Genomic DNA, 113,149 nt, shown 5'->3' on the forward strand with positions numbered 1-113,149 from the left:
CGCCGGCGATTGAGGGGGAAACGGAGGAAGGGCGGGGAGGGGCCGGCTCCGCGCAGCGGCACCGCACCCGCAGCCGCACCGACAACCAGCAACCGGCAACCGGCACCCTCAGCCGTCGTCAGCCGATGTCCGGCGGGTCGATCCGGACGCGGACCGCGTCGCCGGCGCCGGCCCCCCGGGCCATCCGCGCCGCCTGGGCCGACTTCAGCGCGGCGGCCAGCGCCGCCCCGCTCCCGGGCGGCACCCGGATCAGCACCCGCTCCCCCTCGGACGCCTCCCCCCGCCGCCCGGGCAACGGCACGGGTCCCAGCACCTCCGCATCCCCCGGCAGCTCCACCGCCGCCAGGAACGCCTCCAGCGCCTCCCCGCGCCCCGCGACCGCCGCCATCCGCGACACCGGCGGAAACCCCAGCTGCGCCCGCTCCGCGAGCTCCCGTACCGCGTGCCCCACGGGATCCCACCGCACCAGCGCCTGGACCGGCCGCAGCGTCGGCTCGGCGACCACCACCACCTGCCCCTCCGCCCGCACCAGCGAGGCCGCCGCGATCCAGCGCCGCAGCGCCTCCTCCCCCGCCCGCAGGTCGGGCCGGCTCAGCATCGCCCAGCCGTCCAGCAGCAGCGCCGCCGCGTACCCGGCGCCCGCCGCGACCGGTTCCGCGCCCGGGGTGGAGACCACCAGCGCCGGCCGGTCCGGGACCTCGTCCAGCACGTGGTCGCGCCCCGACGTCCGCACCGGCACGGCCGGGAAGGCCCGGCCCAGCTCCTCGGCGGTCCGCCGCGCGCCCACCACCTGGGCGCGCAGCCGGAACGCACCGCACTCCTCGCAGTGCCACGCCGGCTCACCCCGCCCGCACCACCCGCAGTGCAGCTCCCGCTCGTCGGGCGCCTCCAGCGGGCCGGCGCACACGGTGCAGCGGGCCGGGGTCCGGCAGCGCTCGCACGCCAGCCGGGGCACGTACCCGCGCCGGGGCACCTGGACCAGTACGGGCCCGCTCGCCAGGCCCTCCCGGACGGTCTCCCAGGCCAGCGTCGGCAGCCGCGCCGCGCGGGCCGCCCCGTCGCGGGCCAGCAGCTCGTCGCCGACGGTCCGGATACGGGGCGCGGCGGCGCGCACGGTGGCCCGGTCGGCGACCAGCGGCCGGGCCCAGCCCGACTCGACCAGCTGGGCGGCCTCGACGGTGCAGCTGGTCCCGCCGGCGAGGAACCCGCAGCCCTCGCTGACGGCGCGCAGCTCCAGGACCTCGCGGACGTGCGGGAACGGCGCGTGGATGTCGGCGTGGCTGGAGTCCCCGTCGTCCCAGACGGCGACCAGCCCGAGGTCCCGTACGGGCGCGAACATCGCCGCCCGGGTCCCGACCACGGCCCGCACCGAGCCCCGGTTGACCGCGAGCCACTCCCGGTAGCGCTTCTCCGGCCCCGAGTCGGCGGTGAGCAGGGCGTGCCGCCCCTCGCCCAGCAGGGCGGTGAGCGCGGCGTCGACCCGGGCGGCGGTGCGGCCGTCGGGTACGACGGCGAGGGCGCCGCGCCCGGAGGCGAGGGTGGCCGCCATGACCCGGGCCAGCTCATCGGCCCAGCCGGGGCCGGGCAGGGCCGTCCACACCGCGCGGGGCGCCCCGCCCTGGGCCAGGGCGCGCAGGAAGGCCGGACCGGCCCCGTACCGGGTCCACCCGCCCGGCTCCGGCGCGGCGGGCGGGGGCAGCGGCTCCGGGGAGGGCTTGGCCTCGGCTCGGGCGTTGCGCGGGGGCAGGGCCAGCTGGAGGACGTCGGCGAGACTGCCGGCGTACCGGTCGGCGACGGCCCGGGCGAGGGCCAGCATCCGGGGGCCGAGGACCACCTCGGGCGAGACCACCTGGGCGAGGGCGGCCAGCGCCCCCTCGTAGTCGGACTCGGCGCGCCGCTCGACGATGAACCCGTCGATGAGCCCGCCGCCCTCCCGGCGGCCGCCGTGCACCCGGTGGGCCCCGGCGCCGAACCGGACGCGGACCCGGACACCGGGCCGGGCGGTCTCGGAGAGCTCGGCGGGGACGGCGTAGTCGAAGAGCCGGTCGAGGTGGAGGACGCCCTTGTTCACCAGGACGCGGGCCACCGGCAGCTCCTCGGCGAGGGCGGCCCCGCGCCAGGTGCGCGGCTTGGCCTTGGGCGCCTTGGCCTTCGCCTCGGCGACCATCTCTCGGATGAGCGCGAGCTGCTCCGGCGGTCCGCCGGGGCCGTCTGCGTCGGATCCGTTCTCGCTGCTCACAGCAGCATTCTTACCAAAGCCCACCGACAACCGGGGCCCCCGGATCCCGGCCGGACCGCCCCCGCTACGCGATACCGCCCCGGACCTGTGGGTCCGGGGCGGTATCGGGGCCGCGCACGGGTGCGCGGGCGGGGTGCTACAGGCCGGCGGCGGCGCGGAGGGCGTCGACGCGGTCGGTGCGCTCCCAGGTGAAGTCGGGGAGCTCGCGGCCGAAGTGGCCGTACGCGGCGGTCTGCGCGTAGATCGGGCGCAGCAGGTCCAGGTCGCGGATGATGGCCGCCGGGCGGAGGTCGAAGACCTGGCCGATGGCGTCCTCGATCTTCTGGACCTCGACCTTGGCGGTGCCGAAGGTCTCCACGAACAGGCCGACGGGCTCGGCCTTGCCGATCGCGTACGCGACCTGGACCTCGCAGCGCGAGGCGAGGCCGGCGGCGACCACGTTCTTGGCGACCCAGCGCATCGCGTAGGCGGCCGAGCGGTCCACCTTCGACGGGTCCTTGCCGGAGAAGGCGCCGCCGCCGTGGCGGGCCATGCCGCCGTAGGTGTCGATGATGATCTTGCGGCCGGTCAGGCCCGCGTCACCCATCGGACCGCCGATCTCGAAGCGGCCGGTCGGGTTCACCAGGAGCCGGTAGCCCTCGGTGTCCAGCTTGATGCCGTCCTCCACGAGCTGCGCGAGCACGTGCTCGACGACGAACTCGCGGATGTCGGGCGCGAGGAGGGAGTCCAGGTCGATGTCGGCCGCGTGCTGCGTCGAGACCACGACCGTGTCCAGGCGGACGGCCTTGTCGCCGTCGTACTCGATGGTGACCTGGGTCTTGCCGTCGGGGCGCAGGTACGGGATGGTCCCGTTCTTGCGGACCTCGGACAGGCGGCGGGACAGCCGGTGCGCGATGTGGATCGGCAGCGGCATCAGCTCGGGGGTCTCGTCGCAGGCGTAGCCGAACATCAGGCCCTGGTCGCCGGCGCCCTGGCGGTCGAGCTCGTCCTCGTCGCCCTCGACGCGGGTCTCGTAGGCGGTGTCGACGCCCTGGGCGATGTCCGGGGACTGGGCGCCGATGGACACCGACACGCCGCAGGAGGCGCCGTCGAAGCCCTTCTTCGAGGAGTCGTAGCCGATCTCGAGGATCTTCTCGCGGACGAGCTGGGCGATCGGCGCGTACGCCTTCGTCGTCACCTCGCCCGCGATGTGCACCAGACCGGTGGTGATGAGGGTCTCCACGGCCACGCGCGAGGTCGGGTCCTCGGTGAGCAGGGCGTCGAGGATCGTGTCGCTGATCTGGTCAGCGATCTTGTCGGGGTGACCCTCGGTCACGGACTCCGAGGTGAACAGACGACGGGACACAATGCTCCCTGGGGTTGCAGCGGCTGCTGGCTGATCATTTGGCGGAACGATACCGGGGGCTGCGCCCGGTCACGGTCCAGATGGCAGTTTATCGGTCGCCACCGTACGCCGGACCACCCGTCTCGCCTGATGGGAGCCGTGTGACCTGCGGCACCCCATTCTGGCGTACGGATTTCCCGGCGAGAAGAGCCGATTCTCAGGCGCGTCGGAGCTCGCGCCGGGCCGCGAGACGCGGCGCGACCTGGTCCCAGATCACATCCGCCAGGACTTCCTTGGGACCATAGGGCACCTGCACCTCTGCGCCATCGGAGGCGAGGATCACAGCCTCGTTCTCCTCGGATCCGAAGGTCTTGCTCTCGCCCACCTCGTTGACGACGAGGAGGTCGCAGCCCTTGCGGCGGAGCTTGGCCCGGCCGTTGTCGAGCACGTGGTCGGTCTCGGCGGCGAATCCGACGACGATCTGGTCCTCCACGGCCCGCTCGGCGGAGACCTCGGCGAGCACGTCGGGATTGCGGACGAGCGCCACCGGATCGGGCTCGCGGCCCTCCTGCTTCTTGATCTTGCCATCGGCGTACACGGCGGGCCGGAAGTCGGCCACGGCGGCGGCCATCACCACCACGTCGGCGTCGGCGGCCGCCTTGAGCACCGCCTCGCGCAGCTGGAGGGCCGTGCCCACCCGGACCACGTCCGCCCCGGCGGGGTCGGCCAGCGCGGTGTTGGCGGCGACCAGGGTGACCCGGGCCCCGCGCGCCACGGCGGTACGGGCCAGGGCGTAGCCCTGCTTGCCGGAGGAGCGGTTGCCGAGGAAGCGGACGGGGTCCAGGGGCTCCCGGGTGCCGCCGGCGCTGATGACCACGTGCCGTCCGGCCAGGTCGGCGGCGGCCGCGCCGCCGTCACGGCCGTTCCCGCGCAGGACGGCCCGGCAGACCTCGAAGATCTCCTCCGGGTCGGGCAGCCGCCCCTTGCCGGTGTCCTTGCCGGTCAGCCGGCCGACGGCGGGCTCGATGACCACGGCGCCGCGCCGGCGCAGCGTGGCGACGTTCTCCTGGGTGGCGGGGTGCTCCCACATCTCGGTGTGCATCGCGGGGGCGAAGACCACGGGGCAGCGGGCCGTGAGCAGGGTGTTGGTGAGGAGGTCGTCGGCCAGGCCGTGGGCGGCCTTCGCCAGCAGGTCCGCGGTGGCCGGTGCGACGACGACCAGGTCGGCGCTCTGGCCGATGCGTACGTGGGGCACCTCGTCCACGCTCTCCCACACCTCGGTGGAGGCCGGGTTCCCGGAGAGCGCGGCCCAGGTGGCCTCGCCGACGAAGTTCAGGGAGGCGGCCGTGGGCACCACCCGCACCTCGTGACCGGACTCGGTCAGCCGGCGCAGCAGCTCGCACGCCTTGTAGGCGGCGATCCCGCCGCTGACCCCCAGCACGACCTTCGGCTTGTCCACTGCTTCTCCCGTGATCGGTTGTGTCCGTACCTATGACACACCACAGGCCCGGCAGCTGTGCTGCCGGGCCTGTGGTGTGCGATGTCCGTGCCTTACTGGGCCGGGGCCTCGATGGCCTCGGAGGTCAGCAGACCGGCGTTGATCTCGCGCAGGGCGATCGAGAGCGGCTTCTCGTGGACGTGGGTGTCCACCAGCGGGCCGACGTACTCCAGCAGGCCCTCACCGAGCTGCGAGTAGTACGCGTTGATCTGACGCGCACGCTTGGCCGCGTAGATCACGAGGCTGTACTTCGAGTCAGTGGCCTCGAGCAGCTCGTCGATCGGCGGGTTGATGATGCCCTCGGGCGCGGTGATGGAAGAGGACACGCTCTACCTTCCGAAGATGAAGAGAAAAAAGTCAGACGACTTCCATCAAGGCTAGCAGCTCACGTGCTACGTCCTCGACGGAGGTGTTGACCAGGGTGGTGTCGAACTCCGCCTCGGCGGCGAGTTCGACCTGGGCGGCGCCGAGGCGCCGCTCGATGACCTCGGGCGACTCGGTGCCCCGGCCGGTGAGCCGGCGGACCAGCTCCTCCCAGCTCGGCGGCGCCAGGAAGACCAGCTGGGCCTCGGGCATCGACTCGCGGACGAGCCGGGCGCCCTGGAGGTCGATCTCCAGCAGGACCGGTTCGCCGTTGTCGAGGCGTTCCAGTACCGCGCCGCGCGGTGTGCCGTAGCGGTTGCCCGCGAACTCGGCCCACTCCAGCAGCTCGCCGTTGGCGATCAGCTTGTCGAACTCGTCGTCGTTGACGAAGAAGTAGTGGACTCCGTGTCGCTCACCGGGCCGCGGCTTGCGGGTGGTGGCCGACACCGAGAGCCACACCTCGGGGTGGACCTTGCGCATATGCGCGACGACCGTGCTCTTGCCGACCCCCGAGGGGCCGGAGAGCACGGTCAGCCGCGGACGAACCTCTGCTGCCATAGAGCGATTATCCAGGTTCTCGGGACTGCCTGAGAACGCCGGGAGAACTCCGGGCGACGCCTCAGGCGCCGCTACCGCCGAACTCACGCTCCAGAGAGGCGATCTGGTTGGAGCCGAGACCTCGGACACGCCGGGACTCGGAGATGCCGAGGCGCTCCATGATCTGCTTGGCGCGGACCTTGCCGACGCCGGGCAGCGACTCGAGAAGGGCGGAGACCTTCATCTTGCCGATGACGTCGTTCTCCTGGCCCGTCTTGATGACGTCGTGGAGGGAGGCGCCGGAGTGCTTGAGTCGATTCTTCACCTCGGCCCGCTCCCGGCGAGCCGCGGCGGCCTTTTCGAGCGCTGCTGCGCGCTGTTCAGGGGTAAGGGGCGGAAGAGCCACGCCTACGTCACCTCGGATGTCGAACTGTCGGATACGGACCGGCGAGGAACCCTCGGGCACCCCACCGCGCGAGCTCCCGAACAGCGGTGGAACTGCTTCGCTGCGCGTTCACTCTGGTCGGAGACTAGCGGCCAAGGCGGCTCCAGTCAGCGAGAACGGACGAAAAGTCCTGGTCAGCCTCCACTGAACCGTACATCAAGGACAAACTACCCCGGTTTTGTCCGGGGAAAGACGTTCGATTTCCGTCAGCCCGTGCCGCGACCCCGCCGGTCAGCCCGCCACGGCCTCCCGGATATCGTCCGCGAACCGCTTCGCCGAGGAGCGCAGGGCGGCGGTGTCGGGACCGTGCCGGAGGACTCCGCGCGAGACGTTCGGGACCACGTTGCCCACGGCCGCGCCGAAGACCGCCGGGAGGTCGGCCGCCGTCGCGCCCTGGGCACCGATGCCGGGGGCCAGGAGGGGGCCGTTGATGTCCAGGTCGAAGGAGGACAGGTCGCCCAGGGTGGCGCCGACCACCGCGCCGAAGGAGCCCATCGGCTCGGCCCCGGCGTTCTCCGCCGCCAGGTGCGCCAGCATGGTCGCCCCGATCGAGCGGCCGTCCTCGCGGACCGCCCGCTGGACCTCCGCGCCCTCCGGGTTGGAGGTGAGCGCCAGGACGAACAGGCCCGCGCCGGAGGCGCGCGCCAGGTCCACGGCCGGCTTCAGCGAGCCGTAGCCCAGGTACGGGGAGACCGTCAGCGCGTCCGAGAACAGCGGGGAGGCGGGGTCCAGGAAGGCGGCGGCGTACGCGGCCATCGTGGAGCCGATGTCGCCCCGCTTGGCGTCCATGACGACCAGGGTCCCGGCCGCCCGGGCGTCCGCCACGGTCCGCTCCAGCACCGCCACGCCCCGCGAGCCGAACCGCTCGAAGAAGGCGGCCTGCGGCTTGAAGACCGCCACCGAGTCGGCGAGCGCCTCCACGACCGTACGGGAGAACCGCTCCAGGCCCGCGATGTCGTCCGCCAGGCCCCAGGACTCCAGCAGGGCGGCGTGGGGGTCGATACCGACGCACAGGGGGCCGCGCGCGTCCATGGCGGCGCGCAGACGAGCCCCGAAGGGGGTCAGGGGGGACTGAGAGGTCACTGGGCGGCCTTTCGGGTCTCGGCGCCCACGGCCTCGGCCAGGGTCGCGTACGGGCTGGCGGCCAGGCGCGCGGCGAGGCCCTTGTGGATGGCGCGGGCGTAGAAGGGACCCTCGTAGATGAAGGCGCTGTAGCCCTGGATCAGGGTGGCGCCCGCCAGGATGCGCTGCCAGGCGTCCTCGGCGTTCTCGATGCCGCCGACGCCGACCAGGGTGATCCGGTCGCCGACGCGGGCGTACAGCCGGCGCAGGACCTCCAGGGAGCGCTCCTTGACGGGGGCGCCGGACAGGCCGCCGGTCTCCTTGACCAGTTCGGGCGCCGACTTCAGGCCCAGGCCCTCGCGGGCGATGGTGGTGTTGGTGGCGATGATCCCGTCCAGGCCCAGCTCCAGGGCGAGGTCCGCGACGGCGTCCACGTCCTCGTCGGCCAGGTCCGGGGCGATCTTGACCAGCAGCGGGACGCGGCGGCCGGTGACCGCGCGGTCGGCGGCCTCCCGCACGGCGGTCAGCAGCGGGCGCAGGGACTCCGTGGCCTGGAGGTTGCGCAGGCCCGGGGTGTTCGGGGAGGAGACGTTGACCACGAGGTAGTCGGCGTGGCGGGCGAGGCGCTCGGTGGAGACCACGTAGTCGGCGGCGGCCTCGGCCTCCGGGACCGCCTTGGTCTTGCCGATGTTGACGCCGACGACGGTCTTGAAGACCGGCTCGCGGGCCGCCAGACGGGCCGCCACGGCCTCGGAGCCCTCGTTGTTGAAGCCCATGCGGTTGATCAGCGCGCGGTCGGGGACCAGGCGGAAGAGCCGCTTCTTGGGGTTGCCGGGCTGCGCCTGGCCGGTGACCGTGCCGATCTCGATGTGGTCGAAGCCGAGCATGGCCATGCCGTCGATGGCGACGGCGTTCTTGTCGAAGCCGGCGGCGAGCCCGAAGGGGCCGTGCATGCGCAGGCCCAGGGCCTCGGTGCGCAGTTCCTCGTAGCGCGGGGCCAGGGCCGCGGCGACGAAGGTACGCAGCACGGGGGTGCGGGCGGCGAGGCGGATCCAGCGGAAGGCCATGTAGTGGGCCCGCTCGGGGTCCATGCGCTGGAAGACGAGCTGGAAGAACAGTTTGTACATCGTCCGGTTTATCCCTTGCGTCCCTTGTGTGCTCGGAAGGACCTCATGAAAGGGGGGACACCGGTCGCTCTGGCCGGTGTCCCCCTTTCGTACGGGCTGCTAGTCGCGGGAGGCGTTCAGGTGCTTGGCGTGCTCCTGGAGGGAGCGCACGCCCACCTCGCCGCGGCCGAGTGCCTCGATGCCCTGGACGGCGGCGGCGAGCGCCTGGACCGTCGTCAGGCACGGGACGCTGCGCGCCACGGCCGCCGTACGGATCTCGTAGCCGTCGAGGCGGCCGCCGGTGCCGTACGGGGTGTTGACGATCAGGTCGACCTGGCCGTCGTGGATCAGCTGGACGATCGTCTTCTCGCCGTCCGGGCCCTCGCCCTCGCTGAGCTTGCGCACGACGGTGGCGTTGATGCCGTTGCGGCGCAGCACCTCCGCGGTGCCGGAGGTCGCCATCAGCTCGAAGCCGTGGGCGACCAGCTCGCGCGCCGGGAAGATCATCGAGCGCTTGTCGCGGTTGGCGACGGAGATGAAGGCGCGGCCCTTGGTCGGCAGCGGGCCGTAGGCGCCGGCCTGGGACTTGGCGTACGCCGTGCCGAAGACCGAGTCGATGCCCATGACCTCGCCGGTGGAGCGCATCTCCGGGCCGAGGACGGTGTCGACGCCGCGGCCGTGGATGTCGCGGAAGCGCGACCACGGCATGACGGCCTCCTTGACGGAGATCGGCGCGTCCAGCGGCAGGGTGCCGCCGTCGCCCTCCTTGGGCAGCATTCCCTCGGCGCGCAGCTCGGCGATGGTGGCGCCGAGCCCGATGCGGGCGGCGGCCTTCGCGAGCGGGACGGCGGTGGCCTTCGAGGTGAAGGGCACGGTCCGGGAGGCGCGGGGGTTGGCCTCCAGGACGTAGAGGATGTCACCGGCCATCGCGAACTGGATGTTGATCAGGCCGCGGACGCCGACGCCCTTGGCGATGGCCTCGGTGGAGGCGCGCAGGCGCTTGATGTCGAAGCCGCCGAGGGTGATCGGGGGCAGGGCGCAGGCCGAGTCGCCGGAGTGGATGCCGGCTTCCTCGATGTGCTCCATGACGCCGCCGAGGTAGAGCTCCTCGCCGTCGTAGAGGGCGTCCACGTCGATCTCGATGGCGTCGTCGAGGAACCGGTCGACCAGCACGGGGCGGGTCGGGGAGATCTCGGTCGACTCCGCGATGTAGGACTCCAGGCGGGTCTCGTCGTAGACGATCTCCATGCCGCGGCCGCCGAGCACGTAGGACGGGCGGACGAGGACCGGGTAGCCGATCTCGTCGGCGATCGCCTTCGCGCCCGCGAAGGTGGTGGCGGTGCCGTGCTTGGGGGCGGGCAGGCCGGCCTCGGCCAGGACCCGGCCGAAGGCGCCGCGGTCCTCGGCGGCGTGGATGGCCTCGGGGGAGGTGCCGACGACGGGGACGCCGTTGTCCTTGAGGGCCTGGGCGAGACCGAGCGGGGTCTGGCCGCCGAGCTGGACGACGACACCGGCGATGGGGCCGGCCAGCGACTCGGCGTGGACGATCTCCAGCACGTCTTCCAGCGTCAGCGGCTCGAAGTACAGGCGGTCGGAGGTGTCGTAGTCCGTGGAGACGGTCTCGGGGTTGCAGTTGACCATCACGGTCTCGTAGCCGGCCTCGCTGAGGGCGAAGGAGGCGTGGACGCAGGAGTAGTCGAACTCGATGCCCTGGCCGATGCGGTTCGGGCCGGAGCCCAGGATGATCACCGCGGGCTTGGTGCGCGGGGCGACCTCGGACTCCTCGTCGTAGGACGAGTAGAAGTACGGGGTCTTCGCGGCGAACTCGGCGGCGCAGGTGTCGACCGTCTTGTAGACCGGGCGGATGCCCAGCGCGTGGCGGACCTCGCGGACGACGTCCTCGCGCAGGCCGCGGATCTCGGCGATCTGGGTGTCGGAGAAGCCGTGGCGCTTGGCCTCGGCGAGGAGCTCGGGCTCCAGCTTCTCGACGGAGGCGAGCTCGTCGGCGATCTCCTTGATCAGGAAGAGCTGGTCGACGAACCACGGGTCGATCTTCGTGGCCTCGAACACCTCCTCCTGGGTGGCGCCGGCGCGGATGGCCTGCATGACGGTGTTGATGCGGCCGTCGGTCGGGCGGACCGCGACGCGCAGCAGCTCGTCCTTGTCGCCGGGCTCGCCGACGAAGGTGAACTGCGAGCCCTTCTTCTCCAGGGAGCGCAGGGCCTTCTGGAGGGCCTCGGTGAAGTTGCGGCCGATGGCCATGGCCTCGCCCACCGACTTCATGGTGGTGGTGAGGGTGGCGTCGGCGAGCGGGAACTTCTCGAAGGCGAAGCGCGGGGCCTTGACGACGACGTAGTCGAGGGTCGGCTCGAAGGAGGCCGGGGTCTTCTCGGTGATGTCGTTGGGGACCTCGTCCAGCGTGTAGCCGATGGCCAGCTTGGCGGCGATCTTGGCGATCGGGAAGCCGGTGGCCTTGGAGGCGAGCGCGGAGGAGCGGGAGACGCGCGGGTTCATCTCGATGACGATGACGCGGCCGTCGTCCGGGTTGATCGCGAACTGGATGTTGCAGCCGCCGGTGTCGACGCCGACCTCGCGGATGATCGCGATGCCGATGTCACGCAGCCGCTGGTACTCGCGGTCGGTGAGGGTCATGGCCGGGGCCACGGTGATGGAGTCGCCGGTGTGGACGCCCATCGGGTCGAAGTTCTCGATGGAGCAGACGACGACCACGTTGTCCTTGGTGTCGCGCATCAGCTCCAGCTCGTACTCCTTCCAGCCGAGGATGGACTCCTCCAGGAGGACCTCGGTGGTCGGGGAGAGCGTGAGGCCCTGGCCGGCGATGCGGCGCAGCTCGTCCTCGTCGTGGGCGAAGCCGGAGCCGGCGCCGCCCATGGTGAAGGAGGGGCGGACGACGACGGGGTAGCCGCCGAGGGTCTCGACGCCCTTGAGGACGTCGTCCATCGAGTGGCAGATGACCGAGCGGGCGGACTCGCCGTGGCCGATCTTGGCCTTGACGGCCTCGACGACGCCCTTGAAGAGCTCGCGGTCCTCGCCCTTGTTGATGGCCTCGACGTTGGCGCCGATGAGCTCGACGCCGTACTTCTCCAGCACACCCTGCTCGTGCATGGAGATGGCCGTGTTCAGGGCCGTCTGGCCGCCGAGGGTGGGCAGGAGGGCGTCGGGGCGCTCCTTGGCGATGATCTTCTCGACGAACTCGGGGGTGATCGGCTCGACGTACGTGGCGTCGGCGATCTCCGGGTCGGTCATGATCGTCGCCGGGTTGGAGTTCACCAGGATGACCCGCAGGCCCTCGGCCTTGAGGATGCGGCATGCCTGGGTGCCGGAGTAGTCGAACTCGGCGGCCTGGCCGATGACGATCGGGCCGGAGCCGATGACCAGGACGGACTGGATATCGGTGCGCTTAGGCACGCTCGGCCTCCATCAGGCTAACGAAGCGGTCGAAGAGGTAGGCGGCGTCGTGCGGGCCGGCTGCCGCTTCGGGGTGGTACTGGACGGAGAAGGCCGGCTGGTCGAGCAGCTGGAGGCCCTCCACGACGTTGTCGTTCAGGCAGACGTGCGAGACCTCGGCGCGGCCGAAGGGGGTCTCGGAGACCTGGTCGAGGGGCGCGTCGACGGCGAAGCCGTGGTTGTGCGCGGTGACCTCGACCTTGCCGGTGGTGCGGTCCTGGACGGGCTGGTTGATGCCGCGGTGGCCGTACTTCAGCTTGTAGGTGCCGAAGCCGAGGGCGCGGCCGAGGATCTGGTTGCCGAAGCAGATGCCGAAGAGCGGGGTCTTGCGCTCCAGGACGCCCCGCATGACGGCGACGGGGCCGTCGGCGGTGGCCGGGTCGCCCGGGCCGTTGGAGAAGAAGACGCCGTCCGGGTTGACCGCGTAGACGTCCTCGACGGTCGCGGTGGCGGGCAGGACGTGCACCTCGATGCCGCGCTGGGCCATCCGGTGCGGGGTCATGCCCTTGATGCCGAGGTCGACGGCGGCGACGGTGAAGCGCTTCTCGCCGATCGCGGGGACGACGTACGCCTCCTTGGTGGCGACCTCGGCGGAGAGGTTCGCGCCCTTCATCTGCGGAACATCCTGGACCTTCGCCAGCAGTACGGCGTCGTCCATGACCGCCGCGCCGGAGAAGATGCCCACGCGCATGGCGCCGCGCTCGCGCAGGTGGCGGGTGAGGGCGCGGGTGTCGACGCCGCTGATGCCGACGACGCCCTGCCTGACGAGCTCCTCGTCCAGCGAGCGCTGCGAGCGCCAGTTCGACGGGACGCGCGCGGGGTCGCGTACGACGTAGCCGGAGACCCAGATGCGGGAGGACTCGGGGTCCTCGTCGTTGACGCCGGTGTTGCCCACGTGCGGGGCGGTCATCACGACGACCTGCCGGTGGTAGGACGGGTCGGTGAGGGTCTCCTGGTAGCCGGTCATGCCGGTGGAGAACACGGCCTCGCCGAAGGTCTCCCCCACTGCGCCGTAGGCGCGGCCGCGGAAGATGCGGCCGTCCTCCAGGACGAGTACGGCGGGAGCTTTGGCTGCTCCCCTGGTGGAGGTCGTCATCGTTCGGCGCCTTCCGTCGTGATGGATGTGTTCATGGAGTTGATGGCCTCGACCCAGGCGGCGTGCTCGGCCGCGCGGTCGGAGCGGAATCCGGAGTCGATCAGCTTGTCGCCGTGCGCCCAGGTGACGACGAGCAGACCGCCCTCGGTGAGTACCTTGCCCGCGATTCCCTTGTCGAGGCGGGCGCCGCGCAGCTGCGGGGCTGGTACGAAGAAGTCGGTGGCACCCGGACGGACCACGTCCAGGCCCGCGTCGGTGAGCGTGAGCTCCACGCGGCTGCGCACACCCAGACCGTGGGCGACGATCCGGTCGAGCCACTGCCCGGCGGTGGTGGACCCGTGGTAGCGGCCGGTGAGGGCCAGCCGGTGCTCGGGCAGGCCGCTCGGGGCGGCGGGGAGCTCCGGCAGACCGCTCTGCAGGGCTCCGCGCCATTTCCAGCCCTGCCGCATGAGCCAGTACACGAACGCGATGAAGACGAGCAGACCGATGACCCACGCGATGCGGGCGCCCCAGTCCGTCACCTCCGCCGAGTGTCGTCCGGTGGCCTCGGCGGCCAGTTGGATCACTGCAGGTGTCACGCGAGTTTCCCGTCCACGACCGTTGCCCGGCCCCGCAGGAAGGTGTGCGTCACGCGTCCCGGCAGCTCGCGTCCCTCGTAGGGGGTGTTGCGGCTGCGGGAGGCGAAGTGTGCGGGGTCCACGACACCACGGTACGAGGTATCGACCAAGGTCAGGTTCGCGGGTTCACCTGCCGAGACGGGCCGGCCGTGCTGGTGGGACAGGCCGCCGATGCGGGCGGGGGCGAAGGACATGCGGTCGGCGACGCCGGCCCAGTCCAGCATCCCGGTCTCCACCATCGTCTGCTGGACGACGGAGAGCGCGGTCTCCAGGCCCACCATGCCCATGGCGGCGGCGGCCCACTCGCAGTCCTTGTCCTCGTGCGGGTGCGGCGCGTGGTCGGTGGCGACGATGTCGATCGTGCCGTCGGCGAGCGCCTCGCGCAGGGCCATCACGTCGCGCTCGGTGCGCAGCGGCGGGTTGACCTTGTAGACCGGGTTGTACGAGCGCACCAGCTCGTCGGTGAGGAGCAGGTGGTGCGGGGTGACCTCGGCGGTGACGTCGATGCCGCGGGACTTGGCCCAGCGGACGATCTCGACGGAGCCGGCGGTGGAGAGGTGGCAGATGTGCACGCGGGAGCCGACGTGCTCGGCGAGGAGGACGTCGCGGGCGATGACCGACTCCTCGGCGACGGCCGGCCAGCCGCCCAGGCCCAGCTCCGCGGAGACGGTGCCCTCGTTCATCTGGGCGCCCTCGGTCAGGCGGGGCTCCTGGGCGTGCTGGGCGACGACGCCGCCGAACGCCTTCACGTACTCCAGGGCGCGGCGCATGATCACGGCGTCGTCCACGCACTTGCCGTCGTCGGAGAAGACGGTGACGCGGGCGGCGGACTCGTGCATGGCGCCGAGCTCGGAGAGCTTCTTGCCCTCCAGGCCGACGGTGACGGCGCCGATGGGCTGCACGTCGCAGTAGCCGGACTCCTTGCCCAGGCGCCAGACCTGCTCGACCACGCCGGCGGTGTCGGCGACCGGGAAGGTGTTGGCCATGGCGAAGACGGCGGTGTAGCCGCCGGAGGCGGCGGCGCGGGTGCCGGTGAGGACGGTCTCGGAGTCCTCGCGGCCGGGCTCGCGCAGGTGGGTGTGGAGGTCGACCAGGCCGGGGAGGAGGACCTGCCCGGCGGCCTCGATGACGGTCGCGCCCTCGGCGGAGAGGTTCTCGCCGACCTGCGCGATGGTCTCGCCGTCGATCAGGACGTCCTGGGCCTCGCCGCCGAGGATCTGCGCACCGCGGATAAGGATCTTGCTCATGGTTACTTGGTCTCCTCGGTACGGGCGGCGGTGCTGGTGGTGACGGCGGGCTCGGAGCCTCCGAGCAGCAGGTACAGGACGGCCATGCGGATGGAGACGCCGTTGGCGACCTGCTCGACGACCGTGCAGCGGTCGGAGTCGGCGACCTCGGCGGTGATCTCCATCCCGCGGACCATGGGCCCGGGGTGCATCACGATGGCGTGCTCGGGCATCCGGGCCATCCGGCCGGCGTCCAGGCCGTAGCGGCGCGAGTACTCGCGCTCGGTGGGGAAGAAGGCCGCGTTCATCCGCTCGCGCTGCACACGCAGCATCATGACCGCGTCGGACTTCGGCAGCACCTCGTCCAGGCTGTACGAGACCTCGCAGGGCCAGCTCTCGACGCCGACGGGCACCAGGGTGGGCGGGGCCACCAGGGTGACCTCGGCGCCGAGGGTGTGCAGCAGGTCCACGTTGGAGCGGGCCACGCGGCTGTGCAGGACGTCGCCGACGATCGTGATCCGGCGGCCGTCGAGGCCCTTGCCGAGGCCGGCGTCCCGGCCGACCAGGCGGCGGCGCATGGTGAAGGCGTCGAGCAGGGCCTGGGTGGGGTGCTGGTGGGTGCCGTCGCCGGCGTTGATCACCGGGGCGTCGATCCAGCCGGAGTTGGCGAGCCGGTAGGGGGCGCCGGAGGCGTGGTGGCGGATGACGACCGCGTCCACGCCCATGGCCTCCAGGGTCTGGGCGGTGTCCTTGAGGGACTCGCCCTTGGAGACGCTGGAGCCCTTCGCCGCGAAGTTGATGACGTCGGCGGAGAGGCGCTTCTCGGCGGCTTCGAAGGAGATCCGGGTGCGGGTGGAGTCCTCGAAGAACAGGTTGCAGATCGTGCGGCCGCGCAGGGTGGGCAGCTTCTTTATCGGCCGGTCGGCGACCCGGGCCATCTCCTCGGCGGTGTCGAGGATGAGGACGGCGTCGTCGCGCGTGAGGTCGGCGGCCGAGATGAGGTGGCGCTTCATCTGGGTGCTCCGTAAGTCGGGAGGGCAGGCAGGCGGCGTTCGAGGTGGTGCGGGCAGGGCAGGCCGGGGCACGGACCCCGGCTCGGGGCCCCGTACCCGGGTGGGCTACTGCGCTGCTGCCTGGGCGGTCCGCTGGCCGAGCAGTACGGCGTCGCGGCCGTCCTCCTCCTGGAGCTGGACCTTGACGGTCTCCCGCAGCGAGGTGGGCAGGTTCTTGCCCACGTAGTCGGCGCGGATCGGAAGTTCACGGTGGCCGCGGTCGACGAGGACCGCGAGCTGGACGGCGCGGGGGCGGCCGAGGTCGCCGAGGGCGTCGAGGGCGGCGCGGATGGTGCGGCCGGAGAACAGGACGTCGTCGACGAGGACCACGAGGCGGCCGTCGATGTCGTCGCCGGGGATCTCGGTGCGGCCGATGGCGCGGGCCGGCTTCATCCGCAGGTCGTCGCGGTACATGGTGATGTCGAGGGAACCGACCGGGATCTTCGTCCCGGTGATCTCCTCCAGCTTGGCCGCCAGCCGGCGGGCGAGGAACACGCCGCGGGTGGGGATGCCGAGGAGCACCACGTCGTCGGCGCCCTTGGCGCGTTCGACGATCTCGTGGGCGATACGGGTCAGGACCCGGGCGATGTCCTGCGCCTCCAGTACGGGGCGCATCGCTTCACCGGGAGAGACCTGGGAAACCTGGCTGTCCATGAAAAGGACCTCCTTCTCCGCCTCACGGGACGGACCTTAAAGGACGTCTGATGTACGCCGTCCACGGTACCAGGGCCGGGCGCACACCCGCGCCGCGGGCCGGGCGGCCGGCCTGGGAGGAAGGCGTCGATGACCATTCGGCTTGACGCATCCACGTAACGCTGCGTAACCTCACAGTGAGTTACCAGCCGCGCGGCGGAGCCGCACGTCACAGCGTCCGGGAGCGTTATGTCCAGCGAATACGCCAAACAGCTCGGGGCCAAGCTCCGCGCCATCCGCACCCAGCAGGGCCTCTCCCTCCACGGAGTCGAGGAGAAGTCCCAGGGCCGTTGGAAGGCCGTGGTGGTCGGCTCGTACGAGCGCGGGGACCGCGCCGTGACCGTCCAGCGCCTCGCCGAGCTGGCGGACTTCTACGGGGTGCCGGTCCAGGAGCTGCTGCCCGGCACGACCCCCGGCGGGGCCGCCGAGCCGCCGCCGAAGCTGCGCCTGGACCTGGAGCGCCTGGCGGGCGTGCCCGCCGAGAAGGCCGGCCCGCTCCAGCGCTACGCGGCGACCATCCAGAGCCAGCGCGGCGACTACAACGGCAAGGTGCTGTCGATCCGCCAGGACGACCTGCGCACCCTGGCCGTGATCTACGACCAGTCGCCCTCGGTCCTGACCGAGCAGCTGATCAGCTGGGGCGTCCTGGACGCGGACGCGCGCCGCGCCGTGGCCCACGAGGACATCTAGTCCTCCGGGGCCCAGGCGCCCCACCAGCAGAAACGTACCGGCGGGTGCCGGGGCCTTCACGGGTCCCGGCACCCGCCGGTTTTTCGTGCGTCCCCCTCACGCCGGCCGCATACGGAAGGGGCATACGGAAGGGCCCGCGACACGGATGTCGCGGGCCCTTCCGTAGGTGCGCGGTGCGCGTCAGCTCTCGCCGCGGCGCAGGCTCGGCTTCAGGTCCTTGAAGCGGGCCAGCAGGCCGTTGACGAACGCCGGCGAGTCGTCCGTGGAGAACTCCTTCGCCAGTTGCACCGCCTCGTCGATCGCCACGGCGTCCGGGGTCTCGTCGACCCAGATCAGCTCGTAGGCGCCCAGCCGCACGATGTTCCGGTCGACGACCGGCATACGGTCGAGCTCCCAGTCCACGGCGTAGGTGACGATCAGGTCGTCGATGCGGTTGACCTTCTCGGCGTAGCCCTCGACGAGGTCCATCGTGAAGGCGCTGACCGGCGGCTGCCGGACATCCGCATTCGCGTGCCGGATCCAGTCCGCGAGGACCTCGCGCACGGGTACGGCGCGCTGGTCGGCCTCGAAGAGGATCTGGAAGGCGCGCTTGCGCGCGTTGCTCCGGGCAGCCACGGTTAGCTGTTCACCCGGCCGAGGTAGGCGCTGGTGCGGGTGTCGACCTTGATCTTCTCGCCGGTGGTGACGAAGAGCGGGACCTGGATCTCGTGGCCGGTCTCCAGCTTGGCGGGCTTGGTGCCGCCGGTGGAGCGGTCGCCCTGGACGCCGGGGTCGGTGTGCTCGATGGTCAGCTCGACGGCGGCCGGGAGCTCGACGTAGAGCACCTCGCCCTCGTGCTGGGCCACGGAGGCGGTGAAGCCCTCGATGAGGAAGTTGGCGGCGTCGCCGACGGCCTTCTTGTCGACCATCAGCTGGTCGAAGGTGCTCATGTCCATGAAGACGAAGTACTCGCCGTCCATGTACGAGAACTGCATGTCACGGCGGTCGATCGTGGCGGTGTCGACCTTCGTGCCGGCGTTGAAGGTCTTGTCGACGACCTTGCCGGAGAGCACGTGCTTGAGCTTGGTGCGCACGAAGGCCGGGCCCTTGCCGGGCTTGACGTGCTGGAACTCGACGACGGACCAGAGCTGGTCACCGTCGAGCTTGAGCACCATGCCGTTCTTGAGGTCGTTCGTGGAAGCCACGGTTGCGGAATCTCCTGCACTGGAAGACCGCGGAGGCGCACACGGTCCGCCACAGCGGACTACAGTGCGAGCAGCTCCTTGGTCGTAATGGTGAGTAGCTCGGGACCGCCGTCCGCCTCGGGGCGTACGACGAGCGTGTCATCGATCCGGACACCTCCCCGGCCGGGGAGGTGAACCCCCGGTTCGACGGTGACCGGCACGCAAGCGTCCAGTTTACCCATTGCCGTAGGTGCAAGCTGCGGGTCCTCGTCGATTTCCAGGCCGACGCCGTGCCCCATGCATCCGGCGAGGGCCTCGCCGTGCCCCGCCGAGTCCAGTACGGAGCGGGCCGCGTGGTCCACGTCGCGGTACGCCGCACCGGGCAGCAGCGCCTGCCGGCCGGCCCGCTGGGCGGCGAAGACGAGGTCGTACAGCTCGATCTGCCAGTCGGCGGGGGTCGTACCGATCACGAAGGTGCGGCCGATCTCGCAGCGGTAGCCCCGGTAGTTCGCACCCAGGCACACCGACAGGAAGTCGCCCTCCTCCACCCGCCGGTCCGTGGGCCGGTGCCGGGAGCGGCCGGAGTGCGGGCCGGTGCCGACCGAGGTCGGGAAGGCCGGGCCGTCGGCGCCGTGGTCGACCAGCCTGCGCTCCAGCTCCAGCGCCAGATGACGTTCGGTGCGCCCGACCAGGATCGACTCCAGCAGCTCGCCGAGGGCCTGGTCGGCGATCTCGGCGGCGATGCGCAGGCAGGCGATCTCCCCCTCGTCCTTGACCAGCCGCTGCTGCTCCACGGCCGCGCCCAGGTCGGCCAGCCGCAGCCGGGGTGCGACGGAGCTCACGGCGCGGTGCCGGGCGACGGTGAGGTGGTGCTCCTCGACGGCGAGGGAGTCCGCCCGGGCGGCGGCGGCGCGGTCGGCCGCGGCCACCGCCGGATCGGCCCCGGGGCCGGCCAGCAGGCTGAGCGTCAGCCCCTCGTCCAGGCGCCCCTCCTCGGCCTCCCCGGTGGGGGCGGCGGCGCAGAACAGCTCGTCGTCGGCGGGCCCGACCAGCAGGACGGCGCCCAGCGGGGACGCCCCGGCGAGGTAGCGGACGTTCGCCGGACGCGTGATCAGAGCGGCGGAGTTGCCCGCGGCGGCGCAGCGCTCGCGGAGCAGGCCCCTGCGGGCCGCGTACACGTCTGACATGTCTTCGAGCGTACGAGCGCCCCGCGCATCCGGCCCGGCGAGCGCGTCCGGACGGGCCCGGTACGGCCCCTCCCCCGCCCCCTACCAGCGCGGAGGGCTGGCCAGGGCCCGGGAGAGGGCCTCGTCCAGGGCGCGGGCGGTGCCCTCCACGTCGAGGTGGGAGTTGTCGATGATCGGCAGCCCCGAGCCGTACCATCCGGCCATCCGCCCGTGGATCCGCGCCACCTCCTCGTCGGACAGGCGCCGGTTGCCGGAGCGGGCGGCGTTGCGGTCCAGGACGATCTCCAGGCCGGGGAGCAGCACGACCGGGAGCAGGGCGGGCCCCACATGGCGCTTCCAGCCGCCGAGGCCGACCACGGGCCGGTCCGGGAAGACGGCGTCGTCGAGGATGCAGGAGATGCCGTTGGCCAGGAAGTTGCGGGCGGCGAAGCCGCAGGTGCGGCGGGCGAGGCGGTACTGGGCCTCGGAGTGCTCGTTCCATCCGGCCTGCGGGTCGGCGAAGCCCGAGCGGACCCATTCGCGGACGTCGTCGAGGCTGATGTGCGCGGTCGGCACGGGACGGGTCGCCGCCCAGTGCCGGGCCACGGTGGTCTTGCCGGCGCCCGCCGGGCCGATGAGCAGCACGGCGAGCGTGGCACCGCCCGTCCCTCCTGCGGGGGGTACGGGCGGCGCGGGTGCGGCGGGCGGCAGCGGGATGTGCCCGGTCGCCTCGGGCACCGGGGGCGCCGGCGGCACCGGGCCCGCCGGGGACCCCGGGGGCGTCTGGGACCCCTGGGGCGCCGGCCAGCCCTGCGCGGGGGGTATCTGCGGTGGCGGGGGTGCTGCCGGGTGCTGTCCCGCCGGACCCCAGCCCCCCACTCCGTGCTGCATCCTCGCCACTCCGTCTCGTTCAGGCGACTGATGCGAGAACGTTATCTCAGCCCGTGACCTCTTCTGCCAGCGCGCGCAGCGCCAGCCGGTAGGAGCCCAGTCCGAAGCCCGCCACGGTACCGGTCGCCACGGCCGCGATGACCGAGGTGTGCCGGAACTCCTCCCGGGCGTAGGGGTTGGAGATGTGCACCTCGATCAGCGGCGCGGTGCGCTGGGCGGCCGCGTCGCGCATGGCGTACGAGTAGTGCGTGAAGGCGCCCGGGTTGATCACGACCGGGAGCTTCCCGTCCGCCGCCTCGTGCAGCCAGCGGACGAGCTCGCCCTCGTCGTTGGTCTCGCGGACCTCGACGTCGAAGCCGAGTTCCGCGCCCAGGGTGCGGCAGCTCTCGACCAGGCCGGCGTACGAGGTGGCCCCGTAGACGTCGGGCTCGCGGGAGCCGAGCCGGCCCAGGTTCGGGCCGTTCAGCACCAGGACGCGGCGGCTCACGCCGACACCTCGCCGTAGGCGGCGATCAGGTGGGCCGGGTCGGGGCCCTCCAGGACGGTGGGCTTGGCCAGGCCGTCGAGGACGATGAAGCGCAGCAGGTTGCCGCGGGACTTCTTGTCGACCTGCATGGTCTGGAGCAGCTTGGGCCACTGGTCGCCGCGGTAGGTCAGCGGCAGGCCGACGGAGGCGAGGATCTCCTTGTGCCGGTCGGCGGTGGCGTCGTCCAGGCGCCCGGCGAGGCGGCCCAGCTCGGCGGCGAAGACCATGCCCACGGAGACGGCGGCGCCGTGGCGCCACTTGTAGCGCTCGTTCTTCTCGATGGCGTGCGCGAGGGTGTGCCCGTAGTTGAGGATCTCCCGCAGGCCCGACTCCTTGAGGTCGCTGGAGACCACCTCGGCCTTGACGCGGATCGAGCGGACGATCAGCTCGGCCGTGTGCGGTCCGGCGGGGGTACGGGCCGCCGCCGGGTCCTCCTCGATCAGGTCGAGGATCGCCGGGTCGGCGATGAAACCGGCCTTGATGATCTCGGCGAGACCGCTGACGTAGTCGTGGACGCCCAGCGACTCCAGCGCCGCCAGGTCGCACAGCACACCGGCCGGCGGGTGGAAGGCCCCGACGAGGTTCTTGCCCTCGGCGGTGTTGATGCCGGTCTTGCCGCCGACGGCCGCGTCCACCATCGCCAGGACGGTGGTCGGGACCGCGATCCAGCGCACCCCGCGCAGCCAGGTGGCCGCGACGAAGCCCGCCAGGTCGGTGGTGGCGCCGCCGCCCACGCCGACGATCACGTCGGTGCGGGTGAAGCCGGACTGGCCGAGCGCCTTCCAGCAGTAGGCCGCCACCTCGACGGTCTTGGCCTCCTCGGCGTTGGGCACCTGGATGGCGACGGCCTCGTAGCCCTGCTCGGCGAGGTCCGCGCGCAGCGCCTCGCCGGTCTCGGCGAGGGCCTCGGGGTGGATCACGGCCACCCGCTGGGCCTTGCCGCCGATGAGGCCGCCCAGCTCGCCGAGCAGCTGCCGGCCGACCAGCACGTCGTACGCCTCGTGTCCGGCGGTAGCGCCGACCTGAATGCGCGTCACCTGGTCTGTCATACGTCCTTCAACTCCAGAGCGTCGAGGACCGCCTGGGCGACCTCTTCGGGGGTGCGCTCGTCCGTGGCCACCACGACGCGCGCGACTTCGGTGTACAGGTGCCGCCGGGCCTCCATCAGCTCGCGCCACTGCCGGCGCGGGTTGACGGCCAGCAGCGGGCGGGCCGCGCCGAGACCGACGCGGCGGACGGCCTCCTCGACGTCCATCGACAGGTAGGCGACGGGCAGCCCGGCCAGCAGGGCGCGGGTGTCCGGGTCGAGGACGGCGCCGCCGCCGAGGGCGAGGACCCCGGTGTGCCCGGCGACGGCGGCGGCGACCGCCTGCCGCTCCAGCTCACGGAAGTGGGGCTCGCCCTCGTCGATGAAGATGTCGGAGATCTCGCGGCCCTGCGCCGCGACGATGTCCGCGTCCGTGTCCCGGTAGGCGACGCCGAGCCGCTCGGCGAGCAGCGCCCCCACCGTGGACTTGCCGGACCCCATGGGGCCGACGAGGACGACGAGCGGTCCGCCCGTCACCGGATCTGCAGGTTGTCGAGGTAGGACCGCACGTTGCGGCGGGTCTCGGTGACGGAGTCTCCGCCGAACTTCTCCACGACCGCGTCGGCCAGGACGAGCGCGACCATGGCCTCGGCGACGATGCCCGCGGCGGGCACCGCGCAGACGTCGGAGCGCTGGTGGTGGGCCACCGTCGCCTCACCGGTGGCCACGTCGACGGTGGCCAGGGCGCGCGGCACGGTCGCGATGGGCTTCATGGCGGCGCGGACGCGCAGCAGCTCACCGGTGGTCAGGCCGCCCTCGGTGCCGCCGGAGCGGCCGGTGGTGCGCTTGATGCCCTCGGGGGTGGAGACGATCTCGTCGTGGGCCTTGGAGCCGGGCACGCGGGCCAGCTCGAAGCCGTCGCCGACCTCGACGCCCTTGATGGCCTGGATGCCCATGAGGGCGCCGGCGAGGCGGGCGTCGAGACGGCGGTCCCAGTGGACGTGGGAGCCGAGGCCGACGGGCACGCCGTAGGCGAGGACCTCGACGACGCCGCCGAGGGTGTCGCCGTCCTTGTGGGCCTGGTCGATCTCCGCGACCATCGCCTTCGACGCGTCGGCGTCGAGGCAGCGCACCGGGTCGGCGTCGAGCTTCTCGACGTCGGCGGGGGTGGGGTAGACGCCGTAGGGGGCCTTGGCCGAGGCCAGTTCCACCACGTGGGAGACGATCTCGATGCCGGCGGTCTCCTTGATGAAGGACCGGGCGATGGCGCCGAGGGCCACGCGGGCGGCCGTCTCACGGGCGCTGGCGCGCTCCAGGATCGGGCGGGCCTCGTCGAAGCCGTACTTCTGCATCCCGGCGAGGTCGGCGTGGCCGGGACGCGGCCGGGTGAGCGGCGCGTTGCGGCCGGTGTCCTTGAGCAGCGAGGGGTCGACGGGATCGGCCGACATGACCGTCTCCCACTTGGGCCACTCGGTGTTGCCGACCATGACGGCGACGGGGGAGCCCAGGGACAGGCCGTGGCGGACGCCGCCGAGGAAGGTGATCTCGTCCTGCTCGAACTTCATCCGGGCACCGCGTCCATAGCCGAGGCGGCGCCGGGCCAGGTGGTCGGCCACCAGCTCGGTGGTGACCGGGACGCCGGCGGGAAGGCCCTCCAGCGTCGCGACCAGGGCCGGTCCGTGCGACTCTCCTGCGGTCAGCCAACGCAACCTGCTCAACGATGCTCCTCATGCTCGCGCCGGGCACTGCCACGACGGGCCGGGTGCGCGGGCCCGGTACCGCCGGTACCCGAATCCTCCCACGTCCCGGGGGTCCCCCCGTGATCCGGTCCAGCTATCGGACGGCCGTCTCACGCCGGCGCCACCACCGGTAGCCCTCGTAGAGGGCCACCACGGCCAGCAGCGACCCGATGATCCACTTCATCCAGCCGGGCAGACTGCCGAGCAGCACCCGCACGAACACCACGACCCCGTACGCCGCGTCCCACTTCGACGCCAGCGTCTGACCCGGTCCGAACCCGTCCACACGTCCCCCTCACCCCGTATCACAGCAGGTGGGAAGCCTAACGCGCGGCGATGGCCCGTTCTCCGGCGGCCCGCATGGCCGCCAGGGGGCCCGGGGTGCGGCCGGTCATCTGCTCCACCTGGAGCACGGCCTGGTGCACCAGCAGGTCGAGGCCGCCGAGGAGGGTGCCGCCGCGCCCGGTCCAGGCGGCGGCCAGGGGGGTGGGCCAGGGGTCGTACAGGACGTCGAAGAGGGCGCCCGGCGCGTCCGGGACGGCGCCGGCCAGGGCGTCGGTGGCTCCCGCCGGGGTGGTGGCGATGACCAGCGGGGCCGTCAGGGCCTCGGCGGCCCGCGACCAGTCGGCGGTACGGACCTCCACCCCGAGCCGCTCGCCCCAGCCGCGCATCTCCTCGGCCCGGGCCGCCGAGCGGACGTACGCGGTGATCTCGCCGGTACAGATCCGCCCGAGCGCCGCCAGCGCGGAGGAGGCGGTGGCCCCGGCCCCCAGGACGGCCGCGGCGGGCACCTTCTCGACCCCGCGCTCGTGCAGGGCGGCCACCATGCCGGGGATGTCGGTGTTGTCACCGACGCGGCGGCCGTCCTCAGTGAGGACCAGGGTGTTGACCGCCTCGACGGAGGCGGCGGCGTCGCTGATCTCGTCCAGCAGCGGGATGACCGCCCGCTTGAGCGGCATCGTCAGGGAGAACCCGGCCCACTCGGGGCCGAGTCCGGCCACGAACCCGGGCAGCGCGGCCTCGTCGATCCGGAACCGGTCGTAGGTCCAGTCACCGAGGCCGAGCTCCCGGTAGGCCGCCCGGTGCAGTACCGGTGAGAGGGAGTGCTCGATGGGAGAACCCAGCACCGCGGCCCGTGTCCGTGACATGTCCTGCTACCCGCCGTTCTTCTTCTGCGCCTGACGCTCCTGGAACTCCGCGACGAGCTTGAGGTGCTCGTCGTAGGTCTTCGTGAAGGTCGTCTTGTTGCCGTCGACCGACACGAAGAACATCCAGCCGCCGTGATCGGGGTTGAGCGTAGCGGTCAGCGCGTCCAGGCCCGGGTTGTTGATCGGGCCGGGCGGGAGGCCCTTGACGAAGTGCGTGTTGTACGGGTGGTCGAACGCCTGGGCTTCCTTCAGGTTGAAGTTGATCTCGCTCTGGTTCTTGACGTAGTTGTACGTCGAGTCGAACTGGAGCTTCTGGTTCGTGACGTCGTTGGTCTTCTTGAGGCGGTTGTAGACCACCTCGGCCATCTTGCGGAAGTCGTCGTGGTTCTTGCCCTCGGCGTTGACGAGGCTCGCGACGGTGATGACCTGGAGCGGGTTCTCCAGGTTGAGTTCCTTGGCCTTGGCCTCGACGCCCAGCTCCGCGTACTTGTCGGAGGCGTTCTTGACCATCTGCTTGAGCAGGGACTCGGGCGTGCTGTCCTTCTTGAGGTCGTACCGCATCGGGTACAGGAACCCTTCCAGCGGGTCCATGACCTTCGGGTTGCTCGCCGCCCAGGCCGGCAGGCCCAGGTTCTTCGACTCGCGCTGGGCGATCTCCCGGGTGGTGCCCTCGGGTTTGCCGAGCTTGCGGTCGATGGCCTTGTAGACGTCCGAGTTGCGCATGCCCTCGGGCACCGTGATGACGGCCAGCTTGCTGGGGTCGATCATCAGCGCGACCGCGGCCGTACCCGACATCTTCTTCTTCAGCGGGTAGATGCCGGGCTGGATCTGCTTGCCCTTGGGGTTGGCGTTCGCGGCGTCGACGAACGCCTGGGCGCTGGCGACCACGCCGGCTTCCTTCAGGATGCGGCCCATCTGGCCGAGGCCCGCGTTCTTGGGGATCTCGACGTCGACGGTCTCGTCCGTGCCCTCGCCCGCGAAGTCCTCGGTGGCGCCGAACCGGTCCTTCAGATAGCCGTAGCCGTAGTAGCCGCCCCCGCCGACGATGCCGACGATGACCACGGCGGCGACCAGGCAGGCCGCGCCGCTGCGCTTCTTCTGCTTCTTCTTGCCGCCCCGGCCGCGGCCCGCACGGCGGCCGGCGGCCGCCGGCTCGTCGGCGTCGTCGTCCGCGCCGCCCACGGGCAGGGCCGCCTCCTCAGGCTCCTCCTCGGCCGGTTCCGGTTCGAGGTGGCGCTGGTTCGGGGGCGCCGGCGGCGGGTAGGCGTCCGGCGTCGCGTACAGGTCGGGGGCCTCGCCGGGGAAGGCGGCGGACTGGGGGGCGTAGGGGTCGGCGCCCGCGTAGGGGTCGGTCTGGACGGCGGCCATGTACTGCTGCTCGTGGGCGCCGTCCCACGCCTGGCCCTGGCCCTCGTACGAGGGCTGCTGCTGGAGCTGCTGAGGGGCCTGGGCGTGGGCGTACGCCTGCTGCTCGGCGTACTGCGGCTGCTCCGCGTACTGCGGGGCGTACTCCTGCTGGTACGGGACCTGCTGGAACTGCGGGTCCTGGTACTGCTGGTCCTGGTGCTGCGGCTCCAGGGGGTGCTGGTACTGCTGCGGGTCACCGCCGTAGGGAACCTGCCCCTGCTGCGTCTGGTGCGCGGTCCACCCCTGGTCCCCGTAGAGGGGGTCCTGGGGGTTCCACGGTTCGGAGCCGTGGCCCCGGCCATAGTCAGTCATCGGTCCCCTAGAGCCGCGAGACGTGGTCCTCGGCTCGTTACGGCCGCGGCACCCGGTTCCGCCTCTTGAGTGGTGGGCGACGGCTGTTCGAATGCCGTCTCATCGCGCGGAACGTTACCGTACCGCGATCAGACAACCACTTCGACGCACTCACCAGGCGGATTACCTGATACCCGTTCGGTCTCAAGAGCGTTCTGAAGGATGATCACAGCGGCAGCCTGGTCGATGACCGACCTGCCCTTCTTCGCGTTCCTCCCGGAAGCCCGCAGGCCCTGCGCGGCGGTGACCGTGGTCATCCGCTCGTCCACCAGGCGGACCGTCACCGGCTTGATCCCCTTGGCCAGTTCGTTCGCGAAGGCACGCACCTTGGCCGCGGCCGGCCCCTCCCGCCCGCTGAGCGAGCGGGGGAGGCCGACGACGACTTCGAGGGGCTCGTACTCGGCGACGAGCTGCCGCAGCCGCCGGTGGGCGGCCGGGACGTCACGTCCCGGCACGGTCTCCACCGGCGTGGCGAGCACCCCGTCGGGGTCGCAGGAGGCGACCCCGATCCGGGCGTCTCCGACATCGACGGCCAGGCGGCGGCCGCGGCGCAGGCTCATCGTCAGGCCGTCTCGACGACGAGACGCTCGACCGCGGCGATGGCCTCGGGCACGGCGGCCGGGTTCTGGCCGCCGCCCTGGGCCACGTCCGGCTTGCCGCCACCGCCGCCGCCGAGGGTCTTGGCGGCGGTACGGACGAGGTCGCCGGCCTTGAGGCCGCGCTCGCGGGCCGCCTCGTTGGTGGCGATCACGGTCAGCGGGCGGTCGTTCGCCACGGTGAACAGCGCGACGACGGCCGGGCGGTCGCCCGGGATGCGGCCGCGGACGTCGAGGACCAGCTTGCGCAGGTCGTCGGCGCCCGTGCCGTCCGGCACCTGGCCGACGACGAGGGCGACGCCGCGGATGTCCTGGGCGCCGGCGGCGAGACCGGCGGCGGCCTGGAGGACCTTCTCCGCGCGGAACTTCTCGATCTCCTTCTCGGCGTCCTTCAGCTTGCCGAGCATGGAGGCGATCTTCTCCGGCAGCTCCTCCGGGCGGCCCTTGACCAGCTCCTGGAGCTGGGCGACGACCGTGTGCTCCTTGGCGAGGAAGTTGTACGCGTCCACGCCGACCAGGGCCTCGACGCGGCGCACGCCGGAGCCGATGGAGGACTCGCCGAGCAGCTTCACCAGACCCAGCTGGGCGGTGTTGCCGACGTGCGTGCCGCCGCAGAGCTCCTTGGAGAAGTCGCCGATGGTCACGACGCGGACCCGCTCGCCGTACTTCTCGCCGAACTCGGCGATGGCGCCCTGCTTCTTCGCCTCGTCGATGCTCATGATCTCGGCGGTGACGTCGAGCTCGCGGGAGAGCACGTCGTTGATCTTCTGCTCCACGTCGGTGAGCACCGTACCGGGGACGGCGTTCGGCGAGCCGAAGTCGAAGCGGAAGCGGCCGGGGCTGTTCTCGGAGCCGGCCTGGGCGGCCGTCGGGCCGAGGGCGTCGCGCAGCGCCTGGTGGGTCAGGTGGGTGGCCGAGTGGGCGCGGGCGATGGCCCGGCGGCGCGTGACGTCGATGGCGGCGAACGCGGAAGCGCCGACGGTGACCTCGCCGACCTGGACGGAGCCCTTGTGGACGGAGACGCCCGGGACGGGCTGCTGCACGTCGCGGACGACGATGACGGCGCCGGTGTCGAGCTTGATGCGGCCCTGGTCGGCGAGCTGGCCGCCGCCCTCGGCGTAGAAGGGGGTGCGGTCGAGGACGACCTCGACCTCGTCGCCCTCGGAGGCGGCGGGCGCGGAGACGCCGTTGACCAGGAGGCCCACGATGGTGGCCTCGCCCTGGTTGGTGGCGTAGCCGGTGAACTCGGTGGCGCCGGAGCCGTCGGCGATCTCGCGGTAGGCGGAGACGTCGGCGTGGCCGGTCTTCTTGGCCTTGGCGTCGGCCTTGGCCCGGTCGCGCTGCTCCTGCATCAGGCGGCGGAAGCCGGACTCGTCCACGGACAGGCCCTGCTCGGCGGCCATCTCCAGGGTGAGGTCGATCGGGAAGCCCCAGGTGTCGTGGAGCAGGAACGCCTTGTCGCCGGAGAGGACCGTGCCGCCGGCGGCCTTGGTCTCGGTCACGGCGGTGTCGAGGATGTTCGTGCCGCCCTTGAGGGCCTTGAGGAAGGCGGCCTCTTCGGCGAGCGCGACGGTCTCGATGCGCTTGCGGTCGGTGACGAGCTCCGGGTACTGCTGGCCCATCGTGTTGATCACGACGTCGACCAGGTCCTGGACGACGGGACCCGTGGCGCCCATGAGGCGCATGTTGCGGATGGCGCGGCGCATGATGCGGCGCAGCACATAGCCGCGGCCCTCGTTGCCGGGAGTGACGCCGTCGCCGATGAGCATGACGGAGGTGCGGATGTGGTCGGCGACCACGCGCATCGACACGTCGCTGTCCTTGGCGGCGCCGTAGCGCACGCCGGTCAGCTCGGTGGCCTTGTCCATGACCACGCGCAGGGTGTCGGTCTCGTACATGTTCTGGACGCCCTGGAGGATCATCGCCAGGCGTTCGAGGCCGAGACCGGTGTCGATGTTCTTGGAGGGCAGGTCGCCGAGGATCGGGAAGTCCTCCTTGCCCTCGCCGGCGCCGCGCTCGTACTGCATGAAGACCAGGTTCCAGATCTCCACGTACCGCTCGTCGTTGACGGCGGGGCCGCCCTCGACGCCGAACTCGGGGCCGCGGTCGTAGTTGATCTCGGAGCAGGGGCCGCAGGGGCCGGGAACGCCCATGGACCAGAAGTTGTCCTTCTTGCCCAGGCGCTGGATCCGCTCGGCCGGGACGCCGATCACCTCGCGCCAGATCGTCTCGGCCTCGTCGTCGTCGAGGTAGACGGTGATCCAGAGCTTCTCGGGCTCCAGGCCGAAGCCGCCGTCCGCCACGGAGCTGGTGAGCAGCTCCCAGGCGTACTTGATGGCGCCTTCCTTGAAGTAGTCCCCGAAGGAGAAGTTGCCGCACATCTGGAAGAACGTGCCGTGGCGCGTGGTCTTGCCGACCTCTTCGATGTCCGGGGTACGGACGCACTTCTGCACGCTGGTGGCCCGCGGAGCCGGGGGCTTGGTCTCGCCGAGGAAGTACGGCTTGAAGGGGACCATACCCGCGTTGACCAGCAGCAGAGTCGGGTCGTCGGCGATGAGCGACGCCGAAGGGACAACGGTGTGACCGCGCTCCTCGAAGAAGCTCAGCCAGCGGCGGCGGATTTCAGCCGACTCCATCAGTGGTCCTCATTCCGGTTGTACGAGAAGTTCGATCGGTGGGTGGTGCTGTCGGGTCCGATGGCCCGCAGCCGCCGCGGCCCGGGGAGGGCGGTGACGTTGTCGGGCCGGTCGGGGTCCTGGGTCAGGCCCAGTGCGTCGTTCAGCTCGTCCTCGCGCTGCGTCATTCCCGCCTTGACGTCGAGGGCGAAGTCCTTGAGGCGGTGGCCCGCCTCGACGGCCCTGTCGGCCGCCTGGGCCGCGAGGCTCTCCGGCGTCAGCTTCTTCAGCTGGCGGTTGACCTTGGTGGTGGCCCAGACGCCGGCGGCGGCGCCGGCGGTGAACCAGAAGGCTCGGCGGAACATCGGAGGTCTCAGCCCTTCTGCTTGCGGCGCCGGGGCGCCGGCACCGTACGGCCGACGATCACGGTGCGCCGGGGGGTCCGCTCGGGTCCCGCTTCGGTCCTGCCCAGGGCCTTGCGCACCCCGTAGCCGAAGGCCGCGACCTTGACGAGCGGGCCGCCGAAGGTGGAGGCGACGGTGGAGGACAGCGCGGAGGCGTTGGAGGTGACCTCCTGGACGTTGCTCGCGATGGCGTCGACCCGGTCGAGCTGGGTGCGCGCGGAGCGGACGGTCGTCGAGGCGTCCGCCAGCAGGGGGACGGCCTGCTCGGTGACCTCGGCCACGAGCTTGGTAGTGGCCTTGAGCACCTGGGCGAGCCTGGCCAGCGCCACTGCGAGGAAGGAGACCAGGATGGCCCAGAAGACGGCCACGATGATCCCGGCCACCTCTCCACCGGACACGTTGCACCGCTTCCTGAAGTCTGGAAACCCGACGGGTTAAGTCTGCTGGTTGGGTCTGCTCCGACCCTATCGCGCCGGGGGTCGGCCGCAGTACCGGATTGTGCTGCGGCTGCGCCGGGGATACGGCAAAGCCCGCCGCCCCCGGAGGGGACGGCGGGCCGGACCAGCCTGTGAGTGGCTACGGCCGCTGGATCAGCGGGCGTAGTACTCGACGACGAGCTGCTCGTCGCAGATGACCGGGATTTCCTTGCGGTTCGGGTCGCGGTCGAGACGGAAGGCCAGGGCCTTCAGGTTGACCTGCAGGTAACGCGGGGTCTCACCCTCACCGGCGTAGCCACCCTCGCGGGCGACCTGGAAGGGGTGCTTCTCGCGGCTGCGCTCGCGCACCGTGATGACGTCGTCGGGACGCACGCGGAACGACGGCTTGTCGACCTTGGCGCCGTTGACCTCGATGTGGCCGTGGACGACCATCTGGCGGGCCTGGTAGATGGTGCGGGCGATGCCGGCACGCAGGACCAGGGCGTCCAGACGACGCTCGAGCTCGACGACCAGCGCCTCGCCCGTCTTGCCCTCGGCCTTCTTCGCGCGGTCGTACGCGCGGGCCATCTGGCGCTCGGAGATGTCGTACTGCGCGCGCAGACGCTGCTTCTCCAGCAGACGGACCTTGTAGTCCGAGTTCTGCTTGCGGCCACGGCCGTGCTCGCCCGGCGGGTAGGGGCGGGCCTCGAAGTACTTGACGGCCTTCGGCGTCAGGGCGATGCCGAGGGCGCGAGACTTCTTGACCTTGGGTCGCTTCTGGTTCACGGGGAACCTACCTCCATGTAAGTTAGGTGAGGCTTACCTTAACGAGCGGGACGTAATGTCTCGACCACATGGGATCCCCCTGCCCAGAGCGCATCGGAGTTCGGGTTCCAACGAAACGGAATCCGCTTTCGACGACGGTAAGCAAGGTCAGCCGCGTCCCAGGGAAGGCGCTCGGCAGCTCACCGGAGCCGAACGCGTACGAACCCTCGTAGAGTCCAACGCCTCAGTATCCCCCATGCCTCCGGGTGCTCATGACCTGGGGGCGTGCGGGACAGGGGCGCCGGCAGCTCGGCCGCCACCCCGGACGGGGACGTGCATTTCCGTGTATGACGCGGAAACCCTTGGCTGCCGGGCAGCCGCTCACGTCCAGGACGCCGGTCCCCCGCCGTGACCGAGATCACGGACGCGGCGCCGGTGTCCGCGACCATCGTATACGGGCCGGCGCCCGGCCCGGAGCACGGGGGCTCAGGCTCCGCGCAGGCGCTCGCGGACCTTCTCCACCACGTCCGCGTAGCGCGCCTCGGCCCCGTACCGCGTCGGCTCGTAGTAGCGCTTGCCGTGGATCTCGTCCGGCGCGTACTGCTGGGCGGCGATGGCACCGGGCACGTCGTGCGGGTAGACGTAGCCCACGGCATGTCCCAGCTTGGCCGCGCCCTTGTAGTGCCCGTCGCGCAGGTGCGCCGGCACGGTCCCGGCCAGGCCCGCCCGGACGTCGGCCAGCGCCGCTCCGATCGCGGTGGTGGCGGTGTTCGACTTGGGGGCCAGCGCGAGCGCGATCGTGACGTGCGACAGGGTCAGGGCCGCCTCCGGGAAGCCGATCATGGCCACCGCCTGGGCCGCCGCCACCGCCAGCGGCAGGGCGGTGGGATCGGCCAGGCCGATGTCCTCGCTCGCGGAGATCATCAGCCGCCGCGCGATGAACCGGGGGTCCTCGCCCGCCTCGATCATCCGGGCCAGGTAGTGCAGCGCGGCATCCACATCCGAGCCGCGGATCGACTTGATCAGCGCACTCGCCACGTCGTAGTGCTGGTCGCCGTCCCGGTCGTAGCGGACGGCCGCCCGGTCGACGGACTCCTCCAGCGTCCGGAGGCCGATCTCCTCCTCGCCCTTGGCGATCGCCGCACCGGCCCCCGCCTCCAGCGCGGTCAGCGCCCGGCGGGCGTCTCCCCCCGCGATCCGCAGCAGATGCGCCTCGGCGTCGGCGGCCAGCGAGACCGCACCGCCCAGCCCCCGCTCCTCCTCCAGGGCCCGCCGCAGCAGCGCGCTGAGGTCGGCGTCGGTCAGCGGCTCCAGCGTCAGCAGCAGCGAGCGCGACAGCAGCGGGGAGATGACCGAGAAGTACGGGTTCTCCGTGGTCGCCGCGATCAGGGTGACCCAGCGGTTCTCCACGGCCGGCAGCAGGGAGTCCTGCTGCGCCTTGCTGAAGCGGTGGATCTCGTCGAGGAAGAGGACGGTCTCCTTGCCGTAGCCGCCGGCGGCGCGCTTGGCGCCCTCGATGACGGCCCGGACCTCCTTGACCCCCGCCGTGATCGCCGACAGTTCGACGAACCGCTTCTGCGTGGCCTGGCTGACCACGTACGCCAGGGTGGTCTTTCCGGTCCCCGGCGGCCCCCAGAGGATCACGGACGAGGCTCCGGCCGGCCCCCCGGCCCCCTCCCCCACCAGCCGGCGCAGCGGTGAGCCGGGCTTGAGCAGGTGCTGCTGGCCGACCACCTCGTCCAGGGTGCGCGGGCGCATGCGGACGGCGAGCGGGGCGGCGGCGGGGTCCTTCTCCCGGCGGTCCTCGGCGGCGGCGGTGAAGAGGTCAGGTTCCACACCAAGAGCCTATGCGAGGCCACTGACACAGCGGCCGTCCGGCCGCGCGGGGGCTCAGGAGGTCCAGAAGTCCCACCAGCGGGTCAGGATCAGCATCCCGATGATCCCGATGTGCAGGACGGGCAGCACCCAGGTGAACTCGTCCAGGAAACCGCGCAGCCAGCCGGGCGCGGGCAGCAGCCCCTGGCGGACGTTGTGCGAGGTGACGTACCAGAACATCAGGATCGTGGTGACCCAGGCCAGGCAGCACCACAGGCACAGCGAGTTGATGTTGTACAGCGACTGGTACGTCAGCCAGGTGCAGAACCCGACGCCGAAGAGCATCCCGGCGTTCAGGGTCAGCCAGTACCAGGGGCGGAAGCGGGCCCCGGCGAGCAGGCTCATGCCCACGCAGACGACGATGCCGTACGCGACGAGCCCCATCATCGGGTTCGGGAAGCCGAAGGCCGACGCCTGGTCGCTCTTCATGATGTTGCCGCAGGAGACGACCGGGTTCAGGCTGCATCCCGGGGTGAAGTTCGGGTCCTCCAGCAGCTTGAACTTGTCGATGGTGATCACCCAGGCGGCGACCAGGGCCGCCGCTCCGGTGATGACCAGCAGCAGGGCCAGCGCCCGGCTGCCTCCTACCGTCCGCGTGGTGTTGTCGCCTGTGGTCGTCGTCATGCGGTGCATTCTGCCGCACGGGCCTGTGGCCGGGACCGGAGAGTAACCACATGCGCCGGCGGTCGTTGTACGGCCGGTCCGGGGCCGGACGGCGGCGCGCCGTCCGGCCCCGGCGCGTCAGGCGAGCTTCGCGCGCACGGCCTCGACCAGCGACCCCAGCGGCACGGCCGTCTGCTCTCCGGACTCCATGTCCTTGAGCTGCACCACGCCCTCGGCGAGGTCGCGGTCGCCCGCGATCACCGCGAAGCGCGCCCCGCTGCGGTTGGCGTCCTTCATGGCGCCCTTGAGGCCCTTGCCGCCGTACGACATGTCCGCCGCGACGCCCGCCTTGCGCAACTCGGTCACCAGGCCGAACACCGCCGGCTTGGTCTCGCCCAGCGCGACGGCGAAGACCGACGTGGCCGCCGGGATCTCCAGCTCCACGCCCTCGGCCTCCAGCGCGAGCACGGTCCGGTCGACGCCCAGCGCCCAGCCGACCGACGGCAGCGCGGGCCCGCCGATCATCTCGGACAGGCCGTCGTAGCGGCCGCCGCCGCCGACCGCGGACTGCGAGCCCAGGCCGTCGTGGACGAACTCGAAGGTGGTGCGGGTGTAGTAGTCCAGGCCGCGCACCAGCTTCGGGTCGTCCTCGAAGGCGACCCCGGCGGCCGTGATCAGCGCCCGGACCTCCTCGTGGTACGCCTTGCACGCGTCGCACAGGTAGTCGCGCAGCAGCGGGGCACCGGTCAGCTGCTTCTGGACCTCGGCACGCTTGTCGTCGAGCACGCGCAGCGGGTTGATGTCGGCCCGGCGCAGGGTCTCCTCGTCGAGGTCGAGCCCGCGCAGGAAGCCCTGGAGCGCCTCGCGGTAGACCGGGCGGCACTCCTTGTCGCCGAGCGAGTTCAGCAGGATCCGGAAGTCGCGCAGGCCCAGCGAGCGGTACGCCTGGTCGGCCAGGATGATCAGCTCGGCGTCCAGCGCCGGGTCCTCGGCACCGATCGCCTCGGCGCCGACCTGGGAGAAGTGGCGGTAGCGGCCCGCCTGGGCCCGCTCGTAGCGGTAGTACGAGCCGGAGTACCAGAGCTTGACCGGCAGGTTGCCCTGCTTGTGCAGGCTGCCCTGGAGGGCCGCCCGCAGCACGGAGGCGGTGCCCTCGGGGCGCAGGGCGAGCTCGTCGCCGCCCTTCGTCGTGAGGGTGTACATCTCCTTGCTGACGATGTCGGTGGATTCGCCGACGCCGCGCGAGAACAGCTTGACGTCCTCGAAGCCGGGGGTCTCGACGTATCCGTAGCCGGAGTTCCTCAGGGGTGCGGCGATCGCCTCGCGCACCGCCAGGAAGCGCGCGGAGCGGGGCGGCAGCAGGTCGTACGTGCCCTTGGGGGCCTTGAAGGTGCTCACGAAAGTCTCGTCACATTCCTCGTCGTGGGGCGGCGGTGCCGTCCCCCAGGCCGGCGGCGACCTCCCGCAGGTACGGGTTGGTCGCGCGCTCACGGCCGATGGTGGTCTGGGGACCGTGGCCGGACAGCACCACCGTCGAGTCCTCCAGCGGCAGGCACACGCGGGCCAGCGACTGGAGCATCTCGGCGTGGGAGCCGCCGGGCAGGTCGGTGCGTCCGATGGAGCCGGCGAAGAGCAGGTCACCCGAGAAGAAGACCGGCGGGACGTCGGCCTGCTCGGGCATCCGGAAGGTCACCGACCCCTTGGTATGCCCGGGCGCGTGCGCCACCGAGAACTCCATCCCGGCCAGCTTCAGGGCGCTGCCGTCGGACAGCTCGCGGACGTCGTCCGGCTCGCCGACGGTCAGCTCTCCCATGAGCGGCATCCCGATGGAGCGGCCGAGGGCCTTCTCCGGGTCGCTCATCATGTAGCGGTCCTCGGGGTGGATCCAGGCGGGAACGTCGTGCGCTCCGCACACCGGGACCACCGAGGCCACGTGGTCGATGTGGCCGTGGGTCAGGACGACCGCGACGGGCTTGAGGCGGTGCTTCCTCAGCGTCTCTTCGACACCCTGGGCGGCCTGGTGGCCCGGGTCGATGATGACGCACTCCTCACCCGCGGCGGGGGCGACCAGATAGCAGTTGGTCCCCCAGGCCCCGGCGGGGAACCCGGCAATCAGCACGTTCGTCCTCAATCGTCGTCCGGCGGGCGGCTGCAGTTCGGAATCTGCTGCTCAGAGCCTACCGGCGCCCCTCATCACACAGCGAACCCATATACGGTACGGCCTAACCGAGCCCGGACAGCGGTACCACAGACGCACAAGGAGACGACCCGGTGGTCACGAGCGAACAGCGTCGGCGACAGCTCGCCAGGGAGAAGTACGAGCGCCAGCAGAAGCGCCGCGCGGAGGCGCGCCGCAAGTCGCGGCAGCGGCTGGCGATCATCGGTGCGGCCTCGGCCGCGGTGATCGCGGTGCTGGTCGGCCTGGTCGCGGGCGGTGTCTTCGACTCCAAGGACAAGGACGACACGGCGGCGGAGCCCTCGGCCTCCCCGTCGGCGCCGGAGCCGAAGAAGTCGCCCTCCCCCGCGATGGCGATCGACACCAAGGCGGCGTACACCTTCGACCTGAAGACGAGCGCGGGCGAGGTGAAGTTCGAGATGGACGCCTCGAAGACCCCGCAGACGGTGAACTCGTTCAAGTCGCTCGCGGACAAGAACTTCTTCGACCACACCAAGTGCCACCGCCTGGTGACCTCGGGGATCTACGTGCTCCAGTGCGGCGACCCGGAGGGCACCGGCCGGGGCGGCCCGGGCTACACGATCCCGGACGAGAACCTGGACTCGCTGGGCAAGCCGAACGAGCAGGGGCAGGTGGTCTACCCGGCCGGCACGGTGGCGATGGCCAACACCGGCCAGCCCGGGACGGGCGGCAGCCAGTTCTTCCTCGTCTACAAGGACAGCCCGCTCGCCCCCTCGTACACCCCCTTCGGGAAGATCGACGCGGCCGGGCTGAAGGTGCTGGAGGAGGTCGCCAAGGCGGGGACCGCCGACGGGGCCCAGGACGGGGCTCCGAAGACCCCCGTGACCATCGACAAGGCCACCGTCACCAAGAACTGACGGGTCCGGGGCCCCGTCCCGGCCGGACCGCGGCCCGCGCGGGGAGATTGCGTCGTGCGGGATGCGGACAGCCGGCCCGGCGGTCGCCTATGTTGGCGTTGTGCAGGGCGGGCGCTGCCCGCCCCAGGAAACTGTGGACGATGCCGGGGGGTACGACCCCGCGCGGCATCAGGTGGAGGAGGCGCTGTGAGCAGCGACCCGTGGGGCCGAGTCGACGAGACCGGCACCGTGTACGTGCGTACTTCCGAGGGCGAGCAGGTCGTCGGTTCGTGGCAGGCGGGCAGCCCCGAGGAGGCCCTGGCCTACTTCGAGCGCAAGTACGAGGGCCTGGTGGTCGAGATCGGCCTCCTCGAACGGCGGGTGCGGACCACCGATCTGTCCGCCAAGGACGCCCAGACGGCCATCGACCACCTGCGGACCCAGGTGGACGAGCACCACGCCGTCGGCGACCTCGACGCGCTGCGCGTCCGGCTGGACAAGCTGGTGGCGACGGTGGACTCGCGGCGCGAGGAGCGCAAGGTCCAGAAGGCCAAGCAGGCGGACGAGGCCCGTACGGCCAAGGAAGCCCTGGTGGCCGAGGCCGAGGAGCTGGCCCAGAGCGACCAGTGGCGCAGCGCCGGTGAGCGGCTGCGCGCGCTGGTGGACATCTGGAAGGGCCTGCCGCGGCTTGACCGCAAGTCGGACGACGAACTGTGGCACCGCTTCTCGCACGCCCGGTCCGCCTTCTCCAAGCGCCGCAAGGCGCACTTCGCCGCGCTGGACGCCCAGCGCGAGGAGGCCCGCAAGGCCAAGGAGAAGCTGGTCGCCGAGGCCGAGGCGCTGTCGAAGTCGACGGACTGGGGTCCGACGGCCGCCCGCTACCGCGAGCTGATGGACGCCTGGAAGGCGGCGGGCCGGGCGCAGCGCGAGGCCGAGGACGACCTGTGGAACCGTTTCCGTGGTGCGCAGGACGTGTTCTTCGCGGCGCGCGGCGAGGTCTTCGCGGAGCGGGACGCCGAGCAGGTCGAGAACCTCAAGCTGAAGGAGGAGCTGGCCGAGGAGGCCGAGAAGCTCGTCCCGGTGACGGACCTGAAGGCGGCCCGGGCCGCGTTCCGCTCCCTCAACGAGCGCTGGGAGGCCATCGGCCACGTCCCGCGTGACGCCCGTCCCAAGGTCGAGGGCCGGATGCACGCCGTGGAGCGGGCCATCCAGGAGGCCGAGGAGGGCGAGTGGCGGCGTACGAACCCGGAGGCGCGGGCCCGTGCGGCCGGTCTGACGGGTCAGCTCCAGGCGGCCGTGGACAAGCTGCGCGGTGAGATCGACGCGGCGCGCGCGGCCGGCAACAACGCCAAGGCCGACAAGCTGTCCCGGGAGCTGGAGGGCCGCCAGGCCCTGCTGGACCAGGCGCTGAAGGGCCTGGAGGAGTTCGGCGGCTGACACCCCGGCCGCCGTCCGCGGACGGCACCGTCGACGGGCACCACCGGTCGTTTCCGGTGGTGCCCGTCGGTCGTGCAAGGGTGTTCGGAGCCGGGCTTCGCTCGGGGCGCGGATGGGTCCGATTCGTTACGTGGTTTCGCCACCCGCTGCGCGGGGGCCGCACCTTCCCCCTGTGTACCGTTGTACGGTGCCGCTTCGGCGGCGGCCTTCTGCCGGGCGACGACCAGGATCGAACGTGACGTACACCCAGATACCCGCTGATGTCCCCGGCTCGCTCCTCGTCGCCGAACCGCTGTCCGGCCGCCAGGACTCCGGGCTGCGTGGTGTCGGACGGCGCGTGCTGGCGAACCTGAAGCGGGCCCGGAAGGCGCTGCTGGTCCACATCGCCCTGCGCGCGACCGGACTGGCCGTCATGGCCGTCTGGGCCGGGGTCAAGGGCGTGAGCCCGTGGGAGATCCTGGGCGGTCGCTGGGACGCCGTCTACTACGTGCACATCGCCCAGTACGGGCTGACGACCCCGATGACGACGCCCTCGCCGTGCGCGTTCGCGGGGCCGAGCTGCCAGATGGCGTTCTTCCCGGTCTACCCGATGCTGGTGCGGTACGTCTCGCTCCTGACGCACCTGCCGATGACCGGGGTGGCGATCGGGCTGGCGATACTGGCGTCCCTGGTCGCCGCGTGGGGGATCTTCTCCGTCACCGACAAGATCTACGGCCGGCGCGTCGCGCTGTTCACCTGTGCGCTGTTCGCGCTCGAACCGGCGGCGCTGGTCCAGTCGATGGCGTACACGGAGCCGCTGTTCCTCGCCCTGTCGGTGTGGGCGATGTACGCGGTGATGACCAAGTCCTGGCTGACGGCCGGTGTGCTGGCCTTCTTCGCGGGGGCAACCCGCCCCTCGGGCTCGGCGATCGTGGCCGCCGTGGTGCTGGCGGGGGTCTGGGAGTACGTGCAGTGGCGCCGGCGGCGCCGCTCGCAGCGGCCCGCGGTGGGGCGGATCGTGGCCGCCTCGCTGATCGCCCCGCTGGGCTGGTTCGGTTACGTGGGCTACGTCGGCTGGCACTTCGGGCGCTGGGACGGCTACTTCGAGCTCCAGCGCCGCTGGGGTTCGGTCTACGACGGCGGTTTCGACACCCTCAGCCAGCTGTGGCAGACCTTCACCGAGGTGCACACCACCCTCAACCATGTGGTGGTCTCGCTGACGGTGGTCACGGCCGTGGTGCTGTTCGTGCTGATGACGCGCCGGCGCCGGCCCCCGATCGTCGTGTGGATCTTCACGGCCATGATCATGCTGGTGGCGCTGGGCGGGGCGGGGTTCTACTTCTCGAAGATGCGCTTCATCATGCCGGCGTTCCCGCTGCTCTTCCCCTTCGCGCTGGCGCTGGCCAGGGCCCGGCGGAGCACGGTGCTGTGGATCCTCGGCTCGGCCACGGCCGTCTCCGCCCTCTTCGGCGGCAACCTCAACTTCGTCTGGTGGGGCTGCCCCTGACCGGGCCGCGACCGGTGTACGGCTGTGGGCGCCGCCCCCGAGGGGGTGGCGCCCACAGCCGTATCGCTCGGGGACCCGCTACGGCCTGCGGGCCGAGGTCACGCGGTAGACGTCGTAGACGCCCTCGACACCCCGGACGGCCTTCAGGACGTGGCCCAGGTGCTTGGGGTCGCCCATCTCGAAGGTGAACCGTGAGGTGGCCACCCGGTCGCGCGAGGTCTGCACGGCTGCGGAGAGGATGTTGACGTGCTGGTCCGACAGGACCCGGGTGACGTCCGACAGCAGCCGCGAGCGGTCCAGCGCCTCGACCTGGATCGCGACCAGGAAGACGGAGGACTGGGTCGGCGCCCACTCCACCTCCAGCATCCGCTCGGGCTGCTGGGAGAGGGAGTCGACGTTGACGCAGTCGGCGCGGTGAACCGATACGCCACTGCCGCGGGTGACGAAGCCGATGATCGGGTCGCCCGGTACCGGGGTGCAGCAGCGGGCCAGCTTGACCCAGACGTCGTCGACGCCCTTGACGACCACACCCGGGTCGGCGTTGCCCCGCCGCTTGGTGCGGGCCCGGGAGGGCGGGACGCTCTCCTCGAGGTCCTCGCTGGCGGCGTCCTCGCCGCCGAGGGCCTGCACCAGCTTCTGCACGACGCCCTGCGCGGCCACGTGGCCCTCGCCGATCGCCGCGTAGAGGGAGGAGATGTCGGGGTAGCGCATCTCGTGGGCGAGGGTGACGAGGGAGTCGCCGGTGAGGATCCGCTGGATCGGCAGGTTCTGCTTGCGCATGGCCCGCGCGATGGCGTCCTTGCCGTGCTCGATGGCCTCGTCCCGGCGCTCCTTGGAGAACCAGGCGCGGATCTTGTTGCGGGCCCTGGGGGACTTGACGAAGCCCAGCCAGTCCCGGGACGGGCCGGCCCCCTCGGCCTTGGAGGTGAACACCTCGACCAGGTCGCCGTTGTCGAGGGTGGACTCCAGCGGGACCAGCCGCCCGTTGACCCGGGCGCCGATGGTGCGGTGGCCGACCTCGGTGTGGACGGCGTACGCGAAGTCCACGGAGGTGGCCCCGGCGGGCAGCGCGATGACATCGCCCTTGGGGGTGAAGACGAAGACCTCGTTGCGGGAGAGGTCGAAGCGCAGCGAGTCGAGGAACTCGCCCGGGTCCTCCGTCTCCTTCTGCCAGTCCAGGAGCTGGCGCAGCCAGGCCATGTCGTTGACGGTGTCCTGCCCGGCGCTGCCCTTGGCGGCCTGCGGGACGTCCGTGCGGACCTTGGAGGTGCCGGCGACGGTCTGCTGCTTGTACTTCCAGTGCGCGGCGATGCCGTACTCGGCGCGGCGGTGCATGTCGAAGGTGCGGATCTGGAGTTCGACCGGCTTGCCGTTGGGTCCGATGACCGTCGTGTGGAGCGACTGGTACATGTTGAACTTGGGCATCGCGATGTAGTCCTTGAACCGGCCGGGGACCGGGTTCCAGCGCGCGTGGACGGTGCCGAGGGCCGCGTAGCAGTCCCGGACGGTGTCCACGAGGACACGGATGCCCACCAGGTCGTAGATCTCCGCGAAGTCACGGCCGCGGACGATCATCTTCTGGTAGACGCTGTAGTAGTGCTTGGGGCGGCCGGTGACGGTGGCCTTGATCCGGGCCGCCCGCAGGTCGGTCTGGACCTCGTCGGTGACGATGGCCAGGTACTCGTCGCGCTTGGGGGCCCGCTCGGCGACGAGGCGGACGATCTCGTCGTACATCTTGGGGTAGAGGATCGCGAAGGCGAGGTCCTCCAGCTCCCACTTGATGGTGTTCATGCCGAGGCGGTGGGCCAGCGGCGCGTAGATCTCAAGGGTCTCGCGGGCCTTCTTCTCCTGCTTCTCCCGCTTGAGGTAGCGCATGGTGCGCATGTTGTGCAGGCGGTCGGCGAGCTTGATCACCAGGACGCGGGGGTCCTTGGCCATGGCGACGACCATCTTGCGGACGGTCTCGGCCTGGGCGGCCTCGCCGAACTTGACCCGGTCGAGCTTGGTGACGCCGTCGACGAGGAGCGCCACGGCGTCGCCGAAGTCGCGGCGCAGCTGGTCGAGGCCGTACTCGGTGTCCTCGACGGTGTCGTGGAGGAGGCCCGCCATCAGGGTGGCGGGGTCCATGCCGAGCTCGGCGAGGATCGTGGTCACCGCGAGCGGGTGGGTGATGTACGGGTCACCGCTCTTGCGCTTCTGGCCCCGGTGCCAGCGCTCGGCGACCTGGTACGCCTGCTCGATCTGGCGCAGGGTGGCCGTCTCGATCTTCGGGTCGTTGCTGCGGACTATGCGGAGCAGGGGTTCCAGTACCGGGTTGTACGGGTTGGAACGCTGCACGCCGAGGCGGGCCAGGCGGGCGCGCACCCGGTTGGAGGACCCGGCCGGCTTGGCCGGGAGGGGCCGCACCGGCGGGGCCGGCGAGGGCGTGGCTGCGGCCGCCGCGGCCGGGTCGGCCTGGGGGTCGGGCTGCGCGGCGGGGAGTGGCTGGACCTCGTCTGGCAAGAGCGCTCCTCTGGGGGTCCCCCCGGGCGGACTCCGGGGGAGGATCCGGGGCCCCGGTCAGGTCCGGATAACCCATGGTAGCGAGGGTTCCGCCGCCCTGTTCTCCCCGGCCGCCCCGCGAGACCCGGCCCCAGCCCGGTTCCACCCCGGCTCAGTGCCGGACACACCGTCCCGCCGCGCCCGATGCGAAACGGCGGGCCCCCGGGTGGTCCCGGGAACCCGCCGCTCGGGTGGAGCAGGGTCAGACGACGATCAGGGAGTCCAGCGGGGCTCCCGCGAGGGCCCCGGACAGCTTCTCGCGGCCGGGGAGGAAGGAGAGCTCCATCAGGACCGCCACGCCCGCGACCTCGGCCCCGGCCCGCCGGATCAGCTCCAGCGAGGCTTCGGCGGTGCCGCCGGTGGCGAGGACGTCGTCGATGACCATGACCCGGTCACCGGCCGACAGGTCCTCGGCGTGGACCTCGATCTCTGCCGTCCCGTACTCCAGCTCGTACGCCTGGGAGAGGGTGGCGCCGGGCAGCTTGCCGGCCTTGCGCACGGGGACGAAGCCGATGCCCGCCTGGACGGCGACCGGGGCGGCGAGGATGAACCCGCGCGCCTCCAGTCCGACGATCTTCGTCGCGCCGTAGCGGCGGGCCAGCTCCACCAGGGTGCCGGTCAGCGCGCCGAACGCCTTCGGGTCGGCGAGCAGCGGGGTGATGTCCTTGAACATCACGCCCGGCTTCGGGTAGTTCGGGACGTCCGTGATCCGGCTGAGCAGCAGCTCGCGGACCTCGGGGGTGCAGGAGGAGAGCGCGGTCACCGGCGCCGCCTCCCCGGGCCGCCGGCCACGGCCTGCGGGGTGTCGTCCCCGTCGGTGCCGGTGTCGCCCTCGGGCTCCTCGCCCTTGGCGGCCGCGGCCGCCCGCTTGGCGAGCACCCGCTTCTTGAGCGCCTTCATCGCCGGCTCGCGCTCCTTGAGGTCCACGACCAGCGGGGTGGCGATGAAGATCGAGGAGTACGCACCGGCCGCGAGGCCGACGAACAGCGACAGCGAGATGTCGTTGAGCATGCCCGCGCCGAGGAAGCCGCCGCCGATGAACAGCAGGGCCGCGACCGGCAGCAGCGCCACGACGGTGGTGTTGATCGAGCGGACCAGCGTGCCGTTGATGCTGCGGTTGGCGACGTCGCTGAAGGTCCACCGGGTCTGCTTGGTGATGTCCTTCGCGCCCTCCTTGAGACCGTCGAAGACGACGACGGTGTCGTAGAGGGAGTAACCGAGGATGGTCAGCAGACCGATCACGGTGCCCGGGGTGACCTCGAAGCCGACGAGCGCGTACACGCCGACGGTGATGGTGAGGTCGTGGATCAGCGCGACCAGGGCCGCGACGGCCATCCGCCACTCGAAGGCGATGGCGAGGTAGATCACCACGAGGACCATGAAGATCCCGAGGCCGGTCCACGCCTTGTTCGCGATCTGCTCGCCCCAGCTCGGGCCGACCAGGTCCGCGTTGATCTGGCCCGCGTCGACCTTGAGGTCGGTCCCGAGCTGCTTCTTGACGGAGGCGGCGGAGTCGGTGTCCAGACCGGAGATCTGGATGCGCAGGCCGCCGGTGCCGAGCTCCTGCACGATCGCGTCGTGCCCGGACGCCTTCTCCGCGTCCGCGGTCGCCTGCGTCAGGGACACGCTCGTCTTCGGGGTGGTGAAGACGGCGCCGCCCTTGAACTCGATGCCCATGTTGAGGCCCTGGACGGCCAGCGCCACGATCGCCGTGATGGTGATCAGGACGGAGACGCCGTACCAGACGAAGCGCTTGCCGACGAAGTCGTAGCCGACCTCACCGCGGTACAGCTTGGCGCCGAGATCTCCCAGCTTCGACATCTCTCACGCCTCCTTTGCGTCGACGGGGGCGGGGACGGGGCCGGTGCGGCGGGACCGGCGCAGCGGCGGCTTGGCGCCGAGCCGCTTCGGGTCCAGACCGGACCACGGGTGGCCGCTGGAGAAGAACTTCGTCCGCGCCAGCAGGGTCATGACGGGCTTGGTGAAGAGGAACACCACGACCACGTCGAGCAGGGTGGTCAGACCCAGCGTGAAGGCGAAGCCCTGGACCTTGCCGACGGTGACGATGAAGAGCACCGCGGCGGCGAGGAAGGACACGAAGTCGGAGACCAGGATGGTGCGCCGGGCCCGCGGCCAGGCACGCTCGACGGCCGGACGCAGGGTGCGGCCCTCGCGGATCTCGTCACGGATGCGCTCGAAGTACACGATGAACGAGTCCGCCGTGATACCGATGGCGACGATCGCACCGCAGACGGCCGGCAGGTTCAGGGCGAAGCCGATGCCCTTGCCCAGCAGCGCCATGATCGTGTAGGTGAGCACCGCGGACACCAGGAGGCTGACGATCGCGATGAACGCGAGACCGCGGTAGTAGACCAGCAGGTAGATCACGACGAGGGCCAGGCCGATGGCGCCGGCGATCAGACCGGCCTTCAGCTGCTCCCCGCCGAGCGCGGCGGTGACGGTGGTGACGCTGTCCTCCTGGAAGGACAGCGGCAGGGCGCCGTACGAGAGCATGTTGCCCAGGTCCTGCGCGGACTGCTGGGTGAAGCCGCCGGAGATCTCGGCGTTGCCGCCGGTCAGCGCCTGGCTGACGGACGGGTCGGAGATGACCTCGCCGTCGAGGACGATGGCGAACTGGTTCTGCGGGGGCGCCTTGGTGGCCAGCTCACCGGTGATCTTGGCGAACTTGTCGGCGCCCTTGTCGGTGAACTGCATGGTGACGATCCACTGACCGCGCTGCTGGTCGATGACGCCCTTGGCGTCCTTCACGTCCGTGCCCGCGACCTGGGCGGGACCGAGGATCCACTTGCCCCACTGGGGACCGCGCTTGCCACAGGCGAGCATCGGGTCCTCGGGCTTGACGCCCTTGCCCGCCGCCGCGCGCTGCTCCTCGTTGGTGCAGTCGAGCGCGGCGAACTTCGCCTGGAGGCCGGCGACGGCCGGGTCGGCCGGCGGGGTCGGAACGGGCGCCGGGGCCGAGGGGGCACCGGAGACCGGAGCGGACGGCGTGGCCTTGTTGTCGTCTGCCTTCTTCGACTCGCCCGTCGAGGGCGAGGGAGCGGGCGTGCCCGGGGCCTTGAGGGCCTCGCTGAGCACACGGCCCTGGGAAGTGGCGCTGGACGACGGGGTGGCCGACGGCTTGGAGCCGCCGTCGGCCTTCGGGGCGCCGGAACCGCTCGCGGAGGGGCTCGGGGAGCCGCTCGGCTTGGTCTCGGGGGCGGCGGGGGCGCCGTCCGCGAAGGCGAGCACCGGGCGGAAGTACAGCTGGGCGGTGGTACCGACCTGCTCGCGCGCCTGCTGCTCGTTCGTCCCCTTGGGGATGTTGACGATGATGTGGTCGCGGCCCTGGGTCTGGACCTCGGCCTCCGACACGCCGAGACCGTTGACACGGCGCTCGATGATGCCGACCGCGGTGTTCATGTTGGTCTCGTTGACCGCGTCCGGCTTGCCGGGCTCACTCTTCGCCTTGAGCGTGATGCTCGTACCGCCCGCGAGGTCGATGCCCAGACGGGGGGTGGTCTGATGAGAGAGGAACATCCCCGCGGTGAGCGCCACCATCGCGATCAGGATGAGGGCCAGGGCGCGCCCCGGCCTCCCCTGAGCCCCCGTGGGCCGCCGGCCCTTCTTCGGTGCTGCCACCTTGTCGTATCTCCCTGTCCAACCGTCCCGCGCCGGGTCAGCGCGCGGACGGCCACGAAATGTGTGGTGGGGACCCCTGCCCCCCGCAGAAGTCGGTACGGGGACCCCGGCGGCCGCCGGTCGGGCGCCGCCTGCGGTCCCCGGCGGCCGCTACTTGGCGCCGGTCTCGCCGTCGGTGTTGCCGTCCTTCGGCTCGTCGTCCTTGTTCAGGTCGAGCTTCGGGGCGTCCTCGGGGGCGGAGTCCTTGTCCTTGGACAGGTCCGTCTTCGGGGAATCGGTGCCGGTCAGCGAGGAGGCGTCGTCGGGGACGGTCAGCTCGTCGGTGGGGGCACCGTGGACGATGCGGTTGTACTCGTCGTCGGCCAGCACGGCGCCGATGGCGTTCTTGGCGTAGACCGCGTGGACGCCGGGGGCCACCTCAAGGGTGACGGTGTCCTCACCGATCTCCTTGACCGTGGCGTACATGCCGCCGATCGTGCGGACGCCGGTGCCGGCCGTCATGTGGTCACGCATCTGCGCGGCCTGCTGCTGCTTCTTCTTGGCGGAGCGGGTCATCAGGAACATCGCCCCGATGAGCACGATGAACGGGAGGAGTGTCACGAGATTCACGGGACGGAGATCCTATCCACGACCGCACGGGAGACGGCCTTTTTCTACGGGGGGTGGGCACACCGACCTGAACGGTCGGCATCGGCGGAGTCTAGGCGAGTCCGCACCGATGGAACAACGCCCAGCATGGCACCGCAGTTCCTGACCGGTCGAACCTCCGCGCCGTCAGCCCCCGAACAGGCCCTGTTGTGCGCTTGATCCGCCGCCCGGGTGCTGTGGGGGAACAAGTCCCAGGTGAGCCCATGCCGCCGGGGTCGCGACCCGGCCCCGGGGGGTCCGGGCCAGCAGCCCCTCCCGCACCAGGAAGGGCTCGGCCACCTCCTCGACCGTCTCGCGCTCCTCCCCCACGGCGACGGCGAGGGTGGACAGCCCGACGGGACCGCCGCCGAACAGCTTGAGCAGGGCCTCCAGCACGGCCCGGTCCAGCCGGTCGAGGCCGCGCGCGTCCACCTCGTACACCTGGAGGGCCGTGGCGGCCACCTCGCGGTTGACCACCCCGTCGGCCCGTACCTGCGCGTAGTCGCGGACGCGGCGCAGCAGGCGGTTGGCGATACGGGGGGTGCCGCGGGAGCGGCCGGCGATCTCGGCGGCGCCGGCGGTGTCGATCTCCACGTCGAGGAGGCGGGCGGAGCGGTGGATGACGCGTTCCAGCTCCTCGGGGGCGTAGAACTCCATGTGCCCGGTGAACCCGAAGCGGTCGCGCAGCGGGGGCGGCAGCAGCCCGGCCCGGGTGGTGGCTCCCACGAGGGTGAAGGGGGGCAGTTCCAGCGGGATCGCGGTCGCTCCGGGTCCCTTGCCGACGATCACGTCGACGCGGAAGTCCTCCATGGCCATGTACAGCATCTCCTCGGCGGGCCGGGACATGCGGTGGATCTCGTCCAGGAAGAGGACCTCGCCCTCCTGGAGGGAGGAGAGGATGGCGGCGAGGTCTCCGGCGTGCTGGATGGCGGGGCCGGAGGTGATCCGGATGGGCGCCCCCATCTCCGCGGCGATGATCATGGAGAGGGTGGTCTTGCCGAGGCCGGGCGCGCCGGAGAGCAGGACGTGGTCGGCGGTGGCCCCGCGCTGACGGGCCGCCTTCAGGACGAGGTCGAGCTGCTGGCGGACCTTCTCCTGGCCGACGAACTCGCCGAGGTCCTTGGGGCGCAGGGCCGCCTCGACGGCGGTGTCCTCGCCGTCGGCCGCGGCCGCTACCAGCCGGTCCGGCTCGGGGGTGTCGGTTTCGTCGTCCCAGTTCACGCTGCCAGTCTGCCTTCCAGGTCGTTGCGGTGGTCCGTCCGGGGTCCCCCGCCGCGGCGGGGCCCGGTCAGCGGGTGCGGTTGAGGGACTGGAGGGCCGCTCGCAGGAGCTGGGGGACGGGGGCCGAGCCGCCGGCGGCGAGGGCCGCCTCCGCCTGCGGGGTCACCGTGACCACGGCCTCCTCGGCCTCGCGGGAGGCGTACCCGAGGCCGATGAGCGCCGCCGTGAGCTGCTCGGTCCAGGGGGCGGGCCCGGACGCCACGGGGGCCCGCTGCGCCCCGACCAGGGCGGAGGCCGACCCCAGCTTGCCCTTCAGCTCCAGCAGCAGCTTCTGGGCGCCCTTCTTGCCGATTCCGGGCACGGCGGTCAGCGCCTTCTCGTCCCCCGACTCGACGGCCACCCGCAGGGTGTCCGGGCTGTGGACGCCGAGCATCGCCTGGGCCAGCCGCGGGCCGACACCGCTGGCGGTCTGGAGCAGCTCGAAGACCTGGCGCTCGTCGTCGTCGGCGAAGCCGTACAGGGTCAGGGAGTCCTCCCGCACCACCAGGGAGGTGGCCAGCCGGGCCGGTTCGCCGACGCTCAGCCCCGCGAGGGTGTTCGGGGTGCACTGCACGGCCATACCCACTCCCCCGACCTCGATCACGGCGAGGGTGGTGGTGAGGGCGGCGACCGGGCCGCTGACGAAGGCGATCATCTCGTACGGCCTTTCAAGGCGGAGGCGGAGGCGGAGGCGGGAGCGGTGGCGAGGGCGGCGGCGGTGGCGGAGGCGTGCCGGGCCACCGCCTGCTGGAGGCGGCTGTGGGCCGGGGCCCGCCAGATGTGGCAGATGGCGAGCGCGAGCGCATCGGCGGCGTCGGCCGGCTTCGGCGGTTCGGCCAGCCGCAGCAGCCGGGTCACCATGGCCCCGACCTGCGCCTTGTCGGCCCGTCCGCTGCCGGTGACGGCGGCCTTGACCTCGCTGGGGGTGTGCAGGGCGACGGGTATCCCCCGGCGCGCCGCGCACAGCATGGCGACGGCGCTGGCCTGGGCGGTGCCCATCACCGTGCGGACGTTGTGCTGGCTGAAGACCCGTTCCACGGCGACGTACTCCGGCCGGTACTCATCGAGCCACTGCTCGATCCCGCGCTCGATGGCGACGAGCCGGTGCCCCAGCTCGGCATCGGCGGGGGTCCGTACGACGCCCACGCCGACCATGGTCAGGGGCCGCCCGGCGACGCCCTCGACCACGCCGACCCCGCACCGCGTCAGCCCCGGGTCCACGCCCAGTACGCGCACCGCGCCCCCCTCCTCCGGTCACCGCTCACCTGTCCGTGCAGGCTATCCGCCCGCACTGACAATGCGACGGCGGGCCGACAGGGTGTGTCCCTGTCGGCCCGCCGTCGGCAACGGCCGGGGTGGCGACGTCAGGCGTCGACCTTCTCCATGACCTCGTCCGAGACGTCGAAGTTGGCGAAGACGTTCTGGACGTCGTCGCTGTCCTCCAGCGCGTCGATCAGCTTGAAGATCTTGCGCGCGCCCTCTTCGTCGAGCTCGACCTGCATGGTCGGGACGAAGCTGGAGTCCGCGGAGTCGTAGTCGATGCCGGCCTCCTGGAGCGCGGTGCGGACCGCGACCAGGTCGGTGGCCTCGCTGATGATCTCCCAGGTGTCGCCGTTGTCGTTGACCTCTTCGGCGCCGGCGTCCAGGACCGCGCCGAGGACGTCGTCCTCGCTGAGCTCCGCCTTGGGCAGCAGGATGACGCCCTTGCGGTTGAACAGGTACGACACCGAGCCCGGGTCGGCCATCGAGCCGCCGTTGCGGGTCATGGCGACGCGGACGTCGGAGGCGGCGCGGTTGCGGTTGTCGGTGAGGCACTCGATGAGCACCGCGACGCCGTTCGGGCCGTAGCCCTCGTACATGATCGTCTCGTAGTCGGCGCCGCCGGCCTCCAGGCCGCCGCCGCGCTTGACCGCGGAGTCGATGTTCTTGTTCGGGACCGAGTTCTTCTTGGCCTTCTGGACGGCGTCGTACAGCGTCGGGTTGCCGTCGATGTCGGCGCCGCCCATACGGGCCGCGACCTCGATGTTCTTGATCAGCTTCGCGAAGAGCTTGCCGCGCTTGGCATCGATCACGGCCTTCTTGTGCTTCGTCGTAGCCCATTTAGAGTGGCCGGACATCCGCCTGTCTCCTTCGCGTCACCAACAGTGTTCACCTGAGATCCTACCGGGAGCTGATTACAGCGCCGCGCGCACCATGTCGACGAAGTACGCGTGGACGCGGTCGTCGCCGGTCAGTTCGGGGTGGAACGAGGTGGCGAGGACGTTGCCCTGCCGGACGGCGACCGTGTGGCCGTCGTACGCGGCGAGGACCTCGGCGCAGGCGCCGACCGACTCGACCCAGGGGGCGCGGATGAAGACGCCCTCGACGGGTCCGCCCTCGATGCCGGCGAACTCGATCTTCGCCTCGAAGGACTCGTTCTGCCGGCCGAAGGCGTTGCGGCGGACGATCATGTCAATGCCGCCGAGCGTCTCCTGGTCGTCACGGCCGTCCAGCAGCTTGTCGGCCAGCATGATCATGCCGGCGCAGGTGCCGTAGACCGGCATGCCGGCGCGGACGCGCTCGCGCAGCGGCTCCAGCATGCCGAACAGGACCGCGAGCTTCGACATGGTCGTGGACTCGCCGCCGGGGATCACCAGGCCGTCGACCTCGGCGAGCTCCTCGGGACGCCGGACCGGCCTGGCCACGGCGTCCGCCGCGGCCAGGGCGATCAGGTGCTCCCGTACGTCGCCCTGGAGGGCCAGGACACCGATCACGGGGGGGTTGTTCATCGTGGGGTGCCTTACCAGCCGCGGTTGGCGTAGCGCTCGGCCTCGGGGAGGGTGTCGCAGTTGATGCCGACCATGGCCTCGCCCAGGTTGCGGGACGCGTCCGCGATGATCTTCGGGTCGTCGAAGAAGGTGGTGGCCTTCACGATGGCGGCGGCGCGCTTGGCCGGGTCGCCCGACTTGAAGATGCCGGAGCCGACGAAGACGCCCTCGGCGCCGAGCTGGCGCATCAGCGCGGCGTCGGCCGGGGTGGCGACGCCACCGGCGGAGAACAGCACGACGGGGAGCTTGCCGAGCTCGGCGACCTCCTTGACGAGCTCGTACGGGGCGCGCAGCTCCTTGGCGGCGGCGTACAGCTCGTTGTTGTCGAAGCCGCGCAGCTTGGCGATCTCGTTCTTGATCTGGCGCAGGTGGCGGACGGCCTCGACGACGTTGCCGGTGCCGGCCTCGCCCTTGGAGCGGATCATGGCCGCGCCCTCGGCGATGCGGCGCAGGGCCTCGCCCAGGTTGGTGGCGCCACAGACGAAGGGGGTGGTGAAGGCCCACTTGTCGGAGTGGTTGACCTCGTCGGCCGGGGTCAGGACCTCGGACTCGTCGATGTAGTCGACGCCGAGGGACTGCAGCACCTGGGCCTCGACGAAGTGGCCGATGCGGGACTTGGCCATGACCGGGATGGAGACGGCGCCGATGATCTCCTCGATCATGTTCGGGTCCGACATACGGGCCACGCCGCCGTCCTTGCGGATGTCGGCGGGAACCCGCTCCAGGGCCATGACGGCCACGGCGCCGGCGTCCTCGGCGATCTTGGCCTGCTCGGCGTTGACCACGTCCATGATCACGCCGCCCTTGAGCTGCTCGGCCATGCCGCGCTTGACGCGGGAGGTGCCGATCGCCGACTCGGCGGACTGGGGGGAGGTGGGAAGCGTGCTCACGGGTTGACCTCACTCGAAGGGAACTCGAACGGAAGACGGGTACTGCGGGTACTACTGGGCCGAGGAAACCCCACCGACCAGTCCACTACAAGGGCCAATATGGAGCCGGTGGCTCCTTGATTTGTCCCCGGCGGCCCTGGTGGACCCCGGTCGGCCCCCTCCCCACCCCCGTACGGCGGCCTACGCGGGGCGGTCCGCGAGGTCGGCCGGGGGTTCGTCGTCCATCTCGAAGGCGAGCGGGAACGGCGCGTGCCCCGCCAGGCGGAACCAGCGGACCTTGCGGTGCCGGCGCAGGGCGCGGGCGGCCCGCACGGCGTCGTTGAGGAAGCGGCGGGCCATCGGCACCCGGCGTACCGCCGCCGCCAGCTCCGCGGCCGCCTCCGCACCGCCGGGAGCGGCCTTGAGGACCTCCACCTGGTCGGCGTCGGCGAAGACCGCGCGCAGCGCCTGGCTGAGCTCGCTCTCGGCGACCTCCCGGTGCTCCTCCTCGGCCTGGCGGGCGGCGTGCGCGGCCTCGTACAGCACGAGGGAGGAGGCGGGGTCGAGCGCCCCCGAGGTGGCCACCTCCAGTACGACGGAGGCGCGCCGCACGAGCTGCGCGTCCAGGGCGGCGCGGGCGGCGTCCATCCGGGTGTGCAGCCGGTCCAGCCGCCCGGCGGTCCAGCTGAGGTAGACCCCGATGGCACCGAGGGCCACCGCGCTCCAGACAAGGTTTTCGATCACGGGCGGCGACACTACCGGCTCCGGCGCGCCGCCCGCCCGTCCCGCCGGCCGGGCGGCGGTCTCAGCCCTCCCGCGAGAAGCCGAGGCGGGTGCGCAGGGAGACCCGTTCGTCGGCGGCCACGGCGGCCGCGCCGTCGGTGACCGTCTCGTAGACGGCCAGGATGTCCGCGCCGACCGTCGACCAGTCGAAGCGGCGTACGTGGGCCGAGCCGCGGGAGCTCAGCTCCGCGCGCCGCGCCGGGTCGCGCAGCAGGGCGATCGCGGCGTCCGCCAGGGAGCCGGCGTCCTCGTTGGCGAAGAGCTCCCCGGCCGCGCCCTTGTCCAGCACCTGGGCGAAGGCGTCGAGGTCGGAGGCGAGGACGGCCGCCCCGGCGGAGAGCGCCTCGACGAGGATGATCCCGAAGCTCTCGCCCCCGGTGTTGGGGGCCACGTAGACGTCGACGCTGCGCAGCAGGCGCGCCTTGTCCTCGTCGGAGACCATGCCGAGGAACTCCACGCGGGAGCGCAGCGCGGGCGGCAGGGAGGCGACGGCCTCCTCCTCGTCGCCCCGGCCGGCCACCAGGAGCCGTACGTCCGGGCACTGCTCCACGATCCGCGGGAAGGCGGCCATGAGCACGGGCAGGCCCTTGCGCGGCTCGTCGATCCGGCCGATGAAGCCGAGGGTCTGCCCGGTCCATTCCGCCTTCGGTTCGGCGCGGGCGAAGAACTCGACGTCCACCCCGTTGGGAATGACCACGGCGTCCCCGCCGAGGTGTTCGACGAGGGTCCGCCGGGCGTACTCGCTGACCGCGATCCGGGCGCTGATCTTCTCCAGCGCGGGCTGGAGGATCGGGTACGCCGCGATCATCGCCCGGGAGCGGGGGTTGGAGGTGTGGAACGTGGCCACGATGGGCCCCTGCGCCGCCCAGCAGGACAGCAGCCCGAGGGAGGGGGAGGCCGGCTCGTGGATGTGGATGACGTCGAAGACCCCCTCGTGCAGCCAGCGCCGTACGCGGGCGGCCGACAGGAAGCCGAAGTTCAGCCGGGCGACGGAGCCGTTGTAGGGCACCGGTACGGCACGGCCCGCCGAGACCACGTAGGGCGGCAGCGGGGTCTCGTCGTCGGCGGGGGCCAGGACCGACACCTCGTGGCCGCGGCGGATCAGGTGTTCGGCCAGGTCGCGGATGTGGAACTGGACCCCGCCCGGGACGTCCCAGGAGTACGGGCAGACGATGCCGATCTTCACTACGGGCGCTCCTCGAGGTCGTCGAGCCACAGCCGCTGGAGCATGTGCCAGTCCTGCGGATGCTCGGCGATCCCCGACGCGAAGGCGTCGGCCACCGCCTGGGTCATGGCGGCGGTCTTCTCGGCCCGGGACCCCTGCGCGGGTACCTCCACCTCGGGGTGGATCCGGCCGTACATCTTCGGGGCGTCCCCGTAGTACAGGGTGGCCGGCAGCAGGGCCGCGCCGGTCTGCTGGGCGAGCAGGGCGGGCCCGGCGGGCATCCGGGCGGTGGCGCCGAAGAACTCCACCTCCACTCCGGAGGCGGACAGGTCCCGGTCGGCGACCAGGCAGACCAGCCCGCCGGCGCGCAGCCGGCGCGCGAGGGTGCCGAAGGCGGCTCCGCCGCTGTGTGGCAGGACCTCCATGCCCAGGCTCTCCCGGTAGGCCACGAAGCGGTCGTAGAGGGACTCGGGCTTGAGGCGCTCGGCGACCGTGGTGAAGGGCACGCCGAGATGACCGGTGGCCCAGGCCCCGGCCAGGTCCCAGTTGGCCAGGTGCGGCAGGGCCACGATCACTCCGCGGCCGGAGGCGAGGGCCTCGCGCAGGACGTGCTCGTCCTTCATGACCACGTCCGTGCCGAACCGCCGGGGGTCCATGGCGGGCAGCCGGAAGGACTCCATCCAGTAGCGCATGTACGAGCGCATGCCCGCCTGCGACAGGGCGCGCAGCCGCTCGGGCCCGGCGTCGGGCACCACCCGGGCCAGGTTGGACTCCAGGCGCAGCACGCTCTTGCCGCGGCGCTTCCACGTCACGTCGGCGATCTTCCGGCCGAGGGCCGCCGCCACCGGCTCGGGCAGCTTCTTGACGCCGGCCCAGCCGAGCCCGTAGAGCCCGTCGACCAGCTTGTCCCTGGCGTCGCCCATCAGTGCGCGCCGCCCTCGGCGGGGGCCGCCGCGTCGGCCTCGGCGGCCTCGCGGCGTACGGTGACCACCCGCTGGACCAGCGTGACCAGGGAGCCGGCCGCCACCACCCACAGGGCGACGGGCAGCAGGATCCCGATCCAGGAGGGCACCCCGAAGGTCTGCAGCCCGGACAGACCGGCCGCGACCAGCGTGATCACCAGGCGCTCGGCGCGCTCGACGAGCCCGTTGACGGCCACCGGCAGCCCGATCGCCTCGCCCCGGGCCTTGGTGTACGAGACCACCTGGCCGCTGGCCAGGCAGAAGATCGCCACCGCGCACAGCACGTTGTCACCGCCGGAGCCCGCGTACCAGAGCGCCAGCCCGCCGAAGATCGCCGCGTCGGCCACCCGGTCGAGGGTGGAGTCGAGGAAGGCGCCCCAGCGGCTGGAGACCCCGGCCTGGCGGGCCATGTTCCCGTCCACCAGGTCGGAGAAGACGAAGAGGGTGATGGTGATCGTGCCCCAGAAGAACGCGCCCCGGGGGAAGAAGACCAGCGCCCCGGCCACCACTCCCGCGGTGCCGATCAGCGTGACCGCGTCGGGGCTCACCCCCCGGCGGAGGAGAAATGCGGCGAACGGCGTGAGAACACGCGTGAAGAACGCACGCGCGTACTTGTTCAGCATGGCCTTGTCCCGGAGGGTCGCTGGGCCGCGCGGCCACTTCGGCCACCGGCTGGCCCATCGTAGCCAGCGCCCCGGGTCCCGGGCGCCCCGCACCCTCCGGTTCGCCGTACGCAATCTCCCGGCCGCCCCCGCCCGGGCGCCCGTTCGCTCGCCTGTCCGTGGCCGGTACGACGTATGGACGCGGTGTGACGCCAGTGCAAAGCTCGAAGGAGCCCGATCACCCTCCTCCACCGCAGCACCGGGAGGCACGAGCATCATGGGACCCACATCACACCAGGCCGGGGCCGCCGGCAGGGCACTGACGGCCGACCGGCCCGACTCCGTTCGCAACGTCGTGCTGGTCGGCCACAGCGGCGCCGGAAAGACCACCCTGGTCGAGGCCCTGGCCCTGACCGCGGGGGCCGTGAACCGCGCCGGGCGGGTCGAGGACGGGAGCACCGTCTCGGACTACGACGAGATCGAGCAGCGCCGCCAGCGTTCCGTCCAGCTCTCCCTGGTCCCCGTCGAATGGGCCGGAATCAAGATCAACCTCCTGGACACCCCCGGATACGCCGACTTCGTCGGGGAACTGCGGGCCGGTCTGCGCGCCGCGGACGCGGCCCTCTTCGTCGTCTCCGCCGCCGACGGGATCGACGGGGCGACCCGGATGGTGTGGGACGAGTGCGAGGCCGTCGGTATGCCGCGCGCCATCGTCGTCACCCATTTGGAGGCAGCCCGCTCCGATTACTCGCAGATGGCCTCCGTGTGCGGCGAGATCTTCGGCGCCGACGACCCGGACGCCGTCATCCCCCTCTACCTCCCCCTCCTGGGCACCCCGGGAGCCGACGGCCACGCCCCCGTGCGCGGACTGCTCGGCCTGCTCTCCCGGCGCGTCCACGACTACTCCTCCGGCCGGCGCGTCGAACGCGACCCGGATCCCGGGGAACTCGCCCTCATCGACAGCGCCCGCTCCCGCCTGATCGAGGGGATCATCGCCGAGAGCGAGGACGAGACCCTCATGGACCGCTACCTCGGCGGCGAGGACATCGACGTCAAGACCCTCATCGACGACCTGGAGCGGGCCGTCGCCCGCGGCACCTTCCACCCCGTCCTGATGGCCGCCCCCGCCGCCGAGGGCGCCCGCGAGGGCCTGGGCACCGTGGAACTGCTCGAACTGATCACCGGCGGCTTCCCCACCCCCGCCGAGCGCCCGCCCCTGACCGTCACCGCCCCCGACGGCAGCCCGCGCCCCGACCTCGGCTGCGACCCCGCGGGGCCGCTGCTCGCCGAGGTCGTCAAGACCTCCTCCGACCCCTATGTGGGCCGCGTCTCCCTCGTCCGCGTCTTCTCCGGCACCCTGCGCCCCGAGGAGACCGTCCACGTCTCGGGGCACGGGCTGGAGGACCGGGGCCACGAGGACCACGATCTCGACGAGCGCATCGGCGCTCTCACCTCCCCCTTCGGCAAACAGCAGCGCACCCTGTCCGTCTGCGTCGCCGGCGACCTGGCCTGCGTGGCCAAGCTCACCCGCGCCGAGACCGGCGACACCCTGTCCGCCAAGGACGCCCCCCTCCTGCTGGAGCCCTGGGCGATGCCCGAACCGCTGCTCCCCCTCGCCATCGAGGCCCACAGCAAGGCCGACGAGGACAAGCTCTCCCAGGGTCTGGCCCGGCTCGTCGCCGAGGACCCCACCATGCGGCTGGAGCAGAACCCGCACACCCACCAGCTGGTCCTGTGGTGCCTCGGCGAGGCCCACCAGGACCTCGCCCTGGAGCGGCTGCGCACCCGCTTCGGGGTCCAGGTCGACCCCGTCCCCCACAAGGTGAGCCTGCGCGAGACCTTCGGCGCCAAGGCCGCCGGGCGCGGCCGGCACGTCAAGCAGTCCGGCGGGCACGGCCAGTTCGCCATCTGCGAGATCGAGGTGGAGCCCCTCCCGCCCGGCAGCGGCATCGAGTTCGTCGACAAGGTGGTGGGCGGCTCGGTGCCCCGCCAGTTCATCCCGTCCGTGGAGAAGGGCGTACGGGCCCAGGCGGCCCGGGGCGTCGCGGCCGGCTACCCGCTGGTCGACGTCCGCGTCATCCTGCTCGACGGGAAGGCGCACTCGGTGGACTCCTCCGACGCCGCCTTCCAGACGGCGGGCGCCCTCGCCCTGCGCGAGGCCGCCGCGCAGACCCCCGTCCACCTGCTGGAGCCCGTCGCCGAGGTCGACGTCGTCGTCCCCGACGAGTACGTGGGCCCGGTCATGAGCGACCTCGCCGGCCGGCGCGGCCGCGTCGTCGGCACCGAACAGGCCGAGCCGGGCCGCACCCGGGTACGCGCCGAGGTCCCCGAGATCGAGATCGGCCGCTACGCCGTGGACCTGCGCTCGGTCTCCCACGGCACCGGCCGCTTCGGCCGCGCCTACGCCCGGCACGAGCCGATGCCCCCGCACCTGGCCGACAAGGTTCGCGAACAGGCGGAAAAGGGAAGCCCGTTGACATAGCGCTCACCCGGCGCACCGGTCACCGCCCACCCAACCCGCTTGCGGTGGGCGGTATTTCCCTGTCCCATGACCATGGGGCGGAGTACCCCGTTAGGCTCTTCGGCGGGGCGCGGAGCACGACGGAACAGGACGCGTACGACCGGCACGACCAGCACGAGCGGTACAAAGCACAGGGGCACGGCGATGGGGGCAGCGGTGGCGGACGACGGTTTCGACTTCAGGCCCGGGGCACAGATCCCTCTCCAGGGGGGCGGCGGACAGACCGCGGCGACCAACGCGCTCGCCTCCGCCGCGTACCGCGACGGCAAGCCCGACGAGATACTCAAGGCCAACAACGACCTCTACGAGACCAAGGTCAAGCCGCCGAAGATCTCCCTCTTCGAACCCAACCTCGGCGAGGCGTTCTGCCGCGCCGTGGAGGCCCGCACCCTCGGCCCGGGCCGCAAGCCGCTCATCCAGTCCTTCGGCGCCGACCCGCAGACCGTCGTCGAGCACTGCCTCGCCGCCAGCCGCCTGCGCAAGGAGCGCGACCGCAAGCTCCGGCTGATCATGCTCGTCTGCGGGCTGGTCTTCCTGCCGGGCCTCCTGCTGTGGCTGGGCCTCTTCCAGCTCCGCAGGACCCTCGGCAAGGGCGGCGGGAAGAGCTCGTGGATCGGTACCGTGATCCTGGTCGGCATCGGGCTCGTGGTGGCCGTACTGATGTTCCGGCTGCCGTTCAGCGGCTTCCTCGGCCTCTACCTGCGCGCCATGATCATCGCCCCCGTGCTCGGCTGGTTCCTGGCCCGCCGCCTCTGCGAGGCCACCGCCGAGGACATGCGCGCCCGCTGGGACGGCCTGCTCGGCGGCGGCGGGGTCGCCGCCAAGATCCCCGAGGCGGTCCCCGGCAACCCCGACGAGAAGGCCCGCGAGGACCTGCGCCGCCAGCTGGCCAAGCTCACCGCCGAGGACCGCAGCAACTCCGTCTTCTACGCCGGCCCCAAGGGCATCCTCGGCATGGGCACCCGATGGGGCAGCTGGCAGATGGCCGAGGAGCTCGTCCCGAGGACCGAGGGCGCCGAGATCCACCCGTTCCGCAGCTGGGACGTCATACGCGCGGTCGACACCGAGCTGCGCAAGCTGGAACGCGGCCCCCTGCACACCGGCGGCTTCCCCACCGCCTCGCTCCAGCACTGGATCGTCACACCGATCGGCGAGGGCGCCACCGAGGTCGCCCGCCCCACCGGCGAGGACGTGGACACCTTCCTCGTCAAACCGCACGAGATCACCCGGATCTGCAACGAGCAGCAGTTCAGCGCCGGCAACCGGCACTACCTGGGCATCCAGTGGCCGCTCTGGGACGGCCAGCTCGTCATCACCATGCTGGTCACCGTCACCGTGCTCTACAAGACCCTCCGCGTGGACGTCACCGCCCACGCCCTCGGTCCGGTGCACGGCCTGTTCACCACCAAGTCGGCGCCCAAGACCGTCGAGGTCCCCAAGTCCGTCCGCTTCTGGGAGACCGTGGAGCGCAAGCTGCCGCTGGTCGACGCCGACGAGGTGGTGCGCCTCGCCGTCCGCGCCCCCCTCAGCTGGTACCCGCCGGTCCTGGACTACCTCGGCGGCAAGCTGGTCCTGCCCGAGCCGTTCGGACTGCGCCACGTGTGGGCGGGCTCCATGTGGCGCCACCGCTTCATGGCGGACGACGCCCTGCGCACCGTGGCCCCGGTCCTGCGGGCGGTGCACACGGCGGCCTTCAGGGTGCTGGAGGAGAACGGCGTGGACACGTCGGCCTTCACCAACCGCTCCTCCATCATGAACGGCCTGATCCAGGAGCCCGCCCCGCGCAAGGCGGACGTCTACGACGCGTAGCTAGTCGTTCGGCCAGGCGTCGGCGAGCATCTGGCGGGTGTCCGCGAGGAGTTGCGGGAGCACCTTGGTGTGGCCGACGACCGGCATGAAGTTCGTGTCCCCGCCCCAGCGGGGCACGATGTGCTGGTGCAGGTGCGCGGCGATACCGGCGCCGGCGGCCGCCCCCTGGTTCATGCCGATGTTGAACCCGTGCGCCCCCGACGCCTTGCGCAGCGCGACCATGGCCCGCTTGGTCAGCTCCGCCAGCTCGGCCGTCTCCGGGCCGTCGAGGTCGGTGTAGTCGGCGACGTGCCGGTAGGGGACGACCATCAGGTGGCCGCCGTTGTACGGGTAGAGGTTCAGCACGGCGTAGACGTGCCGGCCCCGGGCCACGATCAGGCCGTCCTCGTCGGACATCTCCGGAATCCCGCAGAAGGGACAGCCGTCCCCGGCCTCCGGGCCGGTCGGCTTGTTCTCCCCCTGGATGTAGGCCATCCGGTGGGGCGTCCACAGACGCTGGAACGCGTCCTGCGTGCCCACACCGATCTGCTGCTCCGGCTCAATCGTCATAGGACGCAGCATATGACCTCGTCTCCGGGAACGAGGAAGGCCCCCGGAAAGTGATCGCTTTCCGGGGGCCGGGGCCTGGGGCCGGGGTGCTCCTCGCGAACGTCAGACCTGGACGCGGTCGGCGACGACCTTGGCCAGCTTGGCGAGCGCCTCGTCCTTCGGGATGCCGTTCTCCTGCGAACCGTCGCGGTAGCGGAAGGAGACGGTACCCGCGGCCATGTCCTCGTCACCGACGATGATCATGAACGGGACCTTGAGCTTCTGGTGGTTGCGGATCTTCTTCTGCATCCGGTCGGAGGAGGCGTCCACCTCCACCCGCAGGCCCTGCTTCTTCGCCGTGGCGGCGAACTCCTGGAGGTACTCCACGTGCGCGTCGCCGATCGGGATGCCGACCGCCTGGACCGGGGCCAGCCACGGCGGCATGGCGCCCGCGTAGTGCTCCAGCAGCACCGCGAAGAACCGCTCGATCGAGCCGAACAGGGCGCGGTGGATCATGACCGGGCGCTGGCGGGAGCCGTCCGGCGCGGTGTACTCCAGGTTGAACCGCTCCGGCAGGTTGAAGTCCAGCTGGACGGTCGACATCTGCCAGGTGCGGCCGATGGCGTCGCGCGCCTGCACGGAGATCTTCGGGCCGTAGAAGGCCGCGCCGCCCGGGTCGGGGGTCAGCGGGAGGCCCTGCTTCTCGGCGACCTGCTGGAGGACCGCGGTGGCCTCCTCCCAGACCTCGTCCGAGCCGACGAACTTCTCCGGGTCCTTGGTGGACAGCTCCAGGTAGAAGTCGGTCAGACCGTAGTCGCGCAGCAGGTTCAGCACGAAGGTGAGGGTGCGGTCGAGCTCCTCGGCCATCTGCTCACGGGTGCAGTAGATGTGCGCGTCGTCCTGGGTGAAGCCGCGGGCCCGGGTCAGGCCGTGGACCACGCCGGACTTCTCGTACCGGTACACGGTGCCGAACTCGAACAGGCGCAGCGGGAGCTCACGGTAGGAGCGGCCGCGCGCGTCGAAGATCAGGTTGTGCATCGGGCAGTTCATGGGCTTGAGGTAGTAGTCGGTACCACCGTCGAGCTGCATGGGGGGGTACATGCCCTCCGCGTACCAGTCCAGGTGGCCGCTCTTCTCGAAGAGGGCGCCCTTGGTGGCGTGCGGGGAGTAGACGAACTCGTAGCCCTCCTCCTCGTGCCGGCGGCGCGAGTAGTCCTCCATGGTCCGGCGGATGATGCCGCCGCGCGGGTGGAAGACGGCGAGGCCGGAGCCGATCTCGTCCGGGATGGAGAAGAGGTCGAGCTCGTTGCCGAGCTTGCGGTGGTCGCGCTTCTCGGCCTCGGCGAGGAAGTCGAGGTGCGCCTTGAGCTCCTCCTTCGAGGGCCACGCGGTGCCGTAGATGCGCTGGAGCATCGGGTTCTTCTCGCTGCCGCGCCAGTAGGCGGCCGCGTTGCGCATCAGCTTGAACGCCGGGATGTTGCGGGTGGTGGGCAGGTGGGGACCGCGGCAGAGGTCCTTCCAGCACAGCTCGCCGGTCTTGGCGTCCAGGTTGTCGTAGATGGTCAGCTCGCCGCCGCCCACCTCGACGTCCGCGCCGTCGTCGGAGGACGCGGATCCCTTGATGCCGATGAGCTCCAGCTTGTAGGGCTCGTCGGCGAGCTCCTCGCGGGCCGCCTCGTCGGAGACCACGCGGCGGGCGAACCGCTGCCCGCGCTTCTGGATCTCCTGCATCTTCTTCTCGACGGCCTTGAGGTCTTCGGGGGTGAAGGGGCGGGCCACGTCGAAGTCGTAGTAGAAGCCGTCGCGGACCGGCGGGCCGATGCCCAGCTTGGCCTCGGGGAAGAGCTCCTGCACGGCCTGCGCCATGACGTGCGCGGTGGAGTGGCGCAGGATGTTCAGGCCGTCCTCGGAGGAGATCTCCACCGGCTCGACGGTCTCGCCGTCACGGACCTCGTAGGAGAGGTCCTTCAGCTCGCCCGCGACGCGCGCGGCGATGACGGTGCGCTCGGCGGCGAACAGCTCGGCCGCCGTGGTGCCCGTGGTCACCACGCGCTCGTCCCGCTCGGAATCGCGTTGGATGATCACACGGACCTCTGACACCGGTTTCTCCTGAACTCTGGGGACCCTTCCCGGCGGCAGCCGGGCGGGGAGGGCGCCGGCGGTTGCGGCGCGTGTGAATCGTACCGAGCGGAGCGGCCACGCCGCTAAACGGTTGTGCCCGGCCCGCGGCGGCGCCGTCCGGGGCGCGGGTAGCGTGGCCGGGTCCGCTGCGCCGCGCCCCCGAAGGGATCCCCGCTCCATGCCGAGCCCCCGTGTCCGCCCGCTGGACCTGGCCGACGAGGCGACCGCCGTCGCCGTGCACCGGATCGGGCGGGCCGCGTACGCCGTGGAGGCGGAGCTGATCGGCTTCGACGGGATCCCGGCGCTGGGCGAGAGCCTGGAGGACCTGCGGGGACGGGCGCTGGAGTGGCTCGGGGCGGTCGGGCCGGAGGGGGAGATCGCCGGGTTCCTGGCCTGGGAGCGGCCCGGGCCCGGGGGTCCCGTCACCCTCGACCGGCTGTGCGTGGACCCCGCCTGGTTCCGCCGGGGCGTCGCCTCCCTGCTGCTGCGGCACGCGCTGGAGGACCTCTTCCCCGGCCGCCCGGTGGAGGTCACCACGGGCGCCGCCAACACCCCGGCGGTCACCCTCTACACCCGCCTGGGCTTCACCCGGGGCGCCGACTTCTCCCCGGCCCCGGGGCTGCGCATGGCCTCCTTCACACGGGGCGGGTGAGCCGCCGCTCCCTTACGAAGCCCCCTCGGGGCTCAGGGGTCCGACGGCCGTGGAACCCGTCGGGTGGCCGGGAGGCCGCGCCCCAGTCGTCCGACCGACGGGGCAGGGGCGCCCCCGGGGCCGGGACGGCCGCGGCTCAGTCGTCCGACGGCAGGACGTCGTCCGGGTCGAAGGCGGCGTCCAGGGACTTCATCAGACGGTCCCGCTCCACCTCGTCCAGCGGTACGGGCACCACGTCCGAGGCGTCCGTCAGCCGGCGGAACCCGCCGCGCCGTGAGAGGCGGCCGCTGATGCGGACCGGGAGCCCGGCCAGGTGGGCCTGGACCGCCGTCCGGTACGCCTCCTCCCCCAGCGCCGCGCGCACGGACGGCACCTCCGCCCCGGCCAGCACCCGCAGCCGCACCGTCCCCCCGCCGCCCGACGCCGCCCGGCGCATCCGCACCACGGCCCCGACCAGCCGTACGGCGACGGCCGGCTCGGCCCGGGTGTAGCGGGCGGAGGCATCCCGCAGCACGGGCAGGTCACCGGGCGAGAACTCCACCGGCTCGGGCCGGGCCGCGCACCCGGCGGGGACCCCGGCCGCCGGGGCCCAGGCCAGCGCGACCCGCGCCCCTTCCGAACCCTGGACGAGGGCGATCAACGCGTCGGCGAGCTCCCGGCTGACCCCGGCCGCGACGGCGGCGTCGAACGCCTCCATGCGTCCGGTGGCCCGCCGGTAGTCCACCGCCTCCCGGGCCGCGTGCAGGGCGTGGTGGAGCCGCGTGACCAGCCCCCGCCCCCCGTCCACCGGTACGTACGCGGCGAGCCGGCGTCCGTCCGGGCCGGGCCCGACCAGGACCTCGTCCAGGGCCCGCTCGGCCTGGGCGCGGTGCCGTGCCCCGTGGTAGCCGACGCGGGCGCGCTCGGCGAGGGCGCCGGCCAGCAGCAGCCGGCGGGCCGCCGAGCGCAGCCGCTCCTGCGCCGTCCAGGCCGCCTCTCCCCCGAACCCGTACGGCGCCCCGGGGATCTCCCGTTCCCAGCGGACCTCGTCGCTGGGCACGCTCAGCCCGAACAGCACCTCTCGCGCCGATGCCAGGCCGCTGCGCGAGAGCGCGGTCAGTGCCTCCTCCAGCAGGTCGGCGCAGTCGGGGAAGGTCCGGGTCTCGGGGACGAGCAGGCTGGTCCCGCCGGGCCCGGGCGGGGTCCAGCGCCCGTAGCGGCCCGCCGCCCCGCCGCGCCGCAGCCAGCCGTGCCGGCGCAGCAGGGCGCCGAGCACCTGCGGGTCCACGTGTGCGGGGTCGGGGGCGCCGGGCCCGGCCGGGTCGCCGGCCTGCGCGGGGAGCAGGGGCGGCCGCGGGTGCGCTGCGTGACGGTCCATCAGGGTGTCCCTCCCGACCCGACCCGGGTCATGATCTCGCACAGCGCCCGGTCGTCGAAGATCCGCGCGGTCGGGATCCGTACGGTGGTCCGGCGCCGGCCGGTCACCGGGTGCCCGGCGAGGTTGGTCCAGTAGCAGCAGTGCCGCAGGTCGAGCCGCTCGTGCCCGGCGCTCAGCCACTGCTCCCGCTCCCGCGGTACGAGCATCACCACGAGGATCTTGTGCACGGCGACCGGGGTGCGGGCCAGCTTCACCAGGTGCTCGTTGTCGAGGGTGAAGCCGAAGGTGGGCCCGGCCGGGCGCGGCGGCACCTGGTAGGTCGCCTTCAGCTGCACCTTGATGGTGACCTCGTCGTCGATCAGGTGCTCGGGCGCGCCGTGGCTGACGTGCCAGTCGATGCCGTTGTCCGGGAACGGCTGGGACAGCGAACAGCCGGCGGCGGCCGCGACGGCGTGCAGGTAGCCCACCTGGAGGGTCTCCATGCAGGCGGTGGTGGCGAGTGTGCCGCGCAGCGGACCGGTCCTCGCTCCGGTGTCCGCGTCGAGCACCCCGCCCGGTTCGGGCTGCGCGAGCGCCATGGCCGGCCCCCCATGCCTTCCGGGCTCTGCCGTGCGGGTGGTGTGGGCGGTACGGAGTGACGGCCGGTCACGTGTACGACCCCCCAGGGAAGTTGTCTCCGCACCCGGCGCCGCGCAAACGGCGTACGGGGCAAACAGCCCGGGTATCACGCAATCGGCGGGGGCGGCAGGTTCCGGGGCGGTGGCGCCCGGTGCGCCCCATCTGCCGACCGGGGACGAGGAGTTCGCCATGACACGCTGGTACGAGGGGCCGCTGGCCGCCTTCGACACGGAGACCACCGGGGTGGACGTCGAGCAGGACCGGATCGTGTCCGCCGCGCTCGTCGTGCAGGAGTGCGCGGGCGGCCGGGTGCGCACCACGCGCTGGCTGGTCAATCCCGGTATCCCGGTGCCCCGGGGTGCCACGGACGTGCACGGCCTGACCGACGAGCACCTCCAGCGGCACGGCCGCTGGCCGGCGCCGGTGGTGGAGGAGATAGCCCGCGCGCTGAACGAGCAGCAGGTGGCGGGCCGGCCGGTGGTGGTGATGAACGCGCCGTTCGATCTGACGCTGCTGGACCGGGAGTTGCGCCGGCACCGGGCATCGTCGCTGGCGCGGTACCTGGACGACCGGCCGCTGACGGTGCTCGACCCGCGGGTGCTGGACAAGCATCTGGACCGCTACCGCAAGGGCCGCCGGACGCTGAGCGACCTGTGCGCGCACTACGGAATAGAGCTGGAGGGGGCGCACGACGCCTCGGCGGACGCGATGGCCTCGCTGGAGCTGGTACGGGCGGTGGGGCGCCGGTTCGCGTCCCGGCTGGAGCGGCTGACCCCGGCGGAGCTGCACCAGCTCCAGGCGGTGTGGCACGCGGCGCAGGCGCGCGGGCTCCAGGCGTGGTTCGCGCGGCAGGGCACCCCGGAGGAGGTGGATCCGCACTGGCCGCTGCGCCCGGAGGTCCCGGCGGCGGCGTGAGCGGGCCGCGCGCAGGGCTGTGGAATGCGGAAGGCCGGTCCATCGTCAGACGGACCGGCCTGTCCCGGTGGGCGATACTGGGATCGAACCAGTGACCCCTTCGGTGTGAACGAAGTGCTCTCCCGCTGAGCTAATCGCCCGGGAACGCACTGAACAATACAAGAGCCTCGGGGTCTGTTCAAACCGCTTCCGGCGGAGCGGTCAGCCGGGCCGCCAGACCCCGGCGCCCGGCCCGCATCATCAGGGCGTGGTTGAGCCGCAGGACGGGCCGGCCGGCGAGCGCGAGCCGCCGCAGCAGCGGGGCCCGCACCTCCACCTCCTGCTCGTAGACGGCCCGGGTACGGCCGGCCGCAGGGCCGCCGCGGGGGCGTACGGTCCAGCGCGCCCAGCCGTCGAGGTCGCCGCCCAGCGCCACTTCTAGGACGCCCCGGACGGGGTCGCGGAGCAGGCCGGTGAGGGTGAGGTGGAGCTCGTACGGGAGGGCGGAGCGGATCACCGCGGTGCCCGAGCGTCCGCCCGCCGGCGCGAACCGGCGGACCTGGGGCCACCAGCCGGGGTAGCGGCCGGGGTCCTCCAGCAGGGAGTAGACGAGGGCGGGCGGGGCGTCGAGGTCCCACACGCTGCGGAAGCGGTAGTGCGTCCAGCGTGGCATACCCCCAGTCTGGCCCCGGCGGGCCGGCGCCGGGGGCGGTTTGCGCGAACGGTACTCAGGGTGGTCTGAGTACGTACACCCATGTCCTGACGGGGTGACGGGCGCCACACTCCGGCTATGGACACCCCTCTGCCGCCGGCCCGGGAGCTGGCGCTCATCGACGCCGATCTGGCGCAACTGGACGCCCGGCGCGCGTATCTGACGGCCCGCCGGGACTGGCTGCTGCGGCTGGCGTGGCCCTCGGTCGCGGCCCCTGCGGCGGCCCCCGCCGCTCCTTCCGCTGCCGGCGGCGGGCGGCCCGGTGCGCAGGGCGTGCTGCTGGTGCTGGGCGCGGTGCTCCTGGCGGTGGCCGCGCTCGCCTTCACCCTGCTCAGCTGGGGCTCCCTGGGCATCGGGGGCCGCTCGGCGGTCCTGGCCGTGGTCACGGCGGCCGCGCTCGCGGTGCCGGCTGCGCTGCTGCGGCGGGGCCTGCGCTCGACGGCCGAGGCGGTCGCGGCGGTGGCCCTGGCCCTGACGGTCCTGGACGCGTACGCGGTCCGCGCGGTGGGCCTGGCCGGCGGCGACGGCCTGACGTACGCGGCGTGGGCGTCGGCGGCGCTGGCGGGGCTGTGGGCCGCATACGGGACGCTGCTGCGCGGGCTCCGGGCGGCACCCCTTGCGGCGCTGGTCGCCGCGCAACTACCGCTCCCCCTGGCGGCGTCCGCGTCGGGAACGGACCTGACGGGCACGGGCTGGGCCCTCCTGGCGACGGCCGCCCTGGACGCGGGGCTGGCGGTGGCGACGACCCGGGGGCCGGTACCGGCGCCGGCCGGGGCGGGCGCCAGGACGCTGGGCGGTGCGGCGACGACGGGCGGCTCGAAGGCGGGGCCGCCGGACGGTGCCGCGCCGGCGCCGGGCGCGGGGCGGACGGCAGCCGGGGCGGCCGCCGGTGGACTGGGCGGTGCGGTGGCGGCCGGGGCGAAGGCGGGGCTGGCGGACGGTGCCGCGCCGGCGCCGGGCGTGGGGCGGACGGCAGCCGGGGCGGCCGCCGGTGGACTGGGCGGTGCGGTGGCGGCCGGCTCGAAGGCGGGGCCGCCGGACGGTGCCGCGCCGGCGCCGGGCGCGGGGCAGACGGCGGCCGGGGCGGGCGCGGGTGGACTGGGCGGTGTGGTGGCGGTGCTGCGGGCCGTGCGGGTGGCGGCGTGGGCGGGTGCCGGGGTGCTGGGCGGTGCGGCGCTGGCGGCGGGGCTCGCGGCGTCCCTGGCGGAGCCCGGGGCGTCCGGGCCGGCGCTGCTGCTGGCGGCGGGGGCCCTGCTGGGCGTGGCGGTGGCCTGGCGTGAGCCCCGGGCTTCGGCGGCCGCGGTGGCGGGGGGCCTGGCGGCGGTGTCGGCGGTGGGCGGGCTGGCTCCGTCCGGGCCGGGCTCCGTGTGGTGGCCGGTGGCGGTGCGGGTGGCGGCGGGGCTGGCGCTGGTGGCGGCGGTACGGGTGCTCCCGCTCCCGGAGCCGGTCCGGCGCGGCCTGGCCCGGGCCGGGGCGGCGGTGTCCGCCCTGGGCGCCCTGGCGGGACTGCCGGCGGTGCTGGGCCTGCTGGTGGGGCGGCTGGCGGTGCTGGGCGAGGTCTGGGCCCCGACCACCCCGGACCTCCCGGCCCCGGGCCCTGGACTGGCGGCGGCCCTCCTCCTGGCGGCCGCCACCTTCGGCCTCCTCACGGGCCCCACCGCCTCCGCCGCTTCCTCCGGGGAGGCACACACGAACGCATCGCCCGGCAGCCGGCCCCGGCCGGGCGATGCCGCCGGGACGGCAAGCGCGACCCGGGCCGGGTTCCGCCCCGGCTCCGAGCGGGGCGCCACTGGGCCGGCGGGTGAGACACCCCGGACGGATGCCACCGGCCCGGACGGATCCCGCGCGGGTACCGCCGCGGGCACGTGGGGCGCCCCCAGCCGGCCGGGCCAGGCCCCCCGGGCGGCGACGGCAGACCCGGACGGATCCCGCCTGCGGCCTCGGTCGGGTGCGCGGGGCTTGCCGGGCGGCCCGGGCGGAGCCCGTACCGCAGCCGGGTATGCCTGGGGTGTCCCCGGGCTGCTGGCACGGTCCGTGGCCGTGGTGTGCGCGTGGGGCGGGATGTTCGCGGTGGCGGCCGGGGCCGGGGCGGCCGTGGAGCTCGGGGTGCAGTCGGCGGTGACGCTGGCGGCCGGCGCGGTGGCTCTGCGGGCCCGGGAGGCGTCCGTCGCGCGGGCGGCCGCTGGGTGTGCGGCGGCCGGGGGCTTGGCGGTGACGTCGGCGGCGCTGGACGGCCGTGTCGCCACCTTCGCGGTGTTCGCGGTGCTGGGCGCCGGGGCCGCGCTGGGAGCGGCGTACGGGGGCGCCCGGGCGGCCCTGCGGGGCGCCTGTGCGGTCGCCGCCGTCGGGTACGCGACCGGGACGGTGCTGGCGCTGGGTGCGCTGGCCGGCGCGGCGGTGCCCTGGACCGGTGTGGCGCTGCTGGTGGTCCCCGCGGCGGCGGTGGCCCTGGGACCGCGCCTGGGCGCGGTCCGGGTCCCGGCGGAGGTGGCGGCGGCGGCCGCGGGCGCGCTCGCGGTGGCCCTGGCGGCCTGGGACCCGCCGGTGTCGGCCTTGGTGCTGGCGCTGGGCGGCGTGGTGTGCGCGGCGGGGGCCGTCCGGGCGGACCGGCGGGGCCTGGGCTGGGCGGCCCTCGCGCTGGGCGTGGCGGCGGCCTGGGTGCGGCTGGGGGCCTCGGGCGTGGCGGTGCCTGAGGCGTACACGCTGGCGGTGACGGTGCCGGCCCTGGCGGTGGGCCTGGTGCGCCGCCGCCGCGACCCGGGGGCCTCGTCCTGGACGGCGTACGGGCCCGGGCTGGCGGCGACCCTGCTCCCGAGCCTGGTGGCCGTCTGGGGTGACCCGTACTGGCCGCGCCCGCTGCTGCTGGGCCTGGGGGCGCTCGCGGTGACCCTGACGGGGGCGCACCGCAGGCTCCGCGCCCCGCTGCTGCTGGGCGGGGTGACGCTGGCCGTGGTGGCGGTGCACGAGCTGGCCCCGTACGTGGTGCAGGTGGCGGGACTGCTGCCGCGCTGGCTGCCCCCGGCGCTGGCGGGCCTGCTCCTGCTCGCGGTGGGGGCGACGTACGAACGCCGCCTCCGCGACGCCCGCCGCCTCCGCGAAGCCTTCGGCCGACTCCGCTGAGCCCCCCACCACGGCCGAGGCCGTCCCCGGCGGCGGCGACACCAGCACGACCTGGAGCAGGCGGCCCCTGCGGCCCGGCACCGGGGTGAGGGCCCGTAAGCGCGGCACCAGGCGCCCCACCCCGTTCCACCGGACACGCCGAAGGGCCCGTACAGGGCAGTCGATCCACCGGGCACCCCCGCAGGGGCCCGGGTACGGCAAACGCCCCGGAGACTCTTGCGAATCTCCGGGGCCTTTGCTCCGGGTGGGCGATACTGGGATCGAACCAGTGACCCCTTCGGTGTGAACGAAGTGCTCTCCCGCTGAGCTAATCGCCCGGGCACACCGCAAACATTACCGCATGTCAGCGGTGCTCCGAGACCACCCCGGGACGATCACTGGCCCTTGAGGTGCCACGGCAGGGTGAGGCCGTACTTCCACAGGTAGAAGCCGACCAGCGCGCCCGCGATGACCAGACCCACGGTGGTGAGGATGATGTTGCGGCGGCGGACCTTGGGGTCGAGGGCCTTCTGCGCGGCCTCGGTGACCTTGCGCTTGGTCCACCGCAGGACGAGGTGGGCCCAGGCGAACTCGGTGGCCCAGATCGCCAGGCCGGCGAAGATCGCGACCCAGCCCGGCCCGGGCAGCACGAGCATGGCGATGCCGGCGCCGATGACGAGCAGGCCGACGACGAAGACGCCGACCTGCCAGCTGAGGTGCAGGCTGCGGTTGGCTTTGATGAAGGCGGGCGCCTTCGAGACGTGCGGCGTGTCGTCGGCGGCTTCGCCGGGCGTAGCGGATTCGTTGGTTCCGCGGTCACTCCCCGTATTCATGGGACCGAATCTACCCGAGCCGGGAGCACACGTGAATGGTGGTTTGGATCCGCCGTCCGAGGGACCCAGAGGTCCGCAAAACGGTCAGAGGGGTTTACAACGCCACCGTAGGTGGCATGTCGATTTCGCCGACGTGCGAATCCCCGAGCGCACACTGAGCGAAAGGCCCTGGCGCTTATGAACACCACGGTCAGCTGCGAGCTGCACCTGCGCCTCGTTGTGTCGAGCGAGTCCTCACTGCCTGTCCCGGCGGGCCTGCGGTATGACACGGCCGATCCCTACGCCGTGCACGCCACCTTCCACACCGGCGCCGAGGAGACGGTCGAATGGGTGTTCGCCCGCGACCTCCTCGCCGAGGGCCTCCACCGGCCTACCGGCACCGGCGACGTCCGCGTCTGGCCGTCCCGGAGCCACGGTCAGGGGGTCGTCTGCATCGCCCTGAGCTCACCGGAGGGAGAAGCGCTGCTGGAAGCGCCCGCCCGAGCCCTGGAGTCGTTCCTGAAGCGTACGGACGCCGCGGTCCCGCCCGGGACCGAGCACCGGCACTTCGACCTCGACAAGGAGCTCTCCCACATCCTGGCCGAAAGCTGAGCCAGGCCGCCGGCCGTACGGCACCGTCCGACTCGGGGCGACGGTGCCGCACGGACAACCCCATACGGCAGTACCGGCGCTGTCCCCGCGGGAGCCATCCGCGGGGGCGGCGCCGGTGTGCTGTCCGGGCGCCCTGTTGACGCCAACCGCTAGAGTCGGCCCCCAGCGGCGGCAGCGGCCCGTCGCCGCCAGGCCGGCCTCCAGGGAGCGAGACCCCGTGCAGATCCCCCACGACACCCGTCGCGCGCTCGACGTCGTCGTCGCGCTGGTCAACACCGCGGCCGAACCGGGCCAGCCCGACGCACTGCCGGACGTCGCCGCCCTGCGCGGCTTCGTCAAGGAGCACGCGATCAGCGACGTCGGCGAGCTCAGCGCCCGCGACCTCGCCGGGGTCCGCACGGTGCGGGGCACGTTCGCGCAGGTCTTCGCGGCGCCGAACTCCCGTGCGGCGGCCGCACTGATCAACGAGCTGGTGGCCACCGCCGGCACCACCCCCCAGCTGACCGACCACGACGGCTACGACTGGCACGTCCACTACTTCGCCCCGGGCGCCTCGGTGGGCGACCACCTGGCGGCCGACGGCGGCATGGCGCTGGCCTTCATCGTGGTCTCCGGCGAGCAGGAGCGGCTGCGCCGCTGCGAGGCGCCGGACTGCCGACGGGCCTTCGTGGACCTCTCCCGCAACCGCTCGCGCCGCTACTGCGACAGCCGGACCTGCGGGAACCGGCTGCACGTGGCCGCGTACCGGGCGCGCCGCAAGGGGGCCGACAGCCAGGTCCCGGAGCAGGTCTCAGAGCAGGTACAGGTCGTGCACGGCGGCCAGCAGGAGCAGTAGCCCGATCACCGCCAGGAAGATCATCAGCGGCGGCTGGGACAGGGCGAAGAGACAGCCGCGCGCCTCGGGGGGCCCGAGCGGCGCGGGAGCCTGGGCGGCGGGGGCCGGGGGAACGCGGTCCTGGGCGACGGGGGCCTCGGCAACGGGGACGGGAGCCTGGGGCTCACCCTGCGATGTGTCGAGCATGTCAGGCGATGATCGCGCAGCGGATCCCCCGGATCCCCCCTACACGCCCTGTTTCACGCGGTAGTCCGCCGATTCTCCTCAGTTCGGGTGGTTTCCCGGGGCTTCTCCCCCGCGACGGGCACCCCGTGCGCTAGAGACCCCGCTCCCGCGCCGCCCTCTAGATGCCGTGCTTCTTCAGAATGGCCTCGATATCGGAGAAGTCCTCCGCCGGGGCGCTCCGCGTGGTCGGGGACGGGCCGGTGGCGCCGCCTCCCAGGGCGGGCGCGGAGGCGGCGGGGGCCATGGCCTCCCCGGACTTCCCTGCCCGTCCCGCGCTCCGCCGCTCGACGGCCCGGGTGGCCATGAGCAGCGCCCACGCCAGGGCCAGCAGCCCGAGGCCGGCCCACACCTGCGGCTTGAAGACGATCCCGGAGAGCCAGCCCACCACCCCGGTCAGCACCAGCCCCACCGGCACCAGTGCGTACGCGGCGATCCGCGCGGCCTTCAGGAACAGTTTGCGGTACGCGGTCACGGCGGCGATGCCCAGGCCCGCCGCGGACACCGCGGAACAGATGGTCTCGGCGAGCATGCGGTCCTCCGGCGGTCTGCGAGGGGCGGCCTGTCCCTTCCATCCTGCACCGCCCCCCGCCCCCGCGGCCATGCCCGCGCCAGGGCCCGGGCGGCCCCGGGGAGGTCTGGGAGACTGTCCGTATGACCGATTCCGTGATCCTCGACGTCTGGTGCGAACTCCAGTGCCCGGACTGCCACAGCGCGCTGGACGACGTGCGCGCCCTGCGGGGCCGCTACGGCGACCGGCTGGACATCCGGCTGCGCCACTTCCCGCTGGAGAAGCACAAGCACGCCTTCGCCGCCGCGCAGGCCGCCGAGGAGGCCGTCGAGCAGGGGCAGGGCTGGCCGTACGCGGAGGCGGTCCTGGCCAGGACCGCCGAGCTCGGCGAGCGCGGGGAAGCCGTGCTGCTGGAGGTGGCACGTGAACTGGGCCTGGATGCCGAGGAGTTCGACACCGCGCTGATCGACGGGCGGCACATCCTGATCGTCGACGCCGACCAGGCCGAGGGCAAGGCCATCGGCGTGACCGGCACCCCGACCTATGTGATCGACGGCCAGCGCCTCGACGGCGGCAAGAGCCAGGAGGGACTGCGCGCCCGCATCGAGGAGATCGCCGACCGGCTGCTCGCCGACGGCTGACTCAGATGAGCTCCTTCGAGAAATGGATCCCGGTGGTCCGGTAGCCGAGGGACTCGTACAGCCGCAGGGCCGGGGTGTTGCCGGCGAACACGTGCAGGGCGATGACGCGGTGGCCGCGCGCGAGCGCCTCGCGCTCCGCGAGGAGCATCAGGTCCCGGCCGTGGCCGCGCCCCCGGTACTCCTCGGCGACCGCGACGTCGTACACGTACGCCCCCGCGCCGCCCTCCCCGCGCGGCGCGAGCCAGAGGTGCCCGACCGGGGTCCCGGCCGACTCCAGGACGGCCAGGGTGACCCCGGGGGTGTCCAGGCCCTGCCGCAGCCGCCCGTCGTGGTCGGCCTCCGCCCTGGCCCGGGCGGCTTCCGGCCCCACGCCCCGGGCCTCCCAGCTCGCCGCGTACGCCTCGCGGGCACGGGCGTTCCACACCGCGTACTCCGCCTCCGTCATGGGGCGGCCCCGTACCCCCTCGGAGAGCTCCGGAGGGGTCGCGGGGAGATCCTTGGCCATGTTCCGGCCGTCCTCGGCGTACCCCAGGGCCGCGGCGAGCCGCAGACCGCCCCGGGAAGCTGCCGGGACCGAGATCCGCACCCGGCGGCAGCCCCAGCCGCGCAGCACTTCCTCGGCGGCCAGCGCGGCGACCGTGGCGCGGCCGCGCCGGCGGTCCGGCTCGTCGATGGCCAGGTCACGGATCTCCCCCGCCTCCGGCCCGGAGGCCGTGCCGGCGGCGATCAGGAGCGTCCCGACGCGCCTGCTGTTGACGCGGACCTCGTACGGGCGTGAGCGCGCGCCGCCCTCGCTCTGCTGAAGCGGCCCGCTCGGCCGCAGGGTGGTGGTCATCCGCGGGTTCTACCCGCCCCGCGCCGGTGTCACCACGCTGCGCCGGGGCTCAGCGGTCTCAGGGGTCTCAGCGGTCTCAGGGGTCGATGTCGGAGGCGGCCCGCTCCTCGAAGACCCGCATGGCCTTGGCGGTGACCGGGCCTGGGGCGGCGGTCACGGTGCGTCCGTCGATCCGGTGGACGGCCTGGACGTCGCGCAGGGTGGAGGTCAGGAAGACCTCCTCGGCCTGCTGGAGCACGTCGAAGGGCAGGTCGCTCTCGCGGGCGCCGGTCCACTCGACGGCCAGGGCGCGGGTGATCCCGGCGAGGCAGCCGGAGGCCACGGGCGGGGTGTGCAGTTCGCCGTCGAGGACGACGAAGACGTTGGAGCCGGTGCCCTCGCAGAGCTGCCCGACGGTGTTGGCGAAGAGCGCTTCGGAGGCCCCGTCGCGGTGCGCCCGCGCGAGGGCGACGACGTTCTCCGCGTACGAGGTGGTCTTCAGACCGGTCAGCGGGGAGCGCTCGTTGCGCACCCAGGGGACGGTGATCACGGCGGTGGTGTCGGGGCGGCGGCTGGTCTCACCGAGGGCGACGACGAGGGTCGGGCCGGTCTCGCCGCGGTCGGAACCGAGCGGGGAGAGACCGCCGGTGTAGGTGATGCGCAGCCGGCCGAGCGGCATCGGATTGGCCTCCAGGACGGCGGCGCAGGCGCGGCGGACCTCGTCGAGGTCGGGGTCGGGCAGGCCCAGGCCGCGGGCGGAGCGGGTGAGCCGCTCCAGGTGCCGGGTGAGGGCGAAGGGGGTGCCGTGCTGCGCCTTGAGGGTCTCGAAGACCCCGTCGCCCACGGTGAGCCCGTGGTCGAGGACGGACACCTTCGCGTCGGCGGCGTCCCGCAGTGTTCCGTCGAGCCAGATCCTCACCGTACGGTTCCTCCACTCAGGTCGTGCGTCGTCTCGTGCGCGTCCGGCGCGGGGCCGCCCGAGGCCAGGGCGAGCAGCCGGGCCGCCTTCAGCTCGGTCTCGGCCCATTCCCGTTCGGGGTCGGAGCCCCAGGTGATCCCGGCGCCGGTGCCGAAGCTCAGCCGGGGGCCGCCGGGGGCCTCGCGGTCGACCCAGAAGGTGCGGATGCCGACGGCGAGCGCGGCGGTGCCCCGGTCGGCGTCGACCCAGCCGATGCCCCCACAGTAGGGGCCGCGGGGGGCCGTCTCCAGCTCTTCGATGATCCGCAGGGCGGAGGACTTGGGGGCGCCGGTCACCGAGCCGGGCGGGAAGGTGGCGGCCAGCAGCTCGGGCCAGCCGGCGCCCTCGGCGAGCTCGCCGCTGACGGTGGAGACGAGGTGGACCAGGCCGGGGTGCTCCTCCAGGGCGCACAGCTCGGGCACGGTGACCGACCCGGTGGCGCAGACGCGGCCCAGGTCGTTGCGGACGAGGTCCACGATCATCACGTTCTCGGCGTGGTCCTTGGGCAGCAGGTCGGCGGCGGTACGGCCGGTGCCCTTGATCGGTCCGGACTCGACGCGGCGGCCGGCGCGGCGCAGGTACAGCTCCGGGGAGGCGGTGGCGATCTCCACGCCGTGGGCCCGGAGCCGAATCGTTCCTGCGTACGGGGCGGGGTTGCCGCGCGCGAGGAGCGCGGTCAGGGCGTCCACGTCGGTGGCGGCCGGGTCGGGCAGCGGCGCGGAGACCACACGGCAGAGGTTGGCCTGGTAGACCTCCCCCGCCGCGATGTACTCACGGATCCGGCGGACGCCCGCGACGTACGCGGCGCGGTCCAGGGAGGAGGTCCAGCGGTCGGCGGCGGGTCCCCGCCAGGCGCCGGGGACGGGCGCGGGTACGGGGTCGGGGCGTATGTCCCCGAAGCGCGCGCAGATCAGCCGGCCTTCGAAGTCCGCGCTCACCACCCAGAACCCGGTGGAGTCGAGGGCGGAGGGGTCGCTGGTGACGTCCCGGAGGTCGGTTGCGAGGAGGCCGCCGAAGCGGGCCAGGGGAGGCAGGTCGTGCACGGCTGCGAGTCTATGACCGGTGGCGCGATGCCGCCGGTGAGGTGACGGACGGGTGACCTCCGGTGACCGGGTCGGCAGCACGCTGCGGAAACGCGTTTTTGAGCTGGCCCGGGAATCCGCTAGAGTTCAACACGTCGCCAGGGAGCGAAGGGGGAAAACCCCGGAGCGAACACGGTGACACTGCGGACGTAGCTCAGTTGGTAGAGCACCACCTTGCCAAGGTGGATGTCGCGAGTTCGAGTCTCGTCGTCCGCTCTGAGTGGGGGATCTTCCCGAGACCCCGCACACTCCGAGGTGGAGTGGCCGAGAGGCGAGGCAACGGCCTGCAAAGCCGTCTACACGGGTTCAAATCCCGTCTCCACCTCCAAGGACGATTAGCTCAGCGGGAGAGCGCTTCCCTGACACGGAAGAGGTCACTGGTTCAATCCCAGTATCGTCCACTGGTCCGCAAGGACCTGGTCCATGAGGATCCCCGCGCGATTAGCTCAGCGGGAGAGCGCTTCCCTGACACGGAAGAGGTCACTGGTTCAATCCCAGTATCGCGCACGCAGTACCGCTCCACCTGTTTGACCTGCGGTTCCTTACCGCAGCCCGCGCGATTAGCTCAGCGGGAGAGCGCTTCCCTGACACGGAAGAGGTCACTGGTTCAATCCCAGTATCGCGCACCGCAACCGGAAGCCCCGGCCGTCTCGACGGCCGGGGCTTCCGTCGTCCCTCCGGTGTGGACGCGTGGAAAAGGGTGTTGCCCGTACGGCTCCCCAGCCGCACGGGCAACACCCTTCAACTGCCGTCCGCCGCTCCCCCGTCCCCACGGGGTTCGACGGGCCGATGTCCCGGCCCGGGCCGCTCTCCCGGGCCCGGGGCGCCGCTCAGCGCCCCAGCATCACGCCCACGGACGACGCCTGCGCCACCACCTGGTCGAAACCTCCGAAGAGGAAGAGCAGGAGGGCGGCCAGGGGGAGCACCATCGCCGCGGCCACCAGCGGGTGGCGCGTACCGGACTCATGGCTGTCGAACGCGAGGAACCTGCGTCCTTGCCGTGCGATGTCCGCCATGGTCCTCTCCCTGTCGTATGGCAGCGGCGGGCTTGTGACCTCGGGGGACGAGTGCGCCACCCGCCGCTTGTCTTCAACACTAGGCGGCCGGAAGGCTGCTGGCCTCATGCCCTCGTACCCCTTGGCGGGCCTCCAGGAGGATGAGGCGGACGCCCCCGGCGTACTCCCCTGGGTGGAGATCCGCCCCGCTGGATGGGGGAGGTCCCGGAGGGGATGACCGGAGGGTAGTGACTTCGCTCACTTCCGTCACTCCCCGCGCACGCGTGTCCTCGTACGGGAAGTTGACGGCTCCGCTCGCGCACCGCGGGCGCTCCCCCGGCGTCGTGGCCGCTCGCGGGCCCTGCGGGGAGATCAATCCCCTTGCGTACGGGGGCCCTTGGGGCCGTCCGCCGGGGTCCCCCGAACGGGGGCCGTGGGATCTGGCACACCCTCAAGTGGCGTGCTCCGCACTGAGGATCGAATGTTCCGGCGAGGGCGCGGCCTCTGAGCGCCGGCGCCGGATGGTCCGTAAGCTGTGCCAGGTCAGCAGGACGACCGTCAGCGGGGTGGACATGGCGATGATGCGGCTCCGGCGCGAGGACCCGCGTGTCGTCGGCTCGTTCCGGCTGCACCGGCGGCTCGGTGCCGGCGGCATGGGCGTCGTCTACCTGGGCTCCGACCGGCGCGGCCAGCGCGTCGCCCTCAAGGTGATCCGGCCCGACCTGGCCGAGGACCAGGAGTTCCGCTCCCGCTTCGCCCGCGAGGTGTCCGCCGCCCGGCGGATCCGCGGCGGGTGCACGGCCCGGCTGGTGGCCGCCGACCTGGAGGCCGAACGGCCCTGGTTCGCGACCCAGTACGTGCCCGGGCCCTCGCTGCACGACAAGGTGGCCGAGGAGGGCCCCCTGACGGCCGCGCAGATCGCCGCCGTCGGCGCGGCGCTCTCCGAGGGGCTGGTCGCCGTCCACGAGGCCGGCGTCGTCCACCGTGACCTGAAGCCCTCGAACATCCTGCTGTCGCCCAAGGGGCCGCGGATCATCGACTTCGGCATCGCCTGGGCCACGGGGGCCAGCACCCTGACGCATGTCGGCACGGCCGTGGGCTCCCCCGGCTTCCTCGCGCCCGAGCAGGTGCGCGGCGCCGCCGTCACCCCGGCCACGGACGTGTTCTCCCTCGGCGCCACCCTCGCCTACGCGGCGATGGGCGACTCCCCCTTCGGGCACGGGAGTTCGGAGGTCATGCTGTACCGGGTCGTGCACGAGGAACCCCACCTCGCCGGTGTCCCGGACGCGCTGGCCCCGCTGGTGCGGGCCTGCCTGGCCAAGGACCCCGAGGAGCGGCCCAGCACGCTCCAGCTGTCGATGCGGCTCAAGGAGATCGCCGCCCGCGAGGCGCAGGGGCTGGGCGACGGCCGCCCGCCGGCGCAGCGGGCCCGCGTCGAGCGGCAGGCCGGCCGGGAGCCGGAGCGGGTGCCGGGGTACGCGGGGCAGGACACCGAGCGGCGCACCGGGGGCCGTACCGGCGAGCGTCCGGCAGAGCGGCCCGCCGGCGCGACCCCCGCGCCCCGGGCCCAGGGGCCGCACAGCGGGGCGCGCCAGCGTCCGGCGGGCTCCCGCGGCCCCGGGTCGACGGCGGGGCGCTCGGGGGGGCGTACGGGGCCGCGCACCGGGCCGCGGACGGGCCCGCGTACCACCGGCACCGGGCGGCGTCCTTCGCGGCCGGACCCGAAGCTGCTGCGGCAGCGGCTGATCGTGTTCGTGGTGGTGACCCTGCTGGTGGCGCTGGGGATCGCGCTCGCGCAGAAGCTGTGAGCCCTAGGCGGGCCGCGCGGGCCCGCCGCCGCTGCCCGCCACCGCGTAGAAGGCCACCGCCGCGGCCGCGCCCACGTTGAGCGAGTCCACTCCGTGCGCCATGGGGATCCGCACCCACTCGTCGGCGGCGACCAGCGCCTGGGTCGACAGGCCGTCGCCCTCGGCGCCCAGCATCAGCGCCACCCGTTCCAGGGTGTGCGGGGCCGCGACGTCGATCGGCGACGCCTTCTCGTGCGGGGTGAGGGCCAGCAGCTTGAAGCCCGCCTCGCGGACGGCGTCCAGGCTCTTGGGCCAGGCTTCCAGGCGGGCGTAGGGGACGGAGAACACCGCGCCCATCGACACCTTCACCGAGCGGCGGTAGAGCGGGTCCGCGCAGTCCGGGGACAGCAGCACGGCGTCCATCCCCAGGGCGGCGGCGCTGCGGAAGATGGCCCCGATGTTGGTGTGGTCGTTCACCGCCTCCATCACGGCCACCCGGCGGGCCGAGGACAGCAGCTCCTGGGCCGTGGGCAGCGGCTTGCGCTGCATCGAGGCCAGGGCGCCGCGGTGCACGTGGTAGCCGGTGACGCGCTCGGCGAGGTCCGGGCTGACGGCGTACACCGGGGCGGGGATCTCGTCGATGACGTCGCGCATGACGTCCACCCACTTGGCGGAGAGCAGCATCGAGCGCATCTCGTAGCCGGCGTCCTTGGCCCGCCGGATGACCTTCTCGCCCTCGGCGATGAACAGTCCCTCGGCGGGCTCGCGGCGCCGGCGCAGCTCCACGTCGGTCAGGCCCGTGTAGTCGCGCAGGCGCGGGTCGTCGGGGTCTTCGATGGTGATGAGATCAGCCACAGGGTGATACTGCCTTGTCCTGGGTGTGGTGCCAACGGCCTGTCAGGCGCTGGGGGGCTCGTGGTGGGGAAGCGCGCCCGGGTGGTTCACGCTCACCACCTCGCCGATGACGATGACCGCCGGCGGGCGGACCTCCTCGGCGCGGACTCTCTCGCCGACGGTGGCCAAGGTGGCGTCCACCCGGCGCTGGGCGGCGGTGGTGCCCTCCTGGACGACGGCGACCGGGGTGTCGGCGGAGCGGCCGTGCTGGACGAGCGCCTCGGCGATCAGACCGATCTTGTCGACGCCCATCAGGACGACGAGGGTGCCGGTGAGCTTGGCCAGCGCCGCCCAGTCCACGAGGGAGCGCGGGTCGTCGGGACCTACGTGGCCGCTGACCACGGTGAACTCGTGCGCCACACCGCGGTGGGTGACGGGGATCCCGGCCGCACTGGGGACCGAGATGGAGCTGGAGATGCCGGGCACGACCGTGCAGGGGATCCCGTGCTCGGCGAGGGCCTGGAGCTCCTCCATACCGCGGCCGAAGACGTACGGGTCGCCGCCCTTGAGCCGAACGACGGCCTTGCCGGCCTTGGCGTGCTCGATGAGGGCGTTGTTGATGGCCTCCTGGGCCATGAAGCGGCCGTACGGGATCTTCGCGGCGTCGATGACCTCGACGTGCGGGGGGAGCTCGTCGAGGAGGTCGCGGGGGCCGAGCCGGTCGGCGATGACCACGTCCGCCTCGGCGAGGAGGCGCCGGCCGCGCACGGTGATCAGGTCCGGGTCGCCCGGGCCGCCGCCGACGAGGGCGACGCCGGGGGTGTGCGGGCGGGCGGCGGTGAGGGAGCCGTCGCGCAGGCCCTCCACGACGGCGTCGCGGACGGCGGCGGAGCGGCGCGGGTCGTTCCCGCTGAGCACGGCCACGGTGACGCCCTCGACCCGGCCGGTCGCCGGGGTCCAGGCGGTCGCCGCCTCGGCGTCATCGGCCCGTACGCACCAGACCCGCCTCGCCTCGGCCTCGGCGGAGGCGCGGTCGTTGGCCTCGCGGTCCCGGGTGGCGATCAGGGCGTACCAGGCACCGTCGAGGTCACCGTCCTGGTAGCGGCGGCGCTCCCAGCGGATCTCCCCCGTCTCGGCCATCGCGTCCACGGAGGGGGTCGCGGACGGGGAGACCAGCAGGACGTCGGCCCCGGCGGCGATGAGCGAGGGCAGCCGCCGCTGCGCGACCTGCCCGCCGCCGATGACGACGACGCGGCGCCCTGCCAGGCGGAGTCCTACGGGGTAGGCGGGGTGTGCCGGGTTTCCCATGGCGGTTGCGGCTCCTGATGCGGCGGGTGTGTTCGGCGGGCCGCTGCTGCGCTGGAGCGGCTGACGGACCGTACGGATGCCCGTCCGGCACCACGATACGACCCATCGCCGCTGGTGGTACCTGCGGGGGCGGCGTCGGGGGCGGCCGGGGTCCCGGCGGGGCGGTGTCCGAGATCTGTGGCGCCCACTGGCCCTGGACGCCGCTCCGTTCGGCGTTTCGCGCGGGTATCGGCCGGGGCGGCGGACCGCCCGGGAGGCGGGTGGGCAGCCACCGGCCCGCCCCGGCCCCTCGCGGGGAAGGAAACGGGCCCGCGGCGGCTACTTCTCCGTTACGCCCGCCGAGTCGAACGTGGCGACCTCGTGCATCGCGCGGGCCGCGCTCTGGACCAGGGGGAGGGCCAGGAGGGCGCCCGTGCCTTCGCCGAGGCGGAGGTCCAGGTCGACCAGAGGGCGCAGGCCCAGCTTGTTGAGGGCGGCCACGTGGCCCGGTTCCGCGCTGCGGTGGCCCGCGATGCAGGCCGACAGGGCCTCGGGGGCGATGGCGCGGGCCACCAGGGCGGCCGCGCCCGCGCTCACGCCGTCCAGGATGACCGGCGTGCGCAGCGACGCGCCGCCGAGGATCAGGCCGACGATCGCCGCGTGCTCCAGGCCGCCGATGGCGGCCAGGACGCCGACCGGGTCGTTCGGGTCGGGCTGGTGGAGCTCCAGGGCGCGGCGGACGACGTCGACCTTCCGGGCGTGCGTCTCGTCGTTGATGCCCGTGCCGCGACCGGTGACCTCGACCGGGTCGACGCCCGTGAAGACCGAGATCAGGGCGGCGGAGACGGTGGTGTTCGCGATGCCCATCTCGCCCGTCAGGAGCGCCTTGTTGCCCGCCGCGACGAGGTCGCGCGCGGTCTCGATGCCGACCTCGATGGCCGCCACCGCGTCCTCGCGGGACATGGCGGCCCCCACCGAGAGGTCGTCCGTGCCCGGACGCACCTTGCGCGGCAGCAGGCCGGGCGTGGCGGGCAGGTCGCCCTTCACGCCGACGTCGACGACGCACACCTCGGCGCCGACCTGGTTGGCGAAGGCGTTGCAGACGGCCCCGCCGCCCAGGAAGTTGGCCACCATCTGCGTGGTGACCTCCTGGGGCCAGGGGGTGACGCCCTGGGCGTGGACGCCGTGGTCGCCGGCGAAGATGGCGACGGCGGCCGGCTCCGGGATCGGCGGCGGGCAGACCCGCGACAGGCCCGCCAGCTGCGCGGAGATGATCTCCAGCATGCCGAGCGCGCCCGCCGGCTTCGTCATGCGCTTCTGCCGCTCCCACGCCTCGCCGAGCGCCTTCGCGTCGAGCGGGCGGATGCTGGCGACGGTGTCGGAGAGCAGGTCGTGCGGGTCCTCGCCGGGCAGCGCGCGGCGCCCGTACGTCTCCTCGTGCACGACCCAGGCCAGCGGACGGCGCTGCGCCCAGCCCGCCTGCATCAGCTCCGGCTCCTCGGGGAACTCGTCCACGTAGCCGACGCACAGGTAGGCGACGACCTCCAGGTGCTCGGGCAGGCCCAGGGCGCGGACCATCTCGCGCTCGTCGAAGAAGCTGACCCAGCCCACGCCGAGGCCCTCGGCGCGCGCGGCGAGCCAGAGGTTCTCGACGGCGAGGGCGGAGGAGTACGGGGCCATCTGCGGCTGGGTGTGCCGGCCGAGGGTGTGGCGGCCGCCGCGGGTGGGGTCGGCGGTGACGACGATGTTCACCGGGGTGTCGAGGATGGCCTCGATCTTCAGTTCCTTGAACTGCTTGGCCCGGCCCTTGGGCAGCGACTTGGCGTACGCCTCGCGCTGGCGCTGGGCGAGCTCGTGCATCGTGCGGCGGGTCTCCGCCGACCGGATGACGACGAAGTCCCACGGCTGGGAGTGGCCGACGCTCGGGGCGTGGTGGGCGGCCTCCAGGACGCGCAGCAGCACCTCGTGCGGGATCGGGTCGGTGCGGAAGCCGTTGCGGATGTCGCGGCGCTCGCGCATGACGCGGAGCACGGCCTCACGCTCGGCGTCGGCGTAGCCGGGGGCCGGCTCTCCCGGGGAGGGCTGGGGCTCGGCGGGGGCTTCGCCGTCGCCCGCCGGGGCGGGCTCGGCGGCGGGCGCGGCCTGCTCGGCGGGGGACTCGACTGCCTCGGCCGCCGTTTCCTCGGGGGCCGCCTGGGCCTCCGGCTGACCCGGGGTCCCGGGGGTGGCGGGCTCGGCGGGAGCCTCCGCGACGGCGGCGTCGGCCACCGGCGCGGGTGCGCCCTCGGCGGCGGCGACGGCCTCGGCGGCCTCGTCGGCCTCAGGGGCCGCGACCGCTTCCGGCGCAGCGGCGGCCTCGCCCGTGGCCTGGCCCTCGGCCACCGGCTGCGCGTCGGGGACCTGACCGTCAGCTGCGGCCTGGCCCTCTACGGCGGGCTGATCGGCCTGAGGCTGGGCGTCGGACGCCGCCTGCTCGGCGGTGGTCCGGCCCTCGGCCGCGGTCTGGCTGTCCGTCACCGACGGGGCGGCTGCGGCCGGCTGAGCACCGGCACCGTCCTGGGCCTCGGCCACCGGCTGGCCAGGCACGGGCTGGCCCTCGGTCCCGGCCTGGGTGTCCACCGCCGGCTGGCCCTCAGCCGCGGCCTGGCCCTCAGCCGCCACCGGCTCAGGCACCGCCGGGCTCTCCGCGACCGGCTGCCCGGGCGTCGCCTGCGGTTCCGTGCCGGGCAGTGCCTCCGGCGCCGGCTGGCCGGGGCCGGTCGGGGACTCCGCCGTCGGCCGGCCCTCCGGGCCCGGGGTTCCGGTCGTGACGGGGGCCGCCTGCTCGGGGCCCTGCTCCGGCGTCCACGGGGCTCCGGCCTGCGGCGGGATCCCGCCCAGCTGCGGGGCGGCCGGGGCGTCCAGGTACTCGGGGGCGTTCGGGGCGGGCCGGCCCGGGGCCGGCTCGGGTTCGCCCGGCGTCACGGTCTGGGCGGCGGCCGACGGCTCCTGCGCACCCGGGGTCTCGGCGCCGGGCTCCGCGGGGGCTGCGACGGCCACGGCCGCCTGGGCGGGCGGCGCCACGGCGACGGCGGGCGCGACCGGCGACGGGGGCGCGGCGGGCCCCCGGTCCGCGAGGGAACGTACGACTCCCCCGGTGGCGTCGGGCATGGGCGGGCCCATGTGCAGGGGCCGGCGGGACGGGGTCACGGGCACGGCGTGCGGCGTCTGACCGGCGGCGGCGTGGCCCCCGGGCTGGGCCACGAGGCCACCGAGGTCGAGGGAGCCGGAGTCACGGCCGCCGGCCTCGTGCGCGCCCGCGCTGTACGCACCGGGGTCGGCGCCGCCCTCGGCACCACCGTCGGCGAAGGCCGCGCCCGTGACGGCCGCGTCCGCGAAGGCGGCGTCCGGGAACGCGCCGTCCGAGGCCGAGGCGTCCACGGAGGCGGCGTCGGGGAAGCCGGGCTGCGCGCCGAGCGGCTCAGGCTGCCCGGGCTGCGGCTGCGCGTGCTGCGGCTGCCCGGCGAGGGACCCGTCCGGTCCCGCCTGCCCGGGCAGGGCCTGGCCGGCGAGCAGCCCTTCCTGCACCGGCTGCCCGTGCTGCGCCTGGCCAGGCATGGGCTGGCCCCCGAGGGTCCCGTCCGGTCCCGGCTGGCCCCCGGGGGAACCCTCCTGGCCCGGCTGCCCGGGAGCCGCCTGCCCGCCGAGGGAGCCGTCCTGGCCCGGCATCGCGTACCCGCCCTCCGGGAAGCCGGCGTGCCCCTGCTCGGGGTAACCGGCCGCCTGGGCCTGCGGGTACTCCGCGTAGCCCCCCTCAGCGGGGTATTCGGCCGGGTATTCGCCCGGGAAGGAGGGGACGGGCGGGACCACCTGGGGGTCGCTCCAGGCGCCGCCCTGGCCGTGGCCGCTCGGCATCAGCAGGAGTTCCTCGTCCTCGGCCGGGTCGTCGACGAGGTCCTGGAAGGCGTAGCCGGCCGGGGGCATCGGCGGAAGAGGGGGCATCGGCGGGACCGGAGCGGGACCGCCCTGCTGATCCACCATGCCCGCGTTGTCCGGGTGACCCTCGCCCGGGACCTGGCCGGTGTCAGTCATGCTTACCCCTCGCCCATCGGTGTTGCCTCTACGCCTCTTCGTTCGCCCGGCGCCCTGGTGGCCCGACGAGCGGGGTCGCCGCGCGGCGCGACGGCTCTCCCGCGCCCGCACGACAACTCCTGAGCATTGTCGCGCTCGTCGGCCATCGTGTCGGCCGGAAACCGGCACGGTCCGCTGTGGACTGCGCCACGTCGTGCCCTGACGGGCGGTACGACGATCGGCCAGCCTACCCCGGGCTCCCTCTCAGCGGTTCACGGGGCGTTCGGCTGCCAGCAGGAACACCACGGAACGCTCCTGTTCGCTCCAGGTCCTGGTGTCGAGGCCGACGGACTGGAGGAGGGCGCATTCGACGGCGTACCCGTGTTCGGTGAGGGTGCGTCCGATCGCCTCGGCCTCGTCGCGCGTGGAGGCGTGGCTGACGATCCGTTCGGGGCGGCGGTCGGCCACGGCGGCGACGACCTCGGCGCCGCCGCCCCCGACCCGTACGACGTCGGGTTCGGGAAGGTTCTCCAGGACGTGCGGGGCGCGGCCCGCGACCACCTGGATCTGCACACCGCGCGTGCGGGCGGCGGCCGTTACGCGTTCGCAGGCGCGCGGGTCGGCGTCGACGGCGATGACGGCCGCGCCGAAGGCGGCGGCGTCGACGGCGAGGGCGCCGTGGCCGGCGCCGATGTCCCAGACGAGGTCTCCGGGGCGGGGTCCGAGGCGGGCGAGCTGGGCGGCGCGCAGTTGCGCCGACTCCCCTTCCCCGGCGCCCGGGTCGGTGAGGGAACGGGCCCAGCCGCGGCCGGCGGCGGGGGTCTGGGCGGGGTTCTGGCCGAGGAGCCAGGGGGCGTCGGCGGCGGCGTGCCCGGCGCCGCCGATGACGATGACGACGTTGGGGTCGCGCCAGGTGTGGTCGGCGGCGGCGTCGGAGGTGAGGACGGTGACGCGTTCGCGGTCGGTGCCGAGTTCCTCGCAGATGACGAAGGTCCGGTGGACTCCGTCGAGCAGCAGGGCGAGTTCGGCGGGGCCGGCGCCGGGCGAGGTGAGGACGGCGACCTTGCCGCGGGCCCGGCAGACGTTGACGGCACGGCGCAGGGTGCGGGGGTGGGCGACGACGACCTGGGCGTCGTCCCACGGCATTCCGGCGCGGGCGAAGGCGGCGGCGACGGAGGAGACGGCGGGGACGACCTCGACTTCCAGGCCGTGTTCGGGCGAGCGGAGGGTACGGACGACGCCGAAGAAGCCGGGGTCGCCGTCGGCGAGGACGACGGCGGTGCCGCGGTGACCGGCGATGCGGCGGGCGGCGAGGCCGAGGCTGCCGAGGCGGATGCGTTCGGCGCCGGGCGGGACTTCGGGGAGCGCGAGGTGGTGGGCGGCGCCGGCCACGAGGGTGGCCGCGGAGAGCGCGGACCGGGCAGCCGCGGTCAGGGGGGAGCCGTCCCAGCCGATCACCGTGACCCGGTCGGCCATCGTCGTCAGTCTCCTGGGGTGGGGGCAGGCGAAGTTTCGTCGGGGTCGCGCACTGCGAGACTACCTGGTCACGGGTCGGTTCCGGTCCGCGGTGGCGGCGTGCGCCGGGTGAGCGGTGTGGCCGCGGCGGACCTCGCGGCCCTCGCGGGCCTCACGGCTGTCGGAGGTGTCGTACGCACCGTAGGCGTCGTACGCGCCGTCGAAGGAATCGGCGTCGTCCTCGTCGAGGTCCTCGGGGAGCAGGCTCCAGACGATGAGGTCGGTGCGGGTGTCGGCCCAGCTGCCGTCGGCGGACTGGGTACGGACGGTCCAGGCGTTGCGCAGGACGCCCTCACTGATGCAGCCGATCTTCTGGGCGACCTGCTGGGCGGCGGTGTTGTCGGCGGCGGTGCGCAGTTCGAGTCTCTCGAACTGCTGCTCGCGGAAGAGCCAGCGGGCGACGGCGAGGACGGATTCGCTGGCGTAGCCCTCGCCCCGGGCCCAGGGGGCGGTGACGTAGCGGATCCCGGTGGTCCGGGTGCGCCAGTCGGTGTCGCGGAGGTGGACGGTGCCGACGAGGCGGTGGGTGAGGAACTCGGCGACGGCGAAGACGATGCCGCGGCCGGAGGTGCGTTCCTCGTGGGAGAGGGTGGTGGCCCAGGCGTGGGCGTCGGTGTGGGTATAGGGGTGCGGTGCCGGGGTCCAGGCGGTGATCTGCTCGTCGTTCATCATCTCGGCGAGCGCGGTGACGTCCTCCTCCTCGAAGGGGCGCAGCACCAGCCGGTCCGTGCTGATGGTGACGTCCGGGAAGGTGGTAGTCATGCGCAGCTCCATGCCTGAGACGGACCGTTTTGGCGGGTCGTAGGCCACAGCATGCAGCATCGGCAGGGGGATGTGCAGGGCCGGGCTGCCCGGGAGCGGGCACGGTGCGGGCGGCGTGCGGGCAGCCCGCGGCCCCGCGCGCCCGGGAGGGTGCGCGGGGCCGGGGACCTGGCGCCGGCCAGGGGGTCCGTCAGGCGGCTGGCGGTCCGCCAGACCGCGGGGCGGTCCGCTCAGGCGGCCGGGGTGCCGAAGGCAGGGATGACCGAGCCCTGGTACTTGTCCTCGATGAACTTCTTGACCTCGTCGGAGTTCAGGAGCTTGGCGAGCTTCTGGATGCGCGGGTCGTTCTGCTTGCCGTCCTTGACCGCCAGGAAGTTGGCGTACGGGTTGCCCTCGGCCTTCTCCAGGATCAGGGCGTCCTTGGCGGGCGAGAGCTTGGACTCCAGCGCGTAGTTGCCGTTGATGACGGCGGCGTCGACGTCGTTCAGGGCGCGCGGGACCGTGGCGGCCTCCAGCTCCTTGAACTCCAGGCCCTTCTTGTCGGTGATGTCGGAGAGCTTGGCGTTGGTTCCGACGCCGTCCTTGAGGGTGATCAGCTTGTTCGCGGCGAGCAGCTGGAGCGCGCGGCCCTCGTTGGTGGTGTCGTTCGGGACGGCGATGGTCTGGCCGGCCTTGATGTCGGTGAGGGCCTTGACCTTCTTGGAGTAGAGGCCGAGGGGCTCCAGGTGCACGTTAACGACGGGCACGATGTGGGTGCCGTTCTTCTTGTTGAAGTCGTCGAGGTACGGCTTGTGCTGGAAGTAGTTGCCGTCGACCTGGCCCTGCTCGGTGGCGGTGTTGGGCAGGACGTAGTCCGTGAACTCCTTCACCTCCAGCTTGAGGCCCTCCTTGGCCGCGAGCTTGTCCTTGACGAAGTTCAGGATGTCGGCGTGCGGGCTCGGGGAGGCCGCGATGACGAGCGGCTTGCTCTCGTCGGCCGCGCCGCCGTCGGTCTTGGCGGAGGAGGGGTCCGAGGAGCTGCCGCAGGCGGTGAGGCCAAGGGCGAGCGCGGCGGAGGCGGCGGCGAAGGCGGTGAGCTTGAGGTTCTTACGCACGAAGAGTGCCTTTCTTGCGGTACGGGTCCGGATGGTGGGGACCCGCTGGTGGTGGCCCAGGCACGACAAGTGCGGGCTTTCTCGGGTGGGGAAACTGAGGGGGTGGCCCGGGGCGGGCTCAGGCTGTCCGGCCGCGGCGGGCGAGGACGCGCACCACGCCGTCGCCGATCAGCTGGATCACCGTGACGAGGGCGATCAGGACCACGACGGTGGCGACCATGAAGCCGGTCTCGAAGCGCTGGAAGCCGTAGGTGATGGCCTTGGAGCCGAGCCCTTCGCCGCCGACGGCGCCGGCCATGGCGGAGTAGCCGACCAGGGTGATGACGGTGGTGGTGACGGCGGCGACCAGGGAGGGCAGGGCCTGCGGGAGGAGGACCTTGCCCACGAGGGTGGGGATGCCGCCGCCCATGGACTCGACGGCTTCGATCAGGCCGTGGTCGACCTCGCGGACGGCCGTCTCGACCAGCCGCGCGAAGAAGGGGACGGCGCCGATGGCGAGCGGGACGATCATGGCGGTGGGGCCGATGAAGGTGCCGACCACGGCGGTGGTGACCGGGATCAGGGCGATCAGCAGGATGATGAACGGCAGCGAGCGGCCTACGTTCACGATCACGCCGAGGGCCTTGTTGAGCGGCTGGTTCTGCAGGAGGCCGCCCTTGTCGGTGAGGACGAGGAGGATGCCGATGGGCAGTCCGCCGAGGACGGTCACCAGGGTGGACCACAGGACCATGTAGAGGGTGTCGTACGTGCCCTGGGTGAGCAGGGGCTGCATCTCGGACCAGGTCACTTGGCACCGTCCTTGACCAGTGCGGCCAGTTCGTCGTCGATCTCGTCGGTCGTGTCGGTCGTCTCGGTCGAGTGGGTCGCGCCGGTCGTGTCCGGCACGTCGTCCACCACGTCGACCTGGAGGCCCTGTTCGCGCAGGAAGCCGACGGGCACGACGTTGTCCTCGTAGCGGCCGGGCAGTTCGATGCGCATCCGGCCGATCTGGCGGCCTGCGACGGTGTCCATCGCGGCGCCGAGGATCGAGATGTCGATGTTGTACGTGCGGGCCAGCTGGGAGATGACCGGCTGGGTGGCGGCCTCTCCGTGGAAGGTGACGTCCACGACCGTGTGCTCCGGGCCGGTGGCGGAGCCGCTGACCGGGAAGAGTTCGGCGGCGAGCTCGGAGCCGGGGGTGGCCAGCAGCTCGGCGACGGTGCCGGACTCCACGACGCGGCCCTTCTTCATCAGCGCGGCGGAGTCGCAGATGCTCTTGACGACGTCCATCTCGTGCGTGATGAGCAGGACGGTCAGGCCCAGCTGGCGGTTGAGGTCGCGCAGGAGCTGGAGGATGGAGCGGGTGGTCTCGGGGTCGAGGGCGCTGGTGGCCTCGTCGGAGAGGAGCACCTTGGGGTCGCCGGCGAGGGCGCGGGCGATGCCGACGCGCTGCTTCTGGCCGCCGGAGAGCTGGGTCGGGTACGCCTTGGCCTTGTCGGCGAGGCCGACGAGGTCGAGGAGTTCCAGGGCCTTGCGGGAGCGTTCGCGGCGGTCGACGCCGAGGATCTCCAGCGGGAGCTCGATGTTGGCCTGGACGGTCCGGGAGGACAGCAGGTTGAAGTGCTGGAAGACCATGCCGATCCGGCTGCGGGCCTCGCGGAGCTCCTTGCCGGCGCGGCGGCCGCGCCCGGCGAGGGCGGTGAGCTCGACGCCGTCGACCGTGACGGTGCCGGTGGTGGGGCGCTCCAGCAGGTTCACGCAGCGGATGAGGGAGGACTTCCCCGCCCCGCTCTGGCCGATGACTCCGTAGACCTCGCCCTCGCGGACGTGGAGGTCGACGCCGTCCAGGGCGGTGACCTCGCGGCCACGGGACTGGTAGACCTTCGTGAGGCCCGATGTGGTGATCACAGGAATTCCGTCGCTGTCGAGTGCACGGCGTGCGGACCGTGCACGGGGCAAACATCTGGGGACGCGATACGGGTCGAACCGTCACAAAGGAGGGGTGTCGACACGTGCGCGGGGCTGGAGCGGTCCGGACCGGAGGTCAGCGGTGACCTGGACGGCGGAGCGGCTCGCCTCGTCTCGCTTCGGGGCGCGAGACCGCGGGGGAAGGGGCCCTCAGAAGGCGCACATTCGACACATACAACGAGCACCGGGCGTCATCGTCGCCTCGGTCGCAAGGGTGCGGCTGCTCGTCGTGGTCATGGGCCCCAGTAAAGCAGACGTGCCGGCTGAACGATCCCCGCTGTCCGCATAGCGGACGGATTCGGGCCGGATGACGGACACGACGGGTCCGCAGCGGCCTACCGTCCCGGGCGCTACGGGAGCCCTTCCGGCCAGTCCTCCCACGGCCGGGCGGGATCCGCGCCAGGGTCCGCCGGGGGACGGGGCAGGGGGGCGCGCTGTGGCCAAGGCCACGGTCGGCGGGCGCCCCCGGCACAGCGGGTCCCGGGGGCCGTAATACCCTCGCAGCATGCTCGACGCCCTGACGGCCGCCCTCGGTGTGGCCGCCCTCGCCCTCGCCGCCTGGTGCGGCCACGCCGTATGGCGGGACCAGCCGACCAAGGACTGGCACTTCATCGGGATGGCCGTGGTGACCCTGCTGGCGCTGGCCCAGCTGGTGGTCGGCCTGGTCCAGCTGGGCCGGGGTGAGAAGCCCGCACAGGGCGCGGTGCTCTTCGTGGCCTACCTCGTGGGCGCCTTCGCGGCGGTCCCGGCGGCCGGGCTGCTCTCGCTGACCGAGCGCACCAAGTGGGGTTCGGTGACGGTGGCCGCGGGCGCGGTCGTCCTCGCCGTGCTCGAAGTGCGCCTCTACGACATCTGGGGATCCGCCGGTGCCTGACACGACGACCGCCACACCGGAATCCCGCAAGCGGCTGGTCTCCGGGCCCGGGCTGCTGCTGGTGTGGCTCTACGGGGTCATGGTGGTCGGCGCGGTCTCCCGTTCGGCCTACCAGATCTCCACCGACTTCGACCGGGCACCGCTGGCCTACTCCCTGTCGGCGACGGCCGCCCTGGTCTACGCCTTCATCACGTACTCGCTCGTGCGCGGCGGCGACCGGGCCCGGCGCGCGGCACTGGTGTGCTGCGCGGCCGAGCTCGCGGGCGTCCTGGCCGTCGGCGCCTGGACGCTGATCCGGCCCGAGGCGTTCCCCGACAGCACCGTGTGGTCGGACTTCGGGATGGGCTACCTGTTCATCCCGGTGGTGCTGCCGGTCACCGGGATGCTCTGGCTGCGCGCCAAGCGGTAGGCGCTAGGCGTCAGGCGTCAGGCGCTGACGGTGTAGGCGGCGGGGACCTGGGCGTCCTTCTCCAGGATCACCAGGTGCACGCCGTCGGAGGCGGTGCGGTTGCCGACCTGCGCGTAGCCGGCCTTGCGGTACAGGCGCAGGTTCGACTCGCTCTTGTGGCCGGTGTGCAGGCGGAAGCGGGTGGTGCCGCCGTGGCCGGCGAGGGCTTCCTCGACCGCGCGCAGCAGCCGGGCGCCGAGGCCGTGGCCCTGGAGGCGGGGGTGGACGCACAGCTTGGCGATGCTGGCCGTGCCGTCCTCGCCGACGCTGCCGCGCACCGCGCCCACGACCTCGTCGCCGAGCCGGGCCACCAGGACGGTGTCCGCGGCCATCTCCTCCTTGAGGGAGTCCAGGGACTGGGTGAGCGGCTGGATGAGGTAGTTGCCGTACAGCTCGGCCTCCCGCTGGAACGCCAGGTACTGCAGCTTGAAGATCTGCTCGGCGTCTTCGGCGGCCGCCGCCGAAATGGTCACGCTCATGCCCATGTGCGCATGCCTCCCGCTCACCGGTAGCTCGATGGTCTACCGCTCCTTTCCCCATGGGTCAGGAGCCGCAACCTCTCCAGCGAGCATTCTGCGCAGACATCCCAGGCAACGGGAACGTACTGGCCCCAAACTTCCTTGTGAGATACCCAACTCTCCTGCGATTTCACGGTAGGTGAGGTCTCGGGGCGACAAAAGTGCGGTTATCAGCTCGGGACACCGTCCCGGCAACCGGGCGACCGCCGATCGGAGGGCGCGGTTCGTCTCCCCGTGCAGCAGGGCCCCCTCGGGCTCGTCGCCGGTGTGCGCGCGGGTGGCCCCGTACGGGATCTCGCGCCGCGCCCGCCTCCGGGCGAGCCGGGTCTCGGCGCGTACGGCCCGCCTCAGCCAGCGGGCCCGGGCGGTCGGACCGGGGCCGGGCGGCCCCTGCTCCAGCAGCCTTACCCAGACGGCCTGTTCCAGGTCGGCGGCGTCCAGCCCGGCGGCGGGCGCCTCCGCGGCCGCCTCGGCGGAGAGCAGGGGCCGCAGCTCCTCGATCAGTTCCGGTTCGCGTCGCAGGTCCATGCCGGGCGGGACGCGGGGGCCGGGCCGGGCGGTTTCCCCGCCGGGCCCGGCCCACCCGTACGGGGTGCCTGGTCTAGCGGTTGACGCCCCGTCCGGGACGGAACGCCTCGGCGGCGAGGAGTCCGGTGTCGGGGTTGTCGGTGAAGATGGCGTCGATACCGAGCTCGAAGTAGCGCTTGAAGGCGCCGAAGGCGTCCCCGTAGGCGTTCGGGTCGGTGCCCTTGCGGTATTCGGCGGGCAGGAAGGTGTTCTCGTTGCGGGCCGTGTAGGGGTGCAGGACCAGGCCGCGGGCGTGGGCGTCGCGCACCAGGGTGGTGGGCGTGCCGAGTTTGCCGTCGGCGGTGCGCGGGACGATGAGGTCGAGGGTGGGTCCGATGCCCTGGGCGAATCCGGCGATCCACTTCAGGCCCTCGGGCGTGACCAGGTCGGCGACGGTACGGGGGTCCTTGGCCACCTCGAAGTCCCAGGGGCGGGTGTTCGCGGCGGAGAGCAGCACCACGCGCGGGGCGGACACCAGGCGGGAGAGGCGCTGGATGCTGGAGGGCTCGAAGGACTGGAGGAAGACGGCGGCGTTGCGCCCGTCGCGGCCGTAGCGGCGCAGGAGGGCGGCGAGGGGCTCCTCCAGGCCGAGGCCGAGGCCGCGGAAGTAGGTGGGGTGCTTGGTCTCGACGTGCAGCCAGACCTGCTTGCCGCGCCGCTTGCCCTCGCGGTCGGCCCAGCGCAGCACCTCTTCGAAGGTGGGGACCGGCCAGCGGCCGTCGTAGAGGGTGTTGCGCTGGCGGATGGCCGGAATGCGTTCCTTGGCGCGCAGGGTGCGCAGCTCGGCGAGGGTGAAGTCCTCGGTGAACCAGCCGGTGACGGAGACCCCGTCGACGGTCTTGGTGGTGCGCCGGCCGGCGAACTCGGGGTGGTCGGCGACGTCGGTGGTGCCGCCGATCTCGTTCTCGTGGCGGCACACCAGGTGGCCGTCCCTGGTGGGGACGAGGTCCTGTTCGACGACGTCGGCGCCGAGGTCGAGGGCGAGCTGGTAGGAGCCGAGGGTGTGCTCGGGCCGGTAGCCGCTGGAGCCGCGGTGGCCGATGACCAGGGGGACGGGGAGGTCGCGGTACCCGCCGCCGTGTCCGGCCGCGGCGGCGGAGGCCGGGCCGGCCGAGAGGCCGACGCCGGTCCCGGCCGCGAGGACCGCGGCTCCCAGGACGGTGCGCCGGGCTGTCCCACCTTGCGTCATAAGTGCCACTCCTTGTTCGGATTCGGTTGGAAAGTGCTCGGCTTCTTTGGGAAAGCGGCGAGCCGATGGTAGGCAAGGGGGGTGGCTGAGGAGTGGGGTCACGCGGAACATGGCGGAAACACACGTCAACATTGCGTATCCACCTCGTGAACCCGATGTGCGATCAGGGGTGACCCGCGAGTATCGTCCTCACCTGCACTGCCGCCGTGTGGTGCGAAAACCGCTTTTCGATGCCGGAGGGCTCACGTTGTTCCGTACCGCGCTCATCAAAGCCACTGTCGGATCGGCCATGCGCCTGATGTTCCGCACCAGGGTGGAGGGGCTGGAGAACATCCCGGGCAGCGGCCCGGTCATCCTGGCGGGCAATCACCTGACCTTCATCGACTCGATGATCCTGCCGCTGGTGTGCGACCGCACGGTCCACTTCATCGGCAAGGACGAGTACGTCACGGGCAAGGGCTTCAAGGGCCGGCTGATGGCGTGGTTCTTCACCGGCGCCGGCATGATCCCGGTCGACCGCGACGGCGCGAACGGCGGGGTCGCCGCCCTGATGACGGGCCGCCGGATCCTGGAGGAGGGCAAGATCTTCGGGATCTACCCCGAGGGCACCCGCTCCCCCGACGGCCGGCTCTACCGCGGCCGCACCGGCATCGCCCGCCTCACCCTGATGACGGGCGCCCCCGTGGTCCCGTTCGCCATGATCGGCACGGACAAGCTCCAGCCGGGCGGCAAGGGCATGCCCCGCCCGGGCCGGGTCACCATCCGCTTCGGCGAGCCGATGGAGTTCTCCCGCTACGAGGGCATGGACCGCGACCGGTACGTGCTGCGCGCCGTCACCGACTCCGTGATGGCCGAGGTCATGCGCCTCTCGGGCCAGGAGTACGTGGACATGTACGCGACCAAGGCGAAGGCCGCCTGAGCCGGGTCCCGGACTACTGCCGCTGGAGTGACCGGCTGACGCCCGCCGCCGTCGTGGTGGCGAGGATCCAGCCGGTCACGACCAGCAGGTACGACAGCCACTGGTACCAGCCGCCCGGCGCGAACGCCTCCTCCTGGCCGAAGCCGATGATCGGCAGCACCAGGTCGATCGTGTAGAAGAGCGGGTTGAAGTCGGGGGCCTCCCCCGGCTTCAGCGGCCTGGGGTGGTGCAGCCCGTACGCGATCCAGCCGGTGAGCACCAGCAGCAGGAGCCAGCCCGCCGCGCGCAGCGGCCGGAACCCGTAGCCGACGGTGACGTCCTGGAGGAGCCCCCACAGGCGGGCGTGCCGGGGCCGGGTGCGGCGGTGGCGGCGCAGCTTGGCGAGCTGGACGGTACGGGCCGCGGCCTCGTCCCCGACGGTGCGGTAGGCGGCGGCGAGCTGTTCGTAGCCGTACGGGAGGTAGCCGGTCTCCTCCCGTTCCAGCAGCGGCAGCCGCTGTTCGGCGGGCAGCAGGGGGTGCAGCACCCGGTAGGTGAGCCCCTCGGTGCGGACCACGGGCGGCCAGACGCCGGGTTCGGCGTAGAACATGTCCAGCTGGCTGCGGCGCAGGTTGACGATGCCGTCCACGGGCGGGCACTGGCGCAGCCACAGCTCTCCTATGGCGCAGCTGCTGGCGCGCAGGGCCACCCCGTCGGGGTTGGCCAGCCGGGCGCGGACCAGCATGAGCTGGCCGGGGATCCGGGCGCCGGTGAGGTTGACCATCCCCTCGGCCTCCAGCCGGTCGCAGCGCAGGTCGGTGCCGACGGAGAGGGTTTCCGCGTGCAGGGCGATCCCGCCGGGGTTGATCAGCCTGGCCCGGTCCAGGCTGATCCGGCCGGCGACGGTGGCGCCGTTGATCCGGATCTGGCCGTGGACGGTGAGGTCGTCGGCGATGATGTCGGTGCTTATGTCGGCGTGGTTGAGCTGGAGCGGCGGTTCGTCGGCCTCGTCGGGAAGGCTGCCGGGGCGGATCACCGCCCCCTGGAGGAAGAGCCCGCCGGTGATCCGGGCGCCGGCCAGCCGGACGGGTCCGTTGATGGTGCAGCAGGAGAGCCGCAGGACGACGTCCACGCGGACGGCGGCCGCGGTCAGGCCGGGCAGAGTGGAGTCGCCGAGGACCACGGCGCGCATCTGGGCGCCGTACATCATGGGTTTGCGTTCGAACCAGCAGGAACGCATCCGCAGGGGATGGTCCACGACGGCGTACTTGAGGTCGAGCTTGCCGCTGATCCGGGCGCCGTACAGCTTCAGCCCCGCCACCCGTCCCTCCTCGGTGGGACCGCCGACCAGCAGGGCCCGCAGCACCTCCGCCCGTACGGTGCGCTCGGGGCCCCAGGAGGCACCGTCGGCGGAGGGCTCGTCCGGGCTCTCCCGGAAGTCGACGCCTTCGCCGCGCGGGAAGGCGTCCCATACGCGGCGTTCGGCGGGGGTCAGGTCGGTGATCTCCATCGCGGGGATGGTGTCCCGCGTCCCGACGGACTGTCAACTTCCGTCGGCGGGAGTGGCGTCAGTGCTCGATGCCGTCCTGGAGCTTCTGGCCCCGCAGCAGGAACCAGGCCGCCACGGCGGTGGCCAGCAGGACGGCCGCGCCGACGCCGGAGGCGAGCCGGAGACCGTCCACGAAGGCGTCCTGGGCGGCGCCGACCATGGTGTGGGCGGTCTGGGGGTCCAGGGCCCGGGCGGCTTCGACGGCCCCGCCGAGGGATTCGTGGGCCGCGTCGGCGAGCGGGGCGGGGACCGAGGCGGGGGCGGTGAAGCCCTGGTAGACGCCGGTGACGATGGAGCCGAGCAGGGCGATACCGAGCGCGGCGCCCAGCTCGTAGGCGGTCTCGGAGACGGCCGAGGCGGAGCCGGCCTGCTCCTTGGGCACGCTGGAGAGGATCACGTCGGCGGTGACGGTGAAGGAGAAACCGGCACCGAGGCCGACGACGAGCAGGGCGGCGCCGAGCAGCGGGTAGCCGCTGTCCCGGTGGATCAGGGTCAGGGCGGCCAGGGCCAGGCCGCCGGCGGCCATACCGACGGCGACGATGCCCCGGACCGAGTAGCGGCGGGCGTACCGGCCGGCCACCAGACCGGTGGCGACGGCGCCGACGGCGGCGGGGAGTTCGGCCAGGCCCGCCTCCAGGGGGTCGCGGCCTTGGACCAGCTGGAGGAACTGGGAGAGGAAGAAGACCAGCCCGGAGAGGCCGAAGACGGTCAGCAGGTCGGCGAGGACCGCGCCGGAGAAGCCGCGGTGCTTGAACAGCCGCATGTCGAGCAGGGGTGAGGCCAGGGTGAACTGGCGGCGGACGAAGGCGTACAGGCAGCCGGCGCCGATGACGGCGGCGGCCGCGACACCCCAGGTCGGGCCGTGGGTGGCGAGTTCCTTGACGGCATAGACCACACCGATGACGCCGGTCAGCGACAGGACCACGCTGAACAGGTCCCAGGGTCCGGCGACCGGGTTCCGGGACTCGGGCAGCAGCTTGACGCCGACGACGACCAGGACGGCCATCACGGGCAGGTTGATGAGGAAGACCGAGCCCCACCAGAAGTGCTGGAGCAGGGCCCCGCCGACGACGGGCCCCACGGCCGCGCCCGCGGAGGCGGTGGCGCCCCAGATGCCGATGGCGAGGCTGCGCTCCCGCGGGTCGTGGAAGATGTTGCGGATCAGCGCGAGGGTGGACGGCATCAGGGTGGCGCCCGCGACGCCGAGCAGGGCCCGGGCCACGATCATCATCTCGGGGCTGGTCGCGTAGGCGTTCAGGACGGAGACGGCACCGAAGGCGGTGGCGCCGAGCAGCAGGAGCTTCTTGCGGCCGATGCGGTCGCCGAGGGAGCCCATGGAGACGAGCAGGCCGGCGATGACGAAGGAGTAGATGTCGCCGATCCACAGCAGCTGGGTGCCGGAGGGCTTGAGGTCCTCGCTGAGGGCGGGCGTGGCGAGGCCGAGGACGGTGGCGTCGACCGCGATCAGCAGGACGGCCAGGACGAGCACGGAGAGTGCCAGCCACCGTCCGCGGCGCTTCCCCTCCACTCCCGTCCGCCGGTTCAGCTGTTCGGTTCTGGTCATCACTCCACGCTCCGTCGTGCGCCACCGAGCAGCAGCTCGGTGATCACGTACTGGAAGTCCTTGGCCGCGACCCGGCCGTCCATGACGGCCCAGGCGCAGGTGCCGATGAGGCCGTAGAGGGCCTCGGTGAGCCAGGCGGGGCTCAGGTCGATCCGGATGTGGCCCTCCTGCTGGCCCCGGCGGAAGAGCGCGCTGACGCGTGCGTCGAGGCGGGCCCAGCCCTCGTTGACCTGATCGCCCTCGAAGAGCTGGTTCTCGGTGACGAGGAAGGCCAGCAGCTGGGCGTCGGGCTCGGTCTCGGCGACGAGCCGGCGCAGGGCCTCCACGGCCGTGCCCTCGTCGAGCCGGGCCCGGTCGAACGCGCCCTCGAACCGCCGGATCCCGAACTCCTCCAGCGCCCGTACGAGCGCGTCCCGCCCGGCGAAGTGCCGGTGCAAGGTAGCCCGCCCGATTCCGGCGGCCCGCGCCACCTCGTCCATCGTCGCGGTCGATTTCCGGGAAAGCAGGGCCGCCGCGTCGCGGAGCACCTGGTCACGATCCATGGCCATGAGACAACGATACCCCAAATGAGACGTCAATGTCTCACCACCAAGAAATCCAGCTGCCGGTGCGCCGGCCGGAAAGGAACCCTGTCCGCATGAAGCCATTGCTGCTCATCGACGTCGACGGCCCGCTGAACCCCTACGCGGCCCAGCCCGAGCGCCGCCCCGAGGGCTACACCACCCACCGCATGCGCCCCACGGGCTTCACGCACGGCAAACCCCTGCGGGTCTGGCTCAACCCCGGCCACGGCGCCGAACTGCTCGCGCTGGCGGACGCGTACGAGCTGGTGTGGGCCACCACCTGGAAGGACGAGGCCAACGAGTGGATAGGCCCGCACCTGGGACTCCCCCGGCTGCCCTTCATCGACTGGCCCGTGATGCACGGCCGGGCCCCGAGCGGCACGTTCTGGAAGACCCAGTACGTCCTGGAGTACGCGGGCAGGCGGCCCTTCGCCTGGGTGGACGACGACATCACGGCCATGGACCGCGAGTACACCGAGCGGCACCACCTGGCGCACGCGCTGCTCCTGCGCGTGGACGAGCGGATCGGGCTGACCCGGCCGGACTTCGACGCGCTGGCGGACTGGGCCGGTGCGCAGGCCCGTTGACCGTCCCGGGCGCGCCGCAGGGGCGGTACGGGCCCGGTGGATCCGTACCGCCCCTGCGGTCTGTGCGTGTAGGGGGGTTACTGCTTGTGCGTCGCCCAGGCGTGCTGGATGACCAGGTCGGCCTTGAGTTCCGTGAGCTGGACCGCGACCGCCGACGGGGCGGTGCCGCCGCGGCCGTTGCGGGAGGCCAGGGCGCCGGGGACGTTGAGGACGGTGCGGACCTCGGGGGTCAGGTGCTCCGAGATCTTCGCGAACTGGGCGTCGGTGAGCTCGTCCAGCTCGATCCCCTCACCCTCGCAGACCTTGACGCACTCGCCGGCCACCTCGTGCGCCACCCGGAAGGGCACGCCCTGCTTGACCAGCCACTCCGCGATGTCCGTCGCGAGGGAGAAGCCCGCCGGGGCCAGCTCCTCCATCCGCTCCCGGTTGACCGTGAGGGTGGCCATCATCCCGGTGAAGGCCGGGAGCAGCACCTCCAGGGTGTCGCAGGAGTCGAAGACGGGCTCCTTGTCCTCCTGGAGGTCCCGGTTGTAGGCCAGCGGCAGCGCCTTGAGCGTGGCGAGCAGGCCCGTCAGGTTGCCGATGAGGCGGCCCGACTTGCCGCGCGCCAGCTCCGCGATGTCGGGGTTCTTCTTCTGCGGCATGATCGAGGAGCCGGTGGAGAAGGCGTCGTGGAGGGTGACGAAGGAGAACTCCTTCGTGTTCCACAGGATGATCTCCTCGGCGATCCGGGAGAGGTTGATCCCGATCATCGCGGTGATGAAGGCGAACTCGGCGACGAAGTCCCGCGAGGCCGTGCCGTCGATGGAGTTGCCGACCGAGCCGCGTTCGAAGCCCAGGTCGGCGGCGACGGCCTCCGGGTCCAGGCCGAGCGAGGAGCCGGCGAGGGCGCCGGAGCCGTACGGGGAGACCGCCGTACGGGTGTCCCACTGCCGCAGCCGCTCCGCGTCCCGGGACAGGGACTGCACGTGGGCCAGCACGTGGTGGGCGAACAGGACGGGCTGGGCGTGCTGGAGGTGGGTCCGGCCCGGCATCGCCACGTCCGCGTGCGCCTCGGCCAGGCCGACCAGGGCGTCCTGGAGGTCGGCGAGCAGACCGCCGATGATCCGGGCGTGGTCGCGCAGGTACATCCGGAAGAGGGTGGCCACCTGGTCGTTGCGCGAGCGCCCGGCCCGCAGTTTGCCGCCGAGGTCGGGGCCCAGCCGCTCCAGCAGGCCCCGTTCCAGGGCGGTGTGGACGTCCTCGTCGGCGACGGTCCCGACGAAGGAGCCGTCGGCCACGTCGGCCTCCAGCCGGTCGAGGCCCGCGATCATACGGTCGAGCTCCTCGGCCGTGAGCAGGCCCGCCTTGGCGAGGACGCGGGCGTGGGCACGGGAGCCGGCGATGTCGTAGGGCGCCAGGCGCCAGTCGAAGTGGACCGACGCGGACAGCTTCGCGAGGGCCTCCGAAGGGCCGTCGGCGAACCGGCCGCCCCAGAGCCGGACGTCACCGTTGTTGCTGCTCACAGCTACTGCTCCTCATGAGGGTGGAAGGGGGCGGCCTCCCCGCCGCGGAGGGTGCGGGGAGGCCGTCCGGGTACAGCGTCAAACGATCCGGGCACGCGTCGCGTCGCGCTGTGGTCCACGACAAGAACAAGCATAACCATGCATTGCTCCGTATGTTTCGTCAATCGAGCCGCCTTCCGCGGCGCTGACCAGGCCGTATTTGGAGGGCGGCACCCGGGAGCCGCCGCCTACCATCGAGGGCGGATCCAGCCGGGGAGGGCACATGGGCAGCACGGCAGAGGAAGCGGCCAGGGGACGGAACGCGGCCGGGCGCCTTATGCGCGTGGACGCCGACCCGGCGCCCTGGCAGCTCCTGGGGAACTCGCCGGAGGCGTGGATCGCCTTCGAGCGGGAGACGCGCCGCCTCCAGCGCTTCCCCGGGGCGCCCGTCAAGCGGCTGGAGGCGCGGCTGTGCCACCCCGACGGACGGGTCCGCGCGGCCGCGCTCGCCGCCTGGCGCAACCCGCCGCTCCAGCTCGTCGTGATCCGGTGCGCCGACTGGGTCCCGCAGGTGCGCGAGCGCGCCCGCAGGGTGCTGGGCCGGGCCCTGGCCGCTCACCCCGCGCGCACCCGGGACCGGGCCCGCAGGGTGCTGGGCCGTCCGGTGGCCGGCGATCCGGCCGACGCGCTGACCGCACTCACCCCGCTCGTCCTGCGGCTGGCCGGACGCGAACACGGCGCCTGGGCGGCGGAGCAGCTGGAGGCCGCCCTGAGCGGCCGGTACTCCCTCCTCGCCGCGTGGTGGCGCCCCGGGCAGCCCGCGACGACCTGGAGCTGGAACTCGCTGACCCCTCAGCAGCGCGCGGGCATGCTGGACCGCCTGGAACACGGCACCGACCTGGGGACCCGCCGCTTCGCCGCCCGGATCGCCCTCGCCACCGGACGCCACTGCGTACGGGAGCGGGCCCGGCGGGCCGCCGCCGAGCCCGATCCGGTGACCGCCCGCATGTGGACCGACGCCGTCCTGGCGGCGATGGCCGCCGACGGGCCGGACGACGGCGCGGTCGACGCCCTGCTCGGGTCGCGCATCCCGGCGGTGCGGGCGGCCGGAGTCACCGCCCTGCGCGGGGCCGGGCGGGCGGCGGAGGCCGACCGGTACCTCGCCGACCGGGCGGGCACCGTACGGGCCTGCGCCCGCTGGCTGCTGCGCCAGGACGGCGGTGACCCGTACGCCGCCTACCGGGCGCTGCTCACGGATCCGCAGCGGGTGACCGGGCCCGCGGTGACCGGCTTCGCCGAGACGGCCGGGAGCGACGGCGTCCCGCTGCTGCGCACCCTGCTGGAACACCCCGAGGGGGCGGTACGGGCCGCCGCCCTGACGGGGCTGCGCCGGCTGGGGGCCCGCGTCGAGGTCCCGGTGCTCCTGACCCTGCTGGAGGACCGCTCGGCGTCGACGGCCCGCGAGGCCACGCGGCAGCTGCTCCCTTCGGCCGAACGCCTGGACACGACCGCGCTGGCCGCCCTGACCGGGCCGCAGTGGCCGCCGCACACCCGCAGGGCCGCCTTCCGGCTGCTGCGGGGCCGGGGCGGAAGCGCCGAACTGCGGGCGGCCGTGGCCCTGCTGACGGATCCCGACCCCGGGACGCGACGACGTGCGCGGGACCGGGTGGCCACCTGGAACTGGCTGTCCACCCTGCACGAGGGCGAGGCGGAACGCGCGGAGCTGGGCGGGCTGCTGGCGCGGGCCGCGCGGCACCTGGGCGCCCGCGAGCTGCGGCTGAGCCCCGCGCGGGACGCAGCCGACCGCGACGCCCGGCGCTGACACCGCCGCACGGACCCGACCGGGCCCGGGGCACCGCCGCACGGACCCGGGCGGGCCCGGGGCACCGCCGCACGGACCCGGGCGGGCCCGGGGCGCGCACGCGCGGGCCGGGGGAGGCTCGTCCGATCGGGTCCTGACGGTCTGTCCGCGCCGCTCCCGGCGGGCTCGGCCCGTACCGTCTCCCGTGTGCTGCGCAACGCTCTGATCGCCGGTTCGCTGCTCCTCGCCGGGCTGTGGCCGCACGGCCCCGACCCGCTGCCCGCCCGCCTCGCCGACACCGGCGGCGGCAGTCAGCTGATCACCGCCGTCGCCCCCGCGCCCGGCTCCACCACGGGCGAGCTCACCTGGTGGGACCGGCGAGCCGGCCACTGGTACGAGGCCGGGCGGGCGCCCGCGCGGTTCGGGGCCAGCGGTCTCACCGAGGGGGCGAGCAGGACCCAGGGGACGAACACCACCCCGGCCGGCCTGTACGAGCTGCCCTACGCCTTCGGGATCGCGCCCGCGCCGGCCGGGACGGAGTTCGCCTACCGGCGGGTGACGGAGGGTTCCTGGTGGTGCCAGGACAACGCCTCCGCCGCCTACAACCGCTGGACGGAGCCGCTGCCCGCCGACTGCGCGCCGGGCGAGTCCGAGCACCTGGCGGCGTACGGGAAGCAGTACGCGCACGCCCTGGTCATCGGCTTCAACTACGAGCACCCCGTACGCGGCCGGGGCGCGGGCATCTTCCTGCACGTGAACGGCAGGGGGGCGACGGCCGGCTGTGTCTCCGTACCGCGGGGAGCGATGCGCGAGCTGCTGCGCTGGGCGAACCCGCGCCGCCTCCCGCACATCGCCATCGGGACGCAGGACGGGCCGCTGGCGGTGACCCGGTACTGAGAGGGAGGCGGTACTAGCCCTCCTTCTGCGCCAGGCGCAGCATGTGGTCCGCGAGGGCCTGGCCGCCGGCCGGGTCGCGGCTGATGAGCATCAGGGTGTCGTCGCCGGCGATGGTGCCGAGGACGGCGTGCAGTTCGGCCTGGTCGATGGCCGAGGCGAGGAACTGCGCCGCCCCCGGCGGGGTGCGCAGGACCACGAGGTTCGCGGAGGCTTCGGCGGAGATCAGCAGCTCGCCGGAGAGGCGCCGCATCCGCTCCTCCTTCGCCGACTCCCCCAGCGGGGCCTGCGGGGTGCGGAAGCCGCCCTCGCTGGGGACCGCGTAGATCAGCTCGCCGCCCGTGTTGCGGATCTTCACCGCACCCAGCTCGTCGAGGTCGCGGGAGAGCGTCGCCTGGGTGACGCTCAGCCCGTCGTCGGCGAGCAGCTTGGCCAGCTGGCTCTGGGAGCGGACCGGCTGCCGGTTGAGGATGTCCACGATCCGGCGGTGGCGGGCGGTGCGGGTCTGCGGAACGGAGGGGCCGCCGTTCTGCTCGTGTTCCTGCGCCTGGCTCATCGTCGTCTCATTCTCCGGATCGTCCCGCTTCGTCGAGGATGCCGGGAAGAGCCTGGAGGAACGCGTCGACCTCGGCCTCGGTGATGACGAACGGGGGCATCAGCCGTACGACGTCGGGGGCGGGCGCGTTGACCAGGAACCCGGCCTTCTGGGCCGCCAGCTGCACCTTCGGTGCGAGGGGCTCCGTCAGCACGATACCCAGCAACAGGCCCGAGCCGCGGACGCGGGAGACCAGCCCGTGACCGGAGGCTTCGATTCCGGAGCGCAGCCGCTCCCCCCGGGCCTTGACCTGGTCGAGCAGTCCCTCGGTGGCGATGGTGTCGATGACCGCGAGGCCGGCGGCGCAGGCGACCGGGTTGCCGCCGAAGGTGGTGCCGTGCTGACCGGGCTGGAGGAGCCCGGCGGCGCGGCCGAAGGCGGCGACGGCGCCGATGGGCAGGCCGCCGCCGAGGCCCTTGGCGAGGGCGACCAGGTCCGGCTCGACGCCCTCGTGCTGCTGGTACTCGAACCAGGTCCCGCAGCGGCCGATACCGGTCTGCACCTCGTCCAGGGCGAGCAGGGTCCCGGTGGCGCGGGTGATCTCGCGGGCGGCCGTCAGGTAGCCGGCGGGCGGGACGACCACGCCGTTCTCGCCCTGGATCGGCTCGATGAGGACGAGCGCCGTCTCCTCGGTGACGGCGGCCCGCAGGGCCTCGGCGTCGCCGTAGGGGACGTGGGTGACCTCGCCGGGCAGCGGCAGGAAGGGGGCCTGCTTCGCCGGCTGGCCGGTGAGCGCGAGGGCGCCCATGGTCCGGCCGTGGAAGCCGCCGTCGGTGGCGACCACGTGGGTGCGGCCGGTGAGCCGACCGATCTTGAAGACGGCCTCGACCGCCTCTGCACCCGAGTTGCAGAAGAAGACCCGCCCCTCGCGGCCGGACAGCTGGAGCAGCCGCTCGCCGAGGGCGATGACCGGCTCGGAGAGGAAGAGGTTCGAGACGTGGCCGAGGGTCTGTACCTGCGTGGTGACGGCCTCGACCACCGCCGGGTGGGCGTGGCCGAGGGCGTTGACCGCGATACCGCCGACGAAGTCGGTGTACTGCCTGCCATCCGCGTCCCAGACCTGGGCGCCCTCGCCGCGGACGAGGGCCACGGCCGGGGTGCCGTAGTTGTCGGTGAGCGCGCCCCGCCAGCGGGCCGCGAACCGCTCGTTGCCGCTCTCCTGGTGTTGCTGGTGCTGCTGCGTCACTGTGCTCCCCCTTGCGCTGTGGCCGGCTGCGGGTCGGGCAGGACCATCGTGCCGATGCCCTGGTCGGTGAAGATCTCCAGCAGGATCGAGTGCTGGACGCGTCCGTCGAGGACGCGGGCGGTGGGCACGCCTCCGCGCACGGCGTGCAGGCAGCCCTCCATCTTGGGGACCATGCCGCTGGACAGCTCGGGCAGCAGCTTCTCCAGCTCGCTGACGGTGAGCCGGCTGATCACCTCGTCGCTGTTGGGCCAGTCCGCGTAGAGGCCCTCGACGTCGGTGAGGACCATCAGCGTCTCGGCGCCCAGGGCGGCGGCCAGAGCGGCGGCCGCGGTGTCGGCGTTGACGTTGTAGACGTGGTTGTCGTCGGCGCTGCGGGCGATGGAGGAGATGACCGGGATCCGGCCGTCGGCGAGGAGGGCCTCGATCGCCCCGGTGTCGATGGCGGTGATCTCCCCGACCCGGCCGATGTCGACGCGTTCGCCCTCGATCTGCGGCCGGTGCTGGGTGGCGGTGATGGTGTGGGCGTCCTCGCCGGTCATCCCGACGGCGAGCGGGCCGTGCTGGTTGAGCAGCCCGACGAGCTCGCGCTGGACCTGCCCGGCCAGCACCATCCGGACGATGTCCATCGCCTCGGGCGTGGTGACGCGCAGGCCCGCCTTGAACTCGCTGACCAGGCCCTCCTTGGCGAGCTGGGCCTTGATCTGCGGGCCGCCGCCGTGCACCACGACGGGCTTGAGCCCGGCCTGGCGCAGGAAGACCACGTCCTGGGCGAAGGCCGCCTTGAGGTCCTCGTCGATCATGGCGTTGCCGCCGAACTTGATCACGACGATCTTGCCGTTGTGACGGGTGAGCCAGGGCAGGGCCTCGATGAGGATCTGCGCCTTGGGCAGCGCGGTGTGCTTCCTCGCGGCGCTCATGAGGAGTACGCGCTGTTCTCGTGGACGTACTCGGCGGTGAGGTCGTTGGCCCAGATGACCGCGGACTCGGTGCCGCTGGAGAGGTCCGCGGTGATGCGCACCTCGCGGTCCTTCATGCTGACCAGGTCGCGGTCCTCGCCCACCGAGCCGTTCTTGCAGACCCAGACGCCGTTGATGGCGACGTTCAGCCGGTCCGGGTCGAAGGCCGCCCGGGTGGTGCCGATGGCGGAGAGCACCCGGCCCCAGTTGGGGTCCTCGCCGTGGATGGCGCACTTGAGCAGGTTGTTGCGGGCGATGGACCGGCCGACCTCGACGGCGTCGTCCTCGCTGGCCGCGCCGACGACCTCGATGCGGATGTCCTTGCTGGCGCCCTCGGCGTCGCCGATGAGCTGCCGGGCGAGGTCGTCGCAGACGGTGCGGACGGCCCGGGCGAAGTCCTCGTACGCGGGGACCTGCCCGGAGGCGCCGGAGGCGAGCAGCAGCACCGTGTCGTTGGTGGACATGCAGCCGTCGGAGTCGACCCGGTCGAAGGTGGTGCGGGTGGCTTCGCGCAGCGCCTTGTCCAGGGTGGCGGAGTCGAGGTCGGCGTCGGTGGTGAGGACGACGAGCATGGTGGCCAGGCCGGGGGCGAGCATGCCCGCGCCCTTGGCCATGCCGCCGACGGTCCAGCCGTCCTGGCCGGCGGTGGCCGTCTTGTGCACGGTGTCGGTGGTCTTGATGGCGATGGCCGCGGCCTCGCCGCCGTCGGCGGAGAGGGCCTCCGCGGCCGTCTCGATGCCGGGCAGCAGCTTGTCCATGGGGAGCAGGACGCCGATGAGGCCCGTGGAGGCGACGGCGATCTCGCCGGCGTTGTGTTCGCCGCCCAGGACGGCGGCGGCCTTCTCCGCGGTGGCGTGCGTGTCCTGGAAGCCCTTGGGGCCGGTGCAGGCGTTGGCGCCGCCGGAGTTGAGGACGACGGCGCTGACCGTGCCGCCGCGCAGGACCTGCTCGGACCAGCGGACCGGCGCGGCCTTGACGCGGTTGGAGGTGAAGACGCCGGCGGCGGCCAGTCGCGGCCCGTGGTTGACCACGAGGGCCAGGTCCGGGTTGCCGTTCGCCTTGATCCCGGCGGCGATCCCCGCCGCCGTGAATCCCTGTGCTGCCGTGACGCTCACAGCATCTCCTCGTTCGCTTCTCCGCCCGCGCAGCGCGCCGGCGCGGCCATCATGGTCGTGTGCAGCCCGGTGGCTGCGCGTGCTCCCCCAGCTACCGCTGGGAGGTGCCCCCTGCTCACGGTGCGACTCCGATCGTGGAAAGTCCCGTCGCCTCGGGAAGGCCGAGGGCGATGTTCATGCTCTGCACCGCGCCGCCGGCGGTGCCCTTGGTCAGGTTGTCGATCGCGCTGATGGCGATGATCCGCTGGGCCGACTCGTCGTAGGCGACCTGGAGGTGGACGGAGTTGGAGCCGTACACCGCCTTGGTGGTCGGCCAGAGGCCCTCGGGGAGCAGCTGGACGAAGGTCTCGTCCGCGTACGCCTTCTCGTAGGCCGCGCGCAGCGACTCCGCGGTGGTGCCGGGGCGGGCCTTGGCCGAGCAGGTGGCGAGGATGCCGCGCGCCATGGGCACGAGGGTGGGGGTGAAGGAGACGGAGACCCGCTCCCCGGCGAGGGGGGAGAGGTTCTGCACCATCTCGGGGGTGTGGCGGTGGACGCCGCCGACGCCGTAGGGGCTGACGGTGCCCATCACCTCGGAGCCGAGCAGGTGCGGCTTGAGGGCCTTGCCCGCGCCGGAGGTGCCGGTGGCGGCGACGACCACCGCCTCGGGTTCGGCGAGCCGCGCCTGGTAGGCGGGGTGCAGCGCCAGCGAGACGGCGGTGGGGAAGCAGCCGGGGACGGCGATGCGCCGGGTGCCGGCGAGGGCGGCGCGGGCGCCGGGGAGCTCGGGCAGGCCGTAGGGCCAGGTCCCGGCGTGCGGGGCGCCGTAGAACCGGTCCCAGTCGGCGGAGTCCTTCAGCCGGTGGTCGGCGCCCATGTCGACGACGAGCACCTCGTCGCCGAGCCGGGCGGCGACGGCGGCGGACTGCCCGTGCGGCAGGGCGAGGAAGACGACATCGTGTCCCGCGAGGACCTCGGCCGTGGTCGGCTCCAGGGTGCGTCCGGCGAGCGGCACCAGGTGCGGCTGCAGGCTGCCGAGGAGCTGTCCCGCGTTGGAGTGTCCGGTCAGCGCGCCGATCTCCACCTCGGGGTGGGAGAGCAGCAGGCGCAGGACCTCACCGCCCGCGTATCCGCTCGCTCCGGCCACCGCTACACGTACCACCATCGGACCTCCTCCTCGATGGCATGACTATACGTACCTTTGCAGGTTTATGCAAAGAGTTCCCGGGGTCCGACACCTCCACGGTCCCGCTCCCATCCGCCCTGTTCAAGGGGGTGGTCGCCGTGGGACATCCGGTCACGGCGGCACCGTACGCAGCCCGGGGGATTGACCGCGTCCACGTGCCGCCGCGACCAATCAAACGGCGGTTCGGGCAGGCCCTACGGCTCCAGCGGATGGCGGACCCAGACGTTGGGTTCCACGTAGACCGCGTAGTCGTGCTCCGGCTCGCAGTGGACCAGGCTCAGCGCGCCCGGCACGCGGACCTTCCCGGCGGTGTCGAAGGGCAGCCCGGTCCACTCCCGCCACTGGGCCAGGGAGCCGGTGACGGTCATCGACAGCGGGGCCACCGAGTCGATGACGGCCCCCGCCCGGACGTGGACCCGCAGCCACGGGTCATGGGGGAGGCCGTCCTCACGGGTGCGGTACGCGTACTCGGCCATCGGCGTCTCGGGCTCGGCGGGCTTGCCGTTCGGCCGGACCGGGGCCACCACCTCGGTGAAGCCGGCGGCCCGCGCGCCCTCGCGCATCGCGGCCAGCATCCGCCCCGACAGGCCCTGACCCTGCCGGCCGGTGGCGACGGATATCTCCAGGGCGCTGACGGTGTCGGGCCGGACCCCGCCGCGCAGGTCGGCGAAGGCCCACATCAGCACCCGGTCCCAGCCCTGGGCGGGCAGCACCCCGCCGCGCTCGGCGGTGTGCAGCGCGAAGGGCACGCTGAAGGCCCGGGCCACCACCTCGTCCCCCTCGGTGGCGACGAACACGTACTCGGGGAACTCGGCGGCCAGCCGCGGGTAGAGCAGCCAGGCCACGGCGTCGTGCTGGGCGAACGGCGGCCAGGAGTCCCGCATGTCCCACAGCCGGGACGCCAGGGCGGGACGGCGGGCGAGGGAGGTGATCACTGTCTCGGTCATGGACCGCAGGCTAGGCGCGCCGCACCGCCCCCTCAACGGGTTTGCCCGCGCGGCCGCCGCAGGTCACGGCTGGTGCAGCCCGGCGCGCAGGCGCTGGACGGCCTCCACCAGCTCCCCCGGGCCCGAGACCCCGGCGAAGCTCATCCGGACGTAGGCGGCCGGCGGCTCGGCGCAGAAGTAGGGGCGGCCGGGCGCGACGGCGACCCCGGCGCGCAGGGCCGCCGCCGCGAACTCGGCGTCGCTCCCGCCGCCCCCGGGCCGCACCCACAGCTGGTAGCCCCCGTGCGACAGGTGCGGGACCCGCACCCCGGGCAGCTCCCGGCGCAGGGCGCCCGCGAGCACCTCGCGGCGGTGGCGCAGCTCGGCGGCGACGGCCCGCAGGTGGCGCGGCCAGGCGGGGGCGCCGACCAGTTCCAGGGCGGCCTCCTGGAGTGGGCGGGGCACGAAGAAGCTGTCCACCACCTGGATGGCGCGCAGCCGGTCCAGGACCGGGCCCCGGGCGGCGAGGGCCCCCACGCGCAGGCTGGGTGAGGTGGCCTTGGTCAGGGAGCGGACGTGGACGACGACCCCGTCGGCGTCCTCGGCCGCCAGTGCCGCGGGCAGGGGGCCGGCGTCCTCGTGGGCGAGGTTGCGGGCGTAGTCGTCCTCGATCACGAAGGCCCCGGCGGCCCGCGCGATCCGCAGCACCTCGGGCCGCCGCTCGGCCGACAGGACGGCCCCGGTCGGGTTCTGGAACAGCGGCTGGCATACGAAGACCCGCGCGCCGGTGGCTTCGAAGGCGGCGGCCAGCAGCTCGGGCCGCACCCCGTCGGCGTCCACCGGGACGGGCACCGGCCGGCAGCCGGAGGCGCGGGCGATGCTCAGCAGCCCGGGGTAGGTGGGCGACTCCACCAGCACGGGCGCGCCGGGCGGGGCCAGCGCCCGCAGGGCGGTGGTCAGGGCGCTCTGCCCACCCGCGGTGATCATCACATCGGCGGCGCCCAGGGCCCCCACCGCGCCCCCGATCTCCCGGGCGAACCAGTCGCGCAGCTCGGGCAGCCCCTCCACGGGCGGCCTCCCCCAGGCCCCCGGCCGGCGTCCGGCCCGGGCCAGGGCGGCGGCCATGGCGCGCTCGGGCTGGAGGGAGGGGTGCAGGTAGCCGCCGTTGAGCTCGATGACCCCCGGCGGCGGCTGGGCCAGCGAGACCAGCACCCCGGAGGCGTCCACCGAACGCGGGACGATCTCCCCGGCGCCCTCGGCGCTCAGGGCGACCTCCTGCCAGGAGGTGTCGCCGGGCGCGGGGCCGGCCGTACGGGGGTGGGCGCGGTAGACCCCGGCGCCGGGCCGGGTGACGACGAGCCCCTCGGCGGCGAGCTGCGCGAGGGCCCGGGAGACGGTGACGGGGCTGACGCGGTAGCGCTCGACCAGGGCGCGGCTCGACGGGAGCTTTCCACCCACAGGATAGCGGTCCAGCTCCGATCGCAGGGATTCCGCCAGTTCGGCCACGCTGCTACGCTCGTACATGACAGCAAAGAATAGCGCTACTCTCCCCGCCCCGATAGCGGTCCAGGCGGAGGGCCGCAGCGCCGGCCGCAGCGGTACCATCCTCGCCCTCCTCGGGGTGGTCGCCTTCTCGCTGACCTTCCCCGCCACCGCCTGGGGCCTGGAGAGCTTCGGCCCGTGGTCGCTGGTGGCCCTGCGCAGCGTCCTGGCCGCCGTCATCGCGGGCGCCTTCCTGCTCGCCGGGCGGGTGCCGCTGCCGGACCGGGCGCACTGGGCCGGGCTGGCCGTCGTCGCCGGCGGGGTGGTCGTGGGCTTCCCGCTGCTGACCACTCTCGCCCTGCGGACCTCCACCACCTCGCACGCCGCCGTCGTGGTGGGCCTGCTGCCGCTCACCACCGCCGCGCTGTCGGCGCTGCGCACCGGGACCCGGCCCCCTCGCGCCTTCTGGGCGGCGGCGGTCGCCGGCGCCCTGGTGGTCCTCGCCTTCACCCTGGCCCAGAGCGGCGGCGCCCTCTCCGCCGGGGACGCCTACCTGTTCGGGGCGCTGCTGGTGTGCGCCGCCGGCTACACCGAGGGCGGCCGCCTGGCCCGGCTGATGCCGGGCTGGCAGGTCATCGGCTGGGCGCTGGTGCTGTGCCTGCCGCTCTCGGCGGCCGGCTCCCTGCTCGGGCTCGCCTCCGAGCCGGTGCACCTGACCTGGCACGGAGTGGCCGGCCTGGGGTGGGCCGCGGCCGGCTCCACCTTCCTCGGGCTCTACGTCTGGTACCGGGGCATGGCCGCGATCGGCGCCCCGCGCGCCAGCCAGCTCCAGCTCGCCCAGCCGCTGCTGACCCTGGTCTGGTCGGTGGCGCTGCTGGGCGAGCGGCTCTCCCCGGCGACCCCGCTGGCCGCCGGGGCGGTCCTGGTCTGCATCACCGTCACCCAACGGGTCAAATAGCCCCGGATCGGCCTAAACTACTGGCACCGGACCGGACCTGTTCCGAGGGAGGTCAGCAGATGCGAGCGACCGAGGGCGACCAGCTGGTGCAGCACGGCAGGATCGTGGGCCAGCACGACAGGGTGGGCGAGATCGTCGAGGTGCTGGGCGAGGACGGCGCTCCCCCGTACCGGGTGCACTTCAGGGACGGACACGACGCCGTGATGTCCCCGGGCCCCGACTGCGTGGTGCGCCACCCGGACAGGCCCGAGGGCACGTCCACCCCCTGGCGCTGACCCGCCGGATGAGCCGCCGGGCCGGCGCGCGTCCGGCATCCGGTCAGCGCGGCGCCGCCACCGACTGGTAGTGGTCCGAGACGACCCGGGCCATGGCACCGTTGGGGTCCGCGACCACCTGCTTCGCCGAGAAGTAGACGTGGCCGCGGACCTCCGCGTACCGCTTGGCGAAGGTCAGGTGCTTCGACAGCTCCGCCGGATCCCGCCAGGCGGGCGTGGAGCTCTCGGCGTCGCAGCGGTACAGGGCCTCGCCCACGTAGAGGTCCACGCCCGTGCCCGCGACCGTCCGCGCCCACCAGGGCACGATGTCCGCGTAGTCGGCCTGCGGGTGGCCGATGTGCCAGTACGCCTGCGGCACGATGTAGTCCAGCCAGCCCTCGGTGACCCACTTGCGGGTGTCCGCGTACAGGTCGTCGTAGGTCTGGACGCCCGCCCGGGTCGGTGAGCCCATCGGGTCGGTGTCCCGGTTGCGCCACACCGCGAACGGGCTGACGCCGAACCGCGCCTCCGGGCGGACCTGGCGCAGCCGCTGCGCCATCTCGGACACCAGGGTGTCGGTGTTGTGCCGGCGCCAGGCGGCCCGGGTGCCGAAGGAGGCGCCGTACTCCGCGTAGGCGTCGTCGTCGTCGAAGTACTCCCCCTCCACCGGGTACGGGTAGAAGTAGTCGTCCCAGTGCACGCCGTCGACCGGGTAGCGGGAGACGGCGTCGAGCATCGCCTCCTGGACGAAGGTCCGCACCTGGGGCAGTCCGGGGTTGTAGTACAGCTTGCCGCCGTGCGGAACGACCCAGTCGGGGTTGCGGCGGGCCGGGTGCGAGGCCGCGAGCCGGGAGGGGTCGGTGTGGTTGGCCACCCGGTACGGGTTGAACCAGGCGTGCAGCTCCAGGCCGCGCGCGTGCGCCTCGGTGACGGCCGTTCCCAGCGGGTCCCAGCCGGGGTCCTTGCCCTGCGTCCCGGTCAGCCACTGCGACCAGGGCTCACGCGCCGAGGGCCAGAAGGAGTCCGCCGCGGGCCGGACCTGGAGGACCACCGCGTTCAGCCGGCGCCGCACGGCGGTGTCCAGGAGGGCGGTCAGCTGGGCGCGCTGCTCCCGGGCGGTGAGGCCGGACGCCGAGGGCCAGTCCAGGTTCGTCACGGTCGCGATCCACATCCCCCGGAACTCCCGGA

General features: G+C 72.9%; 105 protein-coding genes and 7 tRNA genes (1 of these 112 cut by a window edge). 26 read left to right on the top strand and 86 right to left on the bottom strand.

Annotation, left to right across the window (positions count from 1 at the left end; all coding sequences use genetic code 11):
- Positions 1-118: 118 nt before the first annotated feature.
- The 14 genes from ABZ716_RS16805 to pyrR form a co-directional block, all read right to left on the bottom strand.
- On the bottom strand, positions 119-2,239 hold the full coding sequence (locus tag ABZ716_RS16805) for a primosomal protein N' (RefSeq protein WP_358959693.1): 2,121 nt from the start codon (positions 2,237-2,239) through the stop codon (positions 119-121).
- Positions 2,240-2,375: 136 nt separating this feature from the next.
- A complete protein-coding gene (gene metK, locus ABZ716_RS16810; protein ID WP_351892709.1) occupies positions 2,376-3,584 on the bottom strand; it encodes a methionine adenosyltransferase in 1,209 nt (402 codons plus the stop codon).
- 196 nt (positions 3,585-3,780) lie between these two features.
- The gene (gene coaBC / locus ABZ716_RS16815; RefSeq protein WP_358959696.1) at positions 3,781-5,022 is read right to left on the bottom strand and encodes a bifunctional phosphopantothenoylcysteine decarboxylase/phosphopantothenate--cysteine ligase CoaBC; all 1,242 of its coding nucleotides are present in this window, start codon (positions 5,020-5,022) and stop codon (positions 3,781-3,783) included.
- Positions 5,023-5,114: 92 nt separating this feature from the next.
- The gene (rpoZ, locus tag ABZ716_RS16820; protein ID WP_004948662.1) at positions 5,115-5,387 is read right to left on the bottom strand and encodes a DNA-directed RNA polymerase subunit omega; all 273 of its coding nucleotides are present in this window, start codon (positions 5,385-5,387) and stop codon (positions 5,115-5,117) included.
- Between the two features lie 31 nt (positions 5,388-5,418).
- Entirely contained in the window at positions 5,419-5,982 is a 564-nt protein-coding gene (gene gmk, locus ABZ716_RS16825) for a guanylate kinase (protein WP_351892714.1), read from the bottom strand.
- Positions 5,983-6,043: 61 nt separating this feature from the next.
- Positions 6,044-6,367 (bottom strand): integration host factor, encoded by a 324-nt coding sequence (locus tag ABZ716_RS16830; protein ID WP_030234009.1) that lies wholly within the window; start codon positions 6,365-6,367, stop codon positions 6,044-6,046.
- Positions 6,368-6,637: 270 nt separating this feature from the next.
- Positions 6,638-7,489 carry an orotidine-5'-phosphate decarboxylase gene (gene pyrF, locus ABZ716_RS16835; RefSeq protein ID WP_358959699.1) on the bottom strand — a complete coding sequence of 284 codons (852 nt, stop codon included), beginning with the start codon at positions 7,487-7,489 and terminating at the stop codon, positions 6,638-6,640.
- The gene (locus ABZ716_RS16840; RefSeq protein WP_358812343.1) at positions 7,486-8,595 is read right to left on the bottom strand and encodes a quinone-dependent dihydroorotate dehydrogenase; all 1,110 of its coding nucleotides are present in this window, start codon (positions 8,593-8,595) and stop codon (positions 7,486-7,488) included. The genes pyrF and ABZ716_RS16840 overlap by 4 nt, the downstream gene beginning before the upstream one ends.
- Before the next feature lie 99 nt (positions 8,596-8,694).
- On the bottom strand, positions 8,695-12,003 hold the full coding sequence (gene carB / locus ABZ716_RS16845; protein WP_358812344.1) for a carbamoyl-phosphate synthase large subunit: 3,309 nt from the start codon (positions 12,001-12,003) through the stop codon (positions 8,695-8,697).
- Positions 11,996-13,138 (bottom strand): glutamine-hydrolyzing carbamoyl-phosphate synthase small subunit, encoded by a 1,143-nt coding sequence (carA, locus tag ABZ716_RS16850; RefSeq protein ID WP_358959702.1) that lies wholly within the window; start codon positions 13,136-13,138, stop codon positions 11,996-11,998. The genes carB and carA overlap by 8 nt, the downstream gene beginning before the upstream one ends.
- Positions 13,135-13,716, bottom strand: a complete 582-nt coding sequence (locus ABZ716_RS16855) for a hypothetical protein (protein ID WP_358959704.1) — start codon at positions 13,714-13,716, stop codon at positions 13,135-13,137. Before ABZ716_RS16855 ends, carA begins: the two co-directional genes overlap by 4 nt.
- On the bottom strand, positions 13,713-15,002 hold the full coding sequence (locus ABZ716_RS16860; protein ID WP_351892726.1) for a dihydroorotase: 1,290 nt from the start codon (positions 15,000-15,002) through the stop codon (positions 13,713-13,715). The genes ABZ716_RS16855 and ABZ716_RS16860 overlap by 4 nt, the downstream gene beginning before the upstream one ends.
- A 2-nt stretch (positions 15,003-15,004) precedes the next feature.
- Positions 15,005-15,994 carry an aspartate carbamoyltransferase catalytic subunit gene (locus tag ABZ716_RS16865; RefSeq protein ID WP_358812347.1) on the bottom strand — a complete coding sequence of 330 codons (990 nt, stop codon included), beginning with the start codon at positions 15,992-15,994 and terminating at the stop codon, positions 15,005-15,007.
- 105 nt (positions 15,995-16,099) lie between these two features.
- Entirely contained in the window at positions 16,100-16,687 is a 588-nt protein-coding gene (gene pyrR / locus ABZ716_RS16870; RefSeq protein ID WP_351892731.1) for a bifunctional pyr operon transcriptional regulator/uracil phosphoribosyltransferase PyrR, read from the bottom strand.
- Between the two features lie 228 nt (positions 16,688-16,915).
- On the opposite strand from pyrR, the gene bldD reads away from it, so the two are divergent.
- Positions 16,916-17,416 (top strand): transcriptional regulator BldD, encoded by a 501-nt coding sequence (bldD, locus tag ABZ716_RS16875; RefSeq protein ID WP_007263032.1) that lies wholly within the window; start codon positions 16,916-16,918, stop codon positions 17,414-17,416.
- A gap of 180 nt (positions 17,417-17,596) precedes the next feature.
- On the opposite strand, the gene nusB is transcribed toward bldD, so the two are convergent.
- The 20 genes from nusB to ABZ716_RS16975 all read right to left on the bottom strand — a co-directional run bounded on the left by nusB (position 17,597) and on the right by ABZ716_RS16975 (position 36,227).
- The gene (gene nusB / locus ABZ716_RS16880) at positions 17,597-18,031 is read right to left on the bottom strand and encodes a transcription antitermination factor NusB (protein ID WP_351885455.1); all 435 of its coding nucleotides are present in this window, start codon (positions 18,029-18,031) and stop codon (positions 17,597-17,599) included.
- Between the two features lie 2 nt (positions 18,032-18,033).
- Positions 18,034-18,600, bottom strand: a complete 567-nt coding sequence (efp, locus tag ABZ716_RS16885) for an elongation factor P (protein WP_351885458.1) — start codon at positions 18,598-18,600, stop codon at positions 18,034-18,036.
- 59 nt (positions 18,601-18,659) lie between these two features.
- The gene (locus ABZ716_RS16890; protein WP_358812348.1) at positions 18,660-19,766 is read right to left on the bottom strand and encodes an aminopeptidase P family protein; all 1,107 of its coding nucleotides are present in this window, start codon (positions 19,764-19,766) and stop codon (positions 18,660-18,662) included.
- 81 nt (positions 19,767-19,847) lie between these two features.
- Positions 19,848-20,636, bottom strand: coding sequence for an AAA family ATPase (locus ABZ716_RS16895; RefSeq protein ID WP_358959707.1), 789 nt, complete (start codon positions 20,634-20,636; stop codon positions 19,848-19,850).
- Between the two features lie 46 nt (positions 20,637-20,682).
- Positions 20,683-21,123 carry a type II 3-dehydroquinate dehydratase gene (aroQ, locus tag ABZ716_RS16900; protein WP_351885467.1) on the bottom strand — a complete coding sequence of 147 codons (441 nt, stop codon included), beginning with the start codon at positions 21,121-21,123 and terminating at the stop codon, positions 20,683-20,685.
- Positions 21,120-22,211 carry a 3-dehydroquinate synthase gene (gene aroB / locus ABZ716_RS16905; RefSeq protein WP_358959709.1) on the bottom strand — a complete coding sequence of 364 codons (1,092 nt, stop codon included), beginning with the start codon at positions 22,209-22,211 and terminating at the stop codon, positions 21,120-21,122. Before aroB ends, aroQ begins: the two co-directional genes overlap by 4 nt.
- Positions 22,208-22,726, bottom strand: coding sequence for a shikimate kinase (locus tag ABZ716_RS16910; protein ID WP_351885473.1), 519 nt, complete (start codon positions 22,724-22,726; stop codon positions 22,208-22,210). Before ABZ716_RS16910 ends, aroB begins: the two co-directional genes overlap by 4 nt.
- Positions 22,723-23,907: a chorismate synthase gene (gene aroC / locus ABZ716_RS16915; protein WP_351885476.1), complete on the bottom strand. Its 1,185-nt coding sequence runs from the start codon at positions 23,905-23,907 to the stop codon at positions 22,723-22,725. The genes ABZ716_RS16910 and aroC overlap by 4 nt, the downstream gene beginning before the upstream one ends.
- Before the next feature lie 115 nt (positions 23,908-24,022).
- Positions 24,023-24,214: a hypothetical protein gene (locus ABZ716_RS16920; RefSeq protein WP_351885479.1), complete on the bottom strand. Its 192-nt coding sequence runs from the start codon at positions 24,212-24,214 to the stop codon at positions 24,023-24,025.
- Positions 24,215-24,251: 37 nt separating this feature from the next.
- A complete protein-coding gene (locus ABZ716_RS16925) occupies positions 24,252-25,076 on the bottom strand; it encodes a shikimate dehydrogenase (RefSeq protein ID WP_358959712.1) in 825 nt (274 codons plus the stop codon).
- Positions 25,077-25,082: 6 nt separating this feature from the next.
- Positions 25,083-26,795 (bottom strand): endolytic transglycosylase MltG, encoded by a 1,713-nt coding sequence (mltG, locus tag ABZ716_RS16930; RefSeq protein ID WP_358959714.1) that lies wholly within the window; start codon positions 26,793-26,795, stop codon positions 25,083-25,085.
- Positions 26,796-26,923: 128 nt separating this feature from the next.
- Positions 26,924-27,394 (bottom strand): Holliday junction resolvase RuvX, encoded by a 471-nt coding sequence (ruvX, locus tag ABZ716_RS16935; RefSeq protein WP_351885487.1) that lies wholly within the window; start codon positions 27,392-27,394, stop codon positions 26,924-26,926.
- 2 nt (positions 27,395-27,396) lie between these two features.
- Positions 27,397-30,066: an alanine--tRNA ligase gene (gene alaS, locus ABZ716_RS16940; protein ID WP_358812353.1), complete on the bottom strand. Its 2,670-nt coding sequence runs from the start codon at positions 30,064-30,066 to the stop codon at positions 27,397-27,399.
- Complete coding sequence (locus ABZ716_RS16945; protein ID WP_358959716.1) at positions 30,066-30,410, bottom strand: DUF6167 family protein; 345 nt, start codon at positions 30,408-30,410, stop codon at positions 30,066-30,068. Before ABZ716_RS16945 ends, alaS begins: the two co-directional genes overlap by 1 nt.
- A gap of 8 nt (positions 30,411-30,418) precedes the next feature.
- Positions 30,419-30,847, bottom strand: a complete 429-nt coding sequence (locus tag ABZ716_RS16950) for a DUF948 domain-containing protein (RefSeq protein WP_358959718.1) — start codon at positions 30,845-30,847, stop codon at positions 30,419-30,421.
- A gap of 192 nt (positions 30,848-31,039) precedes the next feature.
- A complete protein-coding gene (rpsD, locus tag ABZ716_RS16955; RefSeq protein ID WP_351885499.1) occupies positions 31,040-31,651 on the bottom strand; it encodes a 30S ribosomal protein S4 in 612 nt (203 codons plus the stop codon).
- Positions 31,652-32,116: 465 nt separating this feature from the next.
- A complete protein-coding gene (locus tag ABZ716_RS16960; protein ID WP_358959722.1) occupies positions 32,117-33,466 on the bottom strand; it encodes a replication-associated recombination protein A in 1,350 nt (449 codons plus the stop codon).
- Positions 33,467-33,520: 54 nt separating this feature from the next.
- Positions 33,521-34,129 (bottom strand): vitamin K epoxide reductase family protein, encoded by a 609-nt coding sequence (locus tag ABZ716_RS16965; RefSeq protein ID WP_358959724.1) that lies wholly within the window; start codon positions 34,127-34,129, stop codon positions 33,521-33,523.
- Positions 34,130-34,246: 117 nt separating this feature from the next.
- Entirely contained in the window at positions 34,247-35,506 is a 1,260-nt protein-coding gene (hisS, locus tag ABZ716_RS16970) for a histidine--tRNA ligase (protein ID WP_358812356.1), read from the bottom strand.
- A 10-nt stretch (positions 35,507-35,516) separates the two neighbouring features.
- Positions 35,517-36,227 carry an MBL fold metallo-hydrolase gene (locus tag ABZ716_RS16975; RefSeq protein WP_351885511.1) on the bottom strand — a complete coding sequence of 237 codons (711 nt, stop codon included), beginning with the start codon at positions 36,225-36,227 and terminating at the stop codon, positions 35,517-35,519.
- Positions 36,228-36,379: 152 nt separating this feature from the next.
- Here ABZ716_RS16975 and ABZ716_RS16980 point away from each other — a divergent pair, with 152 nt between their 5' ends.
- The 3 genes from ABZ716_RS16980 to ABZ716_RS16990 all read left to right on the top strand — a co-directional run bounded on the left by ABZ716_RS16980 (position 36,380) and on the right by ABZ716_RS16990 (position 40,064).
- Positions 36,380-37,162 carry a peptidylprolyl isomerase gene (locus ABZ716_RS16980; RefSeq protein WP_358812357.1) on the top strand — a complete coding sequence of 261 codons (783 nt, stop codon included), beginning with the start codon at positions 36,380-36,382 and terminating at the stop codon, positions 37,160-37,162.
- Between the two features lie 186 nt (positions 37,163-37,348).
- On the top strand, positions 37,349-38,578 hold the full coding sequence (locus ABZ716_RS16985; RefSeq protein ID WP_358812358.1) for a DUF349 domain-containing protein: 1,230 nt from the start codon (positions 37,349-37,351) through the stop codon (positions 38,576-38,578).
- Positions 38,579-38,813: 235 nt separating this feature from the next.
- Complete coding sequence (locus ABZ716_RS16990; protein ID WP_358812359.1) at positions 38,814-40,064, top strand: hypothetical protein; 1,251 nt, start codon at positions 38,814-38,816, stop codon at positions 40,062-40,064.
- Positions 40,065-40,142: 78 nt separating this feature from the next.
- Here the strand turns inward: ABZ716_RS16990 and ABZ716_RS16995 are convergent, their stop codons facing one another.
- The 15 genes from ABZ716_RS16995 to pgsA all read right to left on the bottom strand — a co-directional run bounded on the left by ABZ716_RS16995 (position 40,143) and on the right by pgsA (position 55,340).
- Positions 40,143-42,566: a bifunctional (p)ppGpp synthetase/guanosine-3',5'-bis(diphosphate) 3'-pyrophosphohydrolase gene (locus ABZ716_RS16995; RefSeq protein WP_355970625.1), complete on the bottom strand. Its 2,424-nt coding sequence runs from the start codon at positions 42,564-42,566 to the stop codon at positions 40,143-40,145.
- 241 nt (positions 42,567-42,807) lie between these two features.
- On the bottom strand, positions 42,808-43,368 hold the full coding sequence (locus ABZ716_RS17000) for an adenine phosphoribosyltransferase (protein WP_358812360.1): 561 nt from the start codon (positions 43,366-43,368) through the stop codon (positions 42,808-42,810).
- The gene (gene secF, locus ABZ716_RS17005) at positions 43,365-44,426 is read right to left on the bottom strand and encodes a protein translocase subunit SecF (RefSeq protein WP_358812361.1); all 1,062 of its coding nucleotides are present in this window, start codon (positions 44,424-44,426) and stop codon (positions 43,365-43,367) included. Before secF ends, ABZ716_RS17000 begins: the two co-directional genes overlap by 4 nt.
- A gap of 3 nt (positions 44,427-44,429) precedes the next feature.
- A complete protein-coding gene (gene secD / locus ABZ716_RS17010; RefSeq protein WP_358812362.1) occupies positions 44,430-46,244 on the bottom strand; it encodes a protein translocase subunit SecD in 1,815 nt (604 codons plus the stop codon).
- Between the two features lie 150 nt (positions 46,245-46,394).
- Positions 46,395-46,853 (bottom strand): preprotein translocase subunit YajC, encoded by a 459-nt coding sequence (gene yajC / locus ABZ716_RS17015; RefSeq protein ID WP_358812363.1) that lies wholly within the window; start codon positions 46,851-46,853, stop codon positions 46,395-46,397.
- 165 nt (positions 46,854-47,018) lie between these two features.
- The gene (gene ruvB / locus ABZ716_RS17020; RefSeq protein WP_358812364.1) at positions 47,019-48,092 is read right to left on the bottom strand and encodes a Holliday junction branch migration DNA helicase RuvB; all 1,074 of its coding nucleotides are present in this window, start codon (positions 48,090-48,092) and stop codon (positions 47,019-47,021) included.
- A 67-nt stretch (positions 48,093-48,159) separates the two neighbouring features.
- Positions 48,160-48,786: a Holliday junction branch migration protein RuvA gene (gene ruvA / locus ABZ716_RS17025; RefSeq protein WP_358959727.1), complete on the bottom strand. Its 627-nt coding sequence runs from the start codon at positions 48,784-48,786 to the stop codon at positions 48,160-48,162.
- Positions 48,783-49,367, bottom strand: coding sequence for a crossover junction endodeoxyribonuclease RuvC (ruvC, locus tag ABZ716_RS17030; protein WP_358959730.1), 585 nt, complete (start codon positions 49,365-49,367; stop codon positions 48,783-48,785). Before ruvC ends, ruvA begins: the two co-directional genes overlap by 4 nt.
- A 128-nt stretch (positions 49,368-49,495) precedes the next feature.
- Entirely contained in the window at positions 49,496-50,248 is a 753-nt protein-coding gene (locus tag ABZ716_RS17035; protein WP_351885547.1) for a YebC/PmpR family DNA-binding transcriptional regulator, read from the bottom strand.
- Between the two features lie 57 nt (positions 50,249-50,305).
- The gene (gene pdxT, locus ABZ716_RS17040; RefSeq protein WP_355970616.1) at positions 50,306-50,899 is read right to left on the bottom strand and encodes a pyridoxal 5'-phosphate synthase glutaminase subunit PdxT; all 594 of its coding nucleotides are present in this window, start codon (positions 50,897-50,899) and stop codon (positions 50,306-50,308) included.
- Between the two features lie 11 nt (positions 50,900-50,910).
- Entirely contained in the window at positions 50,911-51,828 is a 918-nt protein-coding gene (pdxS, locus tag ABZ716_RS17045) for a pyridoxal 5'-phosphate synthase lyase subunit PdxS (RefSeq protein ID WP_351885553.1), read from the bottom strand.
- Positions 51,829-52,008: 180 nt separating this feature from the next.
- The gene (locus ABZ716_RS17050; protein ID WP_351885556.1) at positions 52,009-52,551 is read right to left on the bottom strand and encodes a hypothetical protein; all 543 of its coding nucleotides are present in this window, start codon (positions 52,549-52,551) and stop codon (positions 52,009-52,011) included.
- A 61-nt stretch (positions 52,552-52,612) separates the two neighbouring features.
- Entirely contained in the window at positions 52,613-53,776 is a 1,164-nt protein-coding gene (locus tag ABZ716_RS17055) for a glycosyltransferase family 4 protein (RefSeq protein ID WP_358812367.1), read from the bottom strand.
- Positions 53,776-54,678, bottom strand: a complete 903-nt coding sequence (locus tag ABZ716_RS17060; RefSeq protein ID WP_358959732.1) for a phosphatidylinositol mannoside acyltransferase — start codon at positions 54,676-54,678, stop codon at positions 53,776-53,778. Before ABZ716_RS17060 ends, ABZ716_RS17055 begins: the two co-directional genes overlap by 1 nt.
- On the bottom strand, positions 54,678-55,340 hold the full coding sequence (pgsA, locus tag ABZ716_RS17065) for a phosphatidylinositol phosphate synthase (RefSeq protein WP_358812369.1): 663 nt from the start codon (positions 55,338-55,340) through the stop codon (positions 54,678-54,680). The genes ABZ716_RS17060 and pgsA overlap by 1 nt, the downstream gene beginning before the upstream one ends.
- 256 nt (positions 55,341-55,596) lie before the next feature.
- Between pgsA and ABZ716_RS17070 the strand changes: the two genes are divergently transcribed.
- Together ABZ716_RS17070 and ABZ716_RS17075 are read left to right on the top strand one after the other, a co-directional pair.
- A complete protein-coding gene (locus tag ABZ716_RS17070) occupies positions 55,597-57,801 on the top strand; it encodes an elongation factor G-like protein EF-G2 (RefSeq protein ID WP_358959734.1) in 2,205 nt (734 codons plus the stop codon).
- Between the two features lie 195 nt (positions 57,802-57,996).
- Positions 57,997-59,649: a hypothetical protein gene (locus ABZ716_RS17075; protein WP_358812371.1), complete on the top strand. Its 1,653-nt coding sequence runs from the start codon at positions 57,997-57,999 to the stop codon at positions 59,647-59,649.
- Here ABZ716_RS17075 and ABZ716_RS17080 read toward each other — a convergent pair whose 3' ends face one another.
- Both ABZ716_RS17080 and thrS read right to left on the bottom strand, forming a co-directional pair.
- Positions 59,650-60,210, bottom strand: a complete 561-nt coding sequence (locus ABZ716_RS17080; protein ID WP_351885573.1) for an HIT domain-containing protein — start codon at positions 60,208-60,210, stop codon at positions 59,650-59,652.
- A gap of 90 nt (positions 60,211-60,300) precedes the next feature.
- On the bottom strand, positions 60,301-62,277 hold the full coding sequence (gene thrS, locus ABZ716_RS17085) for a threonine--tRNA ligase (protein ID WP_358812372.1): 1,977 nt from the start codon (positions 62,275-62,277) through the stop codon (positions 60,301-60,303).
- Between the two features lie 199 nt (positions 62,278-62,476).
- On the opposite strand from thrS, the gene ABZ716_RS17090 reads away from it, so the two are divergent.
- Entirely contained in the window at positions 62,477-62,950 is a 474-nt protein-coding gene (locus ABZ716_RS17090) for a GNAT family N-acetyltransferase (RefSeq protein WP_358812373.1), read from the top strand.
- 136 nt (positions 62,951-63,086) lie between these two features.
- Here ABZ716_RS17090 and ABZ716_RS17095 read toward each other — a convergent pair whose 3' ends face one another.
- Positions 63,087-64,307, bottom strand: a complete 1,221-nt coding sequence (locus ABZ716_RS17095; RefSeq protein ID WP_358959737.1) for a hypothetical protein — start codon at positions 64,305-64,307, stop codon at positions 63,087-63,089.
- Positions 64,307-64,885, bottom strand: a complete 579-nt coding sequence (locus tag ABZ716_RS17100; protein WP_358812375.1) for a DUF4365 domain-containing protein — start codon at positions 64,883-64,885, stop codon at positions 64,307-64,309. Before ABZ716_RS17100 ends, ABZ716_RS17095 begins: the two co-directional genes overlap by 1 nt.
- Positions 64,886-65,114: 229 nt before the next feature.
- On the opposite strand from ABZ716_RS17100, the gene ABZ716_RS17105 reads away from it, so the two are divergent.
- Complete coding sequence (locus ABZ716_RS17105) at positions 65,115-65,840, top strand: 3'-5' exonuclease (RefSeq protein WP_351885588.1); 726 nt, start codon at positions 65,115-65,117, stop codon at positions 65,838-65,840.
- Between the two features lie 68 nt (positions 65,841-65,908).
- On the opposite strand, the gene ABZ716_RS17110 is transcribed toward ABZ716_RS17105, so the two are convergent.
- Positions 65,909-65,980 (bottom strand) — tRNA-Val (locus tag ABZ716_RS17110).
- 38 nt (positions 65,981-66,018) lie between these two features.
- Positions 66,019-66,492: an SRPBCC family protein gene (locus ABZ716_RS17115; RefSeq protein ID WP_358959739.1), complete on the bottom strand. Its 474-nt coding sequence runs from the start codon at positions 66,490-66,492 to the stop codon at positions 66,019-66,021.
- A gap of 117 nt (positions 66,493-66,609) precedes the next feature.
- Here ABZ716_RS17115 and ABZ716_RS17120 point away from each other — a divergent pair, with 117 nt between their 5' ends.
- Positions 66,610-69,651 (top strand): hypothetical protein, encoded by a 3,042-nt coding sequence (locus ABZ716_RS17120; RefSeq protein WP_358959741.1) that lies wholly within the window; start codon positions 66,610-66,612, stop codon positions 69,649-69,651.
- A gap of 245 nt (positions 69,652-69,896) precedes the next feature.
- Here ABZ716_RS17120 and ABZ716_RS17125 read toward each other — a convergent pair.
- A tRNA-Val gene (locus ABZ716_RS17125) sits at positions 69,897-69,968 on the bottom strand.
- Between the two features lie 57 nt (positions 69,969-70,025).
- On the bottom strand, positions 70,026-70,463 hold the full coding sequence (locus ABZ716_RS17130; RefSeq protein WP_358812378.1) for a TIGR02611 family protein: 438 nt from the start codon (positions 70,461-70,463) through the stop codon (positions 70,026-70,028).
- A gap of 177 nt (positions 70,464-70,640) precedes the next feature.
- Between ABZ716_RS17130 and ABZ716_RS17135 the strand changes: the two genes are divergently transcribed.
- Positions 70,641-71,054 carry an SsgA family sporulation/cell division regulator gene (locus ABZ716_RS17135; protein WP_030011909.1) on the top strand — a complete coding sequence of 138 codons (414 nt, stop codon included), beginning with the start codon at positions 70,641-70,643 and terminating at the stop codon, positions 71,052-71,054.
- Positions 71,055-71,271: 217 nt separating this feature from the next.
- On the top strand, positions 71,272-71,889 hold the full coding sequence (locus ABZ716_RS17140) for a CGNR zinc finger domain-containing protein (protein WP_351885600.1): 618 nt from the start codon (positions 71,272-71,274) through the stop codon (positions 71,887-71,889).
- Here the strand turns inward: ABZ716_RS17140 and ABZ716_RS17145 are convergent.
- Together ABZ716_RS17145 and ABZ716_RS17150 are read right to left on the bottom strand one after the other, a co-directional pair.
- The gene (locus ABZ716_RS17145) at positions 71,845-72,075 is read right to left on the bottom strand and encodes a hypothetical protein (RefSeq protein WP_358812379.1); all 231 of its coding nucleotides are present in this window, start codon (positions 72,073-72,075) and stop codon (positions 71,845-71,847) included. The genes ABZ716_RS17140 and ABZ716_RS17145 overlap by 45 nt on opposite strands.
- Before the next feature lie 157 nt (positions 72,076-72,232).
- The gene (locus ABZ716_RS17150) at positions 72,233-72,643 is read right to left on the bottom strand and encodes a hypothetical protein (protein WP_358959744.1); all 411 of its coding nucleotides are present in this window, start codon (positions 72,641-72,643) and stop codon (positions 72,233-72,235) included.
- Positions 72,644-72,765: 122 nt separating this feature from the next.
- Between ABZ716_RS17150 and ABZ716_RS17155 the strand changes: the two genes are divergently transcribed.
- Positions 72,766-73,263: a DsbA family protein gene (locus ABZ716_RS17155; protein WP_358959746.1), complete on the top strand. Its 498-nt coding sequence runs from the start codon at positions 72,766-72,768 to the stop codon at positions 73,261-73,263.
- 1 nt (position 73,264) lies between these two features.
- Here the strand turns inward: ABZ716_RS17155 and ABZ716_RS17160 are convergent, their stop codons facing one another.
- The 3 genes from ABZ716_RS17160 to ABZ716_RS17170 all read right to left on the bottom strand — a co-directional run bounded on the left by ABZ716_RS17160 (position 73,265) and on the right by ABZ716_RS17170 (position 76,078).
- Entirely contained in the window at positions 73,265-74,098 is an 834-nt protein-coding gene (locus tag ABZ716_RS17160; protein WP_358959748.1) for a GNAT family N-acetyltransferase, read from the bottom strand.
- Positions 74,099-74,174: 76 nt separating this feature from the next.
- Entirely contained in the window at positions 74,175-74,996 is an 822-nt protein-coding gene (locus ABZ716_RS17165) for an aminodeoxychorismate lyase (protein ID WP_358959750.1), read from the bottom strand.
- Positions 74,993-76,078 carry a chorismate-binding protein gene (locus tag ABZ716_RS17170; RefSeq protein ID WP_358812384.1) on the bottom strand — a complete coding sequence of 362 codons (1,086 nt, stop codon included), beginning with the start codon at positions 76,076-76,078 and terminating at the stop codon, positions 74,993-74,995. Before ABZ716_RS17170 ends, ABZ716_RS17165 begins: the two co-directional genes overlap by 4 nt.
- Before the next feature lie 182 nt (positions 76,079-76,260).
- Here ABZ716_RS17170 and ABZ716_RS17175 point away from each other — a divergent pair.
- The 5 genes from ABZ716_RS17175 (at position 76,261) to ABZ716_RS17195 (ending at position 76,743) form a co-directional block, all read left to right on the top strand.
- A tRNA-Gly gene (locus tag ABZ716_RS17175) sits at positions 76,261-76,333 on the top strand.
- Between the two features lie 38 nt (positions 76,334-76,371).
- Positions 76,372-76,445, top strand: a tRNA-Cys gene (locus tag ABZ716_RS17180).
- A gap of 1 nt (position 76,446) precedes the next feature.
- A tRNA-Val gene (locus ABZ716_RS17185) sits at positions 76,447-76,518 on the top strand.
- Between the two features lie 34 nt (positions 76,519-76,552).
- A tRNA-Val gene (locus tag ABZ716_RS17190) sits at positions 76,553-76,624 on the top strand.
- A 47-nt stretch (positions 76,625-76,671) separates the two neighbouring features.
- Positions 76,672-76,743, top strand: a tRNA-Val gene (locus tag ABZ716_RS17195).
- 204 nt (positions 76,744-76,947) lie between these two features.
- On the opposite strand, the gene ABZ716_RS17200 is transcribed toward ABZ716_RS17195, so the two are convergent.
- Positions 76,948-77,133, bottom strand: a complete 186-nt coding sequence (locus ABZ716_RS17200; protein ID WP_358812385.1) for a hypothetical protein — start codon at positions 77,131-77,133, stop codon at positions 76,948-76,950.
- Positions 77,134-77,684: 551 nt separating this feature from the next.
- Between ABZ716_RS17200 and ABZ716_RS17205 the strand changes: the two genes are divergently transcribed.
- A complete protein-coding gene (locus tag ABZ716_RS17205; RefSeq protein WP_358959850.1) occupies positions 77,685-78,920 on the top strand; it encodes a protein kinase in 1,236 nt (411 codons plus the stop codon).
- Between the two features lie 3 nt (positions 78,921-78,923).
- Here ABZ716_RS17205 and ABZ716_RS17210 read toward each other — a convergent pair whose 3' ends face one another.
- The 8 genes from ABZ716_RS17210 to ABZ716_RS17245 all read right to left on the bottom strand — a co-directional run bounded on the left by ABZ716_RS17210 (position 78,924) and on the right by ABZ716_RS17245 (position 90,328).
- Positions 78,924-79,754: an RNA methyltransferase gene (locus ABZ716_RS17210; protein ID WP_358959753.1), complete on the bottom strand. Its 831-nt coding sequence runs from the start codon at positions 79,752-79,754 to the stop codon at positions 78,924-78,926.
- 42 nt (positions 79,755-79,796) lie between these two features.
- Entirely contained in the window at positions 79,797-81,041 is a 1,245-nt protein-coding gene (gene cobA, locus ABZ716_RS17215) for a uroporphyrinogen-III C-methyltransferase (protein WP_358812387.1), read from the bottom strand.
- Positions 81,042-81,359: 318 nt separating this feature from the next.
- Complete coding sequence (gene cobT / locus ABZ716_RS17220; RefSeq protein ID WP_358959756.1) at positions 81,360-85,091, bottom strand: nicotinate-nucleotide--dimethylbenzimidazole phosphoribosyltransferase; 3,732 nt, start codon at positions 85,089-85,091, stop codon at positions 81,360-81,362.
- Between the two features lie 243 nt (positions 85,092-85,334).
- Positions 85,335-86,546 carry a precorrin-6y C5,15-methyltransferase (decarboxylating) subunit CbiE gene (gene cbiE, locus ABZ716_RS17225; protein WP_358812389.1) on the bottom strand — a complete coding sequence of 404 codons (1,212 nt, stop codon included), beginning with the start codon at positions 86,544-86,546 and terminating at the stop codon, positions 85,335-85,337.
- Between the two features lie 60 nt (positions 86,547-86,606).
- The gene (locus ABZ716_RS17230; RefSeq protein ID WP_358812390.1) at positions 86,607-87,347 is read right to left on the bottom strand and encodes a GNAT family N-acetyltransferase; all 741 of its coding nucleotides are present in this window, start codon (positions 87,345-87,347) and stop codon (positions 86,607-86,609) included.
- A 230-nt stretch (positions 87,348-87,577) separates the two neighbouring features.
- Positions 87,578-88,441, bottom strand: a complete 864-nt coding sequence (locus tag ABZ716_RS17235; RefSeq protein ID WP_351885634.1) for a MetQ/NlpA family ABC transporter substrate-binding protein — start codon at positions 88,439-88,441, stop codon at positions 87,578-87,580.
- Positions 88,442-88,559: 118 nt separating this feature from the next.
- The gene (locus ABZ716_RS17240; protein ID WP_358959760.1) at positions 88,560-89,228 is read right to left on the bottom strand and encodes a methionine ABC transporter permease; all 669 of its coding nucleotides are present in this window, start codon (positions 89,226-89,228) and stop codon (positions 88,560-88,562) included.
- Entirely contained in the window at positions 89,225-90,328 is a 1,104-nt protein-coding gene (locus ABZ716_RS17245) for an ATP-binding cassette domain-containing protein (RefSeq protein WP_358959762.1), read from the bottom strand. Before ABZ716_RS17245 ends, ABZ716_RS17240 begins: the two co-directional genes overlap by 4 nt.
- A gap of 565 nt (positions 90,329-90,893) precedes the next feature.
- Between ABZ716_RS17245 and ABZ716_RS17250 the strand changes: the two genes are divergently transcribed.
- Both ABZ716_RS17250 and ABZ716_RS17255 read left to right on the top strand, forming a co-directional pair.
- The gene (locus ABZ716_RS17250; RefSeq protein WP_358812393.1) at positions 90,894-91,262 is read left to right on the top strand and encodes a hypothetical protein; all 369 of its coding nucleotides are present in this window, start codon (positions 90,894-90,896) and stop codon (positions 91,260-91,262) included.
- Positions 91,255-91,671: a hypothetical protein gene (locus ABZ716_RS17255; RefSeq protein WP_358812394.1), complete on the top strand. Its 417-nt coding sequence runs from the start codon at positions 91,255-91,257 to the stop codon at positions 91,669-91,671. The genes ABZ716_RS17250 and ABZ716_RS17255 overlap by 8 nt, the downstream gene beginning before the upstream one ends.
- A 17-nt stretch (positions 91,672-91,688) precedes the next feature.
- Here ABZ716_RS17255 and ABZ716_RS17260 read toward each other — a convergent pair whose 3' ends face one another.
- From ABZ716_RS17260 to ABZ716_RS17270, 3 genes are all read right to left on the bottom strand, one after another.
- Positions 91,689-92,195: a GNAT family N-acetyltransferase gene (locus ABZ716_RS17260; RefSeq protein WP_351885648.1), complete on the bottom strand. Its 507-nt coding sequence runs from the start codon at positions 92,193-92,195 to the stop codon at positions 91,689-91,691.
- Between the two features lie 36 nt (positions 92,196-92,231).
- On the bottom strand, positions 92,232-92,756 hold the full coding sequence (locus tag ABZ716_RS17265) for a sigma-70 family RNA polymerase sigma factor (RefSeq protein WP_358959767.1): 525 nt from the start codon (positions 92,754-92,756) through the stop codon (positions 92,232-92,234).
- Between the two features lie 73 nt (positions 92,757-92,829).
- Positions 92,830-93,984 (bottom strand): glycerophosphodiester phosphodiesterase, encoded by a 1,155-nt coding sequence (locus ABZ716_RS17270; protein ID WP_358959770.1) that lies wholly within the window; start codon positions 93,982-93,984, stop codon positions 92,830-92,832.
- A gap of 289 nt (positions 93,985-94,273) precedes the next feature.
- Between ABZ716_RS17270 and ABZ716_RS17275 the strand changes: the two genes are divergently transcribed.
- Complete coding sequence (locus ABZ716_RS17275) at positions 94,274-94,903, top strand: lysophospholipid acyltransferase family protein (protein WP_351885656.1); 630 nt, start codon at positions 94,274-94,276, stop codon at positions 94,901-94,903.
- Between the two features lie 13 nt (positions 94,904-94,916).
- Here ABZ716_RS17275 and ABZ716_RS17280 read toward each other — a convergent pair whose 3' ends face one another.
- The 3 genes from ABZ716_RS17280 to ABZ716_RS17290 are packed head-to-tail and all read right to left on the bottom strand — an operon-like array spanning position 94,917 to position 98,543.
- Positions 94,917-96,392, bottom strand: a complete 1,476-nt coding sequence (locus ABZ716_RS17280) for a membrane-associated oxidoreductase (protein WP_358959772.1) — start codon at positions 96,390-96,392, stop codon at positions 94,917-94,919.
- Positions 96,393-96,450: 58 nt separating this feature from the next.
- On the bottom strand, positions 96,451-97,995 hold the full coding sequence (locus ABZ716_RS17285) for an MFS transporter (protein ID WP_358812398.1): 1,545 nt from the start codon (positions 97,993-97,995) through the stop codon (positions 96,451-96,453).
- On the bottom strand, positions 97,995-98,543 hold the full coding sequence (locus ABZ716_RS17290; protein WP_358959775.1) for a helix-turn-helix domain-containing protein: 549 nt from the start codon (positions 98,541-98,543) through the stop codon (positions 97,995-97,997). Before ABZ716_RS17290 ends, ABZ716_RS17285 begins: the two co-directional genes overlap by 1 nt.
- An 89-nt stretch (positions 98,544-98,632) precedes the next feature.
- Here ABZ716_RS17290 and ABZ716_RS17295 point away from each other — a divergent pair, with 89 nt between their 5' ends.
- Positions 98,633-99,145 carry an HAD domain-containing protein gene (locus tag ABZ716_RS17295; RefSeq protein ID WP_358812399.1) on the top strand — a complete coding sequence of 171 codons (513 nt, stop codon included), beginning with the start codon at positions 98,633-98,635 and terminating at the stop codon, positions 99,143-99,145.
- Positions 99,146-99,222: 77 nt separating this feature from the next.
- Here ABZ716_RS17295 and argH read toward each other — a convergent pair whose 3' ends face one another.
- A complete protein-coding gene (gene argH, locus ABZ716_RS17300; protein WP_358812400.1) occupies positions 99,223-100,650 on the bottom strand; it encodes an argininosuccinate lyase in 1,428 nt (475 codons plus the stop codon).
- Between the two features lie 262 nt (positions 100,651-100,912).
- On the opposite strand from argH, the gene ABZ716_RS17305 reads away from it, so the two are divergent.
- Both ABZ716_RS17305 and ABZ716_RS17310 read left to right on the top strand, forming a co-directional pair.
- On the top strand, positions 100,913-102,451 hold the full coding sequence (locus ABZ716_RS17305; protein ID WP_358959778.1) for a HEAT repeat domain-containing protein: 1,539 nt from the start codon (positions 100,913-100,915) through the stop codon (positions 102,449-102,451).
- A gap of 189 nt (positions 102,452-102,640) precedes the next feature.
- Entirely contained in the window at positions 102,641-103,327 is a 687-nt protein-coding gene (locus tag ABZ716_RS17310) for a L,D-transpeptidase family protein (RefSeq protein ID WP_358812447.1), read from the top strand.
- 13 nt (positions 103,328-103,340) lie between these two features.
- Here ABZ716_RS17310 and ABZ716_RS17315 read toward each other — a convergent pair whose 3' ends face one another.
- The 7 genes from ABZ716_RS17315 to ABZ716_RS17345 all read right to left on the bottom strand — a co-directional run bounded on the left by ABZ716_RS17315 (position 103,341) and on the right by ABZ716_RS17345 (position 110,791).
- Positions 103,341-103,880 carry an arginine repressor gene (locus tag ABZ716_RS17315; RefSeq protein WP_351885673.1) on the bottom strand — a complete coding sequence of 180 codons (540 nt, stop codon included), beginning with the start codon at positions 103,878-103,880 and terminating at the stop codon, positions 103,341-103,343.
- A gap of 7 nt (positions 103,881-103,887) precedes the next feature.
- Positions 103,888-105,105, bottom strand: a complete 1,218-nt coding sequence (locus ABZ716_RS17320) for an acetylornithine transaminase (protein ID WP_358812402.1) — start codon at positions 105,103-105,105, stop codon at positions 103,888-103,890.
- On the bottom strand, positions 105,102-106,022 hold the full coding sequence (gene argB / locus ABZ716_RS17325) for an acetylglutamate kinase (RefSeq protein WP_358812403.1): 921 nt from the start codon (positions 106,020-106,022) through the stop codon (positions 105,102-105,104). Before argB ends, ABZ716_RS17320 begins: the two co-directional genes overlap by 4 nt.
- Complete coding sequence (gene argJ, locus ABZ716_RS17330; RefSeq protein WP_358959781.1) at positions 106,019-107,176, bottom strand: bifunctional glutamate N-acetyltransferase/amino-acid acetyltransferase ArgJ; 1,158 nt, start codon at positions 107,174-107,176, stop codon at positions 106,019-106,021. Before argJ ends, argB begins: the two co-directional genes overlap by 4 nt.
- Positions 107,177-107,291: 115 nt before the next feature.
- Entirely contained in the window at positions 107,292-108,320 is a 1,029-nt protein-coding gene (gene argC / locus ABZ716_RS17335) for an N-acetyl-gamma-glutamyl-phosphate reductase (protein ID WP_358959784.1), read from the bottom strand.
- A gap of 215 nt (positions 108,321-108,535) precedes the next feature.
- A complete protein-coding gene (locus ABZ716_RS17340) occupies positions 108,536-109,288 on the bottom strand; it encodes an N-acetyltransferase (RefSeq protein ID WP_358812406.1) in 753 nt (250 codons plus the stop codon).
- 63 nt (positions 109,289-109,351) lie between these two features.
- Complete coding sequence (locus ABZ716_RS17345) at positions 109,352-110,791, bottom strand: PLP-dependent aminotransferase family protein (protein WP_358812407.1); 1,440 nt, start codon at positions 110,789-110,791, stop codon at positions 109,352-109,354.
- On the opposite strand from ABZ716_RS17345, the gene ABZ716_RS17350 reads away from it, so the two are divergent.
- Positions 110,790-111,707 carry a DMT family transporter gene (locus ABZ716_RS17350; RefSeq protein ID WP_358959787.1) on the top strand — a complete coding sequence of 306 codons (918 nt, stop codon included), beginning with the start codon at positions 110,790-110,792 and terminating at the stop codon, positions 111,705-111,707. The two genes, ABZ716_RS17345 and ABZ716_RS17350, sit on opposite strands and share 2 nt — an antisense overlap.
- 59 nt (positions 111,708-111,766) lie before the next feature.
- Complete coding sequence (locus ABZ716_RS17355; RefSeq protein ID WP_351885696.1) at positions 111,767-111,982, top strand: DUF1918 domain-containing protein; 216 nt, start codon at positions 111,767-111,769, stop codon at positions 111,980-111,982.
- 43 nt (positions 111,983-112,025) lie between these two features.
- On the opposite strand, the gene ABZ716_RS17360 is transcribed toward ABZ716_RS17355, so the two are convergent.
- Positions 112,026-113,149, bottom strand: partial view of a family 10 glycosylhydrolase gene (locus ABZ716_RS17360; RefSeq protein WP_358959789.1) — the 3' portion only. It continues 145 nt past the right edge of the window; the window shows 1,124 of its 1,269 coding nt (coding positions 146-1,269); its start codon lies beyond the right edge, outside the window; it ends in the stop codon at positions 112,026-112,028.

The sequence above is a fragment of the Streptomyces sp. NPDC006687 genome, assembly GCF_040636215.1.
In the GTDB taxonomy this organism is placed as follows: domain Bacteria; phylum Actinomycetota; class Actinomycetes; order Streptomycetales; family Streptomycetaceae; genus Streptomyces.

Coding starts and splice junctions, on each gene's coding strand:
- ABZ716_RS16945 (WP_358959716.1), bottom strand. CDS start 30,410: ATGTTCCGCCGAGCCTTCTGGTTCACCGCCGGCGCCGCCGCCGGCGTC.
- bldD (WP_007263032.1), top strand. CDS start 16,916: ATGTCCAGCGAATACGCCAAACAGCTCGGGGCCAAGCTCCGCGCCATC.
- gmk (WP_351892714.1), bottom strand. CDS start 5,982: ATGGCAGCAGAGGTTCGTCCGCGGCTGACCGTGCTCTCCGGCCCCTCG.
- ABZ716_RS17350 (WP_358959787.1), top strand. CDS start 110,790: ATGACAGCAAAGAATAGCGCTACTCTCCCCGCCCCGATAGCGGTCCAG.
- ABZ716_RS17280 (WP_358959772.1), bottom strand. CDS start 96,392: ATGGAGATCACCGACCTGACCCCCGCCGAACGCCGCGTATGGGACGCC.
- ABZ716_RS17100 (WP_358812375.1), bottom strand. CDS start 64,885: ATGGCGCTCGCGCAGCCCGAACCGGGCGGGGTGCTCGACGCGGACACC.
- ABZ716_RS17205 (WP_358959850.1), top strand. CDS start 77,685: ATGGCGATGATGCGGCTCCGGCGCGAGGACCCGCGTGTCGTCGGCTCG.
- ABZ716_RS17035 (WP_351885547.1), bottom strand. CDS start 50,248: ATGTCCGGCCACTCTAAATGGGCTACGACGAAGCACAAGAAGGCCGTG.
- pdxT (WP_355970616.1), bottom strand. CDS start 50,899: ATGAACAACCCCCCCGTGATCGGTGTCCTGGCCCTCCAGGGCGACGTA.
- argB (WP_358812403.1), bottom strand. CDS start 106,022: ATGAGCGCCGCGAGGAAGCACACCGCGCTGCCCAAGGCGCAGATCCTC.
- aroB (WP_358959709.1), bottom strand. CDS start 22,211: ATGACAGACCAGGTGACGCGCATTCAGGTCGGCGCTACCGCCGGACAC.
- ABZ716_RS17150 (WP_358959744.1), bottom strand. CDS start 72,643: ATGCTCGCCGAGACCATCTGTTCCGCGGTGTCCGCGGCGGGCCTGGGC.
- argC (WP_358959784.1), bottom strand. CDS start 108,320: ATGGTGGTACGTGTAGCGGTGGCCGGAGCGAGCGGATACGCGGGCGGT.
- ABZ716_RS17095 (WP_358959737.1), bottom strand. CDS start 64,307: ATGGACCGTCACGCAGCGCACCCGCGGCCGCCCCTGCTCCCCGCGCAG.
- ABZ716_RS17145 (WP_358812379.1), bottom strand. CDS start 72,075: ATGCTCGACACATCGCAGGGTGAGCCCCAGGCTCCCGTCCCCGTTGCC.
- carA (WP_358959702.1), bottom strand. CDS start 13,138: ATGACGACCTCCACCAGGGGAGCAGCCAAAGCTCCCGCCGTACTCGTC.
- secF (WP_358812361.1), bottom strand. CDS start 44,426: ATGTCGAAGCTGGGAGATCTCGGCGCCAAGCTGTACCGCGGTGAGGTC.
- ABZ716_RS17155 (WP_358959746.1), top strand. CDS start 72,766: ATGACCGATTCCGTGATCCTCGACGTCTGGTGCGAACTCCAGTGCCCG.
- ABZ716_RS17275 (WP_351885656.1), top strand. CDS start 94,274: ATGCGCCTGATGTTCCGCACCAGGGTGGAGGGGCTGGAGAACATCCCG.
- alaS (WP_358812353.1), bottom strand. CDS start 30,066: ATGGAGTCGGCTGAAATCCGCCGCCGCTGGCTGAGCTTCTTCGAGGAG.
- ABZ716_RS16865 (WP_358812347.1), bottom strand. CDS start 15,994: ATGAAGCGCCACCTCATCTCGGCCGCCGACCTCACGCGCGACGACGCC.
- ABZ716_RS16840 (WP_358812343.1), bottom strand. CDS start 8,595: ATGTACAAACTGTTCTTCCAGCTCGTCTTCCAGCGCATGGACCCCGAG.
- ABZ716_RS17345 (WP_358812407.1), bottom strand. CDS start 110,791: ATGTACGAGCGTAGCAGCGTGGCCGAACTGGCGGAATCCCTGCGATCG.
- ABZ716_RS17355 (WP_351885696.1), top strand. CDS start 111,767: ATGCGAGCGACCGAGGGCGACCAGCTGGTGCAGCACGGCAGGATCGTG.
- ABZ716_RS16895 (WP_358959707.1), bottom strand. CDS start 20,636: ATGCAGCACGGAGTGGGGGGCTGGGGTCCGGCGGGACAGCACCCGGCA.
- pgsA (WP_358812369.1), bottom strand. CDS start 55,340: ATGCTGAACAAGTACGCGCGTGCGTTCTTCACGCGTGTTCTCACGCCG.
- ABZ716_RS17080 (WP_351885573.1), bottom strand. CDS start 60,210: ATGCTGCGTCCTATGACGATTGAGCCGGAGCAGCAGATCGGTGTGGGC.
- ruvA (WP_358959727.1), bottom strand. CDS start 48,786: ATGATCGCCTTCGTCAGCGGCCCGGTCGCCGCCCTCACCACCACCCTC.
- ABZ716_RS17160 (WP_358959748.1), bottom strand. CDS start 74,098: ATGACCACCACCCTGCGGCCGAGCGGGCCGCTTCAGCAGAGCGAGGGC.
- cobA (WP_358812387.1), bottom strand. CDS start 81,041: ATGGGAAACCCGGCACACCCCGCCTACCCCGTAGGACTCCGCCTGGCA.
- ABZ716_RS17295 (WP_358812399.1), top strand. CDS start 98,633: ATGAAGCCATTGCTGCTCATCGACGTCGACGGCCCGCTGAACCCCTAC.
- ABZ716_RS16925 (WP_358959712.1), bottom strand. CDS start 25,076: ATGTCACGGACACGGGCCGCGGTGCTGGGTTCTCCCATCGAGCACTCC.
- ABZ716_RS17120 (WP_358959741.1), top strand. CDS start 66,610: ATGGACACCCCTCTGCCGCCGGCCCGGGAGCTGGCGCTCATCGACGCC.
- ABZ716_RS17285 (WP_358812398.1), bottom strand. CDS start 97,995: ATGACCAGAACCGAACAGCTGAACCGGCGGACGGGAGTGGAGGGGAAG.
- ABZ716_RS17250 (WP_358812393.1), top strand. CDS start 90,894: ATGCTCGACGCCCTGACGGCCGCCCTCGGTGTGGCCGCCCTCGCCCTC.
- ABZ716_RS17260 (WP_351885648.1), bottom strand. CDS start 92,195: ATGGGCATGAGCGTGACCATTTCGGCGGCGGCCGCCGAAGACGCCGAG.
- ABZ716_RS17070 (WP_358959734.1), top strand. CDS start 55,597: ATGGGACCCACATCACACCAGGCCGGGGCCGCCGGCAGGGCACTGACG.
- ABZ716_RS17315 (WP_351885673.1), bottom strand. CDS start 103,880: ATGAGCCAGGCGCAGGAACACGAGCAGAACGGCGGCCCCTCCGTTCCG.
- ABZ716_RS17105 (WP_351885588.1), top strand. CDS start 65,115: ATGACACGCTGGTACGAGGGGCCGCTGGCCGCCTTCGACACGGAGACC.
- pyrR (WP_351892731.1), bottom strand. CDS start 16,687: ATGGACAGCCAGGTTTCCCAGGTCTCTCCCGGTGAAGCGATGCGCCCC.
- ABZ716_RS17060 (WP_358959732.1), bottom strand. CDS start 54,678: ATGGGCGACGCCAGGGACAAGCTGGTCGACGGGCTCTACGGGCTCGGC.
- ABZ716_RS17115 (WP_358959739.1), bottom strand. CDS start 66,492: ATGCCACGCTGGACGCACTACCGCTTCCGCAGCGTGTGGGACCTCGAC.
- ABZ716_RS17090 (WP_358812373.1), top strand. CDS start 62,477: ATGCCGAGCCCCCGTGTCCGCCCGCTGGACCTGGCCGACGAGGCGACC.
- ABZ716_RS17340 (WP_358812406.1), bottom strand. CDS start 109,288: ATGACCGAGACAGTGATCACCTCCCTCGCCCGCCGTCCCGCCCTGGCG.
- ABZ716_RS17230 (WP_358812390.1), bottom strand. CDS start 87,347: ATGACTACCACCTTCCCGGACGTCACCATCAGCACGGACCGGCTGGTG.
- mltG (WP_358959714.1), bottom strand. CDS start 26,795: ATGACTGACTATGGCCGGGGCCACGGCTCCGAACCGTGGAACCCCCAG.
- ABZ716_RS17130 (WP_358812378.1), bottom strand. CDS start 70,463: ATGAATACGGGGAGTGACCGCGGAACCAACGAATCCGCTACGCCCGGC.
- ABZ716_RS16965 (WP_358959724.1), bottom strand. CDS start 34,129: ATGACGACGACCACAGGCGACAACACCACGCGGACGGTAGGAGGCAGC.
- ABZ716_RS17135 (WP_030011909.1), top strand. CDS start 70,641: ATGAACACCACGGTCAGCTGCGAGCTGCACCTGCGCCTCGTTGTGTCG.
- cbiE (WP_358812389.1), bottom strand. CDS start 86,546: ATGGCCGACCGGGTCACGGTGATCGGCTGGGACGGCTCCCCCCTGACC.
- ABZ716_RS17200 (WP_358812385.1), bottom strand. CDS start 77,133: ATGGCGGACATCGCACGGCAAGGACGCAGGTTCCTCGCGTTCGACAGC.
- ruvX (WP_351885487.1), bottom strand. CDS start 27,394: ATGAGCCTGCGCCGCGGCCGCCGCCTGGCCGTCGATGTCGGAGACGCC.
- ABZ716_RS17265 (WP_358959767.1), bottom strand. CDS start 92,756: ATGGACCTGCGACGCGAACCGGAACTGATCGAGGAGCTGCGGCCCCTG.
- cobT (WP_358959756.1), bottom strand. CDS start 85,091: ATGACTGACACCGGCCAGGTCCCGGGCGAGGGTCACCCGGACAACGCG.
- ABZ716_RS17290 (WP_358959775.1), bottom strand. CDS start 98,543: ATGGCCATGGATCGTGACCAGGTGCTCCGCGACGCGGCGGCCCTGCTT.
- ABZ716_RS16860 (WP_351892726.1), bottom strand. CDS start 15,002: ATGAGCAAGATCCTTATCCGCGGTGCGCAGATCCTCGGCGGCGAGGCC.
- ABZ716_RS17305 (WP_358959778.1), top strand. CDS start 100,913: ATGGGCAGCACGGCAGAGGAAGCGGCCAGGGGACGGAACGCGGCCGGG.
- ABZ716_RS17270 (WP_358959770.1), bottom strand. CDS start 93,984: ATGACGCAAGGTGGGACAGCCCGGCGCACCGTCCTGGGAGCCGCGGTC.
- ABZ716_RS16890 (WP_358812348.1), bottom strand. CDS start 19,766: ATGTCAGACGTGTACGCGGCCCGCAGGGGCCTGCTCCGCGAGCGCTGC.